At 54.6% G+C, this 115,343-nt stretch carries 77 protein-coding genes (1 of these 77 running past the window's edge); 8 read left to right on the forward strand and 69 right to left on the reverse strand.

Features of this window, described 5'->3' with window-relative positions:
* Positions 1-307: 307 nt before the first annotated feature.
* The 7 genes from NQZ67_RS23165 to NQZ67_RS23195 all read right to left on the reverse strand — a co-directional run bounded on the left by NQZ67_RS23165 (position 308) and on the right by NQZ67_RS23195 (position 9,606).
* Positions 308-1,141 (reverse strand): YitT family protein, encoded by an 834-nt coding sequence (locus NQZ67_RS23165; RefSeq protein ID WP_371825351.1) that lies wholly within the window; start codon positions 1,139-1,141, stop codon positions 308-310.
* Positions 1,142-1,266: 125 nt separating this feature from the next.
* On the reverse strand, positions 1,267-2,235 hold the full coding sequence (locus tag NQZ67_RS23170) for a glycoside hydrolase family protein (RefSeq protein ID WP_257450621.1): 969 nt from the start codon (positions 2,233-2,235) through the stop codon (positions 1,267-1,269).
* A 152-nt stretch (positions 2,236-2,387) separates the two neighbouring features.
* Complete coding sequence (locus tag NQZ67_RS23175; protein WP_257450769.1) at positions 2,388-3,440, reverse strand: glycoside hydrolase family 88 protein; 1,053 nt, start codon at positions 3,438-3,440, stop codon at positions 2,388-2,390.
* Positions 3,441-3,537: 97 nt separating this feature from the next.
* Positions 3,538-4,413, reverse strand: coding sequence for a carbohydrate ABC transporter permease (locus NQZ67_RS23180; RefSeq protein ID WP_257450623.1), 876 nt, complete (start codon positions 4,411-4,413; stop codon positions 3,538-3,540).
* A gap of 12 nt (positions 4,414-4,425) precedes the next feature.
* A complete protein-coding gene (locus NQZ67_RS23185) occupies positions 4,426-5,379 on the reverse strand; it encodes an ABC transporter permease (RefSeq protein WP_257450625.1) in 954 nt (317 codons plus the stop codon).
* 26 nt (positions 5,380-5,405) lie between these two features.
* The gene (locus tag NQZ67_RS23190) at positions 5,406-7,082 is read right to left on the reverse strand and encodes an extracellular solute-binding protein (protein WP_257450627.1); all 1,677 of its coding nucleotides are present in this window, start codon (positions 7,080-7,082) and stop codon (positions 5,406-5,408) included.
* 175 nt (positions 7,083-7,257) lie between these two features.
* Positions 7,258-9,606, reverse strand: a complete 2,349-nt coding sequence (locus tag NQZ67_RS23195) for an AraC family transcriptional regulator (protein WP_257450629.1) — start codon at positions 9,604-9,606, stop codon at positions 7,258-7,260.
* A 347-nt stretch (positions 9,607-9,953) separates the two neighbouring features.
* Between NQZ67_RS23195 and NQZ67_RS23200 the strand changes: the two genes are divergently transcribed.
* On the forward strand, positions 9,954-14,924 hold the full coding sequence (locus NQZ67_RS23200) for an S-layer homology domain-containing protein (RefSeq protein ID WP_257450631.1): 4,971 nt from the start codon (positions 9,954-9,956) through the stop codon (positions 14,922-14,924).
* 82 nt (positions 14,925-15,006) lie between these two features.
* Here the strand turns inward: NQZ67_RS23200 and NQZ67_RS23205 are convergent, their stop codons facing one another.
* The 5 genes from NQZ67_RS23205 to NQZ67_RS23225 are packed head-to-tail and all read right to left on the reverse strand — an operon-like array spanning position 15,007 to position 20,626.
* Complete coding sequence (locus NQZ67_RS23205; RefSeq protein WP_257450634.1) at positions 15,007-15,531, reverse strand: glycosyl-4,4'-diaponeurosporenoate acyltransferase CrtO family protein; 525 nt, start codon at positions 15,529-15,531, stop codon at positions 15,007-15,009.
* Between the two features lie 17 nt (positions 15,532-15,548).
* Positions 15,549-16,676, reverse strand: coding sequence for a glycosyltransferase family 2 protein (locus NQZ67_RS23210; RefSeq protein ID WP_257450636.1), 1,128 nt, complete (start codon positions 16,674-16,676; stop codon positions 15,549-15,551).
* Positions 16,677-16,699: 23 nt separating this feature from the next.
* On the reverse strand, positions 16,700-18,199 hold the full coding sequence (locus NQZ67_RS23215) for a phytoene desaturase family protein (protein WP_257450639.1): 1,500 nt from the start codon (positions 18,197-18,199) through the stop codon (positions 16,700-16,702).
* Positions 18,196-19,110, reverse strand: coding sequence for a phytoene/squalene synthase family protein (locus tag NQZ67_RS23220; protein WP_257450642.1), 915 nt, complete (start codon positions 19,108-19,110; stop codon positions 18,196-18,198). The genes NQZ67_RS23215 and NQZ67_RS23220 overlap by 4 nt, the downstream gene beginning before the upstream one ends.
* Positions 19,079-20,626: a phytoene desaturase family protein gene (locus NQZ67_RS23225; RefSeq protein ID WP_257450644.1), complete on the reverse strand. Its 1,548-nt coding sequence runs from the start codon at positions 20,624-20,626 to the stop codon at positions 19,079-19,081. The genes NQZ67_RS23220 and NQZ67_RS23225 overlap by 32 nt, the downstream gene beginning before the upstream one ends.
* A gap of 200 nt (positions 20,627-20,826) precedes the next feature.
* Here NQZ67_RS23225 and NQZ67_RS23230 point away from each other — a divergent pair, with 200 nt between their 5' ends.
* Positions 20,827-21,738 (forward strand): MerR family transcriptional regulator, encoded by a 912-nt coding sequence (locus NQZ67_RS23230; RefSeq protein ID WP_257450646.1) that lies wholly within the window; start codon positions 20,827-20,829, stop codon positions 21,736-21,738.
* A gap of 65 nt (positions 21,739-21,803) precedes the next feature.
* On the opposite strand, the gene NQZ67_RS23235 is transcribed toward NQZ67_RS23230, so the two are convergent.
* Positions 21,804-22,481 (reverse strand): hypothetical protein, encoded by a 678-nt coding sequence (locus NQZ67_RS23235; RefSeq protein ID WP_257450648.1) that lies wholly within the window; start codon positions 22,479-22,481, stop codon positions 21,804-21,806.
* A gap of 65 nt (positions 22,482-22,546) precedes the next feature.
* Entirely contained in the window at positions 22,547-24,220 is a 1,674-nt protein-coding gene (gene xynC / locus NQZ67_RS23240) for a glucuronoarabinoxylan endo-1,4-beta-xylanase XynC (RefSeq protein ID WP_257450650.1), read from the reverse strand.
* A gap of 256 nt (positions 24,221-24,476) precedes the next feature.
* On the opposite strand from xynC, the gene NQZ67_RS23245 reads away from it, so the two are divergent.
* Positions 24,477-25,259: a helix-turn-helix transcriptional regulator gene (locus tag NQZ67_RS23245; protein WP_257450652.1), complete on the forward strand. Its 783-nt coding sequence runs from the start codon at positions 24,477-24,479 to the stop codon at positions 25,257-25,259.
* A 46-nt stretch (positions 25,260-25,305) separates the two neighbouring features.
* Here NQZ67_RS23245 and NQZ67_RS23250 read toward each other — a convergent pair whose 3' ends face one another.
* The 6 genes from NQZ67_RS23250 to NQZ67_RS23275 form a co-directional block, all read right to left on the reverse strand.
* A complete protein-coding gene (locus NQZ67_RS23250; protein ID WP_257450653.1) occupies positions 25,306-26,694 on the reverse strand; it encodes an ABC transporter substrate-binding protein in 1,389 nt (462 codons plus the stop codon).
* Positions 26,695-26,838: 144 nt separating this feature from the next.
* On the reverse strand, positions 26,839-27,633 hold the full coding sequence (locus NQZ67_RS23255) for an alpha/beta hydrolase (protein WP_257450655.1): 795 nt from the start codon (positions 27,631-27,633) through the stop codon (positions 26,839-26,841).
* 98 nt (positions 27,634-27,731) lie between these two features.
* Entirely contained in the window at positions 27,732-29,432 is a 1,701-nt protein-coding gene (locus NQZ67_RS23260) for an RICIN domain-containing protein (RefSeq protein ID WP_257450771.1), read from the reverse strand.
* A 114-nt stretch (positions 29,433-29,546) separates the two neighbouring features.
* A complete protein-coding gene (locus NQZ67_RS23265) occupies positions 29,547-35,504 on the reverse strand; it encodes a family 43 glycosylhydrolase (protein WP_257450657.1) in 5,958 nt (1,985 codons plus the stop codon).
* A gap of 370 nt (positions 35,505-35,874) precedes the next feature.
* Entirely contained in the window at positions 35,875-37,401 is a 1,527-nt protein-coding gene (locus tag NQZ67_RS23270; RefSeq protein WP_257450660.1) for a glycoside hydrolase family 43 protein, read from the reverse strand.
* Positions 37,398-38,411, reverse strand: coding sequence for an endo-1,4-beta-xylanase (locus NQZ67_RS23275; protein ID WP_257450663.1), 1,014 nt, complete (start codon positions 38,409-38,411; stop codon positions 37,398-37,400). The genes NQZ67_RS23270 and NQZ67_RS23275 overlap by 4 nt, the downstream gene beginning before the upstream one ends.
* Before the next feature lie 210 nt (positions 38,412-38,621).
* Here NQZ67_RS23275 and NQZ67_RS23280 point away from each other — a divergent pair, with 210 nt between their 5' ends.
* Positions 38,622-39,833: an SGNH/GDSL hydrolase family protein gene (locus NQZ67_RS23280; protein WP_306813036.1), complete on the forward strand. Its 1,212-nt coding sequence runs from the start codon at positions 38,622-38,624 to the stop codon at positions 39,831-39,833.
* Positions 39,834-39,963: 130 nt separating this feature from the next.
* Here NQZ67_RS23280 and NQZ67_RS23285 read toward each other — a convergent pair whose 3' ends face one another.
* From NQZ67_RS23285 to NQZ67_RS23410, 26 genes are all read right to left on the reverse strand, one after another.
* Positions 39,964-42,285 (reverse strand): glycoside hydrolase family 95 protein, encoded by a 2,322-nt coding sequence (locus NQZ67_RS23285; RefSeq protein WP_257450665.1) that lies wholly within the window; start codon positions 42,283-42,285, stop codon positions 39,964-39,966.
* Positions 42,286-42,291: 6 nt separating this feature from the next.
* A complete protein-coding gene (locus tag NQZ67_RS23290) occupies positions 42,292-44,124 on the reverse strand; it encodes a family 43 glycosylhydrolase (RefSeq protein ID WP_257450666.1) in 1,833 nt (610 codons plus the stop codon).
* 224 nt (positions 44,125-44,348) lie between these two features.
* Positions 44,349-45,887 carry a carboxylesterase/lipase family protein gene (locus NQZ67_RS23295; RefSeq protein WP_257450773.1) on the reverse strand — a complete coding sequence of 513 codons (1,539 nt, stop codon included), beginning with the start codon at positions 45,885-45,887 and terminating at the stop codon, positions 44,349-44,351.
* Positions 45,888-45,961: 74 nt separating this feature from the next.
* On the reverse strand, positions 45,962-47,602 hold the full coding sequence (locus tag NQZ67_RS23300) for a response regulator transcription factor (RefSeq protein WP_257450668.1): 1,641 nt from the start codon (positions 47,600-47,602) through the stop codon (positions 45,962-45,964).
* The gene (locus NQZ67_RS23305; protein WP_257450670.1) at positions 47,580-49,343 is read right to left on the reverse strand and encodes a sensor histidine kinase; all 1,764 of its coding nucleotides are present in this window, start codon (positions 49,341-49,343) and stop codon (positions 47,580-47,582) included. Before NQZ67_RS23305 ends, NQZ67_RS23300 begins: the two co-directional genes overlap by 23 nt.
* Positions 49,344-49,421: 78 nt before the next feature.
* Positions 49,422-50,327 carry a carbohydrate ABC transporter permease gene (locus tag NQZ67_RS23310; protein WP_257450672.1) on the reverse strand — a complete coding sequence of 302 codons (906 nt, stop codon included), beginning with the start codon at positions 50,325-50,327 and terminating at the stop codon, positions 49,422-49,424.
* Positions 50,328-50,338: 11 nt separating this feature from the next.
* Positions 50,339-51,238 (reverse strand): ABC transporter permease, encoded by a 900-nt coding sequence (locus NQZ67_RS23315; RefSeq protein ID WP_257450674.1) that lies wholly within the window; start codon positions 51,236-51,238, stop codon positions 50,339-50,341.
* 81 nt (positions 51,239-51,319) lie between these two features.
* Positions 51,320-53,020, reverse strand: a complete 1,701-nt coding sequence (locus tag NQZ67_RS23320; RefSeq protein ID WP_371825352.1) for an extracellular solute-binding protein — start codon at positions 53,018-53,020, stop codon at positions 51,320-51,322.
* A 223-nt stretch (positions 53,021-53,243) separates the two neighbouring features.
* Complete coding sequence (locus tag NQZ67_RS23325; protein WP_257450680.1) at positions 53,244-55,070, reverse strand: ABC transporter ATP-binding protein; 1,827 nt, start codon at positions 55,068-55,070, stop codon at positions 53,244-53,246.
* Positions 55,051-56,907: an ABC transporter ATP-binding protein gene (locus NQZ67_RS23330; RefSeq protein WP_257450776.1), complete on the reverse strand. Its 1,857-nt coding sequence runs from the start codon at positions 56,905-56,907 to the stop codon at positions 55,051-55,053. Before NQZ67_RS23330 ends, NQZ67_RS23325 begins: the two co-directional genes overlap by 20 nt.
* A 172-nt stretch (positions 56,908-57,079) precedes the next feature.
* Positions 57,080-57,622 (reverse strand): ribonuclease FAU-1 family protein, encoded by a 543-nt coding sequence (locus NQZ67_RS23335; protein WP_257450681.1) that lies wholly within the window; start codon positions 57,620-57,622, stop codon positions 57,080-57,082.
* 66 nt (positions 57,623-57,688) lie between these two features.
* The gene (locus NQZ67_RS23340; RefSeq protein WP_257450683.1) at positions 57,689-58,453 is read right to left on the reverse strand and encodes a helix-turn-helix domain-containing protein; all 765 of its coding nucleotides are present in this window, start codon (positions 58,451-58,453) and stop codon (positions 57,689-57,691) included.
* A gap of 160 nt (positions 58,454-58,613) precedes the next feature.
* Positions 58,614-59,153, reverse strand: a complete 540-nt coding sequence (locus NQZ67_RS23345) for a GNAT family N-acetyltransferase (protein WP_257450685.1) — start codon at positions 59,151-59,153, stop codon at positions 58,614-58,616.
* A 22-nt stretch (positions 59,154-59,175) separates the two neighbouring features.
* A complete protein-coding gene (locus tag NQZ67_RS23350; protein ID WP_257450687.1) occupies positions 59,176-60,696 on the reverse strand; it encodes a glycoside hydrolase family 43 protein in 1,521 nt (506 codons plus the stop codon).
* A gap of 30 nt (positions 60,697-60,726) precedes the next feature.
* The gene (locus NQZ67_RS23355) at positions 60,727-61,224 is read right to left on the reverse strand and encodes a DUF1854 domain-containing protein (RefSeq protein ID WP_257450689.1); all 498 of its coding nucleotides are present in this window, start codon (positions 61,222-61,224) and stop codon (positions 60,727-60,729) included.
* Positions 61,224-63,416: an ABC transporter ATP-binding protein gene (locus NQZ67_RS23360; protein WP_257450690.1), complete on the reverse strand. Its 2,193-nt coding sequence runs from the start codon at positions 63,414-63,416 to the stop codon at positions 61,224-61,226. Before NQZ67_RS23360 ends, NQZ67_RS23355 begins: the two co-directional genes overlap by 1 nt.
* 13 nt (positions 63,417-63,429) lie before the next feature.
* Positions 63,430-64,701, reverse strand: a complete 1,272-nt coding sequence (locus NQZ67_RS23365) for an endo-1,4-beta-xylanase (RefSeq protein ID WP_257450693.1) — start codon at positions 64,699-64,701, stop codon at positions 63,430-63,432.
* Between the two features lie 111 nt (positions 64,702-64,812).
* Complete coding sequence (locus tag NQZ67_RS23370; RefSeq protein WP_257450695.1) at positions 64,813-65,760, reverse strand: carbohydrate ABC transporter permease; 948 nt, start codon at positions 65,758-65,760, stop codon at positions 64,813-64,815.
* Between the two features lie 16 nt (positions 65,761-65,776).
* Positions 65,777-66,688, reverse strand: a complete 912-nt coding sequence (locus NQZ67_RS23375; protein ID WP_257450697.1) for a carbohydrate ABC transporter permease — start codon at positions 66,686-66,688, stop codon at positions 65,777-65,779.
* Positions 66,685-69,246: a DUF5696 domain-containing protein gene (locus NQZ67_RS23380; protein WP_257450699.1), complete on the reverse strand. Its 2,562-nt coding sequence runs from the start codon at positions 69,244-69,246 to the stop codon at positions 66,685-66,687. Before NQZ67_RS23380 ends, NQZ67_RS23375 begins: the two co-directional genes overlap by 4 nt.
* Before the next feature lie 15 nt (positions 69,247-69,261).
* On the reverse strand, positions 69,262-69,888 hold the full coding sequence (locus tag NQZ67_RS23385) for a YIP1 family protein (RefSeq protein ID WP_257450701.1): 627 nt from the start codon (positions 69,886-69,888) through the stop codon (positions 69,262-69,264).
* Positions 69,881-71,344, reverse strand: a complete 1,464-nt coding sequence (locus tag NQZ67_RS23390; protein WP_257450704.1) for a hypothetical protein — start codon at positions 71,342-71,344, stop codon at positions 69,881-69,883. The genes NQZ67_RS23385 and NQZ67_RS23390 overlap by 8 nt, the downstream gene beginning before the upstream one ends.
* 15 nt (positions 71,345-71,359) lie before the next feature.
* Positions 71,360-72,223, reverse strand: a complete 864-nt coding sequence (locus tag NQZ67_RS23395) for a carbohydrate ABC transporter permease (RefSeq protein WP_257450778.1) — start codon at positions 72,221-72,223, stop codon at positions 71,360-71,362.
* A gap of 14 nt (positions 72,224-72,237) precedes the next feature.
* Positions 72,238-73,194 (reverse strand): carbohydrate ABC transporter permease, encoded by a 957-nt coding sequence (locus tag NQZ67_RS23400; protein ID WP_371825350.1) that lies wholly within the window; start codon positions 73,192-73,194, stop codon positions 72,238-72,240.
* A 15-nt stretch (positions 73,195-73,209) separates the two neighbouring features.
* A complete protein-coding gene (locus tag NQZ67_RS23405) occupies positions 73,210-76,119 on the reverse strand; it encodes an extracellular solute-binding protein (RefSeq protein ID WP_257450706.1) in 2,910 nt (969 codons plus the stop codon).
* Positions 76,120-76,263: 144 nt separating this feature from the next.
* Positions 76,264-77,661 carry an ABC transporter substrate-binding protein gene (locus tag NQZ67_RS23410; RefSeq protein WP_257450708.1) on the reverse strand — a complete coding sequence of 466 codons (1,398 nt, stop codon included), beginning with the start codon at positions 77,659-77,661 and terminating at the stop codon, positions 76,264-76,266.
* Between the two features lie 278 nt (positions 77,662-77,939).
* Between NQZ67_RS23410 and NQZ67_RS23415 the strand changes: the two genes are divergently transcribed.
* On the forward strand, positions 77,940-78,689 hold the full coding sequence (locus NQZ67_RS23415; protein WP_257450710.1) for a helix-turn-helix domain-containing protein: 750 nt from the start codon (positions 77,940-77,942) through the stop codon (positions 78,687-78,689).
* Positions 78,690-78,996: 307 nt separating this feature from the next.
* Here NQZ67_RS23415 and NQZ67_RS23420 read toward each other — a convergent pair whose 3' ends face one another.
* From NQZ67_RS23420 to NQZ67_RS23435, 4 genes are read right to left on the reverse strand one after another with little or no spacing between them, the layout of a single operon-like run.
* Complete coding sequence (locus NQZ67_RS23420) at positions 78,997-79,893, reverse strand: ABC transporter ATP-binding protein (protein ID WP_257450712.1); 897 nt, start codon at positions 79,891-79,893, stop codon at positions 78,997-78,999.
* Between the two features lie 3 nt (positions 79,894-79,896).
* The gene (locus tag NQZ67_RS23425) at positions 79,897-82,779 is read right to left on the reverse strand and encodes an ABC transporter permease (protein WP_257450714.1); all 2,883 of its coding nucleotides are present in this window, start codon (positions 82,777-82,779) and stop codon (positions 79,897-79,899) included.
* A gap of 51 nt (positions 82,780-82,830) precedes the next feature.
* Positions 82,831-83,850 (reverse strand): efflux RND transporter periplasmic adaptor subunit, encoded by a 1,020-nt coding sequence (locus tag NQZ67_RS23430; protein ID WP_257450716.1) that lies wholly within the window; start codon positions 83,848-83,850, stop codon positions 82,831-82,833.
* Between the two features lie 22 nt (positions 83,851-83,872).
* Entirely contained in the window at positions 83,873-84,592 is a 720-nt protein-coding gene (locus NQZ67_RS23435) for an ABC transporter ATP-binding protein (protein ID WP_257450719.1), read from the reverse strand.
* A gap of 234 nt (positions 84,593-84,826) precedes the next feature.
* Between NQZ67_RS23435 and NQZ67_RS23440 the strand changes: the two genes are divergently transcribed.
* Entirely contained in the window at positions 84,827-85,969 is a 1,143-nt protein-coding gene (locus tag NQZ67_RS23440) for a family 8 glycosyl hydrolase (RefSeq protein WP_257450721.1), read from the forward strand.
* Positions 85,970-86,413: 444 nt separating this feature from the next.
* Here the strand turns inward: NQZ67_RS23440 and NQZ67_RS23445 are convergent, their stop codons facing one another.
* From NQZ67_RS23445 to NQZ67_RS23485, 9 genes are all read right to left on the reverse strand, one after another.
* Positions 86,414-87,388 carry a phosphotransferase enzyme family protein gene (locus NQZ67_RS23445; protein WP_257450723.1) on the reverse strand — a complete coding sequence of 325 codons (975 nt, stop codon included), beginning with the start codon at positions 87,386-87,388 and terminating at the stop codon, positions 86,414-86,416.
* 247 nt (positions 87,389-87,635) lie between these two features.
* Positions 87,636-87,980 (reverse strand): hypothetical protein, encoded by a 345-nt coding sequence (locus tag NQZ67_RS23450; RefSeq protein ID WP_257450725.1) that lies wholly within the window; start codon positions 87,978-87,980, stop codon positions 87,636-87,638.
* A gap of 275 nt (positions 87,981-88,255) precedes the next feature.
* Positions 88,256-88,861 carry a hypothetical protein gene (locus NQZ67_RS23455; RefSeq protein ID WP_257450727.1) on the reverse strand — a complete coding sequence of 202 codons (606 nt, stop codon included), beginning with the start codon at positions 88,859-88,861 and terminating at the stop codon, positions 88,256-88,258.
* Between the two features lie 120 nt (positions 88,862-88,981).
* Positions 88,982-89,434, reverse strand: coding sequence for a DUF7878 domain-containing protein (locus NQZ67_RS23460; protein WP_257450728.1), 453 nt, complete (start codon positions 89,432-89,434; stop codon positions 88,982-88,984).
* A 156-nt stretch (positions 89,435-89,590) separates the two neighbouring features.
* Entirely contained in the window at positions 89,591-90,433 is an 843-nt protein-coding gene (locus tag NQZ67_RS23465) for a tyrosine-type recombinase/integrase (RefSeq protein ID WP_257450729.1), read from the reverse strand.
* Positions 90,434-90,579: 146 nt separating this feature from the next.
* Positions 90,580-90,825 (reverse strand): hypothetical protein, encoded by a 246-nt coding sequence (locus NQZ67_RS23470; RefSeq protein WP_257450730.1) that lies wholly within the window; start codon positions 90,823-90,825, stop codon positions 90,580-90,582.
* 187 nt (positions 90,826-91,012) lie between these two features.
* Positions 91,013-91,507 carry an ELKS/Rab6-interacting/CAST family protein gene (locus tag NQZ67_RS23475; protein WP_257450731.1) on the reverse strand — a complete coding sequence of 165 codons (495 nt, stop codon included), beginning with the start codon at positions 91,505-91,507 and terminating at the stop codon, positions 91,013-91,015.
* Positions 91,508-91,710: 203 nt separating this feature from the next.
* Positions 91,711-92,679, reverse strand: coding sequence for an alpha/beta hydrolase (locus tag NQZ67_RS23480; RefSeq protein ID WP_257450732.1), 969 nt, complete (start codon positions 92,677-92,679; stop codon positions 91,711-91,713).
* A 27-nt stretch (positions 92,680-92,706) separates the two neighbouring features.
* Positions 92,707-93,354 carry a hypothetical protein gene (locus NQZ67_RS23485; protein WP_257450733.1) on the reverse strand — a complete coding sequence of 216 codons (648 nt, stop codon included), beginning with the start codon at positions 93,352-93,354 and terminating at the stop codon, positions 92,707-92,709.
* Between the two features lie 98 nt (positions 93,355-93,452).
* On the opposite strand from NQZ67_RS23485, the gene NQZ67_RS23490 reads away from it, so the two are divergent.
* Positions 93,453-93,836 (forward strand): hypothetical protein, encoded by a 384-nt coding sequence (locus NQZ67_RS23490; protein WP_257450734.1) that lies wholly within the window; start codon positions 93,453-93,455, stop codon positions 93,834-93,836.
* 83 nt (positions 93,837-93,919) lie between these two features.
* Here the strand turns inward: NQZ67_RS23490 and NQZ67_RS23495 are convergent, their stop codons facing one another.
* The 6 genes from NQZ67_RS23495 to NQZ67_RS23520 all read right to left on the reverse strand — a co-directional run bounded on the left by NQZ67_RS23495 (position 93,920) and on the right by NQZ67_RS23520 (position 106,264).
* Positions 93,920-97,744, reverse strand: a complete 3,825-nt coding sequence (locus NQZ67_RS23495) for an endo-1,4-beta-xylanase (RefSeq protein ID WP_257450735.1) — start codon at positions 97,742-97,744, stop codon at positions 93,920-93,922.
* Between the two features lie 103 nt (positions 97,745-97,847).
* On the reverse strand, positions 97,848-99,539 hold the full coding sequence (locus NQZ67_RS23500; protein WP_257450736.1) for a glycoside hydrolase family 43 protein: 1,692 nt from the start codon (positions 99,537-99,539) through the stop codon (positions 97,848-97,850).
* A 142-nt stretch (positions 99,540-99,681) separates the two neighbouring features.
* Positions 99,682-101,313 carry a response regulator transcription factor gene (locus NQZ67_RS23505; RefSeq protein ID WP_257450738.1) on the reverse strand — a complete coding sequence of 544 codons (1,632 nt, stop codon included), beginning with the start codon at positions 101,311-101,313 and terminating at the stop codon, positions 99,682-99,684.
* The gene (locus NQZ67_RS23510; protein ID WP_257450741.1) at positions 101,306-103,054 is read right to left on the reverse strand and encodes a sensor histidine kinase; all 1,749 of its coding nucleotides are present in this window, start codon (positions 103,052-103,054) and stop codon (positions 101,306-101,308) included. The genes NQZ67_RS23505 and NQZ67_RS23510 overlap by 8 nt, the downstream gene beginning before the upstream one ends.
* A 33-nt stretch (positions 103,055-103,087) precedes the next feature.
* Positions 103,088-104,707 carry an extracellular solute-binding protein gene (locus tag NQZ67_RS23515; RefSeq protein ID WP_371825353.1) on the reverse strand — a complete coding sequence of 540 codons (1,620 nt, stop codon included), beginning with the start codon at positions 104,705-104,707 and terminating at the stop codon, positions 103,088-103,090.
* Positions 104,708-105,145: 438 nt separating this feature from the next.
* Complete coding sequence (locus NQZ67_RS23520; RefSeq protein WP_257450743.1) at positions 105,146-106,264, reverse strand: glycoside hydrolase family 88 protein; 1,119 nt, start codon at positions 106,262-106,264, stop codon at positions 105,146-105,148.
* A 129-nt stretch (positions 106,265-106,393) separates the two neighbouring features.
* Here NQZ67_RS23520 and NQZ67_RS23525 point away from each other — a divergent pair, with 129 nt between their 5' ends.
* Entirely contained in the window at positions 106,394-107,251 is an 858-nt protein-coding gene (locus NQZ67_RS23525; RefSeq protein WP_257450746.1) for a helix-turn-helix transcriptional regulator, read from the forward strand.
* Positions 107,252-107,315: 64 nt separating this feature from the next.
* Here the strand turns inward: NQZ67_RS23525 and NQZ67_RS23530 are convergent, their stop codons facing one another.
* From NQZ67_RS23530 to NQZ67_RS23545, 4 genes are all read right to left on the reverse strand, one after another.
* A complete protein-coding gene (locus NQZ67_RS23530; RefSeq protein ID WP_257450747.1) occupies positions 107,316-108,776 on the reverse strand; it encodes a glycoside hydrolase family 28 protein in 1,461 nt (486 codons plus the stop codon).
* Positions 108,777-108,804: 28 nt separating this feature from the next.
* Positions 108,805-109,914, reverse strand: a complete 1,110-nt coding sequence (locus tag NQZ67_RS23535; protein WP_257450749.1) for a glycoside hydrolase family 88/105 protein — start codon at positions 109,912-109,914, stop codon at positions 108,805-108,807.
* A gap of 151 nt (positions 109,915-110,065) precedes the next feature.
* Entirely contained in the window at positions 110,066-111,076 is a 1,011-nt protein-coding gene (locus NQZ67_RS23540) for an S-layer homology domain-containing protein (protein ID WP_257450750.1), read from the reverse strand.
* Between the two features lie 16 nt (positions 111,077-111,092).
* Positions 111,093-115,343 carry the 3' portion of a pectinesterase family protein gene (locus NQZ67_RS23545; RefSeq protein WP_257450751.1) on the reverse strand. It continues 2,040 nt past the right edge of the window, so 4,251 of the gene's 6,291 nt are visible here — the last part of the coding sequence; its start codon lies beyond the right edge, outside the window; it ends in the stop codon at positions 111,093-111,095.

The following is a 115,343-nucleotide window of genomic DNA, read 5'->3' on the forward strand; positions in this document are numbered from 1 at the left end:
ATTTTCGGGTATAGTAGTCATTGAGTAGGGTCCTCCTCTTGGTGATCTCAGCAATCCCGAGGATACCCTACTTTTTTTTGTTTTGGAAAGGACCAAAACTTGGTACACAACTTACTGTACATCATCCAGGTCGGTGCGAATAAGCGTGCCAGAAACCTTTATTCGCTCGGAACAAGGCGGTTTGGAGCAAATAAGCGTGCCAGAAACGTCTATTCGCTCGGAACAAGGCATGTTAATTGGTCAGCCGCAAAAAAAAACACGTCCGCGGGCGCGCTGTGCCCTGCTGGACGCGGTTTCTTTTCGACGTTTAGTGAATATCTTTTTTCTTGAAGTTTCCGCCTTTTACCTCTGCCACATCGTACACCATAATAAAAGCGGATTCGTCGATCTCGAGAATAATTTCTTTCATTTTCCGTTCTTCCAATCGGTTAATGACGCAAGTGATTTCCTTGAAGTGCTCGTTCGTATAACCGCCTTGCACCACGCTGTATGTAGCGCCGCGGCCCAATCGCTCGCGAATCGTCTCGATCATCGCTTCGGGATGCTTGGTAATGATTTTGAACGTCTTGGCTCCGCTGAGGCCCTCTTCGACGATATGGATCACTTTGGAAGCGATGAAGTATGCAATACCCGACAAGATGGCTCCCTGCAAGCCGAATACGGAAGACACGACGATGAACACGAATACGTTCAGGAATAGAATCATATCGCTTGTTCCGAACGGCAGCTTGCGGGAAAGCAGAACCGCCAGCATATCAATTCCGTCGAGCGCGCCGCCATTACGCAAGGCGAGACCCATGCCAACGCCGATAATAATGCCGCCTACGACCGTGACGAGCAACGTATCGCCTTCGATAATCGTGGGAATATGGTGCATCACGATCGTCCCGATGGCCAGCGAGGCGATGCCGAGCACGGAGTAGATCGCGAAGCTTTTCCCGATTTGCTTGTATCCCAGATAGACGAACGGTATGTTAAGAATTCCGATTAGAAGGCCGAGCGGCAATCCGAACAACTGCGACCCTACGATGCTAAGACCCGTCACACCGCCGTCGGACACGCTGTTAGGAATAAGGACGGCTTCCAGACCGTAAGCCGTAATGAACGCGCCGATCACGACGGCGATCCCCCGGAGAATCATGTCCCAGGCTTCCGGCTGTTTGTGCTTTTTTTTCATGTAAAACCTCTTTTCTCCTTTTTTTCACCTCCATTATTATACATGAAAAGTCCGTTCGTCCATAACCGGATTCCAAACCGGAATTCCTCCTACCCCTTCAAGGGAATCACCATATTCCAGGTTTCGGTAGCATCCATGAACCCGTCCCGGCCATTCGACACGGCAGCGAATAAGTGGGTCGGCCGGCCATTCTGGAAGAGCAGGAAAGGCCGTTCCAAATTGCCAAGCGTCTGTACCGTGCCGTCGTCCCACGCCACCGTTCTGGAGTAGGCGAGCGGATTATCTTGCAGCCTCCACTCCTTCCCGTCCGCCGAGAGAGCATGGATGCCGCCATGCTTCTCGCCGCACAGATGGCCCTCCATATCCTTCGCGATCATGCCGTAGCCCTCCGGAGTTCTCCATATGAAGGGATCCTCGATATGGAAAGCGTCCGGCGGGAAGACCGGCATATCGCTGATTACCCGATACGGCCCCGCATAATGCTCCGCGTAAGCCGCGCCGATCGTCATGGGCCCATGCTGATAGCCTTCGTACCGCCTGGCTTTGTAGATGAGCAGCACGGAGCCGTCCGGATGGACGCACGGAGCCGGGTTCGACGTCAGGAAGCTGTCGAATCGCCCGGGACGAACAGGCAGGATCGGCTCATCCAATCTGTGCCATGGACCGAACACGCTGTCCGCCATCGCCAGACCCACCCGCTTGTTCGAGCGGGCGACGATGCACCGAGGGTCTTCCAATCCGAAGCTTCCGCCCGGCTCCGGGTCGCTTAGCGGATGAGTTGATCCCATGTAATAGAGCAAATATTTGTCCTTATGTTTGACGATATGAGGATTATGCGTGCTGCGTCCATCCCAATATTCCGCCCCTCTCGCCGGAAGCACCGTTTCACGGAACTCGTAGGGACCCTCGGGCGTATCCGAATCCGCCCGCACGATTTCCGAAGACACCATCCACCCCGGGTGCATGGGCAAACTCTTAGCCCAGCGCGAGGCGAACATGTGGAATCGGCCATCCTCGCCTTGCACGACCGAGCCGCACCACACCCAATACCCTTCCATTCGAAATCCTCCTTCACGAGGAGCCGGGAGCATTCGGTTATGCATATAAGGTCACCGCCTTTTTCCAATAAATAAGCATCCCAGTCAATAGGAAAGCCCGGGGGACTCGCTCGTCCTCCGGCCTCCCGTTTGCGTACCCTGTCCAAACTCGGTTAGAAAATATGCCCGCTCCATCCCCTGCTCTTCGCAAGAGCTTCGACGTAGTAATAATCGCCGTAGATCAGCGACACGTTCACGTTCGTATTCGCCGGCTTATGCCCGGTTGCTCCGAGCAGAATGCCTTCGTATTCCGGCTCGTCGAGCGTGCTGTAGTTCAGGGACAAGGAGCGAATGATGCGCGCCGCGGCCGAACGGTACAGCTCCGCCTCCTCCGGCGCCACCTGCGCGGAAATGTCGATCAGCCCGGACGCCGCGCAGCTGGCCGCCGACGTGTCCCGCGGCTCTCCGCTCAGGTCCGCCGCGGCGCGGAAATCCCAATGCGCCACGTCGTCGTCCGGCAGCGCGCTGAGAAAATAATGGGCCACCCGCTTGGCCGCGTTCAAGTATCGGGTTTCCCCCGTAAAGCGATATGCGCAGCTCATTCCATATAGCGCCCAAGCCTGCCCCCTTGACCAGGACGACTCCGGCGAGAAGCCTTGGCCGCCGTTATAGCGCTCGACCTCGCCCGTCTCCGGGTCGAACACGACGATATGGCGAACGGAGCCGTCCTCGCGGATGAACGTGCGCAGCACCATGTCCGCATGCGCCTTGGCGATATGCCGGAACCGGGGGTCCCCGCTCTCCTCGCTGGCCCAGAACAGAAGCGGCAGGTTCATCATCGTGTCGATAATCGACCAGCCGGTCTGGTCGCGGGGCCATGCCCGGAGGAACTGTCCCGCGATATTGTATCTCCCCGCCAAATAGTTGGCCGCGAACAGCCCCCGGCGCCGGGCGTCCGGATCGCCGGTCAGCTTGTAGCGGATGACGGACGTCGGGAGGAACTGGAACCCGACATCGTGATGGAAGTGGTTCTCCCGCAAGTAGCATTGCTCCATGCGCTCGTCCCAAGGCTCCGCCGCTTCGCGGTACTTGGCATCGCCGGTCATGTCGTACAGAATCCACAGCATGCCCGGCCAGAAGCCCGAGATCCACTGGTCCACCTTGATCTGGTCGTAGCGGCCCGCCGCCGAGGCATGAGGCGCCTCGGTCCAGCCCGCCAGCATCATATGATCGACCTTCGTTTGAACTTTATCCCACCAAGCCGACAGCTCGGATGCCGGAAGAGTTGCTTGTTGTTTGCCCACCTTGAGATCCACTCCTTCTTCAGCCTTTGATAGCCCCGATCAGGGCGCCTTTGACAAAATACTTCTGCAGGAACGGGTAGACCATGAGGATCGGAATCGTCGCCACCATGATCGTGGCGTATTTCAGCGTCTCCCCCAATATGACGATCTCGTCCTGGCCCGCGCCCTCCGCCATCGAATTCGCGTCGCCGATAATCAAGATTTCGCGAAGGATCAGCTGCAGCGGATACAAGGACCGATCCTGCAGGAAAATCATCGAGTTGAACCACGAGTTCCAGTGGCTTACCCCGTAATAGAGTCCGACCACCGCGAGCACCGGCTTGCATAAGGGCAAATAGATGCGGAACAAAATGCCGAAATCGTTCGCTCCGTCGATCTTGGCCGATTCTTCCAGCGCGTCCGGCACGGCCTCGAACGACGTTCGCATAATGATCAGATTAAACGCGCTTATGGCGGTAGGGACAATAAGCGCCCAGAGCGTATTCGTCATGCCGAGATCCCTGACCAGCAGGTAGAACGGAATGAGCCCGCCGCTGAAAAACATCGTAAAAACGATAAACAGCGTAATCGGACGCTTGAATTGAAGCGACTTGCGGGATAGCGAATAGGCGGCCAGAGAGGTAAGCAGCAGGTTGAGCGCCACTCCGACGATGACGATAAACAACGTGTTGCGGTAGCCGAGCAGAATCATCGGATTGCCGAACACCGCTTCGTACGTTTCGAGCGAGAAGCCCAGCGGCTTCCACAAGATGCCTTTGTGCGCCATCATGAGCGCCGGCTCGCTGAACGAAGCGAAGGCTACGTACAGCACCGGATACAGGGTCGCGATCATGAGCGCGGTCAGAACGATCGCGTTGCCCGCCCGGAATATTCGTTCGCTTAAGCTAGTTTTCATGCGTGCCTCCCTCTACCACAAGCTCGTATTATTCAGCCTGCGGCTCAGCCAATTGGAGCCGATGACAAGCGCGAAGTTAATGACGGAATTGAACAGTCCGACGGCGGAGCTGAAGCTGAACTGAAAATCCTGCAAACCGATCCGGTACACGTAGGACGAGATGACGTCCGCGGTCACATAGGTTGTCGGATTGTACAGCAGAATGATCTTCTCGAAGCCCACGCTCATGATTCTGCCGATATCCAGGATGAGCAGAATAACGATGACGGGCAGCAGACCGGGCAGCGTGACGTGAAGCATCTGCTTCCAGCGTCCGCCGCCGTCGATCTTGCAGGCTTCATACTGCTCGGGATCGATCGCGGACAGCGCGGCCAAATAGATGATGGTGCCCCAGCCGATATGCTGCCAGATGTTCGAAGAGACGAATATCGTCCGGAATAAGGACGGTTCGAGCAGCATCGTCATCCGCTCGCCGCCGAAGAAAGCGATGATATCGTTAATGACGCCGTCGCTGTTCGTGAAGTCCTTAAGAATGCCGCAAATAACCACGATCGAGATAAAATGCGGCAAATACGTAACCGTCTGCACCGCTCGCTTAAATAACGAATTTTTCACTTCGTTGAGCAGCAAGGCCAGCACAAGCGGGGCGGGAAACCCGAAGACAAGATCGTACAAGCTGATCATGAGCGTGTTCTTGAGAACTCTCCAGAAGTACATCCCGCCGAAAAAATCTTTGAAATGCTCGAGTCCGACCCACGCGCTACCGTGAATTCCGAGCCTGGGGTTAAACTCCTTGAACGCGATAATGGCGCCGTACATCGGAATGTATTGAAAAACAAGGAAATAGGCCAGCACCGGTGTCAGCATGACGTACAAATATTTGTTCCTGACGATATCCTTCAGAATTTGCGCCGGCAGATGTCCGGCATGCGGGAACGATCGATGTCCCGGCTTCGTTTGCGCCATCTTCTGCTCCTCCCTAGCCCATTCCGTCATCTATTGTTGTAACGATCCATGGCGCCTTGATAAATCGCGATGACATCGCGAACGCCCATCTCTTCCAGCTGCCTGACGAAGCCCTCGTACTTGTCGAGCGGCTCGCTGCCCATGACGAACTTGATGAACATCTCCTCCATGTACGTATTGACCGCGGTCATCGTCTGCGCGACCTTCTTGCTCTCGTCCACCGTAGGCGTTATGAACGCGGGCAAAATATGCTTCGCGGCGTCGGTCTCCGACCAAACCTTGACCGCCTCGTCTTGCTGCGGGAACGTATTGGTCGTCTTCATCTCGTGCATCGGGTAGGGACCGTTCGGAATGGTGTACTGCGACAGCATCTGCTGCGACGTATACTTCTCGTTCGCCATGATCGCGTCGGTGAACGTCGGAACTCCGTTCTCCAGCGTGTAGCTTTCGCCTTCGATGCCGAAGTTGTACAGCATGGCGCCTTGCTCTCCGTACGCGTAATCCAGCCACTTCGCGATCAGCTCCGGATTCTTGGCCGACGTCGTGATCGAGACGCTGGCTTTCGGGTTATATTTGAAGTCGCGCTGCCCGGTGAACGGTCTCTCTCCCGCATTTAATACGGGATAAGGAGCCGCCACGAGATCGAAGCCCGGCGTCTGCTCCTTGGCGGATTCGAGCCACTTGCCCATTCCTCCGCCCAGCAGGAACACCGTTGCGCCCGATTCGCCGTTCAGCATCCGTTTGTCCAGCGTGTCGCGTTCGACGATCGGGAAGTCCTTGTCGATCAGACCTTCCGAATACCACTGGCGGAACAAGGCAATAACCTCCTTGAACTGCGGGTCGAGCGGACCGTATCGAACCTTGCCCTCGTCGTCGATATAGAAGTCCTGCGAAGTGCGGTACGCGCCGTAGAACGCGTCCTGCAGGTTCATCTTATTGGCGTATTGCGCCGTCAATGGCGCCGCCGCGCCCTTCTTCTCCTTGAACGCGGTCAACACCGCGTGCCAGTCGTCCACGGTTACGGGCACCGCCAATCCCAGCTCATCGAGCCAGTCTTTGCGAAGCATCGGTCCCCGGAAGACGACCCCTTCCGTGTTGCGCAGCATCGGGAAGGCGTAGTATTGGCCGCTGTCCGTCTTCACCATCTTGTCAAGCTCCGGATCGGCCTCCAGCAGCTTCTTTAATTTCGGCGCGTGCTCCTCGATCAGGTCGTTAAGCGGGATGATCACGCCGTCGGCGATCGCTTTCTCCGGACCGCCGGGATAGCTGGTCCACGTATACTCCATCGCGTCAGGCAGCTTGCTGGAGGCAATCAGCAAATTGAATTGCTCCTCCAATTGCCCTTCGGACGGATGAACGTACTCGACCTTCACGCCGGTCGCTTCCGCGATCGCCTTGCCGATCGGCGCTTCCGCCAGATTGGTCGCGAACGTAACCAGATTGCCGTTGATCGGGCCCCAGTACGAGAACGTCTCTTTCGTGTCCAGCGGGTAGGTCGCCTCCGTCCCTTCGTTCTTCTGCCCTTCGCCGCCGGTTCCCGCATTGCCTGGATTTTGGGTAGGTTCCGCCGTATTGCCGTTTCCGTTTCCATTGCCGGTGCCTGCATTGTTGGAGCATGCGGCGAGGATAAGCGACAGCGTCAGGATGATTCCCGTCCCGAGCCTCAGCCATTCGAGCTTTCTTCCTTTTCGATTGTTTGCCATTGTGCCCCTCCGTTCGATTCGTCTGGTCCGGGCCCTCGTGAACCCGTTCTCATCGTAGCGCCGAATCGGCGCCGCCAGCCATTGTCAAAATGTAAAATCAGCCGCAATTCCTCGAAAAGGAGAGCGGTAAAAACGTGAATCCATCGTCTTTTCCGGAATAGAAAAGCCCGGAAGGCTACTTGATCTCTCTGTAGCGACCGGGCGTGACTCCTTCGAATTTTTTGAAGATGCGATGGAACGTGTTGACGTCGTTATAACCGACCTTAAGCGATATCTCGCCGACGGTGTACTTCTCGCCGGCAAGCAGCGATTTGGCCTCGGCAAGCCGCGTCTTGTTGATGTAATCCAGGAGAGACTCGCCCGTATGCTCCTTGAACAGCTTGGATATATAGGAAGGCGTCATGGAGAAGGCTTCTCCGATCATGGAGATGTTCAAATTCTCGTCCTGGTAATAATCATTGACGTATTTCATCACCTTGTCGACCAACGGGTTGCTGCTGAATTCGCGGTTCTCGTTGATGTAGGCGCATAGAAGTCCCAGCAGCTCGAAGAGCTGGCCGCGCATCTCGCCAACGGTCTGGCATTGCATCAGCTTCTCGATCGCGCGCACGCCGTCCGGCGCATCCGGTTTGTTCGCCGTACGCACTTCGCCGATTACCTTCTGCAGCGTTGCCATCAAATCGAACATGAGACATTTGGCGGTATGGAAGGAGAATGGCTCCGCCGTTACGTTCTTTCGGATCAGCTCCGAGGCGAACGCTTCGGCCTTCTCCAGCTGGCCCTCGCGCACGATGGCGATCAGCTGCTGCTCCGCGTTCAGCGGGTAGAAGTAGCCCGGGGCCGCCCCCTGCCCTTCGCTGCCGCCCAGATCCGCATAATGAATGACGCCGCCGCTCCCCGCCACGATTCGATACTCCATCGCTTCGGCCGCTTCATGGAACGCCTGGAAAATTCCGTATTCGCCTTCCTGCTGCGAGCTTGCCGCGGCCGTTAACTGCACGTGGGCATGATGGGAGATGAACGCCATGGTTTCCTCCGCGATCCGTTCCAACTGGTTCCGATGCTCCTTCGGCGTAACCGGGTTTTGATTGACAATGCAAGCAAGCAGAGATTGGTCCAGTTCCACTGCGTAAGCGCTTGCGGAATGCCGCGCAACCTCTTCCACCACGTTGGCGATCAGGAACAGCAACAATCTCCGGTTGCGCGCCCGCTCCCCGTCTTCCCCGTGAAACTTCCCGAAATGGTCGATGCGCAGCAAGACGACGGAATAGCCGCCGAACGGGAATCGAAGCTCGTGGGCCTCGAACGCATCGCGCAGCGGAACGTGGCTGTCCAGCTGGCCCTTAAGCAATCGTTGAAGGAAATGGGACCTCAGCGTGTTGTTATGTTCGTTCAGCTTGTAATGAAGCTTCTCTTTCTCGCGGAACGTGCTGTTCAGCGCGTTCGTCAAATAGGAATATTCGTTGGAGCCCTTGTCGAAAGGGACCCCCGCCTTGAACGACAGGCTTTGGATGAGCGCATGGATCGGCATGTAATTGCGCCGGAGCAGCCAGATCGTCACGCCGCCGCCGACGACAAGGCAGAGCAGGATGCTGGCAATCGTCAGCTGCTCGACCACGTTCATCTTCTGATGGTACACAGCCGCAGGCAGCGTCATCACGTACTTCCACCCGGTAATGGCTGAAGTCGTGTAGGAAGCCACGATGGAACCTCCATCGCCGTTAATCTCCAATTGGCCCGTTTCCCGGGGCATATCTCCGTACTTCACAATGGAGGGAGCCAGCGGATCACCCGTGGTCGCGATTAACCGGTTCCGTTCGTCGAGAATTTGAATCATGCCTTCATCCGGTACGGAAGCCTGCCCGAGAAGCTTGCTCTGATCGATCATGAACAGCAGGACGGCGCCCGGCTGTCCCGGGTTGGAAGGCAGGACCGACTGCGCGAACAAGACGGCCGGCCTCCACCCTTTGCCCTCGGGCACCACCGCCGATTGATAGCCCTTAATGTACGTCGGCTCGAAAAAATCCATGAACGCCTCGTACGTCATGTCCTCAGAGAATCGGAATTCCTCGTACAAGGAACGGCTGTCCATTCGATTATTTCGGGCGAGCACCGTATCGCTATTCAAATAATAGACATAGATTCGTTCGATAAAGTCGTTGGCGATTTCGTATACGCGAAGATCATTGGCGATTTGATACACCGCGTAGTGGTCCGAATCGGAAAGCGCGGAGCCGATCGTCATGAAATTCGATATGCGCCTATTGAGACCGACCTCGACGCTTAGGCTTTCGATCCCTTTGAATTGATTATCTATCGCTTGCTCCATCTGCAGAAGAATCGATTGATTCGCCCGGTTCATCTCGGTCTTCACGACGCTGAGCGTCGCTCCGTAGATCACTCCGCTGATGAGAATCGGCACGAGCAGGACGGAGAGATAGGACAGCAGCCAGGTCATGAATACGCTGCGATCCTTCGCGTTCTTCTTGAGATCGGTTGTCCATCGGCTTCGGATTTGCTCCATCGTTCTGCCCCCTTGCCCCTATTGAAGAAGTCATCGTCAAGAATACGGGTACTTGATTCGACGCACCGAGCGGCTTTTCCTTTATTCGCGATTCTCCTTACCATTATGTAGAACTCAGGACCGCTTTCCATAGTGTCAAAAAGCAAAACAACCATCGAAAACTTAAAATAATGCGGCTCTGTTTCGAAATTGCGGATCGAAAGTGCGCATTTTGGAGGCGGTTTTCGTTTTTGACGCTATCATGCGGCGAACGTTTTCTCTATAAAGGGGATAAGAGCGCAGCCGGCTGCAACGGAAACGCTTGAATAAGCCGGGCGCATGCGCTCCGGAGACGAGGAGGAATTGAATTGGCTCTGAGCAAGCTATTCGAAACTCGCAGGCGAAATCGGCTATTCGGCAAAGCCGTCCCTATCGCGCTGGCGGTAATGCTGGCGGCCGGCTCGGTCCCGGCGCCGCCGGCGGCGGACGCGTTGTCGGCAGCCACGGGAACGCCGGGAGGCGTGGACGCGTCGGCGCTGCGGCTATGGCTGAAGGCCGACGCGGATAACGTGGCGCTGGCGGGCGGGCAAGTGACGGCATGGCAGGATAGCAGCGTCCATGGTCATCGATTCGTGAATGACGGCAGCCTTCCGGCGATCGCCAGCCGGAACAAGCCCATGTATGAGGCCGCGCATCCGGAATTGAACCATCAGCCGGCGCTGAAGTTTGTCCGATCGGGCGCAGGCAGCATTCTTCAGGATGCGGATGGCATTTTCGAAGACGGCGAAGAGATCGGCCATGCTAGCGTTTATACGGTTACGGGCGGGCTAGCTTCAATCGACAATTCCATGATCTTCAGCCATTCGCTGGCAGGAGGCGCCTTCAGCGCGCATCTCCCCCATAAGAGCGGCTCGACCAGCGCCAGCCTGGGATCCGTTCTATGGGACTCCGGCAAGAAGTCGGATGGCACCGGCTATCAGCGGTTATCGGCGGGAGATCAGGTATTCTTGAATCAATACAACGTGTGGGGTCTTCATCACGATGCCGCTCCCGCGGATGCCGGCGCGTACCAATCCGCTACCCGCGACGGCCTAGTCATCGGACAATCGAATACGCCGATCCTTCCGTTCGTCGGCCAGGCCGGCGGAGCGATGTCGCTCGGCTCCGCCGTCTCGGGCGGCTCGGGCTATAACGGCTATATGAGCGAGATGATCGTCTTCACGGAAGCGCTGACGGACGTGCAGAAGCGCCAGGTCGATTCCTATCTGGCCATCAAATACGGCCTTGCCTTGCCGGAAGGGAGCTATCTGAGCGCGGGACCTGCCCCCGTGCCGGTCTGGGATGCCGAGGCCCATGCCGCCTATAGCCGTAACGTAGCCGGCATCGGCCGCGACGCGGCCGGCGCGCTGGATCAACGGCAGAGTCGCAGCAGCCTGGGAGGAGCGGACTCCGCGCAAGCGCTGATCGGAACGCCAGGCGGGGCGGAGCTCGCGGACGGCCAGTATTTATTATGGGGAGACGACGGCAACACGGGCCCTTCCCTCTCGTACGGCTCGGGGTACACGCGGATGAGCCGTACCTGGAAAGCGCAGAACACGGGCGGGATCGGGCCCGTGCAGATTGCCATTCCGCGCGGCGCGATTCCGCTTGGCGGCTTATTGCTGACAAGCGATGACGCCGATTTCTCGCATGCGGCAGAATATCCGTTGACGGAAGCCGTCATACGCGGAGAAACGTATTATGCAGCCGAAGCCGCGCTCGCGGACGGCAGCTACTTCACCTTCGCGGAGCAGCAGCCTCGGCTGCAGCTTTCCGACTTAACCCTGTGGGACGGAACGGAAGTCATTGCGCTTAACATGCCTTACGATGCCAATACGACGGATGGCTACGAGGCGGTTGTGCCGCAGACGACGGAATCCGTCCGGCTGAAAGCTCAGTCGGCCACACAGGACGCCGTAATCGATATCTATATCCGCCATTACGACAAGGAGCGGACGCTGTTGCCCGGTGGGGACGACATCCCGCTTGCGACAGGAGTGAACGAGTTGAGCATCGAGTTAAAGAACGAAGGCGACGACACGATTCGTAATACTTACAATCTGGATATCATCCGAAGGCTTCCCGTCGACGAGAGCGGCAAGCTCGAACTGCCGGCCGGCTCCGTGACGGCCAGCTCTTCGCAGCCGGGCACGGGCTATGTCCCGGCCAATGTCGTCGACGGCGTCTGGGGAGAAGACGCGGCTGGCATGGAGAGCCGCTGGTCGGCATCCGGACAAGGCCAGTGGCTTCAGTTCGACCTCGGCGAGCCGCTGAGCGTCACTTACTTGAAGCTCGCGTTCCTAAACGCCAGAGATCGACTGTCCAGCTATGAAATCCGGGCTTCGAACGATCCTTCGTTCGAAGAAAGCATTGTGGCGCTGCCAAGACGAAGCAGCCGGGCGCTCCAAGCGGAGGATTCCGTGCTGCAGCCGTATGTGCTCGACAACCCGGGTCCGGCGCGCTATTGGCGTCTCATCGGCTATGGCAACAGCGCCAGCGGCAGCTCCGGCAGCTGGAACAGCCTCATGGAGGCGCAGTTGTATGTCGGCGAGGCACCGGTCGTCCATGAGCCGGAGGAGCCGAACGGTCCGCCGGCGGCAGGCGATGTGGACGAAGACGATCTCCCCCCGCCCGTTCCGACAACCGTGCGGGTAAGCTCGGCGGAGCAGCTGCAGCAGGCGATAGACGACGCGGTACCCGGTACCGTAATCGAGGTTCAGAGCGGCACGTACGAGCAGGACGGACCGTTCGTCGTTCTGAACAAAACGGGCTCCGCGGCCTATCCCATCCGGATTACGGCAGCCGAGCAGGACGAAGCCGTCATTGCCGGCAACAGCTACTTCCATATCGAGAACTCGGCGTATGTAGAGGTGTCCGGCTTCTCCTTCCGAGGCGGCATCGGCACGCCGGAGGGGAACGAGACGCTGGTCCAGCGTGGATTGGAGCACCGGTCGCGGACCGGCGTGCACCCCGGCGTGCAATTGCAGAGCTCGAGCCACGTTTCGATCGTGCGCAACAGCTTCGCCCTGAACGAGACCGGTCAGCCGTACAGTTTCACGGCTCCTCTAGTCGGTACGGTGACCTGTCTGGTCGACGTTCCGGGGAGCTGCCGGATTGGCGCTCTCGACAGCGCCGGCGGCGACGCCTACGAGGGGCCGACCCCTTACGAGGACACGTCGCTGCTGACCAGCAACGGAACCCATCGCCATTACATCCGGGTCGAAGGAGAAAGCAGCCATAACCGACTAGCCTACAACGACATCGGCCCGAAAAAAGGGTTCGGCGCGGTCGTCATCTATGATGGGGCAGGACATACGGGGCAGAACATCTCGCAATACGACGTGATCGAATACAATCGCTTCCACGGCATCGGACCGCGAGTGACCAACGGCCTAGAGGCGATCCGCCTCGGATTATCCAGTCTGTCGCTGTCGTCCGGCTTCGTGACGATTCAATACAATCTGTTCGAAGGCGTGAACGGAGAAGACGAGATCATCTCGGTCAAGAGCAGCGACAACATCATCCGGTACAACACGATTCGGGGTAGCTACGGAGGCATCGTCGCCCGGCACGGGCACCGGAACAGCTTCTACGGCAACTTCTTCTTCGGCGATGGCGTTACGCCTGGCTTAAGCGGCTTCCGCATCTACGGCAACGATCACAAAATATACAACAACTACATGGAAGGATTGACCGACCGGATCATCCGGCTGGACGGCGGCACGCATGACGCGGGTCCTGACGGAAGCGCGAATCCGACGGTCCGCTGGGGAGCGCCGGAGCAGACGGCCGAGTTGAACAGTCTCCCGCCCGAAGCGAGGACGGAGCTTCTTCGCGGTCACTGGCGGCCGTACAACGTGCAAATCTTCAACAATACGATCGTGAACGTCGGCAACAATACGCCTGCGATCAGCCTGGGCGGCCGGACGTATCAGCCGGTAGGCACGAAAGTGTACAACAATTTGATCTTCAGCAACGCCGGCACGATCTTCTCCGAGACGAGTCCGGTCCAAAGCGCGCCGGCGCATGAACGTCCGGTCTACGCCGGTAATCTGATCGAAGGGACGGCTGTCCCGACCAACAATCTAGCGATAGCTGGAGGATTCGAGAAGACGGAATTAAAGCTGGTGCGAAGCGCCGACCGGCTGGTCCGGTTATCAGCCTTCAGTCCTGCCATCGACGCCGCCAAGGCTCCTTATGTCGCGACCGAGGACATGGACGGCCAGTTCCGGTTCGGCGGCTTCGACGTCGGCGCCGATGAATACAGCCCGGGCGCCCAAGTGGCCAGACTGCCGCTGACGGCTGCCGATGTCGGACCGAACGCGGGTCCTCGCCCGCCCGCCCCTGAAGGCGAGCCGGGACTTCGCAAGCTGGAGCTGAGAGCCGGCAGCGCGGAGCTTCCGATCGGCTTCCGGGAAGAAACGCCGCATTACGCGGTAACCCTTCCTTCCGGCGCGGCGAGTGTGACGGTCGTGCCGACCGCGCTTAGCGACGGCACGGTCATCGAAGTCAGCGTCGATGGCTATCGGCGCCAGACGGTGGAGAGCGGCCAAGCTAGCGAAGCGCTGCCGATCGATGCGGACGGGAGCTATATTCTCGTCGAGGCAAGGATGCCTTCCGGCAAACAGAAGACGTACTCGATCGAGGCGAAGCGGCACTCCCCCGGCGGCGGCTATGTGCCCGCACCGAGTCCGCCGAGTCCGCCTCCTCCCGTGGAGCCTTCCCCGCCTCCGACTCCTGCTCCCGTCCCAAGGCCGACGGAACAGCCGGAGTTCTCCGACACCGGGCGCCATTGGGGACGCAATCCTATCGCCGAGGCAGCCCGCCGCGGCTTCGCCGCAGGTTATCCTGACGGAAGCTTCCGGCCCGATGAGCCGGTAACGCGCTTGCAATTCGCGCTCATGCTGACACGCGCGAAGAAGCTGGGCTCCGCCGAGCCGACCGCCCTATTCGCGGATTCGAACGATATTCCGTCTTGGGCAGCCGGTCCGATCGCGGCTGCGGTGCAAGCGGGCATCCTGCAAGGGTACGAGGACGGCACGCTGCGGCCGAACGAAAGGGTGAATCGCGCCGAGATGATCGTCATGCTGCTGCGGGCCTATCCGCCGCCCGGCAACGAATCGGCTGCGCAGCCGCCTTTCGAAGACGGAACGGACATTCCCGACTGGGCGGAATCGGCCGTAGCCTCGGCTTGCGCCATGGGCATCATCGAAGGACGAGGCGATGGCCGTCTCGAGCCTGCCGCCTCGGCCACGAGAGCGGAAGCCGCGGCCTTGTTGATAAGAATGCTGGATCGTTAAGGAAAAACAAGTAAGCCGGTGCAGCCTTATCTAAAGCGATAAAGGCTGCATCGGCTTCATGCTTATATGGAGATTGAAACCACTAGGTATCGCCGGCCGCGCCAGCCTGCCGGCTTGGGCCGCCTCCAGCCATACGTTCCGCCAGCAGCCGGAACCGCGGGCGATTAAAGCGCTGTGCTACGATGATCGGCGCGTTGAACAGCACGGCATACAACACCATCAGCCACCCCGCCCAAGCAGGGTTCCAGAGGAAAAACAGCGGGGCCGGCGCCATCGACAGCCAATGCGTCAGCTCGGCCCGCCTCGATTCCCGGACGAAGAGGAGAAGGTCGGATTTGCCGGTGCCTGACAGCCTGCTCTTGTTATACCCCTTCTTCAGAATGAGCGTACCGTCCGGAATCCGATGCTTCCAGCTCTTCACTCGCAGAAGCCGCTGCCAAAGCCGGCCCGAGTCTTCCCAGCCGCGTATGCGATAGAGAAAGCTATCCTCCGCGAACAGGCGCGCGGGCAGCCTCAAGGCGAGAACGGACACCGCGAGGTGAATGACAAACCAGGCCGCGATATCCAGGAGCAGCGTTATCGTATGGGAAAGCTCGATGATCCGCATTCGCCCCCCCGCCTCCGTCACACTTGAATATCGCGGCCGCGCCATCGAACCGTGCGGCGAATGTTGACCAGGTAGAGCGACCAGCCGTGCAAGGCGCAAAAAAACAGCAGCAGCGCCGGATAAGCCAAAAAATACGCAAACCGGAAATTACCCGTTCGCCGCGCCAACCCGAACAACTGAAGCATATAAACGACACAGGCGACCGCGGCAGCCGCAATCGGGCCGGATAGCAGAATGGCTCCAACTAGCAAAGGAAGCGTCGACAAACCGGCGGCCATCCACGTCACGATCATCGCCATGACGAGGGGATGCGTCGATTGGGAAGCCGTCCCGAAGCTTTTCGTCCATCCTTCCGTCAGCTGCCTCAGCCCCTCCGGATACATGCGAAAATCGATGCAGCCCTTCCCGCCGAAGCAGCGGACCGGATGCCCGGCCCGCCTATATAGCACCCCGAGCGCCAGATCGTCCATGACCGCTTCCTTGACAGCAGCATGGCCGCCCGTGCCGAAGTAGACGTCTCTTCTCGTCAGGATGCAGGGTCCGAACGAGCCGGCCCCCGTCAGCCGGCCGCCGAGGACGGAGAACACGTTCATTCCGGCCATCACGACGATGTTGAACACCGCCGACAGATGCTCATAGCCGCGCTTTACCGAATGGTAGGGCTGGAACGACAGAATGCCGGCCTCCTGCGCCTCGCGCGCGAAGACGTCCGCCATTCGACGAAGGCTGTCCGCACGCACCAGTCGCGTATCGGCATCAAGGAAGAGCAGCCAATCGCCCGTCGCGGCCTTGGCCCCTTCCCAGCATGCGGCCGACTTCCCCGTCCAGCCTGCCCCGAGCTCCGCTTTCCGAACGACTGCGGCGCCGCAGCCTGCAGCGATCTCCGCCGTCCGGTCGACCGAATCGTCGTCCACCACGATAATTTCGGCCGGCTTCAGGCTCTGTATTCGAAGCGATTGCAGCAGCGGCAAGATTCTTCCCGCCTCGTTCCGCGCCGGAATAATGACGGAAATCCGGGGAACGTCTTCCCGTCCCAATCCGGCCTCCTTCTCCCCCGCGCGCGCAATTCTACATAACATAAGCCAGCCGCACGCGACGCCCAACGCCACGATAACGAAGCCCGCGCTCCATATCCAATTCGCCACGTCATCCCTCCTCCAGCTGCCTCTTAACGATGTTCGGCCAGCTTCGCATCCCTCTCCACGATTTTGTCCCGCACCTGCTGCCCGCTTAGCGTCACCATGGGCATGCCCGCGCCGGGATTGACCGTCCCTCCGACGAAATACAGATTGTCGTAACGAACGCTTTGCTTCGGATGCTTGAAGCCGTAATTTTTCGAGCGGTCCGATACCGTGCCATAGATCGATCCGCGGTGCGAGCCGTAAGCGGCCTCGATATGATGAGGCGTCCACATATCCTCCGTGACGATTCGCCTGCGGAGATCGGTCAATCCCATACGCTCGAGCTTGACGAGCACCCGTTCCCTCAACCTTTCATAATCCTCGGCGGAGAACGGCTCATCCTGGATATAAGGGATATGCGGCAATATTTTCAAGTTCTCATGGCCGGGAGGCGCCTGCGACGGATCCGTCTTGTTGACGTTCACCAAATAAATCGTCGGATCGTCGGGCAGCTCATGCCGACGGAACACCTTGTTCATCTGCTCCTTCAGCCGCTCCGAGAAGAAGAAGTTATGATGCGCGAGCTGCGGGTACGAGCCGGAGACGCCCAGATGCAGCACGAGGCCGGAGCTGGACGGCTCGAACCGCTTCTCCAGCTTTCGGATGAAGGCCGGTTCCTCGTCCAGCAGCTGCTCGTATGCGGGAATCACTTCCATGTTCGACACGTAATAATCCGCCCGTATCATCGAGCCGTCCTCCAGGACGAGACACTGGATGCTGCTCCCGCCGCCCGGGACGAGCTGCGTCGCTTTGCGGCCCGTATACAGCTTGACGCCGAGCTCCTTCGCCAGCCTCGTCATTCCCTCCGCGATGCGATGCATGCCTCCCGGCACGTACCAGATGCCCTGCGCATGCTGCATGTAGATCATCATGTTCAGCACGGAAGGAGCATCGTACGGGGACGAGCCGACATATTTGATGAAATAAGCCAGCATCTCCCGTAGTCTGGGATGACTTATCCGCTTCCGGATCGCGCCATACATCGTGGAGAAAAAGTCGAACTCCCTCATAGCTCCGACAACTCCATGCTCCTTGACGATGTCCGCGAAGGTGTCCAGGCCTTTGGAGAAATAACCCCGGTCCGTCGCCTCGTACAGACGCCGGGCATAGGCCAGGAAGTCCTTGTACTCCGCCATCGCCCGGGCATCCAGATGAGGGTTGTTCTCGGCCATCCGCTCCAGATCGCCGTACAGATCGATCACCGTCCCGTCCGGGAAGAAGGAGCGCCATTCATGCTCCACCTTCTGTATCCGGATATAATCGGCCATCCGGCGGTTGCTTGACACGAACAGCTTGTCGAATATATGAGGCATGGTCAAAATCGACGGCCCGAGGTCGAATCCGAAGCCATCCTGCTCCAGCCGGTTCAGCTTGCCTCCCAAATGGACGTTCTTCTCATAGAGACTGACCTCATAGCCGCTCCGGGCGAGCGAAATCGCCGCCGAAAGCCCTCCGAGGCCGCCTCCGATCACCGCGACGGATTTCATCCCAACCGTTCTCCTTTGCTTATAGCCGAAAGCTGTTTTTGGGCCCGATTGTACAGGTTCCGCATCTCCAACTTGGATACGGCATTCCGCTTCGTGTAGCAATCGTAGCCGTTCTGGCGGACCGCATTCAGAATGCCCCTGTAGATTTGGGCCGACAAGAGCACCTGAAACCGGCTGTCCTCGTCGAAGCCGGCAATGTCCTCGACGAACGCGTCGTACAAATTCTCCGCTCGCCGGGCCAGCTTCTCCCATACCCGGATGAATCTCTCGTCAACCGTCGACCGCCTTAGTTCGATTTCGCCGTAACCTTCGGAGGCCAATAAGTCGGAAGGGAGATAGATTCGTCCTCTCGCCGCGTCCTCTCCCACGTCGCGAAGTATGTTCGTAATCTGCATGGCCGTGCCAAGCCGGACGGCCGCTTGCTTCATATCGCGTCCAGCCCCTGATGCGATGATCGGCAGCAGCATGAGACCGACGGAGCCCGCCACGTAATAGCTGTAAGTTTCCAGCTCATCCATGGTGGCCGGCGCCGAGAAGAATAGATCCATCTTCTGCCCGACAAGCTGCTCGTAGAACGGCTCCAGCCTCATGTCGTAACGGGTGAACACGTCCCGCAGCGCCCTCCAAAGCGGATGATCGATCTCCCTGCCCTCCGCGAACATCAGCAATTGACGCTCCAGGACATGGAGGGCGTCCAGGCTTTCCTCCTTGCTCCCTCCCCGGTCGACCGCATCGTCCGCCAACCGGCAATACGCGTATATCGCGAACACGGCGTTCGCCTTCTCCCTCGGAAGCTGCAGGAAGGCATAATAGAAGCTTCTCGAATTTTGTTTGATAATTTCCTCGCAATACCGGTAATCCGCCTCGAGGCCCTCCGGCTTATGGAGCGGCAGAGAAAGAGACAGCTTCATGGGCATGCACCTCCCGATCATCCAGCATTAATTCATCCGACGCGATCTTGGCCGACAGCAGCACGATAGGCACTCCCGCTCCGGGATGGGTGGAGCTCCCCGTGAAATACAGATTGCGGCAGCTGGGCGATTTGCTCTGCGGACGAAGATGATTGCTTTGCGCAAGCGTCGGTCTCAGGCCGAAGCACGCGCCGTTGTAGGCGTTGTACTTCTCCCGGAAATCCAGCGGGGTCATATACGACTCGGATACGATATCCCCGCTTACCCCCTCGAACCCCGGCGTTCGCTCCAGCGCGTCCAGCACCTTGCCGCGGTAATGCCGAATCGTCCCTTCGTTCCATTCGTACCGCGCCGTCGACAGGTCGGAGACGGGTATGAGAATATACAAGCCGTCCTTCCCTTCCGGTGCCATCGACGGGTCCAGCTTCGAGGCGATGTACACGTAGAAGGACGGATCCTGCAAGAGCTCCCCTTCGAAGATATCGCCGATGCTTTTTTTCAAATGATCCCGGAAAAAGAAATTATGCACGGTGCGGACCGACTCGTATTTCCGGTTCATGCCGAGATACATGACCAGACAGGAGCAGGAGTAATCGAGGCTGTCGATTTTTTTGTCCGTATACTTGCCCTTCGCCTTGACGTCGCGTACGAGATGCTTCATCGCGTGGGGGAAATCGGCGTTGCACATGACGTAATCGGCGGCATGCTCGCGGTTATCGATCCGGATGCCGCATGCCGCGCCGTTGCGAACCATGATTTCGTCGACGTTCGCGTTGTAATGCACCACTCCCCCCAGCTCCAGGAAGAGACGCTCCATCGAGCGGGCCATCGTATGCATGCCTCCCTTGATGAACCATACCCCGTACAGCATCTCGATCATCGGAATAATGGAATAAAGGGAGGGTCCGTTATATGGGGAAATGCCGATATACATGGTCTGGAAGCTCAGCATCTGCTTCAGCCGCTCGTTCTTGATGTACTTGCCGATGAACCGGTCGGCGGTGTCGAACGTTCGGAGCTTCATGCCTTGCCAGAGCATGTATGGGTTGTAAAAGTCCGACCGCTTGCGGAACGGCCGCTGTAGAAAATGATTTTTGGCAACCAGGAAACGTTTGTAAATAACCTGAAGATATTGCAGAAAGCCTTGCGCGTCCTCGTCGCTAATATCCTCCAGCGTATCCAGCAGCTTCACCAGGTCGGTCGAAATCTCATGCTTGTCACGCTCTCCGCTTCCGAAGAAGACGGAATAGATCGGATCCAGCCTCTCCATCGGAATATAGTCGTCGGGGTTGCGCCCGGCCAGTTCGAACACTTCGCGGTACAGCTCGGGCATCATGACCAGAGTAGGCCCCATATCGAAGCGATAGCCGTCCTTCTCCAGCCTATGCATCTTCCCTCCCGGGATCGGTTCCTTCTCGAACAGCTCCACCTCGTAACCCGCATGCCGCAGACGAATCGCGCTTGCCAGACCCGCAACGCCGGCTCCGATTACAATCACTTTCTTATGCCTCTTCATGGTCTCCTCCCGTCGTCCGGAAACGCAATTAATTATACTGTAAGGTTAATTATGTTGCCGGAAGCGACTTTTGTCAATCCTTTTGTATAACGTTTTGATCATTAAGATTGTACATAATGTCAATTTCCAAAAAATCTGTATGATGTTATACTAATAACGTTGTACAACCTTAACGGCTCTCGTTCAAAGGATGAGTATCCATGAAGCAAGACAAGCATTATTACATCAAGCAGGTTGCGAAAGTGACGGGACTTTCCGCCCAGCTCATACGCAAATGGGAAGAACGGTATCGGCTTATTGCGCCTAAGAGACTGCCCAATGGATATCGGTTATATAGCGAAGACGACGTCAATGCGCTGTTAACGGTCAAGGCGCTTCAGAAGCAAGGGCATTCGATCGCGGAGGCCGCCCTTCTCTTGAAGGAGAACAAACGGAAGCTCGATTCCTCCTTCGACGAGCCGGCCCGGGAACCGCTGCTCGGGGAGGATCAATCGAAGCTGAACCGCTTCGTCATCGCTCTGCTGGAATGCGGGAGCGCTTGCAACGAATTGGAGCTGGCCTTTCAATTGCAGCAAGCCTACCACTTTTACGGCCTAAGCGGATTTCTAACGGAGGTTGTTTCTCCTTTTCTGAAGGAAGTGGGCGACAGATGGGAATCCGGGGAATGGGACGAATATCAGGAATCGGTGTCCAGTCTTGTGGTGAGGGATATGCTCGTTCAGATCAGACGCAATTATCAGCATAACGACAACGCCCCGTTGGTGGTCGGCGCCTGCCTTCCCATGGAGCAGCATGAAATTCCGGTGCATTTTCTTCTGCTGCAATTTCTGCTGAAGGGCTGGAAGACGTTCCTAATCGGAGCGTCCCCCGCGCCAGGCTCCATCGAAGCGCTCGTATCGCGGTTGAAGCCGAGAATCGTGCTGCTGTCCGCCTCGACGACTCTTCCGTTCGAGCACGATCCGGATTTGCTCGCGAAGCTCGACCGGTTCGCCGGCCGGATGCCCGGCACCTCCTTCTATATGGGCGGCGCGGGAGCGCTTGCGTACACAGGCGATCTGCCGCCCGAATGGATAACGATCGCCCGTTCCATTGATGAAGTGATCCTGGAATAGAACGCCAAAATCGCCGCCTCTCGCGAGGCGGCGATTCGTTTACTGCCGTTATTCGTTTGCTGCTGTTATTCGTCCTCGCCATAATACGCGAATACCGTCTCCACCGGCTTGAAATACAGATGTCCGTCCGGCCAAGGCTGGAAGTGCAAATCCATCCGCGAATCGCTCCAGTTCTCCGGTGTTCCTTGCGTGTGGAGCTTGCCCGGGAGCACCGGCGCCTCTACGACGGCCGGAAACTCCTGATAGCCGAACAACAGATTCTCGTGCATGGCGATAATCTCGTATTTCGGCCCGTGAAAGGCTTGCTCCTCTTGAAGCTGATAATGATAGTAGATATAGCTGGCCGCCATCTCCGGCTTCAGGTGCGCCACCCGGCCGACGCGGCGCTCGACCTCCGTCTTCCGTTGCCAGTGCTCCAAGCCGGCCGGTTCGTTGAAATGAAAAACGTCGATCATCGGAATCCAGCATCGCTTCTGCTCCTGTCCCGGCCACGGCTCCAAATAGGGCGACACGTCCGGCAGCAGCTCCTCTGCATCCAGCCTCTCTCCCACGCATTCCGCGTACAAGAACAGATTACGCTCCCAGCGGAAGCAGCCAAAGGTCATCAGTTGACCGCTTGCCGCTCGAAGCTTGCCGGATGGATCCTCCTTCGCCGCCGCTACGCCAAGCTCCACGCACTCCGATCGAAGCTGGGCCCTTGCGAGCACTCTGTAGATCGGCTTTTCATTTGCGGAATTGCTCATTCTATGAACCTCCTAATGGTTTTCTCTATCTTCACCTCCATATACTATAACATGGCATCGCAGCATTACTGAGAAGTAACGTTAATCCAGTCCACATTGGGTCCCTCTGTCCCCGTCGTCACCAATTTCAATGTATTCGTCCCCGTATTCATCGGCACTTGGATCGTTTTCTCGCCCCAGGTCGTCCAGCTGCCGGTTGCCGTGAAGGCCGCGTTGCCGATGACTTTCGTGCCGTTCACATACACATCCAGACTTCTCGTTCCCGAGGCCAACGCGTACCTGATCTTCACATTTTTGGTTCCGGTAACGGCACAGTAGATACCGCTCCACTGTACGGCCGCATCGGTTGAGGCATTAAAGTTGACATATCCTGTACCGTTAAAGCCGGAATAAAGGGATTCCGATAAGGATTGGGTCAACGTTGTGCCCGACTCCGCTTCATACGTTGTGCCGCTGCTTGTTCCGCCGCTGTATTCCGCTACGAAGGTGGTCACGCTTTGGGCCGGTAGATGGGCTATAAAGGAACCGTTCGACGCATTGAGCGGCGTGCCTTGCGCCATATTGCTGCTGCCGTTCGTTACCCATCTCGATACGTTCGAAGCCGTCCCGTTCTGTAGAACAAAGTTTTGGTTAACCGCGGAAGTACCTCGGTTAATGGCAACGATAACCACCTTGTTATCGCCTTTGTAGGCGGATGTGAAGACATTCGTATCCGGATTTTTGGTGGCGTCGACCCTCACATAACCCGGGCGAACGAATTTCGAGAAATGAGCCATCGAATACCCGCGCTTGCTGATCGTGCCGTCTTCTTTCATCGGTCCGTACTGCCTCCGGATATACCACCATAAATAGGCTTGGAATTCCGCATCCACCATATTGTGGTGGATATGATGGGCAACATCAAGCGCCTCGGGCCACAAATCAGCCGAATTATTATTGCTGTTCGGATAATAAACTTCCGTCATCCACAGCTCTTTGCCAGCGCCTTTCTGCTTAAACAGCGGATACGTGAAGTTGCTGAAGCTCGTTCCGTAAGTATGGGCTCCGAGAATATCCATATTGGCTAGCGCCTGCGGATCGTTGAGGATGGGGTCCGACATATTCTTCAAATAAGAAAACGATTCCGGCGCGATAACCTTCGTATTGATCGAGCCGGCGTTATCTTTCATGAAACGAAGCATCTCTTCCGGCGTCCACCAAGTCCACTCATGCGCGTAATCCGGCTCGTTCTGGACGGAGATGGCGTAGAGATTAACGCCGTTATTGCTCATATAAGTAACGAAGCTGTTAAGATGCTGCGCGTAATCATCGTACATATCGTATTTCAGGCGTTTGGCATTGGTATCGCCATTTCGATTAAAGGTCTCGACCATATGGGCCGGCGGATTCCATGGCGAAGCGAAAACAATGGCCCCAAGCTGAATGGCTCGCTGGGCCGTCGGTAATTCTCTGTACCAATTATTTGGATCCGGGTCTACGTAAATCCTTAATACGGAGAAGCCTAGCTGATTGGCCCCGTTACCGAATGCGGTGTCTCTTTGCGATGCCGTCAAGTCCCCGATCCATGCGGGATGATTCATTCCTCCGAACCCTCGAATCAATTGTTTTTCGGACGATAGATTGACGACAACGTCGCTTGCTGCCGCGATCCGGGGAGGATTCGGCGCAATGACCACGAGCGACAGCACCGTTGCGCACGCAACTAGTAAAGCCATTGTCTTCTTGACGCTTAACAACATTCTTTCATACAACTCCTCGCGTTTTATAGTTTCCCTTGCCCTGCTACGCCGGCTGCCTTAACAACCGTTGATCACCTCCTTTCATGGCTTACGCAAGAAACGAAACTGGATATGGTAACGCTTTCATACTAGGAAACGCCGTAAGGTCTAAGCTTTGCGATTTTTCAAGGGGGCATCCGATAGGAAACAACTACCGGTTCACGGGTTGTCAAAGTTTGATGGAAAGTTAAAATTTGGAGTAAGGAGGCGATACAAATTGGAGCTTGAGGATCATCACCACCTTGTACCAAATGTCTTCTTGTTCGTAGAGCGTGTCTGTTATCCGGGATGGAATATTCAGAAGTCTAAAATCAGCTTTCATGATCTCACGTTTGTCGTCGAGGGCAAAGCCCAATACGTCGTTAACGGGGTGAAGTACAATGTGGAGGCTGGGGATCTTATATACGTTCCGGGCGGAAGCATCCGGGAAGCGCATACGTGCAAAAAAACGCCGATGCACGCTTATCCATTCAACTTTTTTTGGGCCGAGCCGCATAACCATATCCAGCTTCCGTTTGATGTCATAACGAAGAAAGTGATTACCAAAGAAATTCTAGGTTATATTCGCGAATTCAACCAAGTGTGGATGAATAAAGAGCCCTTCTATATGATACAAGCCCGCGCGCTGTTCGAGCTGATCCTTCACCGCCTGCTCAGCAACAATAGAAGACAAACGATGGCGCTTGTCGACCTTCGAATTAAGAAATTGACCGCATTCCTCTCCGATCATTATTCGGATGACATTACCATGAACGAACTGGCTCGGCAGTTTAACCTTCACCCCGTGTACTTAGGTAAATTGTTTAAATTAAACACGGGTTCGACCTTTAAGGAGTATCTGAATCGAATACGCATCAACAATGCCGAAAGGTTGTTGTCGGGGAGCGGATTGACCGTAAGAGAGGTCGCTGAACGCTGCGGCTTCGAAGATCTATCTTACTTCAGCAAGGTGTTCAAGGAATTGAAGGGCTACCCTCCATCCATTATCAAAAAATGTTAAAAGTAGAATGCAGCAGTCCTCATTGGCAAAGGACTGCTGCCTTTTTTTATTTCTTCCAAACCTCGTCGATGGCCGCCTGGAACGGCTCCTTGTATTTCTCGACCACTGTCGCCACCGATACGCCTTCCAGAATCTCTCCGGTAAATTCGTAATAAGGCATCGTCGGATATCCACCGATATCGTCTATGACTTTGATGCTTTCGCCGGCGATTTTGGCATTGTTCAGATCGTCCTCGTTGCTGAACATCGTCTCGAACCGGGACTGCTTCGGATAGTCGTACATCGATTCGATATCATTGATTTTTTCATAGATATAGACAAGCTGCTCCGGATTTTCGACCGCGCTCGGAATGGTCAGATAGTTCGGAATCGTATTATGCGAATGATACTGCGTTGCGCTTGGCCCCTTCGGGAAAGGCAGGAAGCCGATGTCGTAATCCGGCATATCCTTCTTCAGGTTCTCTATCTCATAATCGCTGCTTGCCCACATCAGCGTATTGCCCTGACGGAAGAATTGGCCCGGCTCCGTCCAGTCTCCGCCTTCCGTCGGTCTAGCGACAGCCTCCGTCGCGAGCCGCGACAAGAAGTTCAATACTTCCAGCGTCTTCGGGTCCTCTAAATTTTGTTTATCCGCCGCAACCAGATTCGCTTCATTCGACGCCATCGCTTGCACGAGGATCGATGCGGTTGCAAGACCCCAAATATCGAGCTTGCCGTCGTTGTTCGAATCCTTGTTCGCTTCCTTGGCGACTTGGATGAAGGTTTCCCAGTTCCAGTTATCTTCGTTCACGTAGTCCTGAAGATTCTTCATGCCCAGTTGATTCATTAAGGTACGGTTATAGAAAATCCCGGAGGATGCTCCGTTAATGCCCGCCCGGAAGCCGTAGCCTCTGCCTTCGTACTGCGAGTATTCATTCGTATATTGCTGAATGAACACTTTTTCGTTTTTGGTGTACTCGTCTACCGGCGCGAACAGCCCTTGGGAGACCAGTGTCGGAATCATCCATGGACGCGCGAGACGGATGATGTCGCCAACCGGCTCCCCGGCAACGAGGGATGCCGTTACCTTCTCCTGAATCTCGGCGTAATCGATCACGACATATTCCATCTTGAAATTGTGCTTCGCCATCAAAGCGTCGAGGTTCTCTTTCATCTTGATATTGTCCGGGTTGTCTTCCTTAATCGACTCGTCATACCAGGACACCCACTTGATCGTCCGGCCGCCCATGTCGAACTCCATCTCTGGCGTCCCGGTTGCTTCCTCCTCGCCCGTTTCACCCGCGTTGTCGGACGAGTTCGTCGCCGTCGGCGCATTCGTGGCATTGCCCGCGTTGTCCGATCCGTTCGACGTTCCTTCGCCCGAATTGCCGCTGCAGGCTGCCATGAATACCAGGATCAGGCTGCAGAGCAGCATCATCGTCTTGCGCTTCCACATCGTAATACCCCCTATAATTTGGTTGTTGAGATAAATATAGCGCTATCATTTGATAGGCTCTATGGACAATGATAGTATGGCAACTGCCGCTGAACCATAGAGGAACTCAATACAATTTGTAAGAATTAAAGGCAACCTTTGGGGCTATCGGACCGGCTCGCCCACACTCCACTCCAGAGCGTCGCCTATCTTCTCGTTCCAGAAATCCCAGGTATGGGCTCCTCCCGTCTCCTTGTATGTATGCTCGACTCCTTCATCCATAAGAAAACGATGAAGCCGCGCGTTGACGTCAAGGAGGAAGTCTTCGGTTCCGCATGCCATATAGATTTCGGGGATGTTCGAGCCGTCCGTCTTCAGCCTGCGGACCAGCTCCTCTGGATCCTTGTCGCTGCCCATGACCTGTTCCAGATCGCCAAATACGCTCCGGTAATAGCCGTACCCTGCGATGCCGTTATGCTGTCCGGGCTTTATGCCGGCGACATGATAAGAAATAATGGCTGAAGATAAAGCAATGATCCGCCCGAACGTCTCCGCGTAATACAGCCCGTTCCGAAGGGCGCCGTAGCCGCCCATAGACAAGCCGCCTATATAGGTGTCTTCCCGCTCACGCGAAATCGGGAACATTCGCCGGGTGAACTCGACGAGCTCGCGGCCTACGTATTCGCCGACCTTCAGCTCGCTTTCTTCATCGTCCAGATAGAACCGGTTCTCGCCCGAGGGCATGAATACCGCGATGCGATACCGGTCGGACAGCTCCCGAATACGCGAGAAGCTGATCCAGTCGGTATGGCTGCCGCAATAGCCGTGCAGGAGATAAAGCGACTTCAACGGCTTGCCGGCTTCGCGCTCCTTCTCCGGCTGATCGAGCGGCAGGAGCGCGCTGAACGTAACCTCTCTCTTCATGCTTGCGGAAAAAAAGCTGATCTGCATCATTGCCATTGTACCTTCACTCCATATTCATAATTAGGATAGAAAACCGCAAGGAGGAGCTTCCCTCGCTTATGAGGGAAGCTCCGGTCCATGAAACGGCATCAAGCTTAATTGATTTTTACTAATTGCCACTGCTGATTCAAGTCGCCGCGATATTGGTTCTGCTGCAGCTTGGCGCCGTCGGCGCTTGAAGCTCCCGCGATCTCGACCGCCTTGTTGCTGTTCACGTTCAGAATGCAATAATAGCCGTTGCTCAGCTTGATGATGCGGAAGCGCTGGGCGGTATTGGAAAAGTCCTGCATGAGCTGGATGGTCTCTCCGTTGTTTTTGGTGCCGTTGCGGACGTCCATGACCTTGCCGTCGCTGGAGCTGACGCTCTTCACACGGTATTGATTGTTGTAAGTGCCCATATCGTCCACCACCCACTGCTGGGCGGTCGCGTTATTGCTCTGCCATTGCTGCAGCTGGAGATTGTTCGTATTCTGCCCGCCGGGAACGTCGATCGCCTTGCCCGAAGCTCGGTTGATGAATGTGTACGTCGCTCCGTTCGTAAGTCCGTTCCAGATACCGTTCCAAGGCAGCATCTGAGCCCGCTCGTAATACCATTCGAAGATGAACCGGGCCATGCCGTCGCGCGTCGAATCGCCGTCGAAGAGCAAGCCCGCCGTCGGATCGGCGAAGGAGCTTCTGGTCCCCGGCTGCAGCAGGAAGCCGTTCATATGCACGGCGATGCTGACGTTACCGGCCGCGGTGAAGATCGCTTTCGTATTTTTGCCGAAGCCCTCATTCGTTCCGTCGAACAGCGTCCAATAGGACGAGTCTCCGGTCTTCCACTTGAACCAAGTCGTCTCCGTAATGTTGATCGGATAAGCGTCCGCGCATGGCTTAATGTTCGTATCCCATTGCTGCTGCAGCGTCGCGTAATTATCGTTGGCGCCGTAGCCCGGATACCAGTGCACGGAATAACCGACATTGTTCAGCGGATCGGACAGCGGATGCGTCGCGCAAAGCTGGTAATATTGATCCCAGCCAAGACCTGCCGCCCAGATCACATTATCCGCGCCTTGGCCCCGAATCGTCGTAATCATGGAGTTCTGGAAGCTGCGGAGCGCGTTCCAGTGGGCGACGAAAATGGAATTGCCCGGGTGGCCTCCCCAGGTTCCGTTCGCGTAAGCGAGCACCGGCTCGTTCACAAGCTCGAACATGACGTTGTCCGCGCTTTTGATCCCGGGCTGCGAAGCAAGATAGCCCCAAATCTGATTGAATTTGTCCAGGTTCGCTTGCGTCGTTGCTTGGTTATTCTGCAGCGTGAAGTCAAGCCCGAGCGTAACGTACAAGCCTTTAGTCTTGGCGTAGTTAATATACGGGATAATGACATTTTGCGTAACCGCCTGCAATCCTGCGAAATTGTAGGTGCCAGCCGCTACGTCACCCATATCCTCCCGGTCGATGAAGAGGCGAACTTGGTTCATGTACCAGCCATGATCGTTACCGTATTTGGGAGAAGTGCTGGTGAACGTATCGGTAATGTCCTTCAAATAAGCGAGTCTTGCGGCGTAGTTGTTCCCTCCGTGCTGATTCAAATAATAGTTGCTGCTCTGATACGTCCAGTAGGAGCCTGTCGGCTGATGCCAACCACTGAGAAGCACCGGCTGTCCGCTGGCGTTCACCAGCTGATTGCCGCTCACGTGGAGCTTGGTTGGGGATATGCCCGACCAAGCGATTGCCGTATGGCCGTCCGCCATGAACGGCGGCAGCAGAAGCGCCAATAAGAGGAGCAGCTTCACGACCCAGCCCATTCTTTTCATCACTTACCATCTCCTTTGATTGGTTTTGTGTATGTGACTTCATGGTCGTAAGGGAAGAAGAGGCGCCCTATCCACGGTTCGCTTCATGAAAGGGATAGGGCGCTTTGCGCTGCTTTAGGAAATCAAACCCGATTGCTGAAGCAGCCGATACATGATCTTCGCCGCTTCGGCTCTCGTAATGTCCGCTTTCGGAGCGAGCGTATCCGCGCCGCGACCGGCAACGATGTCAGCCGCAATACCAGCGGCGGCGGCTTCCTTCGCCCAGGCCGACACGTCCTCCTGATCCGAGAACGACTGCAGGGCAGAATCGAGAGCGGCGGCGTCTATTGTTTCGTTTAAACCTGTAAGCTTCATCGCGTTCGCTAGAATGACCATGGCCTGCTCTCTCGTAATGGAGTCTGCGGGACGGAAGCTTCCGTCTTCGAAGCCGCTTATTAATCCGTATCCATGTGCCGTTGCCACCGCGCTGGCGAACCAGTCGCCTTCTTGCACATCGGTGAACGGTGATTCACCTTCTGCGTGCTTGAGACCAAGCGCTCTTACCGCAATAGCGGCAAATTCGGCGCGCGAGATGGACCGCTCCGGATCGAACATTCCTTCGCCCGAACCCTTGATGACCAGTCGAGCACCAAGCTCGTTGACATACGTCTTCGACCAATGGCTCTCGACATCGGCGAATGCCGCTGCATGCTTCACGACGGCATATACGCTGTTCGTCAGACTGCTTGCCTTGGCATAGTAGACGCCATCGACTTGGACAACATCGGTCGGAATGTGGCGGACGCTGCCGTCCGGTTCAACCACTACAACCGTCGTAACCTCGCCTGGCTCCACGCCATCCGGGATGGCGATCAGCCTCTCCACATAGCGTTCAAAACTCTCAACCTCCAGGCTGTTGTTGCCGGCGTACGCCTTGACCGTAAAGCGGACTGCTGGCGCTATGACCTCGAACCCTTCTTGTTCGGCAGCGTTATCCACGGCTCTCAGCTGCTCCGGCGATGGCGCGGCGATCTCCACTTCGATGGTCAGGCTTGCCAAGTCGGCGGATGTACCGAGCTGCTCCGCCATATCCTGAAGGCCCAGTTCCTTAGCCGGCAGCCTATACATGCCCCGTTCGGTTCGAAGCTCTACGACTGCCTCGGACGTAATCATCGCTTGCAGCAGCTCCCCATCCCACTCAGCGATGACGCTGTCGCTTCCGTCCCGTACCGGGATCGTGATAACCCCGCCGCTCCCCGCATCGGCAAGCCATGACTTCAGCTTCGCGCCGTCTAATCGGGCGGTCGTCGTTGTCCGACCGTCCTTCTCGGATGTCGAGACTGTTCCTCCAAGCCCGCTGCTGCCGTTCAACTCGATCTCGATTCCGGCATGGCCGCCTGTCGCAGGCGGGGCCGTTGTTGGCTGCGTCGTTGCCGGCGGCGATGTCGGCGTCGGCGTTGGAGTCGGGGTTGGAGTTGGAGTCGGGGTTGGAGTCGGCTCCGTTCCCGGATCCGCTTCCGTGAAGCTCCAGAAGTCGATATCCATCAGCGCCTCTTCTTCCGAACCTTGGAAGGTAAAGAAGACGGGATGGACGCCGCTTACATCGTCCAGCTCCGTGGTCAGGAGCTCCCATTCCGAGCCGCCCTCGGATGGAGCGACCTCGATCTCGCCGACGATCCGGCCGTTCGGGCTGTCCAGACGGATCTCCAGCACGCCGCCAGCATCGGCGGAGACGCTTGCCTTGAACGAGCTTGCTCCCGAAATGCCGAAATCGACGTTAGCTGCCGCGAACCAATCGCCGTTATGAATGTCCGTTACAAAGAGATTAACTGGCCGGGCCGAATTCGCCGGAGCGTTCGCGGCCGATGTCCGGATGCCCGCATTCCATGCGATCGTCTCCGCTTCGACCCGTTGGTAAGGATTCAGCGCGGCGATAGCAGGCACGCCTTGCATGTCGGCCTTAATGGATTGAATGTGGCCGCTCTCGTAAATATTGACCTTGTTAATGTGCGTAGAACGATACCCTTTGCCGTCGCCAAGCGCGGCTCTGCTGACGGTCTGCGCATGATAGACGATGTACCATTCGCCATTGAATTCGAATATGGCATGATGGTTGTTCCCGCCCACGCCGAAGAATGTGCTTGGGTTTTTCAGAATCGGAGCCACGTACGTGAATGGACCCATCGGGCTGTCGCTCACCATATAAGCGATTTCGCCGGGCGGCGGCGTGCCTTCCGGATGCACTCCCGCGAAGTTCGAGCAATACGAGTAATAGTATTTGCCGTTAAATTTGTGAATGCCGGCGTCCTCGAACATGTACGGCGCGTCGATTACGACTGCCGATCCTACCGTCTCGATCATATTGTCGGCGAGCTGAATGACACGGCTCGTCTTCGGATTCGAAATTTGCGATGCCGACGGACTTGCTCCTCCCGGCAGGCCGCCGCCGAAGTACAGATACCCTGTGCCATCGTCATCCACAAGCACTGCAGGATCGAAGAGCCACACGACGCCGCTGACGCCAGGCGTCGACCAGGAAATAAGCGGCTTGCCGATCGGATCGGTCCATGGACCGACAGGACTGTCGGCGGTCAACACGCCGATGCCGCTGGCGTTGTTGGCGAAGTAGAGGAAAAACTTGTCCTCGCCGTCAATCACTTTATGAGCTGCGGCTGGCGCCCAGGAATTGTTCGCCCATTTGGCCGCGCCGTTCGGTCCCGCCACCGGGATCGCTCCATGATCCGTCCAGTTCACCATATCCTCGGAGGATATGACGTTGATGGTATTGATTTTGCCGTACGTATTGTTCACGATATTGCCGTTCGCGTCGTACTCGTATTCATCATTGGTCATATACACGTATACTCTGCCGTCATGCACCATCGCGAACGGATCGGCTCCGAACTTATGACTGACCAGCGGGTTATGGTAGCCCGGCACCTTCGCGAGCGCTTCCGTGTTCAATGCTTTGAGGCCGATGCTGGCCGTAGCCTGATGAACGTTGTAATCGATGCTGCCGCCTTCCGCCCGGATGTAGTCGGTTCGGATGACGACCGTACGGTCGGTCGGCGCGAAGTCCGCTACCTTCAGATGGATCGTCGCGAACAGATCGGACTCGTTATGGACGAAATTCACCTGTTCGCCGCTTACTTCGAGCTCCAGCTTGTTTCCTTGGGAGCTGAATTGTGCCGCCCCTTCGATATTCGCTCCGTTGAACGTAACGCCGGTGACCGCAAGAGCATCCGGAATGTTGAACGAAGCGTTGATCGACGTATAATCGCCTTCCGGCAGCTCATCCATGCGAACGGGAACCTCCAGCTCGATGTTCGGTACGCCTGTTACATCGGACACGTGGCCTAGCTCGGCATGCAGCGCCTCTGCCGGTGCACCCTCTCCCGTCAGCTCGTCTCCGATCCGATAATAATCGAAATCGACATAACCGCCTGTCGCTGCCGTTGCGAAGTTAAACAGCGCGAATCGATAGCCCATGAAGTGAGGCAGCGTATAGCGCATTTGCAGCGTATGGCCGATTTGCGTCCAGCTCGCGCCGTCCAGACTGTAATAGAAATTCGCCTTGTCGGTCTGATTCCGGAAATCCGCCTCCGCTTTGAAGTAAACCCGGTCTTGAGCGAGCGGAATCGATGCCGCCTCGACGGCCGTGTCCGAACTGCCGTCCACCATGACGATGGATTTGGCGTTGCCGGACATCTTGACGCCGACATAGCCGTATTCCTTCTGCAGTAGGGCGAGACCCGCATGATCTCCGTTTTTCATTTGGCCGACTTCGATCGCGACGCTTCCCGAGCTTACCGGCCCGAACGTTCGTTGCGTCAGCGTATTCCTCGCGTCCAGCAGACTCTTGCTCTTCTTCCCCGTCGTCAGGCGCAGGAAGCCCGGTCTTTCCGTCAGCGACCAGTTCCGGTTGTCCGGGTTATGATTCCACTGCCAGGCCAGCGCCAAATTGGAGCCATTATGATCGTATTCGCCCGGCTGCGGCTTATCGAGGCCTCCCGGAGGCGTCACATCGACGAAGGAAACATCGTCCACGTAGAAGTTCATCCTGTCCTTAACCGGATCCTGAGCCGATGTCCAGGACGTCTCGATGAAGATAAGGGGATTATTAAGCGCCGCATCCGCTGGGATCGTGTATTTCCCTTGAATCGTCGCCCATTGTCCCTTGGTTGCCGTCGTCGACCCCATGACTTTAATGGTCTGCCAATCGCCGTCTTGATAGGCAATATTGAATACCCTTGTTGCAGGCAAAGACTCGTCTCCGTCGTACATTACCTTCGCGGAGAATTCATAGACGCCGCCGGCCTTCGCCTTGCCGGTAATGAACTGCTGCGGGCCGGCGCCTGTGGCGGGGCGGTTACTGATGAACAGGCTGCTTGTTCCGCTGAATGCCTGCTCCGTCGTGACCTCCACCGTTGCGCTCTCGTGACCGGACCAAGGCTCGATGCCTTCTTCAAAGCCGCCGTTCACCAGCAGGTTGGCATCCGGCGTCATGTCGAGAATGGAGATGTCGTCGACGTAGAAGTCCATCCGATCCTTCACCGGATCCTGCGCCGAAGTCCATGACGTCTCCAGGAAGATGAGCGGATTATTCAGCGCCGCATCGCTAGGGATGGTATACGACCCTTGAATCGTTCCCCATTCGCCCTTCGTGATCGTTGCCGATCCCATCACCTTGATCGTCTGCCAATCGCCGTCCTGATAAGCGATATTGAATACCCTTGTCGCAGGCAGCGCATCGTCTCCGTCGTACATCACCTTCGCGGAGAACCGATACGTGACGCCCGCCTTCACCTTGCCGGCCAGCAGCTGCTGCGGACCGGAGCCCGTTCCCTCGCGGGTGCTTATGAACAGGCTGCTTTCCCCGCTGAATTTCTGGTCCGTCGTGACGGCGACCGTCGCGTTCTGATGGCCCGACCACGGCTCGATACCGCTTTCAAAGCCGCCGTTTTGAATGATTTCTTTGCCCGGCCCCTCGGCAAGCGGTTGGATGACCGATGCCTCGGTTGCCGCCGCAGCCGAGACCGTCGCCGCATAGTCGATATCCGTCTTGGACGAACCGACGCCGACGGCCGAGTTGTAAAACTCATCGGATGCCACCCAATTGCTTTCCGCCGCGGCCCCTTCGACCGGGATGGCCATCGATTGCGGCACCTTCCCGTCCACGCCGAAGACCGGCCAGTCATCCTTCCAAGCAACAGGTACCAAATACGGAATGCGGCCTACGGAGCCCCGGTCTCCGAACAGCATCGCATACCACTTGCCGTCCTGCGTATCCACCAGCCCGCCCTGAGCGATGCCGGCATCCCTGAGCGCCACTCTGCCGGTATACGTTCCGTCGATCGTATCGGACCGGTGCACGATCTGCGTCCTCATGCCACCAGTCGGCCAAGTGATGTTGAACACGTAATAATAACCGTTAATTTTCTGAATATGCGTGCCTTCCGCCTTGAGTCCGACATTCTCCCCCGCAACAAGGCTCGCGTTCGGAATAATCACTTTGTCCATTCCGCCCGGCTTGATCGCGGTTGCATCGGCGGTCAGCTCGATAATCCGGATGTCGCCTCCGCCGTACACCATAAAGACGCTGCCATCATCGTCGAATAGGAGCGACATGTCATGGTAGACGCCGGAGAGCTCGGAGCGCGTCCATGGCCCCTTTTCGATGTCTGTCGTCTGGTAAATATAGGTTTTGCCCGTGTCGTAGGAAGCAAAAGCGAGATAGAACTTGCCGTTATGATGCCTGAGGCTGCTTGCCCAAGATCCTTGGCTGTAGTTGTCCTTCCCGTTCCTCAGCGCTTGCTCGTCGTTATCCGCCAAAATATCGTAAGCATAGTTGACGATATCCCAGTGTACGAGGTCGTACGATTTCATGATCGGGACGCCCGGGTTCATGTGCATCGTCGTGCTGGACATATAGTACGCATCGCCGACGCGGATGACGTCGGGATCCGGCACGTCCGCCCAGATGAACGGATTCTCGAATGTGCCCGTGGCTTGCTCGGCTTGAATCGGAGCTGTGTGTGTTAGCGACAGCAGCAATGAAAACGCTAACAAAATTGCGGATACTTTCTTTAGCATTATTACATTTCCTCCTTTTTATATTTATGTAATACAATTCAATTTTATATAGATGATAAGTAATAATCGATGTGATTTTTTATTCGAAAAGTGAGTATTTTTGTGGGATTTCGAGGATTATACGCGGATAATTGCTCACGAAAAAGTGTACACCTTATAAGCAAATCAAACAACCTGTTAAACTATTCCTTTTTAACCCGTCAAATAATAGAAGTTTGCGACTCGACCCGCCCGTCGCTTAGCTGCGGTGCAGACGGGAATTTGGAGTCATTAGGGGAATGGACCGGCCTGTGCTATTCGGGCACTGGAGCACCGCAACAATAGAGGACCAGCCGAGCGGCTGGTCCTTCTCCTTCGCAGGCAGATTCTATCAAGCTTCCGACACGCTCGAACCTCTCTCGTACCGGAAATAATCGAAATCCGCATGACCGCCGGTTTCGGCAGTGGCGTATTGATACAAGCCGATGCGGTAGCCCATAAAATGATCGAGCGTATACCTCATCTTGAGCGGTTCGCCGATCGCCGTCCACTCCGCGCCATCCAGCGAATAGTAGAAAAACGCAAGGTCGGCGCTGTCCTCGAAGTTAAAGCGAATCTTCAAATGGACGATGCTGCCGTCGAGTCGACACGTTTCCAACACCTTCTCCTCGCCGGCTCCTCCATTGACGCACATCGCGACATACCTCTCGCCGCCCTCCGTCACTCGGACCCCGACCGTACCGAACTGACTTTGAAGGGCAATAAGACCCGCATGATCGCCGGGCTTCATAGAGGTCGTGTCCAGCAAAATCTCCCCCGTACAAGCGGGTCCTTCCGTTCGCTGCGTCAGGGTATTGCGGGCCTGAAGGACGCTGCCTGCCAAGCTGCCGGTTCTGAGCCGCAGAAACCCGGGACGCTCCGTCACCGACCATAACCGGTTATCCGGATTGTGGTTCCACTGCCAGTTCAGCGCTAGCTTGTTATCCCCATAATCGAACTCGTCGCTGATGACGAGCGGCGGCGTCGGCGCCTCCGGCAAGTTAACCTCGAATTGCTCGGGCACTTTGCCGTCCACGCCGAATACCGGCCAGTCATCCTCCCAAGTTACCGGCACCAAACACGGAATGCGGCCGACGGCGTCGTGGTCCTGGAACAGCATCGCGTACCAATCGCCGTTCGGCGTATCGAACAGTCCGCCTTGAGCGACCCCTTTATTGTGGTAGCCAAGGTCGTCATCGAGTACGATCTTCCGTTCATACGGACCCAACAGCTCCTTCGAACGGTAACAGATTTGCCTGCGGCGCTGATTCCCCGTGCGCGGCCACTCGATGAACAGCAAATAATAATAGCCGTTCAGCCGATAAGCATGACAGCCTTCGCAGCGCAGACCGATACCCTCCCGCTCCGTCTCGAACAGGAGCTGATTTATGCCTTCTGGTTTAATCTCGGACGCGTCGGCCGTAAGCTCCGTCAAGTAGATCCCGCCATTGCCCGAAAATACGAAAACTCGGCCCTCGTCGAACAGAAGTCCGGGGTCATGCCGCAAGCCGTCGATCACGGATCGCTCCCACGGTCCGTTCTCGATATCCTTCGTGCTGTACACGTAGAATTTCCGCGTGTCGTTGCTGGAGAAGCAGACATAGAACGTGTCGTTATGATGGCGCAGGCTTGCAGCCCAAGAGCCTTTCCCGTATATGCTGCGGCCATCCGTCAAGTTATGGTCGTCATTATTCTCGAACGAATCGTATACGTAGCCGATGGTTTCCCAATGCTTCAAATCGGTTGACTTCATAATCGGACAGCCGGGCATCGAATGCATGCTGGTGCTGACCATATAATAAGAGCTGCCGACACGAATCGGATCCACGTCGGGCACGTCCGCCCAGATGACCGGGTTCTTTATGATCGTTTTGTTCATCGCGCAGCCTCTAGGACAGATTGGAACGAAGCCTTCGGCTGATGCTGCGCGTCGAAGAGGAACGGCCAATTCCTGCGCCCCCGCACCGGAAAATCATTCAGCCACGTATAGTCGTCCGCGGCTCCCCAGAAGGTGACGGAGGTGATATGCTCGCTGTATTCCTTGAACAGCTTGAAGAATGCTCCGTAACGCTCCGCCTGACGCTCCAGCATTTCCGTTGTCGGAGCCGCCAGATCGGTACGCCGATCTTCATGGGCGAAGACGGATACGTCCAGCTCCGTCATGTGCAGCTTAACGCCGAGACTCGCATAACGCTCGATCGCTTCGCGAATATGATCAAGCGTCGGATGCTCCAGCCCCCAATGCGCCTGCAATCCGATGCCGTGGATCGGCACATCGCGCTCCTTCAGCGATTTGACGAGCGAATAAATTTTGTCCCGCTTCGCCGGCACGGATTCATTGTAGTCGTTGTAGAACAACAAGGCGTCAGGATCGGCCTCGTGCGCGTATTCGAATGCTTTTGCGATAAAGTCTTCCCCTGCGATATCCAGCCACTTGGATGGCCTTAAGATCTCCTCCCCGCTGTCGGAAACCGCCTCGTTCACCACATCCCAGGCGTAAATGCTTCCCTTGTAGCGCCCGGCCACTTCACCGATGTGCGATTTCATTCTCGCAAGCAGCGTCTCGCGGTCGGCCGCGCCGCCGGAACGGTTCTCGAAAACCCAATTCGGCGTTTGATTATGCCAGACGAGCGTATGCCCCCTGACCGCCATGCCGTTCTCCTTCGCGAAAGCCATGAGCCGATCCGCGTCTTCGAAGGTGTAACGATCCTCCTCCGGATGAACGCTCACGAATTTCATCTCGTTCTCCGCCGTGAGGCTATTGAAATGACGCGTCAGCAGGTCCTTCTGCGTAACAAGCGTTCTGGGATTAACGGCAGCTCCAATCCGAAATTGATTCGCGAAAACCTCATGCAGCTTTGGTACTTCATTCGTGCGATGTTCTGTCATCTTCGTTCGCCTCCGTTTTATCGACTCTGTCTGGATCGCCGGACGGATTCCGGCCGTTCCCCCAAAGTGTAGTCCTTGCCTTCATGCCCGGCAACCCGTCGATCGGTGGAATGTGAAGATTTGCGAAGTAAAGTCCATGCTTTGACGGGTATTCCGCACCTTCTGTTTCTATTAAAATTAAGGATTATATTCGTTGAGAGGAGCATTCCGATGACCGAACTGCAGAGTCAATCCGAACAAATCATGCCGCGAACGAAGGCTTACCAAGAGATGATCGCAAGGTCGCTGCTGAGCAAAGGCAATAACAAAAGATTGAAGGCCGCTATCGAGAAAGCCAAGAGAGGCGAAGAGGTCACGCTAGCTTACATTGGCGGCTCCATCACTCATGGCGCGGGAGCCAATCCCCTCCCTTCCGGCTGCTACGCTTACCGATCGTATGCGGACTTCAAGACACGATTCGGCAGAAGCGGCGGTCCGATCCGTTTCATTAAAGCGGGCGTCGGCGGCACTCCCTCCGAGCTCGGCATGATTCGCTACGAGCGGGATGTGCTAAGGGACGGCGCGGTGCAGCCGGACATCGTCATCGTGGAATTCGCGGTCAACGACGCGGACGACGAGACGAACGGCGCGTGCTACGAAAGCCTTGTTCTGAAAGCGCTGTCCGCGCCGAATAAGCCTGCCGTCATCCTGCTGTTCAGCGTATTCGAAAGCGATTGGAATTTGCAGGACCGGCTCGCCCCTGTCGGCTCGCATTACGGCCTTCCCATGGTGAGCATTAAAGATGCGGTAACGGAGCAATTTCGGATGACACCCGACGAAGGCGGCATCATTTCCAAGGAGCAATTTTTCGCCGATATCTATCATCCGACGAATGCGGGACATGCCATTATGGCCGATTGCCTCGGTTGGCTGTTCGAGGAGACCGATCGATCCGACGAGAATCAAGAGGATATCACGCTCGATCTTCCGCCGGTTATCGGGAATGACTTCGTCGACGTTCGATTATTGGATCGGGCAAGCGATACGGAAATTGCCGCTATCGCGGAAGGAGGCTTCAGCCAGACCGACTTCGAGCTGCAAAATGCCGAGATGGACGACGATTCGCACGGCACCCCTCAATTCCCCAACAATTGGATGCATACGGGCGATTCCGGCAGCGCCGGCTTCGCGATGACGATCCGCTGCAGGAGTCTGCTCCTCGTCTACAAAAACACGGGCAGCGACGAATACGGAAGCGCCGAAATACGGATCGACGGGAAGCTTGTGGGTACGGCGGATTCCCACGCCGTGAAGTGGACGCGCTGCCATGCCGTTCTCCTGCACCGGTCGGAGCAAACGGAAGAACATACGGTGGACATTCGGATGAAGGCCGGACACGAGGAGAAACGTTTTACGATCCTGGGATTCGGTTATGTGGAGTAATTGAAGTTTCAAGAAATAAGCTTCCTCATTCAGTTATGGCCTTCTGTATCCCCAGCACGAACAGCGACAGTAAAGGACTTATTGTTCCCGTCCTTTACTGTCGCTGTTTCAAATACGTAAGATTGTCCGATCAATGACGAGCGGTCACCCTGTACGAATCCCCAGCATTCGTCTCGAAGACCACCTCATCGCCTTCCCTAACCATCTCCACTTCCGTTCCCGCTTCCGCTGTTACCGACAGCAGCTGTCCTTCCGCGCGTATCCGGCAGTGCACTCCAACATGCGAACGAACCAACGCTTGCCGCAGCTCGCCGTCCGTCCACTCGATATCCACCTCGAAGCCGCCCCTCGCCCGCAAGCCCTTGACGGAGCCGGTCGGCCAAGCCGAGGGCAGCGCGGGAAGCAGATCGATCACGTTATCGTGACTCTGCAGCAGCATCTCCGCGATGCCGGCCGTGCCGCCGAAGTTGCCGTCGATCTGGAACGGAGGATGATTATCCAGCAAATTCGGCAGCGTCGAATCGCTGAGCAACGCCGTGAAGTTGCCATAGGCTTCTTCGCCGTCGCGGAGCCGCGCCCACATGTTGACGATCCACGCCCGGCTCCAGCCGGTATGACCGCCGCCATGCGCGAGTCGTCTCGTCAGCGTAGTCCTTGCCGCCGCGGCCAGCTCGGGCGTGCTTCGCGGCGTAATGCCCGATCCCGGATGCAGCGCGAACAAGTGCGAGATATGCCGGTGGCCCGGCTCCGCTTCCTCGTAGTCCTCGATCCACTCCTGCAGCTGGCCGTGCCGCCCGATCTTCGGCTGTGGAAGCCGCGATCTGGCTCCGTCCAGCCGCTCACGGAATGCTTCATCCCTCCCTAGCAGCTCCGAGGCTTCCATGCATGCGCCGAACAGATGGTCGAGAATTTGGCTGTCCATCGAAGGACCGGCGCACAGCGCCCCTGTCTCTCCGCCCGGCAGGCGGTACGTATTCTCCGGCGATACCGAAGGCGTCGTGACGAGCTCTCCGCTTGCCGTCTCCGTCAGGAAGTCCAAGAAGAACAGGGCCGACTCCTTCATCGTTTCATAAGCCTTGGCCAGAAACTCACGATCTTGCGTATAGGCATAGCGCTCCCACAGATGAAGGCATAGCCACGCCGCTCCCATCGGCCACACCGTAGACGGAATCCAAATATCCTGCGGCGCCGTATCGCCCCACAAGTCGGTATTGTGATGGGCGACGAATCCGCCGCAGCCGTACATTCGCTTCGCCGTCTCCCGCCCGTTCGGACGCATCCGCTCGATCAGGTCGAACAGAGGCTCATGGCATTCGGACAAGCCGCAGCTCTCCGCCGGCCAATAGTTCATTTGCGTATTAATGTTGATTGTAAATTTCGAGTCCCACGGCGGCGTAAAATGTTCGTTCCAAATGCCCTGCAAGTTGGCGGGCAGCGATCCGGGGCGGCTGCTCGCGATGAGCAAGTAGCGGCCGAATTGGAAGTAGAGCGTCGCGAGGCCCGGATCTTCGGCTCCGTCCCGGAGCGCGGCAAGCCGCGCGTCCGTTGGCCGATCGGAGCAAGTCGCGTCCTTATCTCCCAAGGAGAGGGAGACGCGGCTGAACAAACGGCGGTAGTCCTCGACATGGTTCCCCCGCAGCTGCAAGTAACCACTCTCCCGTGCCGTCCGAATCGTCTCGCGGCAGGACGCTTCCGGATCCGCGTGCCGATAGGTCGTGCCTGCCGCGATGAGAATGACCGCTTCATCCGCTTGATCGACCATTAGAAACTCTCCGATATTCGTGACCGATCCTTCTTTAGTCTGAACGCTGACCACTGAACAAACTTGAATACCATCCGCGCCGCCAATTCCGGTATTCATGACCAGCAATCCGTCCGACTCCGTCCGCAGCCGATCGAGAAACCGCTGTCCTCCTCGTGTGAAACGCAGACGGAATGAGACCGCGCCCTTTCGATCCGCCGCGATCCTAACGGCAATAACGCTATTCGGATAGCTAGCGACATGCTCCCGCTCATAGCGGATCCCTCTCCATGTATAGCCGACGGAACACGTAGCATTCTCCAGGTCAAGCTCGCGTCGATAATCGGATATTTCCGCTTCCCCATGGCCGAACTCCAGCTGCAGATCCCCCAGCGGCTCATAATGGCGCTGGCTCTCCGGCGAGCCGGACAAGGCCATGGCGGCCAGCCGCTGCGCCTCGGCCAGACGTCCCTCCTCAAGCAAACGCCGGATCTCGGGCAATTGTTCCATCGCGTTCGGATTGTTCCGGTCCATCGGTCCTCCGGACCACACCGAATCCTCGTTTAATTGAATGCGTTCCGAGGCGGTCCTCCCGAACAGCATGGCTCCCATTCGGCCGTTGCCGATCGGCAGCGCCTCGTTCCAGTTGCCTGCCGGCTTGTCATACCATAGCTTCAACGCATCCGTCATGGACACCATCTCCTTGGTCATTTCTCTTCATTCTCCCGCGTTCACCACGACGTCGATTGCGACCTTGGACAGTTCGGCCTTCAAATCTCTATCCCTAGTCAAGCCCAGCACCGGATATCCGTCCATGTCGAAATGCACGCGCCGCAAGCCGGTGCCGCGAGGCGCCTTGACGCCAGGTCTAGCATGATACACATTCCAGATGAGTCCGTCGTCGTCCGTCACGTACGAATTATGGCCGGGACCGAATTCGCCCGGAACGCTTCGTGAAGTCAGAAGCGGATAATTGCTTTTGATCCAGCTCTCCGGATTTAATAGATCCGCGTCCGCGTCGGCTGTCAGCATGCCTACGACGTATGTGGCATCGACCGCCGCGCTGGCGAAGGTCAGAAACACCTTATTGTTTTGAATCAGCGCGAACGGACCTTCATCTACGAAGGTATGGTTGTTCGCCCAGCCGTAATCGGGCTTGGTCAAGAGGATCGGATCGCCGGCCAGCCTCCATGGCTCCTTCGGATCCAGCTTGGCCAAGTAGATCCATGCTCCGAGATCGACCGGTACAAACTGCCTTTCCGACCATGCGGCATAATACTCCCCGTCTATTCGGAAAACGGTCATGTCGAGAGAAATAACCTTTCCGGCTTCGCAAAGCTCGGAACCGTCTCTTCTGACGACGCGCCGCGGCGCCGACCAATCGGCCGCGCATGTCGGATCGCCGCCTTTGCGCAGCTGCATGACATGGCACTCCTCGAAGAAGAACTCGCCCGTCGTCGCCGCGTGGAAAATATAGAGCTCATCGTTGATGACGTGAATTTCAGGCGCCCACAAGAGCCCCTTGATGTGTTCGTATGTCTTGGTGTCCAGAATGAGATGCTCCTCCGCCTCCACCAAGCCTGGAATCGTGTCCGATTCGCGCAAATAAAACGAATGATTGCCGTCCGCATCATTCGTTGCGATGAAATAATAGTTGCCGTTCCACTTCGCGATGTTGGGATCCGCGCGGTTGGCCGCAATCGGGAACTCATAGGCAGGTTGAACGACCGTTCCCGCGACACGGTAGTTTCCCTTCCTGTTCCAATCCACAGCACCCAAGTCCCATTCTACGCTCTTGGCGGCAGACGTACCGTCGCTGTAGATGGCTGTCGCTTTCAAATTGTTCAGCTCCTCCGGGGATGACGCAACGACGCGTTCCGGCACTTCGATCGCGACATTCGTCGGCACCGTCAGCTTGTTTACGAGTCTATCGGCAAGTGTCCTCGGAACCTGAATGACGTTGCGCGGCTGGATGCCCTCGATATCCGCAGCTACAAGAGTCGGCACGCCGGGGAAATGCGAGCGTACCGGCTCCGAAGCGCTCCCCAGAACTAACGGATCGGCAATCGTATTCCGATAGCCATCGCCGTTATCGTCGCACCATTGAATCACGTAATGACCACTCGCGGCATCATATTCGCAAGCTGCGTCATGCACGAACGCGTCGGTCTTCAAGTCGATAAGTCCAACTTCCCGATACTGCAGCAGATCGGAGGTCACGAAGAATAGAATGGCCCCTTGACTCTGCTTATCAGGCTCGCCGTCAGCTTCCGTCCTGACCGCGACCACGCCGAATGAGCCATCCGCCATAGCGAACAGAAACGGCTTTTTCAGACTTTTTGCATGCATGGTGCCGTTCTCGTTATCCGTCGCTTTCGCGAATAATACGCCTGAATTGTGATTAAGCGCCTTATAAGCTGTCCCATCCTCGCTATGCGCAAGATGCATGCTGTACGCCAGTCTCGCCGAATAGATCATATCCTCCTGCGGTTCCCTCGTATAACACAGCACATAGCCGGGTTCCTTGCCGAATTCGGATTTCATGGTCATTCCCGCCCACCTTCCCGCCAATCATGACTTCGTTGCTTCCCCTAAGGGTAGCTTAGACCGGAAACCGAGGCTACCTGTCGGAAGCGATGAGAATACCCGTGAAACAATAGCAAAAAACGGCCTCTCGGGAAATCCCGATGCAGCCTCCCCCGATTTTATTCATGCGAAGTGGCTAACCCATACAAAAGGAGCAGCTGCCGCGGCGGCGAACTGCTCCATCATTGCTATCGTAGAAGGCTTTGCTCCTGCTTCTTAAAATACTGCTCCAAGAGAAACCGCATCATCTCTCCCGGCTGTTCTCTGGAAAATTCGGCCCGGTCAGCAAACAGCATTCCATACGGCGCCTCGGGCGTGCACGGGTCCCATCGCGGCAGCTCCTCCCCTGTGGAATCCAGTCCGTTCGGGTCACCCGTACGGATGAAGTTGGCCCAGTAATTGCACATCTGACGCGCCAAATCGTAATGCTTGCCCACGAATGGTCTCCAACACTTGGCAAGCGTTTCGAAGAAAAACCATAGATCCACCGAGTGGAAGGTGCCGGGATGATCCCAGCCTGGTATCTCGGCATCGAACTGATAGTAATATAGGGGCACATCGGCTTCGGAATCCGCGCCTGCTTGCACGGCAATGCGAATCGCGTATTCGATGCCGCTTACCGACGCTTTCTTCTTAGCTTCCTCTATGCTGCCGGACTCCGCGCTGCACAGCTCCAGATAGGCACCGGCGTCCTCGCCGAACAGATTCACGGCCATCCTCTTGAGCTCGTCGAGCGAATCGACATTCGGAGTGCTGAAGAACTCGGAGGACGTATGGCCGAACATAACAGGCACGTTCCAGCACTTACGCTGCAGAAATAACTCAAACGGAACGCCCACGTTAAACTTCCCATCCTCGACGGTACCCCAGAATCCTCTATACTCCACCGCCTTATCCCGGAGATAGACCGCATCGAGCTGCCTAGCTTCCTCAAGAGAGGAGACGCCGAGATATTCGAAAAAGGTAACGCCCTCCTGTTCGGCATCTCCTAATCGGCTCCAAAACTTCGGCATCCCGGGATCCGGGTATAGCTTCGTGAAGATACCGCTTTGCACGATCGCCTTTTGAAATAAGCCTTCATTCTGAGGGGACGCGAGCTGACTCATGACGCTCCCGCCTCCGGCCGACTGCCCGCCGATCGTCATATTGTTCGGATCGCCGCCGAACGCGGCTATATTGCGCTTCACCCATCTGGTTGCCGCCTGTTGGTCAAGATGACCGAAGTTAGCGGGGGCTTCCGGCGCTTCCGCCGTAATCTCCGGATGGCATAGGAACCCGAATACGTTCAGGCGATAGTTAATCGTAACGACAACGATACCTCGCCGCGCGATCCGTTCGCCGTCAAACTCCATCTCGGCCGTATGACCGACTTGCAGTCCTCCGCCGAAGTACCATACGTAGACCGGCAGGTTCTCGCCAACATGCTTGGCTGGCGTCCAGATATTCAAGTATAAGCAATCCTCGTCCATGGCAATATCGGGCTCGACGGCCCATTCCCTGGTATAGATGTTGTTGTCGTCCAGCTCTTGTCTCACCTGCATGGAGATCGGCGCGAATTCATGCGCTTTCAGCACGCCCTCCCAGTCTTTCGCCGGCTGCGGGGCACGCCATCTGTTTTCCCCAACCGGCGGCGCGGCGAATGGTATTCCCTTGTAGCTGGTAATTCGGGGATCGGCTGCCGGCAGCCCCTGAACGATTCCGTTCTCCACCTTTGTTACCCTAAGCATCATGTATGGCCTCCTTATTTTCATACTAGAACGGATCCAACTTTTCCTCACATTCCAATGGTTTCATTCGCCTTTTATGTCGCTGCTTCTCTATGGGACTCGCGGAACTCCTGCGGTGTCATGCCGGTTGCTTTCTTGAAAAATCGGGTAAAGGAATGCGGCGATTCGTAGCCGACCCGCGCGCCGACCTCATGAACCCGGCGCTCGCCTGAAACAAGCAGCCTCTTGGCTTGGCGAATTCTAGCCTCCTCGATATAATCCGATAAGTTCTGACCGCTTCCCTGCTTGAATAATCGGGACAAATACGCCGGATTGAAGTGAAATCTGGCAGCTAGACGAACGATCGACAGGTCCTCGGCGATATGCTCCTCCACATAGGAGCATATCCCCTCGATCACGGACTTCGCTCGACTACTCTCGCCTGTGCGTCGGAGCGAGAATAGATGATCCGCCGTACGAGCCAAGTACAAGAATGCTTCCTGCCAAGAGACATGCCCTTCGAAACGCATAAGCTCGATTGCGGAAATCCGATCGCCCAGCTGTCTTCGATTGACATAGGATAACAGCATCAGCGAGACGGAATAGTATAGCTCCATCACTTGTATCGCTTCGCATGCCGGGTCGCTCAATACTGACTCTGACAAATCGCTGAGCGACTCCAGGAATTCATCTCTTCGGCCGGCTTCGAGCAGTCCGGCGAGCGGCTCAAGCTTCTCCGCGCGCAGCCCTTCCTGCGACTGCCCCGTCATGTCGAGCGGATTGGCCTGTATAGTCATCACCATGCTGGAGCCATCGCCGGCTCTATGATGCTGCATCTGTCTTAGCCTGTCATAAGCGCTCGGCAACGCTTCCCATGTGAACGGCGTACTGCAGATCGTAAACGCCGTCTCCATGCCCAGCGATTCGAGACAAGCCTCTTGGACAAGCTCCAATGTGCCTTCCAGAAATCGGACAATGCCCTCGAACGGATCCCCGTCACCCGCCGCTCCGCTAGCAGGCTGGAGCATCCAGAGCAAATCGCCATAACGGTCGACGAGCCCGACGCAATTCGTTTTCTCCTGGAAATAAGCATCTCCTAACAGCTTTGCCGCAAGCGCCGCTTCCTGCCGGTCTGCATAGGAGCTGCATGGCGCGGCATGCACCAAGCTTCCGAGGATGAGCAGAATCCGATTCGCCGGCTCCAGCGGAATATTCAGCTTGCGGAAGTCCTCCAGCAAACGTTCCGGCGATCGGTTTTCCGTACCTAACAGCAAATGACGGAAATAATTGCCCTGCGCCAGCGTCTCGAGCGTATTTCGCTGTTCCCTGGCCTGCTGCAGAAGCACCTCGGTACGATGTCCTTCATCCAGCTCGCGGAGCACCTCCTTCACTTCTGCAATGACTTTGGCGTAGCCTTCCGTCTTAAGCAAATATCGTACGCCCCACGCCTGAATGGCCTTATAGACGGAGTCAAAGTCGTTATACCCCGTTAGGAAGATGACTCGGCAACGAGGCCAACCGCGGCGAATGACTTCCAGCAGCTCCAGCCCGTCTAGCTCTGGCATGCGGATATCGGACAGCACGATGTCGATGCGCGTGCTGTTCAACCAGTCGAGAGCCTCCCCGCCGGAATAGGCCTTGCAAATTTCGAGCCCCGGCAGGCCGAGTCCTCCGAATATTTCCGCGAGACCGTCCGTAATAATAGCCTCGTCGTCAACGATCAGCAATCGCCGCATCTGCCGTTCCCTCCTTAATCGGTATCCGGATCGTAGCCCTCAGTCCGCCGTGCTCTCCACGCGAGACGCGGATTCCACTGTCCTCGCCGCAAGTAATGAGCAGCCGGCGGTGTATATTGACAATACCCGTCGATTCCGCGAGCTCCCCCTCGGAGTCGAGCTTGCGCTTGATGCCCGCGAGCACATCGTCGGACAGGCTGTCGCCGTTATCTTCGACAATGATGCACAGCCAAGAGCCGCTTCGTTCGAAGCGGACCTCGATCCTCCCGTTCCTCGCCTTCTTCTCCAAGCTGTGCTCGAATGCATTCTCGATAATCGGCTGCACGATTAGGCGCGGGACGCTCAGCCGCTCGAATGGTTCAGGCAGTTCCTCGAAGTATACTTCGATTCGCTTATAGAAGCGCAGCTCTTGAATCTCGGTATACGTTCTGGCGTGGTGCACCTCTTGCTTCAGCGTGACTTCGTCGGACGCGTTGCGGGTCACGAATTGAAAGTAGTCTCCGAGAAGCGTCGTGAACATCTCAATTCGCTCCGTATCTCCCGTCTTGGCCATCGTGTTCATAATAAAAAAACTGTTATATAAGAAATGGGGATTGATCTGCGACTGAAGCTGCTTCAGCTCGGCGCGCTGCGCAAGCACCTTCTGTCTCCAGACCTGATCGATCAGCGTCCGCAAATTGACGACCATCTGATTGAACCGCTCGTAGATGTAACGGAATTCGTCGTTCGCGTCGTGGGCTATGGCTTGCTCGAGATCGCCGCTCTCCAAGCGGCGGAACCCCTTGACCAGCTTGAGCAAGGGCTTGTGAATGAACTTATACGTGGACAGAGCATATACGGCCATAATGATTAACGCTCCCGCCGCGAAGAGCCATGCCCGAGCGTAGAACTTATCGAGCGGCTTCCGGACGACCCGCTCCGGGATAAACCGATAGATGGACTGGTCAAGCCTATCGGAGTAGGCATGGGAGACGAAGTAGCTCTGCTCCTCGAGCGTAATCGTACCGGAGCTTCCGCTTGCTATGAGAGAGAGCTTATTTTGCGCCTCCTCGTCCAGCGTGCGTACTATACCGCTGCCGATCAGGAAGCCGGAGTGCCTCGCCTTCATGATCGAGCCGCTTCCCGGGTAAGTGTTGAATTGCTGAAGCGCCTGCCTAAGCTTATGGCTGTCGAGCTCGATTTCGATAATGAATAACGGGGTCTTCTCCTTCAAGCCGTTGGGTTTTGCCGCGCTTAAATATAAATTGCCAGCTCTCTCGATAGGTTTCGTCCCCCGGCCGTCGGAGGCGGTACGAAGCGCTTCGAACCGTTCGGCCTCGAAGTCGCCCGCTCCGCTTAGAGACGACAGCGTTTTGCCAATCGGCTTTACGTGAACGCTCACATCCCGAATATAATTACTGCTGTTCTGCAGCGTGAAGGCACGGTTCAGCACCGCCGTGATGCTCTCCATGCGTTCGATGTCGCCCATCGACTCCCAAGTGATGGCCAGCTTGTTCAAGTCGGTATCTTCAAGAAGCCCATATTGAAGCAGCTTCATTCGTTCGATTTCGTTCTCCAGATCGTTCAGATAGAACGATATTTGCGAGACGGCTGTCTTCGAGATATCATTGCTCGCCGTCCGAATGCTCCACTGATAGATAGAAACGCCGACCGTCGCGATCGGCAGCATGATGAGCGCGAACGTGACGACCAGACGCAGGAAAATCGTATTACGCAAAGAATAATCGCGGCGCGTGTTCATCGCAGTATCCTCCGGACTTTTTCTCTCTACTATTCTCTACTATACGCCGTGTTCCTGCGCCGCTACGTTATTAATCTGCTAGCCCTTTACGCTCCCGAGCACGATTCCCTTCACGAAATATTTCTGAAGGAACGGATACGCGGAAAGAATCGGCAGCGAAGCGAGAAAAATCTGCGACGATCTCAGCGTTCGGTCCGATATCTGAGCCAAGCTCATAATATCCTCGCGCGATACTGCCGTGAAGTTCTGTTGAATGACAATCGTCTGGATATAGCTCTGCAACGGATAGTTGGAGGGGTCCCCCATCAGGATCAACCCGTCGAACCAGCTGTTCCAATTCTCGACCATGGAGAACAACGCGAGCGTCGCGATCGCCGGCATGGAGATCGGCACGTAGATTCGCCATAGCGTCGTCCATTGAGTCGCGCCGTCCATGACGGCCGCTTCTTCCAGCTCCCTCGGCACTTCCCGGAAGAAGTTAAGCAGCAGGACAATGCTGAATACCGGAACGGCGCCCGGAAGAACAAGGGCCCAGATCGAATCCAGCAGTCCCAGCTCCTTGATCGTGACGTACCACGGAATAAGGCCCCCGTTGAACAGCATCGTCAAGAAGAATATCCATGCATAGAAGACGCGGAAGCGGAATTGCTTCGATTCCTTGGAGAGCGGGTACGCGACCAATATCGTCAGCAGCAGGTTTAATGGGGTTCCAAGCGCGATTCTTTTCAGCGACGTTAGCATCGACGTCCAGAAGCCCTCGCGGCCCGCAGTGAATTCGTAGGACGCGAGCGTGAAGTCCACCGGCCACAGCTTCACGTAGCCGGCGGCCGCGGCGGTGCTCGAGCTGAACGATACGGCCACGATATGGACAAGCGGCAATATGCAGAGCAACGCGATAATGATGAGGAAGGCGGTATTCAAAGCAGCGAACCAGTCGAATGGCTTACGGGATGACCGGGCTGCCGCAGCCGGTTTAGTCGTCATGGAGGTCCCTCCTAGAAAATTCTGTATCTGGCGATTCGATAAGCGAAGAAATAAGAACCCGCGATCAGCACGAAGGATACGATGGACTTGAAGAAACCGACCGCCGTGGCCACGCCGTACTGAGCATCGAGCAGACCGATCCGGTATACGAACGTATCCAATATATCGCCGCTCTCGTATACTTGCGGGCTATACAGGTTAAATACTTGATCGAACCCGGCGTTCAGCAATTGCCCCAAGCTAAGCACGGAGAGCAGCACGATGACCATCCGCATGCCGGGCAGCGTGATATGCCATGCCTTCTTCCACCGGTTCGCGCCGTCGATCGTGGCCGCTTCGTATAAACCCGGATCGATTCCCGTAATGGCAGCCAAATAAACGATGGTTCCGTACCCGAAATTTTTCCAAATATCCGATGAGACCAACGTGACCGGAAACCAATCATTGTCGCCCAGGAAGAAGACCGGCTTCATGCCGAGCGAGGTTAAAAGTCCGTTGACGATCCCCCCCGACGGAGACAGCAGGTCGATGAGAATGCCGCCGAGTACGACCCATGACAGGAAATAGGGCAGATAGATAGCCGTCTGAATGGAGCGCTTGACCAGCTCGTTCTTCAATTCGTTCAATAGGATCGCGAACACGATCGGCACGATCAATCCGAGCACCAGCTTCATGCTGGCAATCGAAAGCGTGTTCCAGAATACTTGAGCGAAGCTGGGTAAGTCCATCACGTAATTAAAGTTGTCCCAGCCGATCCACTTCTGATCGCCGAACAGTCCCTTCGCGGGTATGAACTTCTGAAAGGCGATCACGATGCCAGCCATGGGAACATACGAGAAAATCGCCACGAACAACAATCCGGGCAAGATCATGAAGTGCAGCGGGAGCTCCCTTCGCCACTTTCCGTTCATTACGTCAATCTCCTCTCCGAAATCCTTCTGCCAAAAAACAAGGGATGAAAACGCCGTAAGCGCCCTCACCCCTGCCAGCCGCTACTTTGTCGTCGCGTACCAATCATTGGCTTCTTGCGTCATTTGATCGCCGCCCAGCTTCTTCCAGTCGTCAACGAATTTGTCGAAGGCATCGATCGGCTCGCCGAGTATGATCTTGACGAATGTCTCGTCCTGCAGCTTCTCGAGCGTCGACTTCCGCTCGACCATCGTCGGCGTCGGAGCAGCAACGAACTTGTCGATCAGGAACTGATTGTTCTTATCGTATTGATCGGTAATGCCCATCGAGCCTTCCGGCCCGTAGATGCGCTCCCACCCCCAGACCGCGAACCCTTCTTCGGAACCGCTGTTGAAGAGGTCGATCTTCTCCTGAATGGTCTTGGCTTCGCCCTTCAGCGTGGAGAAGTCGCCCGCTTTGCGCGCGGCGTCGATTTCGCGATAAGCCGTCACGTTCTTCTTCGGAGGCGCCGGCTGCACCGGCGACAACTGCCATACGCTCTCCGCTTCCGGCGGCGCGTAGTACACGTCGAATTCGGCCGTTTCCCCCCAGTTTTTCTCAAGGTGCAAATTGAACAGCTTGATCACAGCCTCGGGATGCTCGACGCCCTTGCGTACGACAAAAAACTTCGTCGTGCTGAACTTCTGCGGAACCATCGCGGGATCGCCGTTCTCCGATACGATCGGGAATGCCCGCCATTGCGCGTTCGGATCGTTATTCTTGTTTAACTGAAGAGGCCATATGGAATTCCATTGCTCGCCGTACTCCATGCCGACCTTGCCTGCGGTAATATCTTCCGCTACTTTCCCGCCGTCTTTGATGCCGAACTCCTTATCGATTTGACCGCTTTTGAACATGTCCTGCAGAGCCTGAAGCGCTTTCTTGACCTCCGGCTGTATGCTGCCGAACACGAGCTTGCCCGATTCGTCTTCCAGCCATAAATTCGGATAGGCCTTGAAGCCCGCCATAAAACCTTCCAGCCCGTTGGCTCCGCCCCACAAATCCTTCGTCACGCCAAGCCCGAACGTATCCGGCTTGCCGTTGCCGTCCGGGTCTCCATCGGTAAACGCTTTCGATACGGCGAGCACGTCCGCCATCGTCTTCGGCGGCTGCAGGCCGAGCTTGTCGAGCCAGTCCGTGCGGATCCAGATAAACATAGAGCGTTCGATCGAAGGCTCGACTTGCGGAATCGCCATCAGTCTGCCGTCGAACGTAGCCGCGTCGAACGGGCCGCTGCCTTCCTGCGACAGAATGTCCTTCGTGAGCGGAGAGGCGTATTTCTCGTACAGATCCGTCATGTCTTCTATTAAGTCCGACTCGGCAAGCTGCTTCAATTGGACGGCATTCACCGCGAGGAAATCGGGCAGCTCGCCCGATGCGAGAGTGACGTTCATCTTCTGCACATATTGATCGGAATCCGGATTGCCCTTCACGACCCACTCATTCTTGATTTTGATTCCAAGCTGCTCCTCGTAGATGCGGGTCCAGCGGTTGTCCTCGAACGTCTCGCCTTCAAGGACGCCAAGTACGTTGTTCTCCACGACGTCGCTTAAGTTGCGGGCGGTCGTCACCTCGATTGGAGGATCGTACTTCCCAAGAGGGCCGTCCGACGCAGAGCCTTTGCCTTCATTCGTTCCCGCATTGCCGCTGTTCTCTTCTTGACCTGCCGGCGAGTTCACGTTCCCGCCCTCATTACCGCCGGTGCAGGCAGTCAACGCCATTAAACTCGCCACGAGCAGCACCATCGACTTCGCCAATCGTTTTTTGCCGGAACCTCTCATTGTTTCGCCCCCATCGATCCTATTTGAGACAATGCCGCATGCGAATGTCTATGCTTTCATTATAGAAATCAGGCGCTGTGCTCAACAATGTTCATCTCTTTACTTTTTTAACTGAAAACCACCTTTTTGTAAGCGTTTTATATTTTGCGTTTCTTCTTTTATGCGCGACTGTATTTCCGCCTTGGAGTCAAGCCAATCGTTCCCCAACAACCACTCGGTACCTGGAGGCTTGCAGATTGAACATATGAGCGTATTTGCCATTAAGCTTCATCAGTTCATCGTGGGATCCTTGTTCAATAATGGCGCCATTCTCCATCATATAGATTCGGTCCACCATCTTGGTGGTGGAGAGCCGATGGGAGATGAAGATAATCGGCCGGTCTTCCGCCTCCTCGAGCATAACCCGATTCAAATGATATTCGCTCATCGGATCCAGGGCGCTGGAAGGCTCATCTAATAGAATGAGAAGGGTAGGCTTGGCGAATACCCGAGAGATTGCCACCTTCTGCGCTTCACCGCCCGATAGCTCAATGCCCGACTCGTCGAACTCCCGGGTAACTGCGGTATCCTCCCCCAGGCGCAAGCTCATCAGCTTATCGCCAAAACCGCTTTTCTTAAGCGCTTCCCTTACATTGCCGGCGTCTCCTGAGGCCCGTTTATCCATGACGACATTCTCGGATAATGTAGCCGCGAACAATTGATGATCTTGGAACACGGAGCTGAACTTCATACGATAATCATCTATCTTGAACTGGTTAATGGGAGTTCCGTTAAGTCGAATTTCACCCTCGCTCGCGTCATATAGACGCATAATCAGCTTCGTCAATGTGGTTTTTCCCGCACCGTTATAGCCAACGATCGCAATTTTTTCTCCCGGACGAATACTCAAGTCAACATCATGAAGAATTCGCGGACCGGTTGTCCCGTATTGGAAGGATACACGGCTCAGCTTCAGCTCGTCGAAGCGATCGGGCATCTCTGCCGCATCGGCGGCTTCTTTCAGCGCATTCTCTTGTTCCAGAAAGCTTCTTAGCTTCTCGATATACAAGCTGTTCTCTTGCATCTCGCTGATAAGCGCCGTCAAATATTGCATATTACCTTTGAGGCGCCATGATGAATTGAGCAGCGTTATTGCGCTGCCATAACTTAGCGTTCCTTTCACTAATGTCATAAAGACGATATAGATGACATACAACCCGCCTAATATCAACTCATTAAAGAAATAGTCCGATGAAAAGTTTAGCCAAAACTGTTTTTTTGAATGCTTTCGAACGATCCCCTGCATGTCTTGATTGATAATTGAGAAATCTTTGAAGAACCGCTCCTTAATGGAATACAGACGCATCTCCTTGGCGTAATCGGCTAAGTAGAACAGTCGTTTCAAATAGATTCGCTTACGATCCTTTTCATTAAGCTCTACTTTCATCTTGTATCTGATCTTATTGGCCATCATGCTTACGAGCAAAGTCGAAAGGAAGGAGACAAGAACAAATAACAGACCGATTTGATCCACGAATAAGAAAAAGCTGACGGAAGTTACGATTACGGTGAAGGCCCTGCATATTTTTTGGATATTGTTTATCGTTGCGTCGATTCGTTGATGCGCATCATTCGCGCTCCATACGTAATCGTTGTAATAGGCGGGATCGTCATAATTGGCCAAATCCGTCTTTATCGCTTTCTCGTATAGCTCCATTCTGATCTGACGATAAAGCAACTCCTTTCCCTTCGGCTCGACGCTCTGAAAATAGATGCTGTCCAGAATAAAACACATGGCGATAAACAAGACCATAAGTCCAATATAGAAAGCCACCGTCGTGAAGGAAGCTCCGTATTGCACGCTGTCGAATACAAACTTAATAAGAATGAAGTGCTCCAAAAAAATCTCGATTTCCTGCAAACACGCATATAGGCATGCAAAGATGATGTATTTGCGGGAATATCGCAGGCCGTATTTCAAAATAAACCAGTTGTTTTGAAGGACCCTCGTAAAGCTATGTTTGCTGGACTTCATATGGCTTCACCGCCTCCGACAATTCCTCTTGATCCACATACTTTTCAGCCTGCTTAAGAAACAGCTCCGCATATTTCCCTTTCGATTGCATCAATTCCTGATGGGAGCCCGCTTCGCGAATCATGCCATCCTCCATATAATAAATCCGATCGGCCAGCATTGCCGATGACATCCGATGTGAGATAATGACGACCGCCTTATCCTTGCATGCCTCGAGCATGCTTTCGAATATTTCGTATTCGGCGATCGGATCTAATGCGCTGGTAGGTTCATCGAGAATAAGAATTTCCGCCGGCCGGGCAAACATCCGCGCAATCGCGATCTTCTGATATTCGCCGCCTGAGAGCACGACCCCCTCATCGTCGAACTCTTTCGTTAGGATCGTATCGATTCCATTAGGCAAGGCCGCCACCTTATCATAAACTTTGCTTTTCTTCAGCGATTCAATGACGAGCTGGCGGTCTGCGTCATTCTCCACCTCGCGCATCAGCACATTTTCCGCAATCGTCATGGAGAAGATTTTGAAGTCCTGGAATACGGTTCCGAATAAGGAACGATAGGACGCAAGATCAAATGCTTTGATATTGCGGCCATTCAGCACGATTTCTCCCTTAGTAGGATCGTATAACCGCATCATGAGCTTGATTAATGTTGATTTACCCGCTCCATTGTGACCGACCAATGCAATTTTTTCATTTTTATGGACTTCTAACGTTATGTCTTGAAGAGAAGCCGTCTTCGCCCCGTCATAAGTAAAGTGAAGCTGCCGAAATGCGATGTGCTGCAGCGGCGGCGTGCACGGCCTATCGGATGCGGCATTCTCTTCGATCTCCGAATCGTAGCTTAAAAACCCTTTGAGGTTTTCAATGTAGATGCCATTCTTGTTGACCTCGACAATGCTGTCCGACAATCGAATGAGCGCCCATGCGCCGCTTACCATAGCCGTCCCGAGCACGATAAAAGAACTGATCGGAATGGACTGTTTAACCATGGCAAGATAAGCACCATACAGGAGGACACCCTGGAATATTAGCGTAAAAGTCAAAAACAACTTAAAAAAACTAATGACGCCGGCTCTCACCCGATACTTATGAATAACGGAAACGACGCCTTCATAGCCTTCCTTGTAAGTGTCCCTCAACACAGAAAAAATTCGCGACAACCGAATTTCCTTGGCATAGTTGGAGAGGTAGATGACCCGGTTCACGTAATCCATTTTCCTGCGGTAGGGTATCGATTCTTCATTCTGGTGAAACTGCAGCCCGTTAAGCTTCTTCCCGAAATAAAAATTCCCAATAATCGGAAGAAATGCAAACAATAAAACCCATGGATCAATGGAATACATCACGGTAAATATACTGATGGCCGCGAGCGAGGAGAAAATAATTCTGGAGAGGTTGTCAAGAACGGCACTTATTCTTTGGTCGGCTTCTTGAATAGCCTTTGTATATTTGTTATAAAACTCATGATCCTCAAAGCATTTCAATTCAACGGACGCAGCCTTTCGGAACAAAAGCAGATACAACTTCTCATATAGCCTGATGTCGCTTAATGGCCTGAAACGATGCATATACCAATTGTCCAATAGACTTAATGCGAGCAGCATCGCCAGGGTCATGATGATAAAATAAAGAATTTGCTGAAAGTCCCTCTGGTTCGAGATGGACTCGATCAAATATTTCATGAAATAAACGGCAAAAAATACATTCGAAAACTGCCGGCCGGCTTGAATGACAAAATCGGCAATCACCCTCTGCGGATGCATGCTCCACGCCAATCGGAACACAAAAAAGTTGTTGGCGATGTTGGCTGTGGCATTGCGATAAATGTCGCGCACCTTCCCCAATGTTATTCCTTCCTCTCTAAAGAGCATTCATATTAAGTATTTCAAAATGTACTATAGGTAAAATTGGAAAACAACCCTGCAAATTCTAGTTAAAGATCAGCATATAGGCACGATTTAAGGCCATCCGTAATGGATGGCCTTTCATGAAGTCCGAAACCTTTTGTCACAATCGTTGCAGCAAAATTTGTCTATGATCAACTGAAAGCTTCAATAAGGGGAACTGCACGCGTTCAATCTGCCCCCTTACTCTTCTGAACTCTTCCCATGCCATATCAAACAGCTCTTTATTAATGACACCGCTTCTGAACGCATCTTCCAGTTCGCCTGAGTCCTTTTCAACCAGCTCGCCAGTTGGCAGAACAATGAGATCCAAATAAAGATCGTCCATCCATGGTATCTGATTGTCGTCAACTCCATTTTGGGCGGAAATATCGATATACCATTGAATGATACGTCCTTGCGAGTCGAACATGGTAGTTACCGAATGGTTGCAATTGTAAGGAAATTGTTGAAGCCACTGATAGCCATCGTCGGCAATGCAGATTTTCTCTCCGTGATATTCAACGTAAAGCGGATTCTCAACCTTGTGAATCTTAAGTAAGGTAATATAGCCTGTGAAGTTACTTGATTCAACGAAAGCTTGAGCGTATTCTCGATTTAACACACGCTTCCAGTCCGCCCTGTTTCCGAACTTTCTTTTCAGCACACCTGCCCACTCCCTTCCTTTTTCCATTCATCCCGGGAATGATAGCACAATATATTAATTATCCGATTAGGGTCTGCCTACCGTCACATTCATCGTACCCATCTTGTTAATCGATTGATGAATAATGGCTAACAGCCGTACCGCTAGATCCGCTTTGAAGTTTAGCCTGTATCCACCGCGTACCCGATCTACAAAACCGAGCTCTATGCATTCCGTAAGGACTTCTTCCAAGTTTTCGATAATTGGCAGGAGAGATCGCAACTTTTCTTCATCTACCGCATAGTCCGGCTTCAAATCATCCATATCGCGCAATAGGGCTAACAAGACCGAACGAATTTCATCGGGCAGAAGGGTTAGCGGGAATTCCGCTTCCTCCCCTAACGTGTCAATCGCCTCCTGTAGAAATGTCGTCGTGACGATGCAGACCAAGCGATCCTTCGCCCAGAGACCGATTCCGGTCGGCCCCAGTTGGATGTGGACGAGAGAGGGATGACCTTCAGATCTTATTGGAGACGCTGGCGTTTCTGTAGCAGTTATAATCTCGCCAAGAAACGCGATTTTTTGTTCTGCCGTCATCGTAGCAATTGTTTCGCGGATTTGGGGCAGCAGCGACTCGAGTCCCCCTCCCCGCCCTACTAGATAGTCCGTCGTACAATCAAAAACTCCCGCCAGCTCTACGATGAGCGGCAGATCGGGCATGGAGTCCCCGTTTTCCCATTTCGACACGGCCTGGGCAGAAACGGATACGCGTTTCCCTAGCTCCTCCTGCGTCATGCCGCGGGATTTCCGCAGCTGTGCTATTTTCACTCCGATGTCGCTTAATGCTGCCATTGGAAGAAAACCTCCTCTACTTGTTATAGCTCTACAATACCGGGTTTTCTTCTTGACGAGTATCGAGGCGAAGGAGAGCCTTCAACTGCTGGTTGAAAGATTCATTATACGGTTGAATTTCGTCTCTCTTCCGGAATTAGACTTTGCTTCTTTCTGGTTCTTATAGATGTTTGACGAACGCGACGCGAACGACTCCATCCCAAATCGGACCTCGCCACACCTCATTGTATTCCAGCTTTTGATTCATTTGGATCACGGCGATATTCGCAGCCTCCGTATAGGAGTAGATAACAGGAACTCCCCTTCTCTTCGCTTCCTGCTCTAGCCTGCGCTTCAACAAAGTCGCTATGCCGCGCTTCCGGTAATTGCGATCTACCCACAATCGGAATACTTCGACCAGCTGTCCTTGGTCGGGAAACAAGCTCCGGTCGATCTGGCGCAAAATGCTATATTCGGGAACGAGATCACGGTTCCTTATGCGAAACATCATTAGCCCGATCGGATGATGAGAGAAGGGGGCATCGCAGAGAAAGGCACCTTTCTCCGCGGACGCGAGAAAAGATGCCATGGATTTCCGATGCTCATCTAATTCCTCGGCCGATTTGTTGCCGGCCATTGACGCAGTAGTCCCTTCATCTTCCAGATCGATCCGTATGATAAAGGGCAGATCTTCAACATTCGCTTGTCGAATAGGGAACATGTCCTAAGCCTCCTCCGCAAGCTTACTCCGCGGCTTCATAATCGAACCAGTCGAAATGCGCCGGCGTCTCCGACCTCGAGCCATTCCCCGTCGCATACATGGCGATCATGACGCCCGTGAAGCCGCCCGCCACTTCGGTAGAGAGCAGCGAAGTTTCGCCATATCCGAACCAAAACGGAACCTCGAGCGCCGCGCTTGAGATGCCGAACGCGTAACGCCCCTTGTCCGCCAGAACCGTCAGAATGACGGAATCGCCGGACCATGGCGCTTCGTTCTCCACCTTCCACAGCGAACCGATTCTTCTGCGGAAGATGATCTTCCTCTCGCCCGCGATTCTCGTGACCGCGATATCGTAATGGAACCGTTCATTCATGTAGACGGTCAGTCCCGCTTCCTCGCCGTCCCTCTGCGGGGCAAACGTGAGATGCGCGGATGCCGAGCAATCGAAGTGCTGCTGCCTCCGTCCGACGAATGCAGGCGCGCCGACCTCGTTCAAGGTGCCGGCCGATCCGCGAAGCGTCAAGCTGCCTGCCCTCTCCGACAAGGACCACTTCTCCGCGTCCGATGAACGCATGAAGCTCCAGCAGGGAGCAAGCGTCGAACCGTCGAAATCGTCGCGCACCGGGATAACGCCCCCCTCCTGAAGAGGAAGCTTGCCCGCGGACATCGTCTCGCTTACCGTGCCGTTATCGCCGATGATCGGCCAGCCGTCCTCCGTCCAGGTAACCGGAGCGAGGAACGTCTCCCGGCCGAGATGATGTCGCTTCGGATAGCCATGCGGTCTGATCGCCAGGAATACGGCCCACCAGTCGCCGTCCGGCGTCTGCACGAGATCCGCGTGTCCCGTCGCATGAATCTCCTTTAGCAGGCTGCGATGCGTCAAAATTGGATTAAGCGGACAAGGCTCGAACGGACCTTCCGGACGTTCGCTCCTGGCGATCGTCTCCATATGGCCGTATTCGGTGCCGCCCTCCGCGATCATCAAGTAATACCAGCTTCCGATCCGATAGATATGAGGAGCCTCCGGATATTGTCCGCCGGTGCCCGTCCACAGGAACGCGGGCTCGGACAGTCTCTTGCCCGTATTGATATCGATCCTGCTCTGATAAATACCCTGGCCTTGGTCGCCGTGCGCGGACGAAGTAAAATACACCGTTCCGTCCTCGTCGAAGAATAGATCGGGGTCGATGCCGGGATGATCGACGAAGATCGGATCGGACCACGATCCCCGCGGATCATCCGTATGTACGAAGAAGTTGCCGCCGGCCGAGATGTTCGTCGTCACCATGTAGAACGTTCCGTTACGCTCGCGGATCGTCGGCGCGAAGATGCCGCCCGAGCTCGGCGCGCGGCTCAAATCGAGCTGCTCCGGACGGGTCAGCACATGCCCGAGCTGCGTCCAATTCACAAGATCCTTGCTGTGGAAGAGCGGCACGCCGGGATAATATTCGAACGAGCTTGTCACGAGATAATAGTCCTCCCCATACCGGCAGACGCTCGGGTCGGGATGAAAGCCGCTTATAACGGGATTGCGATAATTCATGTTCATTCCTGCTCCTTTTCGCTGTTCATTCTATACAATTTCTTCGAGCTGCTTCCGGCTATGCGGATCGAGCGCCTGCCAATCGGCAATCTCGCAGCGCTTGCCGTTCATATCGGTCAATATAATCCGGCTGCCGCCGGGATATTGAATATGCTCGTGAAGATTCCTCATCGCCATTCGAGTCGGGCCGAGATGAGTCTGCAGCTCCCACAGCCATAACCCCGATTTGCTTTTAACGCTGTCGACGCGCGTCACCTTCGGCAGGAAGTAACGAAGCTGCAATTCCCCCGCAAGCTCGGCCGCGCTCTCCGGGTCGAGCTCGCCGATGTCCCGGACGATGCCAAGCTCGACATCCTTGGCATCGCGGATCGAGATATAAGCCGTTTCGTATTGAAACGGGAAGCAGCGGTACACAATAAGCTCTTCATAATGCTTGCCGCTCACGACGCCTTGAAGCACGCCGCCTTCGCTTCGCGTGAGCGAGATTTCGGATTTCTCTAGCAGGCGGATATCGAACCGCTCCTCCATTACACGCCCACTCCCCTTATTTGCGACATTTCCTGCTGTGCGTCCACGAGCTTGCGGTAGACGCCATCCTGCTTCTCGAGCAGCTGCTCATGCGTGCCGACCTCGACGATCTTGCCGCGGTCAAGCACGACCAGACGATTGGCATTCCGAAGCGTCGACAGGCGATGGGCAATGGCGAAGGTCGTTCTGCCCTGCACCAGTCTCGAGATCGCTTCCTGAATCTGTCGCTCGGTCTCCGTATCGACGGACGCGGTCGCTTCGTCCAGGATGAGAATACGAGGATCGTGGATGATGGCCCGCGCAATCGCCACGCGCTGCTTCTCGCCGCCCGACAGCTTATGTCCCCGCTCCCCGACTCTCGTATCGTAGCCATCCGGGAGCCTGACGATGAAATCATGCGCGTTCGCGATCTTCGCTGCGCGCATAATTTCCTCCGGATTCGCGTCGGGCTTGGAATACGCGATATTATCAGCGATCGAGCCATCGAATAGGAACGTCTCCTGAAGCACGACGCCGATCTGCCGCCTAAGCTCGAGCTGGCTGATCTGCCGGATCGGCACTCCATCTATTAGGATGCTGCCTTCGTCCGTATCGTAGAATCGGCAGAGCAGATTAATGAACGTCGACTTGCCCGCGCCGGAATGACCGACAAGTCCGATCATCTCTCCGGCTTGCACACGAAGATTCACGTCCTTGAGCACAGGATGATGCTTCTCGTAGCCGTACGTCACGTTCTCGAAATCGACACGGCCCTTGATCATGCCAACCGCCGCCGGACGTTCGGCGTCGGGCACCTCGGAGGGCGTATCCATGATTTCGAATATCCGATGGGCCGCCGCGATTGCGTTGCTCGCCCAGTTAATCATCTGGCTGACCCACTGCAGCGGTCCGAACAGCATGCCTAGATAGGCAACCAGCGCCATAAGCACCCCGAGCTGGATTTCATTGCCTAGCACTTTGCCGCCGCCGTAATACCAGATGAGCAGCGTTCCGATACCGGCAATAAGCTGGAACGCCGGGAAGATGAACTGCCAGAGACCTTCCGTCTTAATGTTATTCCGCACGACTTCCAGGTTGGCTCCGTCGTAACGGGACATCTCTTCGTTCTCTCGTCCGAAAGCCTTCACCACGCGAATGCCCTGCATCGATTCGCCGACCATCGTGTTCAGCCGGAAGATCGACCGCCACTGCTGATACAAGCGTCGTCCGACCTTCGGCCAGATCGTCACGGAAGCGATAACCATGAACGGTACGGGCAGCAGCGCGAGCAGGGACAGCTGCCAGTCCAGACTGAAGATGATCGCGCAGATCGCGATGATGCGCAGCAGCTCTCCGGTCACATAGATGACGCCGTCCGTCAGGAACTGGCGCATCGATTCGGCGTCGCTGTTGACGCGTCCAATGAATTGGGACGTCTGCCGCCTGTCGAAGTAAGCGAGCGACAGCCTCATGAGCGAGCCATATATATCGCTCCGAATGTCACCCATCAGCTTGGAGCCGACCCAGATGCCGATGTATCCCCGCACGGTCTGCATGACCGCCATCAGAACGGTCGTTACGCCGAGCGCCAGCACGAAGACGAGCAAAGCGGAGCCTGCCGCCTTCGGCTGCAGGACGTCGTCGATGATAAGCTTCGTCAAGTATGGAGGCACCAGTTCGATAAGCGTTGTCAGAATGAGCAGGAATGCCGCGGTTGCCATCTGGCGTTTGTATGGTCTGGCATAACGCAGCACCCTCGCGGCCGCCTTGCCCTTGTTCATACAGAACTGGCATACCTGCGTCCCTTCGCCAAGCGGATGCTCGCAGGTCGGACAGTACCTTGGGAGGTCCCGTTCCGAGATGACCGGCAGCGCTTCCTCTTTCGCAAGGGCTTCGATGAACTTTGCCGCGAACCCGAACATGGACGCAAGCGCGGCCGTATAGCGGGCCGCCACAATCGGTCCCTTGGAGGTATCGATGATCAGCTTGCCTCCGCCGATTCCTCCCGAGATTCTCGCTCCGCGCAGCTCGCGTACGGCCCATGTCTTCTTCGGCTTATCGTCCCGCTCCCAGATGTAGATCGTATCTTCCGTTACGACGATCCATTGCTCCCCGAAGCTGCCGTCCAGCAGCAGATCCGTCCGGCAGCTGAGCAGCAGCTTGGACGTTAGTTGCTTCCGGAATTTCTCCGGGAGCTGATCCATTATGCTCATGGGTTCCTCCTCGTCATTCTGATTTCTCCGGCGATCCGATCACGGACCAGAACGCCGGCTTCGCCTGATATTGCCTGTCGAACAGGAGCGGCGCGTTGGTGCGCTTCACCGGAAAGCCGTCCAGCCAGGAATGATCGTCCGCGATGCCCCAGAAGACAACGCCGCTCAGGATATCCTTATTGTCCCGGAAAGCCTGGAACAGCTCGCCGTACCGGTCCGCCTGCTTCGCCAGAATGTCCTCCGGAATATCCGCGCCGTAGTCCCTCCGGTCATTCCAGGCATAAATGCTCATATCGAGCTCGGTCACGAGGTTATCGAGGCCCAGCTCCGCGAACTTGCGCATAGACGCGACGATATTGGCGACAGAGGGGCCGTGTATGTCGATGTGCGTCTGATGCCCGACGCCGTCGATAGGTACGCCCTCGTCCAGCAGCTTCTTCACAAGCTCATACAGCAGGTCGCGCTTGCGCGGATCGTCCGTGCCATAGTCGTTGATATAGAGCTTCATGTCCGGTCCGCCCGCCTCGCGCGCGGCCCGGAAGGCCGTCGCGATGTAATCGGTTCCCGTGATCTTGTACCAATCGCTGGCCCGCATCCCGTCCGGATCGGCCGGCTCGATCACCTCGTTCACGACATCCCAGGATGTAATGTCGTCCTTATATTTGTCTACGATCGTCCGAACATGGTTATCGAGCCTCTCCAGCAGCAGCCTCTTGTTCGCTTCGCGCTTCGCCGCATCGGTCTCGTCCGCCATCGGTTTCCCTTCCGCATCCTTGAAGAACCAAGCGCCTACCTGCGTATGCCACACCAGCGTATGGAAGCGAACCTCCATGCCGTTCTCCTTCGCGAAGGCGACGATCCGGTCCGCGTTCGTCCAGTTGAACGTCCCCTCCATAGGCTGGATCGCATCCGGCTTCATCACGTTCTCTGCAACGAGCAGGTTGACATGCTTCTTCAGCAGCTCTGCCTTCAGGCCTTCCGTCTGGAATGGCTCGATAGCCGCCCCGATCGGGAAGCTGTCCGCGAACGTCTCCGCCAGCGATGGAATATCCGCCTGTACCGACGGCTCCGCGGGAGTCGGGACCGGCGAAGGCGTGGCCGATGCTTCGGCTGAAGGTTTCTCGGAAGTCTCGGACGAAGGCTCTGCTGACGGCGATGCAATCACCTCCGATTCAGCAGTTCTGCCCGAATTGGAACAACCCGTTAACAAGATCACAAGAAAAATGAATGCGAAAGTCATAATGGCAAATTCGGCTCTTACGGATTTCTTTCTCTGTCTAGTCATGCTTATCCCCTGCTTCCGGATTTTATTTCCTCCCTTCGTGCAACAGAAGAAGCGCCTTGCCGATAAATTCGGCTATCGCAAGGCGCTTTCCTTCCGTCTTTATTCTTTTTTCTAACCGACGATACCCGTCCGCTCGATACTTTCGACGAAGTAACGCTGAACGAACAAATAAATAATGATGAGCGGCAAGATCGCAAGCAGAATGCCCGTGTCCTGCACCATGCTTAGATAGAACGGATCGGCTTTGGAAGCGTCCCCGCCCGACAGCTCGATCGCCAGATTGTACGGCAGCGACGATAATTGAGTCGACATGACCTTGCTCGAAGTCAGGTAGGTCGTCGTGAAGAAGCTGTCATTCCACTGCCAGACGAACGAGAACAGCGTTGTCGTGATGATGGCCGGAATCGCGTTCGGCAGCATGATCCGGGTGAACGTCGTACCCACGCCGGCGCCGTCGATGTATGCCGCTTCCTCCACTTCCTTCGGAATGCCTCTGAAAAACTGGCGGAATATGAAGATGTACAGTCCGGCCTTGAGCGAATTCGCCGTCAGGGACGTAAGGATGAACGGCCAATACGAATTCAGCAGGTTGACGGGTTTGCCGGTAAGCAAAGGAACAATGCCCATCAACGTAAAATCCTTCAGATTCAAATAGATCGGAATCAATATCGTTGTCGGCGGCACCAGTATGGTCAGGATAACTCCCGCGAACAGCAGGTTGCTGCCCTTGAACTTCAGCCTGGCGAAGCCGTAGCCGGCAAACGCGCAGGACAGCGCGGTCAGAATCGTCGTCATCGCCGATAAGCCGAATGTATTAAGCAGCGTCTCCCAATAATCCATAATCTCGATCGCGTTCCGGAAGTTATCCAGCGTGAACGTCTCGGGGATCCAGATGACGATCGGCGAATACAGATCGGTCTGATGCTTGATAGCCGTCGATATTTTCTGCAGGATCGGGTACAGGATGACGAACGACAGACCGGCAATCAGCGTCAGCCGCACGATCGTCCATAGCCACCTCTTCCAGCTTTCAATCGAAAACAATCGCGCAAGGAACATCGCTTGCACCTTCTTCCTATTCGTGATAAAAGACTTTCCGGGATACAAGATACGTGCTGATGAGCAGGATAACGGCGATCGCGACGAAATAAATCCAAGCCATCGCCGAGCTCAGCCCGAAATTAAAGTTAACGAAGCCCGTATCTCGGATCAGCTGCGTCAGCGTGTTGTTCGAGAAGGAATCGATAATGGTGTATATCATATTGACCAGAATGAGCGGACTGACCATCGGAAACGTGATTTTCCAGAAGGCCTCATAGCCCGTTGCCCCTTCGATCTTCGATGCTTCGTACAACTGGGGCGATATCGTCTGTATGCCCGCCAGGAAGATCAGAATCTGTACCCCGGATTGGCTGACGATCTGATAGATCCGATCGACGGCCCCCGTCAAATAATTGACGATCGTCTCGCTGACGCCGGCTTGCAGCATCATCCTTGCAAGCTCGAAGCTGCCGAACCCGCTTAGGATGCCCGAGCTCTCGTTCTGGTCGTTAATCGCCTGAACCAGGCTTGAGCTCTCTAGACTCATAATAACGCCGGAAGCGAGGATGACCGGCAGGAAGAAGATCGACCGGGCAACCGAACGTCCCACGAATTTCTGATTGAGCAGGACCGCCAGGAACAAGCTGAAGATCACGATGAGCGGCACATTGACGACCATGTTGACGATGGCTTCCGTCAGCGTGCGGTTAAAGCTCGTGTTGACGGTCAGCGCTTCGACATAATTTTTCCAGCCAGTGGACGTAATCAGGATCCCGCTCGATTTCGCTTCTATCTTGCTGAAGCTGTACCTTAAGGACGTCAGCAGCGGAATGAGGAAGAAGAAGATGAATCCGAGCAGCCACGGCAATACATAGAGGAATCCCCAGAATGCTTTCTGCTGCGCGTATGTTCGTTCCTTGAACCCAAGCTTTAGTAAGGATTTCATGACTGCACACCACCCGTCACATAGCTCTCGGCCTCGATCGTCCGTCCGTCAACGGTAACGGCGGAACGGTTGTAATTCACGATAATGAACATGCCGTTCCCGTATTCCGTGCGGAATACGCCGTCGTCCAGCTTCTCGTGATTCGTGATCGTCTCATGCCGGACGTTCTTCAGAATCGCGTTGACCTCGCGGTAAATTTCCGCCGCATCGTCGATCCAGAGCTCGTAGTTCACGGCATACAGATCGTTGTAATCCGTATCCTTGACCTTGTAGTTCGGCTCGTAGATCCATTCGAAGTAGACGCCCGCTCCGTATTCCAGACATTTCAGAATGTACGGCATCACGTCGGTATACGTGGACAGGTTGTACGGCGCGCCGGCGTAATCGACATATCCGCGCACGACCATTTGGTAGAACGGAATTTCTTCGTCCTCGATCTTGAATTTGCTGCTCGACATCGGGGCGTTCGTAATGTCGGTCAGGAATGGAAGGGCGTAAGCGTTCCCGCCTTCGGCCATCAAGCTCATGCCCGATTCCTTGATTTCGGTAAGGGATTGCACGGACAGACGCTCGGATTCCGCTCGGTCGATCGGATTGCTCTTGCGGAAATCGCTGTTCAGCTGATCGGCCAAATCGCGCAGCGAGATGCCTCCCGTCCCATACTTCGCCATATCCTCCAGCATGCTGTCCACATAACCGCTTGCCGTCTTGGGCGATACGATATAGGAAGGACTCTTGCTCCTGTCGCGGCGGTTCAGCGCCAGATCCAGAGGGTAGAGCGTTGCGGGATCGCCGCGCAGCGTCCTGGCCGCTTCCTTCGCTTCGTTAAATCCGGAGCCGGAATTGGCCATCAGGACGGCAACATCCGGATACAGAGTGACGTTCTGCTCCTTGGCGAACGCCGCGAAGTTCTTCATGCCCTTGCTGCCTCCGATCGCCTTGTCGACCGAGATGTTATCGGGCACCTCATGATCCAGTCCTTCATTGAACCAGCCCGAATATCTCAGCTTCATATCGCGAATCTCCAGCTGCTGCAGCTTCTTCACGATATCCTCCGCTTGCTCGAACGTCGTGAGCGGCTCCAGCGCTTGATAAGGAATGCCTGCAAAATGCTTCTGCTTGGAAATGCTGCCGATCAGCTGCAGATAGAAAGGCATGTTTTCCGTTTTCCGTTCGGCCGGAGCCGGCTCGGGAAGTCCGCCGTTCCGGAGCAGATACTGCTGATAGTAACGGGCCATGCCATTATAGTTGGCATCCTCTTCGCTTAGGAAAGCGTAACGAACCGCGAAATCGGTCGACATTGGCTTCTTCTGGAATGCCGGGATCGAGCGCTGCTGATCGTTCGCGTTCAGGCTCATGTCCGCTTTGTTCAACACGGTGAAGCTTGGATATGCGTAATTGTAGCTGTTGACCTTGCCGCTGATATCGGCATTCACGGTCGCGGCGGACGCTCCTTGTTCAATAATGCCGAGCATCGCGCCGCCTTCCTTCAAGATGCCGAATACGGGCAGCCGGATCTCTTGCGTCGTCACCGCATCTTCGGTGCGGTCCATCGTTTTGTCGGAGCCGTATACCGGCTGCTGATAAGCCGGATATTGGACTTTGCCGTTGTTGAAGTGAATAAGCGCGCCCGAGCCGTCCGGCACGAGGATCGAGCCGTCTTCTTCCGTTCCTCCCGCTCCGAAGTAGCTTAGCAGCGATACCGTATTCACCGGATATTGCTCCGGATACCGGATGCTGTCCACCGGAACCTTCGCGAGAAGGCTGTCTCCGTCGAGCGTATATTCAATGGAAGCGAAGAACAATCGCGGCTCCGGCTTCGTTTGGTTTAAGTTATTCTCTTCGATGTCGATCGCCAGCTCGTCTGCGTTGTAGCCCGCGTCCTCGAACGCCTTCAGCGCCCGTTCGAGCTGGAGTCCCTTCAGCGCTCCGTCATTGCGGACGTAAACGGGACTTTCTTTGTCTTGCGTATAGACGAACATCAAGGCGCGCTGACCCGCTTTGTCCAGCTTGCCGAGCAGGGCTTCGAAGCGCTCGGCGCTCATCTTCTGCGGCATATCCTCCGCCGACTTCGCGCTTGTTCCGAATTGGTAATTCACCCTTATTCCGCTCGGAATGGACTCGAAGCCGATCTGTTTGTGCATGACGGCATCCGTGTAGGAATTGACCGCATTAATCTGTCCGAACGAGTTATAGAATTGAAGCTTGAGCTGAGCGGACAGCTCGCTCTTATTGACGCCGGCAGCTAGCGAGTCGGTATCGCGATCGACCGGATTGCTGGTCCAGATTTGCCCGCTGGCTTTATGAACGACGGCCACCGCTCCCGTCTGATCGTCTGCCAGCAGCCTGAGCGCGTCATTCTCGGCTACGCCCTTCATACCGGCGACCCTGGAATCCGTGAAGGCGGCGGCGAGCGGCTTGCCCTGTTCGAACGCCGTAACCGCCGGCTCGTCTGCGGCTGCCGCATTCCCGGAATCCGAACGGTCCGAGCAGCCGGCCGCGAGCAGACTTAGCAGCAGGCAAGCTCCAAGCATTATGTTTCTTGCGTTGATGGTCATCTCTCCTCCCCCTTCCTAGCTCCTCATCACCAGTTCTTGATAGATGACGGATATGAATGCGACGATTTGCTGCACCAGACTGAAGAACAATAATCCGATAAACGCCATGAAGCCCATCGCCACGACGGTCAGCGCCATAATGCCAAGCGTCTTCCCGGCCGAGAACTGGTGCACCGTCATATTGCCCACGAAGAGCAGGAACAGGAACCAAATGATGGCTGCCGTATTCGAAAAATAATAAAAAGAGGTTTCCTGAAGCGAAATCACGTTGCTGAGCCATATCCACGGGACGTTAATCACGACCAGCGGAATCAAGGCGTAACAAGTCGACGTGAAAATTTCCACGAACTTTCCTTCCCCGTCCAAGAGCGTGGTCAAAGACCAGTTGGCGACGCACCAGAACAGAACCGGCACGACAACGTACACGACTTCCAGCAGACTGTTCATCTCGTTCGGGTTATACAGATTCACCAGAAAACCGCTGTACTGCGCGCCCAAAATGTTCGAGACCGCGAGCAGGAACAGGATCGCGAAGGAGACGATCAAATTGAATTTCTGGCTTCGGTCGTATTTTAAATCCCAATAGCCGTTGAACGGATGGACAATGAGGTGGAACGGGAACCTTACAAGCTCTTTATTCAAAGGACACACCCCTTCTTCTCCTCACCGATTTCCGATAGGCGACAATTGCCAGCCAGATTGCCGCAACCCCGACGACCGTCGTCATGATGACGGGGAAATATTGCCTCAGCACTTCCTTGCGATAAAGCAGAAACGCCTTGGAATAATGACTCTGATCCATGCTTCTCTTGAAATGCTTCATCGCTTCCTCGTAATCGCCTTGGCGAAGCAGCGCCTTGCCGATCCCGGCATAAGCGAATTCCAAATTCGCGTTCATGTTAATCGTTTCGTTGAACAATTCGTAGGCTTTCTGTTCATCGCCCCGATAATAGCTTCGTACGGCTTCATTAAGCGTGCGGCCGTATGCCGTCGTCCGGAATACCGTAATTTCGCCAAGCGCTTTGTCCAGCACGATGAAATCGTCTCCGACGCGTTCAATGGCCGTTGGCGTCTTGAACTCGCCCAGCAGGTTGCCAAGTCCGCCGAACACGTACATGAAATGGCCGTCTCCGTTGTACGTGAAGACGCGTCCGCGCTTGGAGTCGAGCACGGAATACATGTCGCTGTCCCCGATATCGATATCGATGAGTCTGGACGGGCCGGTGTCGACCGTGTAACGGATGTCGCCCTGCGGACTGAAATAGCCTGTGCGCCGCAGAATATCGTTGCCCTGCGCGTTCAGCTTCTTAATGTTATCGCCGAACTGATCCCCGTTCGTCGCGTAGAGGAACCCTTCTCCGTCGATATCGAGGTTCGTGAATTCCGTCGGCGTGAACATGATCATCTGGCTGCGCTGGGCCTGCGTCGAGATCCGCTTCCAGAAATATTCGACGGGATCGACGTATACGCGGTTCGCCCCGATGAAGGAGGTGAAATCGCCCTGCGCGTTAAATTCCATGAAGCCATCGAACACGCCGGTCGACATGACGTACGTGCGCTGGGCTTTATCCATGACGACGCGGACGGGCTGGAACTGGAAGTTCGCCTGCAGCAGATCGGATTCCGGCGCCTCGATCGTCTTCACCCATTCGTGCTCCGCGTTCAGATGGACAACCCGGTTATGTCCCGTATCGGCGATAAGGATCTCGTTCTTGTCCGTGACGAACAGGCCTTGAGGATTCGCGAACGTATCTGCTTGCCCGTCCCGAACGAAAGAATCGATGACTTGAACAGCCTTAAACTGCTCATCCAGAATGACGACCCGGTTATTGCCTGAATCCAGCACGTAAATCCGGTTGTCCGCCGCCACATGCAGATCGCTGGGTTCTTTGAAGGCGCCCACTCCCAGATCGACGCCGCTGTATAGGCTCGTCGCTTGGTAGGCCGCGGGCGATGTAACGGTCCTCCCCCAGAACGAATAGTTATACGAGGCTCCCTCGCCTTCGGCATAAGCCGCCGCGCCGCCAAGCGTCGTGCCGAGCAGACAGCAGATCCCGAGCAGGAGCAGCGCTTTTCCTTTCAGAATGCTCTTCAACATCGTGCCGTCTCCCTTCTAATCCTTCATCCCTGAAGTCGCCATGGTCTGCATGACGCTGCTCTGGGAGATCACGAAGAGCGTGATCGGAACGATCATCAGAATCAGCGCGACTGCCGCGCCGACGCCGGCTCTGGCTATGCCTCCGAGCGTAATTTGCCCCAGCGCGTAATGGAGCGTCTTCAGGTTCTCGCTATAAATAAAGTTGCCTCCGTCCGAGCCCCAAAGCATCGGGAACTGCAGAATCATCAGCGTCAGCCAGGCCGGCTTCACGTTCGGCATGACAATGCTCCAGTAGATCCGATATTCGCTTGCCCCGTCAATCTTGGCGGCCTCGAGAAGCGCGTCCGGGATCTGCTCCATGAATTGCTTCATGAGGAACAGGCCGAGAGGGAACGCCAGCGACGGGATGATGATGGAGGCATGCGTATTGATCCAGCCCAGCCACGACATGACCATGTAGTTCGGAATCGCCGTCACATGCGGCGAGAACATAAGCGACAGCACGACGATGGAGAACAGCGCCGTCGATCCGTAGAACCGGTACTTCGCGAGCGGATAAGCCGCGGCCGACGCGAGCAGGATATGCCCCGCCGTACCGAGGAGCGTGATGAGCAGCGTGTTGGCGATATAACGCGTCAGCGGCACCCAAGAATTTCCCATCAGAGCGAACAAGTCGTAGAAGTTCTCGAGCGTCGGATTGACGACGAAAAAACGCGGCGGAAATATAAACAGTTCGTCAAGCGGCTTAAACGCGTTGTTCACCGCGTAAATGAGCGGCAGCGCCATGAAAGCGCCGAACAAGGCAAGGAGCGCGAACAGCATGAAGCTGACGGTGAAGGAACGGTTGAGCTTTTTTGGCGTTCGGAAAGCCGCCATCATTTTGATCACCACGGTTATTCCCCTACCTTTCTGAGCAGCTTCTGCGTCAGCTTGTTCGAGCCGATCATGAGGAAGAACAGCACGGTCGCGATCGCGGACGCGTAACCCATCTCGAAGCGGATGGTACCGAAATCCATGAGATGCGTTACAACCGTGTGCGCCGCGTAGTTTACGCTCGGGAAGCCCGCAAGCGCGATAGAGATGTCCGCTACCGCGAACGAGGCCGTAATCTGCATGACGGCGCCGAACATCAGCTGCGGCCTCATGGAAGGCAGCGTGATGAACCATAGCTCCTGCCAGCGGTTTTTGATGCCGTCCACGGCGCCCGCTTCGATTAACGTTCTGTCGATCGTTTGCAAGCCCGCGATGAACGCCAGGAAGCTGGTGCCCAGGCTGAGCCAGAGCTGCACGAGCATGACGATCGGAAGAATGTACTTCTCATTCACCAGCCACTGAATGGGCTCAAGAATAAACCCGGCCTTCATGAGGAAGCCGTTCAGGTAGCCGTAGCTGTCCCCCGAGAAGACGATGAGCCAGATGAAGAACACGTTGCCCGAGATGGACGGCGCGTAGAAGATAAGAGTCATGAAAGCCCTAACTTTAGGCTGCAGCTCGTTAATAATCCACGCGAACACGAAGCAGGCCAGATAGCTGATCGGCCCGGTAATGACCGCGAACATCAGCGTATTCTTCAAAGCAATCATGAAGATGTCGTCGTTCAGGAACAGTCTCGAATAGTTCTGCCAGCCCACGAACCGCGGGAATTCGAGCATGTTGAAGTAGAAGAAGCTAAGGCCGAGCGACAGCGCGACCGGAATGACGGTGAACAGGAAAAAGATGATCATATAAGGACTCATCAGCAAGTAATAGTGCTTGCTGCGGTTTAATTCTTTGCCGATGCGGGCGAGCCTGGATTCCCGCGCCGGACGAATGGCGTCCTTCGCAGGCTGTACGTTTGTTTCCGCTTGCACCTTCTCCCCACCCCCTTACTCGTACGGTAAATTGAATTCCTTCCGCTTGATATCGATCTCGTCGTTAATATAGAGAATATAGTCCGAGAGCGCTTCGCGCGGATTCTCGTTGGCGTTGACGACCTTCCGGAAGGCGTTGTCCAGATGCCTGCCCGTGAAATAACCACCGGGCACCTGCGGAATGCCTTGGACCCAGCCCCATTGGTTATCCAGATTGTTATAGTCCTTGACCGGCCAAGGCAGCTCTTCGAGCGCTTCGATGTTCGCCGTCGGATAACGCGCCGCTTCGCCCATCAGCCCTTCCATCTCGCGGCCGTAAGCGATCTGCGTTTCCTTGTCCGTCCACCATTTCATGAACGTCCACGCGGATGCCTTGTCTTCGGCGTTGTCGAGCATCATGACCGCGGTCGTGTGGCTGGCGACTTCATGATTGATCGACCCGTCCGCCAGCACCGTGCCCGGCACGATCGTGAAATCCCACAGCCCCTTGATCTCCGGAGCCATGACCGTCAGCATGTTATAGGTCGTATAATCCGCGATGCCGATCGGCATCTCTCCCGTCCGGAACCGGTTCGGGAAATCCGCTTGCAGCGGAAATTTGTAGCTGGTATAGAACTGTGTCCATCTCTTGAACGCTTCCATCGAGATGTCGGAGTTAAGCGCGCTTTCCATGCCGTCCTCCCGGTAGAAATCGCCGCCGTTCTGATACAGCAGCATGGAGAACGTCGCGTTCGGAACTAGAGTCGCGTTCGGAACGGCGTTGGTCGCCTCGAGCGGCAAATAAAACTCCATATTATGCTTCTGAAGAACCGAAATCATGTTGTAAACATCCGTCCACGATTTCGGAGGCGTCAGGCCAAGCTCCTCCAGAATATCCTTGCGGTAGAACAGCATCGGGAAGATCTGCTGCTCGGGAAGCGCGTAGACGCCTTCATCGTACTTGTACGGTTCAAGTCCGCTGTCACGGAATCGTCCCGCCACTTCCTCATAATCCTCGAACTGCGTCAGATCCGCGGCCGCCCCCCTCATGGCGTAATTGACGGGCACGTCTTCGCCGATCTGCATGGCGATATCCGGTCCTTCGCCCGCAAGCGTGGCGGGAAGCAGGATATTCGCCGGGACGAGGCGCAGCCTCACGGATATGCCCGTCTCAGGCGTGAAGGAATCGTCGATCAGCGCTTTCAACACTTGAGCCTGATCCCTGCCCGTCGTAATCCACACGTCGATGGAGCGGTTGCTCTCCGACGTATTGCCGATACTGTCGTAATCCTCCGTGTAGGAGGCGACATAGGCGCCGAGCTCGTGCTTCGCTTCCTCGAAGAAGGTGGCTTCCGCTCTCGGCAGATCGTAGCCCGGCGAGGATATCGCGAGATAATCGAGAGACAGCGGCTGCTCGCGCACCGTCAGGATCCACGTGCCTAGCCCGCCGACGTTGATTTTGTAGGAGTTGAGCCGCTTCGCCACGGTCTCCGGATATTGCGCCATCTCCTTCAGCTGATGCACCATCGAATGCAGGACGGCAACCTTGTCGCTCTTCTCCCCGGTGGCCTGCTCGAGATAATCCGCCACGCTTTGGATCGTCTCCGCTTGCTCCTTGAATACCTCAACCATGTCCGGAATCCGCTTCTCCAGCTGATAATCGCGATACGGATCGGGCGTATTCGATGTAATCATGAGAATCTTCCTGTACATCTCGTTAAGCTGAAGCACGCTGGATTCAATCGTCCGCAGCAGCGGAGCGATCTCGCCGAGCGACACCGTCATCCGAATGCGGTGCTTCCCTTCGGTCAGGTGGAACAAATACGGTTCTTCCCCGCCCAGCACGTTCATCTGCCAATCGCGATGGAAGTTGAAGCGGATCCGTTTCATCTCTTCGAACGGATATTCGCCGTCGATCGTAAGGTTTCGCGTCGCATAGACGCCGCGCAGTTGATTCTGCTTCTCCTTGAACGCGATTTGGTATAAGCCGTCCTCCGGAGCTTCGAATTCCCATTCGATCCATTGGCCGGGCAGCTTCCAATTCAGCCCACCGATGGAATTAATGCGGATTTTGGATACGTCATATGGAATAACGGTCGGACTGGACCTGTCGGATATCGGAGATAAGGTCGGAGATGACTTGTACACCGCATCTTCCGCCTGAATCAGCAGAAACTGATCTCCTGCAGGCTGGACTCCGCCATTCGAATACTCGCTCTTCAGTTGTTCATAGCTTTTCGGCTGCTTCTGCTGATACAGCTCGATATAATCAATCGCCATCGGTTCCCGGAGCGACGTTAGCGTGATCCTCTGCGTCCCGCTCTCGAAATGAAAAGAATAGGCATCGTCATAATAACCGTATCGGTCAATGAAGGAAGCCAGCTGCCAGTCGGGCTTCTCTACTTGTCTTGGGCGAAGATCATTGCCCCTGTCGTCGCGCTGAATCTCCTCGAGCTTATTGCCCCAGACGCGGTCGAACAGGAGGATGTCGGCTCCATCGAACGGAATTTCGCCGTTGATCGCGAATTGTCTTTCGATAGCCGAGCTTTTGCCTTCAATCGGATAATAGTGTATGCGCACGTTGTATAAGCCTGCCTGATCAACCGGTACGTCCCAAGCGATTGTCCCCGTCTCGGGAGTCATTACGGCTGCACCGTCCAGGCCGTGCGGCTGATTCTCGACTTCAAAGCTTCCGCCCTCGGCCTCGGCGTAATTCTCGCCTTCAATCCGGATAACCTTATCCGGCCTAGCCTCGCTCGCATACCGGTTTAAATACGCGTCGTAGCCTGTATCCTCGGACGAATCGGTAACGGCTTCGAAATCAGCCATCGCTTGAACCTCGCCGCCGCCCGTGGTCGAGCTTGACGGATAGAACGCCCATAAGGACGCCGCGCATACCGCAAGAGCCAGCAACGCGATGGACACTCTCTTCTTTCTGTTGCTCAACGTTTCTCCCCTCCAGCTGCAAGACGTATACAAATTTATCGGCAGCCCCTTTATAGAAGAGGCTCTACAAGGGGGCTGCCGATGCTCGTAATCAAAGAGGTTGTTCAAAAAGTCCACTTTCGATCACGAAGTACTCCAGGATGCTTACGGACCGTACACTTCGTCAATAGCCGCTTGGAATGTCGACTTGTACTTCTCGACAACGGTCGATACCGACACGCCGCTGTTCAGTTCGCCTAGGAAATCGTAGTACTTCAGATTCGGGAACGTGTTATGGTCGAGCACGAGAAGGTTGGACGCGACCATCTTCGCGTTGTTGATATCGTCTTCGTTGGCAAAGTTCGTCTCATACGACGCCTGACCCGGATAATCGTACATGGACTCGATGTCGTTGATCTTCTCCCAGATATACATGAGCTGCTCGGGATTCTCGACCGACTTCGGAATCGTGAGCGCCTGCAGGAGGGCTTCATAGGAGTAATACTCGGTGACGCTCGGCCCTTTCGGGAACGGCACGAACCCGATGTCGATATCAGGCATATCCGTCTTCAGCCCGCCGATCTCCCAGAGCGCGCCTGCTTTCATCAACGTGTTGCCTTGACGGAAGAACTGTCCCGGTTCGGTCCAGTCGCCGCCTTCGGTCGGTCTGGCCACTTGCTCGGTCGCCATGCGAGAGACGAAGTTAAGCGCTTCGAGCGTTGCCGGATCGTCCAGGTTCTGCTTATCGTCTTTCGTCAGCGACGCGTTGTTGGAGTACAGCGCCTGTTCCAGCAGCCCGCCGCCCGCGAGGCCCCAAGTATCGAGCTTGCCGTCGTTGTTCGTATCCTTATTCGCATCCTTGACGACTTGGAGGAACGTTTCCCAATTCCAGTTATCTTCGTTGACGTATTCCTGCAGCGGCTTCAGGCCGAGCTGGTTCATGAGCGTGCGGTTGTAGAAAATGCCTTGAGCCAGGTTGGCTTGATCCTCGGTGAAGCCGTAGCCTCTGCCTTCGTACGTGTAAAGCTCGTTCGTCATCTTCTGATTGAAAGCCCGTACGTTCTTCGTGTACTCATCGATCGGCCATAGCAGGTCCTGCTTCACCAGGGTTGGGACCGTATACGTCTTGCCCAGACGGACGATATCCCCGATCGGCTCGCCAGCCAGCAGCGAAGCGGTCACCTTCTCTTGATACTCGCCGTAGTCGATCGCGATATATTCGACTTTGAAATTATGCTTCTCCATCAGCGCGTCCAGGTTCTTCTTGCGCTGAATGTTGTCCGGGTTGTCCTCCGGAATCGTCATGTCCCACCACGAGACGATCTTGATCGTCTTGCCGCCTAGATCGAAATCCATCTCAGGCGTGCTGTATACGTCATCTTCGCCGGTATTGCTTGCATTGCTGGCCGCCGGCGTCTCCGTCGCGCCGTTATTCGCGCCCGTATTCCCGCCATTGTTCCCCCCGTTGCCCGATCCGTTATTGGAGGTGCCCGTACCGCTGCTGCATGCCGCGAGCACTAACCCCATCGCGCACAACAGCGTCATCATTTTTCGAATCCGCATGAATCCATCCCCCTCGTGAATTGTGAACACACCCAAAGTGTAGCGCTTACATCTCTGGACCAACAACCTGTGGGAATCAAGGTCTATTACCCGTCAAATGATAGATTCGGGACAACGGAGGGTCCCGGTCTTGCACCAAAAAATGCAAGAGGTAAACATCTGCTAGCGATATAAAGATAAGCACATTGTGAAAGGTTTTTACATTTTCCATAATGAAAGCGTAATCTTTTTGAGGCATGCACCTGCTGCGCGCCGCAAATGGTATGGGGGGTATCCTAATGTACAAAGTGCTGGTTGTGGAATTCACTCGTCGTTCAGGAATGGATACGGTTACTTCGCTGAATTGGGGCAGTCTGGGCTTTACTATAGAAAATGAAGCTCATACTACGGATAACGCTCTGGCTCTGCTCTCGTCCAAGTCCTATCAGCTGGTTCTCATTAATATGGTCGGCATGCCGGAGGAGGGGCTCGCACTGTGCAGCCGGATCCGCGCCGAGAGCCGGGTTCCCATTCTGCTTATCGGCGACGGGACAAACTTCCAGCTTGCCCGGAAAGCGATGTATTACCAGGTCAGCGACTACTTGCCCGCGCCGCTCTGCCCGGACGAATTGTCCGCAAGCCTGCAGCTTATTAGGCGGAAGCTGGATGCCGCGAGACCGGTTGAACGGGAGAAGCAGGCTGTAGAATCGGCCGCTACGGACATCTCCGTCATCGACAAGGTGAAGGAATATGTAACGGAGGCCCTCAGCCAAAATATTACGCTCAAAGAAATTTCCAATATCCTTCATTTCAATTGCTCGTATCTGGGGCAGAAATTCAAATATCACGAGAATATGACCTTCAACGAATACTTGTTGAAGCAGCGCATGGAGAAAGCGAAGGCCCTCCTCGAGAGCACCGATCTGAAGGTGTATGAAATCGCGAACGAGGTCGGCTACTCCGAGATGGACTGGTTCTACAAGAAGTTCAAGTCGTACACCGGTGTAAGCGCTAACGAATACCGGAAGATGATGTCGATTACGGCTTAAGCGCGAATAAGCCGGGGGCGAGCTCCGCCCCCCCTTCTCCGCGCTAGTAACCCGATTTTCTCGGCCTATTGCGCCCTACATCCACTTCTCCGCACCAGTAACCCGATTTTCTCGGCCTATTGCGCCCCGCATCCCCTTTTCCGCGCCAGTAACCCGATTTTCTCGGCCTATTGCGCCCCGCATCCCCTTTTCCGCGCCAGTAACTCGATTTTCTCGGCCTATTGCGCTCCACAGCCACTAAAAATCGAGCAAGAAACGTAGAAAAAACGGTCGACCGGGACTCCCCCCGTATCGACCGTTTCCTGAGTCACCCCGTCTTCCTCGCATCCTCCCCCGGGTAGAGCACGATGCGCCCGTCCTCCATCTCCACTCGCACTTTGTTGCTATCCTTGAAGCCGGCCGCGTCCATATAGCCGGCCGGAATTTGAAGCCGGCCCGCCTTGTCCACGACGGCGTATTCGATATGGCTCTCCGCTTCGCGCTGGGCGTCCTCGGCGTCCATCAGAGCCAGCTCTTCCGCATAGGACACGCGGCGAATCATCTCCGCCGACGTCTTGCCGTCGCGAATCTGCACGACGCGGTCCACCTTGCGGGCCAGCTGCGGATCGTGGGTGACGATGACGATCGTAATGCCGATGGAGCGATTCAGCGAGCGGAACAGATCCAGCACCTGATTAGACGTCTTCGTATCCAGCGAACCGGTCGGCTCATCGGCGAGCAGCAGCCTTGGGTTATTCGCGAGCGCGATGGCAATCGCCACCCGTTGCTGCTCGCCGCCGGACAGCTCGCTTAGACGGTTCCTCATTCGATCGCCAAGACCTACCGCTTCAAGCAGCTCCTTTGCGCGCTCTCTGCGGCGCCTGCCCCTCAGCAGCATGGGAAGCTCGACATTCTCCATGGCGGTCAAGTAAGGAATCAAGTTCCGCGCATTATTCTGCCAAACGAACCCGACCGTATCCCGTTTGTACGCCACCAGCTCTTTCTCGCCGAAGGCGAGCAAGTCCTGGCCGTCGACCAGAAGCTTGCCCGCCGACGGCTTGTCAAGACCGCCCAGCATGTTCAGTAGAGTGGATTTACCGCTGCCGGAATTGCCTATAATCGCCATCAGCTCTCCGTCCTCGACCACCATGTCGAGCCCCTGAAGTGCGACGACCTCCAGATCGGCGGTTTTATAAATTTTGACAAGTCCCTCGCATCGAATCATAGCTTACTCCTCTCCCAAACGCAGCGCTTGAGCGATTCTCGTACGCGACAGCTTGTAACCGAGCACGAGCAGGCCTATCGCAAGCATGGAGCCTACGATACCGTACAACTGCAAATAATCGCTGAGCTGATAAGTGATTTCGAACGGCGGCACCTGATCGGCGGTCGCGAACGACATCTCGAACAAGGGCACGAACAGCTCGCTGGTCGCGTTGCCGATGAATACCCCGATGACGACGGCCGCTCCGGAGGTGAGCAATTGCTCGCTCACGAGCATGCCGATCATCTGACGGAAGGGCAGCCCCATCGCCCTCAGCACGCCGTATTGCAGCGATCTTCCGGACAAGGTCAGCAGCCAGAACAAGAGGAAGCCGAAGAAGCAGATCAGCATCGAAATAACGAACCCAAGCGTCATAACGCCGTTAATGGCCATGCGGAACGGATCGTTGACCGAGCGGATCAGCTCCTGCGTCGCGTCGCGCAGGCTCGTGACCGGCACCTTGCGCTCCTCCAGTTGGTCGTATACGAGTTGACTCGACGCGCCTGGCGCAAGCTTAAGCCATACCTCGTATGGCTCGACCGCCAGCCGGTTCTGGATAGTGCCGAGATGGCCCACAACAAGATGCGGCAGAGCGGCATTCCCGTTATCGCCGTCGCCTGCAGCGGCCGGCAGCGGATTCCAGCTCGGCCAGTAATCGATGATTCCGTATACGGTAAGCTGTGTTTGATCGAGTCCGTCCCAGTTAACGCGGATTGGATCGCCCGGCTTCAGCTTGGCCTTGTCGGCGAGCGAACGCGAGATGAGCACGGCCTTCGGGTCCGGCGCAATGAGATTCAAATAGCTGTTGATCGGATAACTCAGCAGGCCACCCTTCATCCATGCCGTGCTGCCGAACGCCATCGTATCGATGCCCATGAGCTCGGTTTTGCCCGAGGTACCGCTGGCGCCCGCGCTGAATCTGGCATCCGTCTTGCGGAATACCTTGGCGACGGACTCCACGCCATCGAGCTGCTCGAAGGTATGGAACGGAGGCTCGGTATACTGCACGCGTCTCGCCTCCGTCTGGCTCTCAGACCCGCCTCCTGCTTGCGGCATTGCTTCCGTAGACAACGGAGGCGGGGCGTCGCTCTCCCACTTCGTGACGAGCGCGATGTCCGCGCCGATGGCGTAACGAATCTTGCTTTCCATATTGTCGTTGATCGTGCGCGCCGCATTAGCGCTGAACAGCCCGGTCGCGACGGTCATAATCAGGAATACCTTGATCGTCAAATATTGCCCGGATGAGCGGCTGATCTGAACGAGCGAGCTGTACAGCGCCGGCGACCACCATCTTCTGCCCGCTAAGTAGACAAGACGGATAAGCCACGGGTACACCCGCAGGACAAGCAGTCCTCCGCCTAGCGCGAATATCGCCGGCATAAGGAACAATAGCGGATCCAGCTGCAGCGCATCAGAATCGAGCGCCAGCCGCTTCAAGTCCTCCTGTCTCCTGTTGAAATTATACAGAAGGTACAGGGACAAGCCGACAAGGACAAGGTCGACTCCGGCTTTATGCCAGAACGACGTTTGCGAAAGACGGGCCATCTGCTGCTTATGACCGACAATCGTGACCTTCGTCGCGAGGAACGCCGGAATCAGAATGAGCAGAATCGCGCCGCCGACGGTGATCGCCGCAATCTTATAGGCCGTGCTTGTTAGACTGACATCCAGAGCCGAGCGCTGCACGAATTCCAAGAAACCGTTCGAAGCGCCCAGCGCTCCGGTGAACCACACGCCCAGGAAGGGGCCGGCCGCTAATGCGGCGATGCCAAGCGTCACGCTTTCGATGACGTAGGCCGTCATAATTTGCAAGCGGCTGGCGCCCCTGCTTCGAAGCACGGAAATTTCCGTCTTCTGCCTTTCGATGATCAGATTGGCCGTCATATATAGGTAGAAGGCCAGCATCAGCATAACCGGAGCATATAGAGATAACATCATGAGATCCAGCTTCTCTTGCTTCCCTTGATAGGAAGCGACTGTCTCGATTGCCGGCATATTCACTTCCTCCACGCCTAATCGGCCGCGGAAGTAACGCTTAATATCCGTGCCCGCTTGCGTGAACGGTTCGATCTTGTCCAGAGCGAGCTGCTCGTAATTGAGCGCGAAGCGCCACTCCAGCAAGGTGAGACGCGCTTTGCCGCCCATTACGAATTCGCGCTCGAATTGCTCGAACGGTATAAGGAAGCTGTCCTCGGTCTCCCCCGTCAAGTAGGGAAGATACGGGTCGGCCGCAGGATCCGTCTCGATAATGCCGACGGGAATGACGCGGAAGGTGCGGCGGTCCGCTTCCGGCGATTCGAGCACCAGCTCCTCCCCGAGTCCGCGTTTCGCCGCGAATAGAAACTTCTGCGTGACGAGCGCTTCGAACAGGCCGTCTTGTCGGTCGACAGGCATGCGTCCTTCGACCAGCTTCACTCGCTTCTCCATATCGGACAGCGACTTGAAGCTTCCTGCCGTCTTCTGATATTGCCTCTCCTGTTCGTCGGCGTCCGCCCCGTATACCTTCATTTTTTGCGTAAATCGCTGCTGATAATAAGACATTGCGGCTAGTCCCGCGCGATTCGGAATCGTCGCCGCGAACCGGTCCGCCTTGGCAATCGCTTGAATGGTCTTCTCGTCCATCTTGGACGAGGACACGCTCGTGGCGATCCGGACATAACCCGGATAGACGCCGCTTTGCTGCTGTACCTGCTGCAGCTCCTTAATCAGTGTCCGCTGGAGAATCGCCTCCGAGTACAGCGGCATGGAGCTGAACAGGGCCACGCACACGGTAAGACCCAGCCACAGGTTCAGCTGGAGCCACTTATTGTTCGCCATCTTGCGAAGAATCATCGTCCATAAAGCCATGCTTGCTTACACCCCGTTTCCCTCCGGTCATCCCGGCCATTCCTGTATTCGTCAATTGTTCAGGATTATCCGATCGCCTTCTTCAAGACCTTTGACGATCTCCACCTGGGTCGGCGTCGACAGCCCAATCTCGATGTCAACTTCCTTGCGGCGTTCGCCGTCCGCTACCTGGACATAGCTTCGTCCCATGTAGGAGCGGATCGCCGACCGCGGAAGCACGAGGACGTTCTCCCGGCTCTGCAAGCGAATCGTAAGCTCGGCGCTGTGTCCGATCTGAACATCCGAAGGCGGGTTATCCATCCCGATCACGATCGTTACCGCATTGCGCTCCGCCTTGGCCGCATCTCCCGCAATAGGGGCATTCGAAGGCGATTGCAGCACCTTGCCCGTATACTCTTTTCCTTTGTATTTCAGGTTGGCCGGCATGCCCGCTTCGATGGGCAGCAGATCCTTCGACTCCGCCGCGACATACGTCAGCTGCATATTGGAAGGGTCCGCAACGGTAATAATCGTCTGGAAGGCATTCACATATTCCCCTTCATTCAGCGATTCCGCAAATATGACGACTCCCGAAATCGGCGCATAGAGGCGGGAAGAAGCAAGCTTCTTCTCCATATTGTCCAGCTGCAGCGTCTCGCGCTCCATGTCGATCTCCCGCAGCCTTAGGTCGGTACCCCCGACGTCAGAGGTTTTCGCTTCCAAATAAAGCAGACGCGCGCGCTCCACGCTTAGCTTTTGCAGCTTGAGCTGCAGCTCCAGGTCGCCGGTTTCGAGCTCCGCAAGAAGATCTCCCTCCTTCACCTCTTCGCCCACTTTGGCGTTGATCGACTTCAGTCTGCCTCCGGACTCCTTGAACGAGAGGGCGGCCGAGCTTGCGGAGACGAAGTTCGCCGTACCTTTCAAGTAGGTTTCGATATTGCCCTTGGCCGCCTCCACGATATCCAGCGGCTCCGATGCCGGCTGAATAAGCGGCGGCTGCAGCGTCTCGTCCTCCATGGGCAGAAGCGAGCAGCCCGTTATCGACATCAAGGCGACAATGACGGCAGAATACCTGAATAAACTTCTCTTCATTAATCGAGGTAAACGCGGTAAGCTATATGGTTTGCGACGATACAATTTTCCCATCCTCCAATGCTATAACGTGGTCCGCAAGCTCCATCATGCCGGGATCATGCGTCGTCATGACGACCGTCATGCCCGATCGGCTCACCAGATCCCGGAATACGCGCATCACTTGCAGCCCCATCTTGCTGTCCAGCTCGGCGGTCGGCTCATCCGCGATAAGAAGAGAAGGCTGATGCGCGATTGCCCGAGCGATTGCCACCCTCTGCTGCTCGCCTCCGGACAGCTCCATAGGACGATGCTTCATCCGCTCCTTCATGCCGACTCTCTCCAGCGCCCGTTCCGCCGCCTCCCGATTATCCTTCGCCGGAGCTCCCGCGACGCGCAGCCCGAACTCGACGTTCTCGTAAGCGGACATGAGCGGGATAAGACCGAACGACTGAAATACAAGTCCTATTTCCGTGCGCCGAATGCGGCTTTTCTCGGATTCCGACAGTCCGGTGATCTCCCGCCCGCGCAGCATGACCCTGCCCTCCGTCGGTTCGTCCAGCGCGCCGAGAATATTTAGAAGCGTTGTTTTGCCGGAACCCGATCTGCCCTTCAGCGCCACCATCGATCCCGCCGGAACGGCAAGCTGGATTTGATCCAGAGCCGTAACCGCGTTGTGTCCTCGCCCGAATACGCGCTTCACTCCCGCTGCTTCCAGAATTGTCTCGCCCCGCAATTCCTGATCATTCTCTATTTGCGGCATGGCCATCCCCCTTCCCCTGCATCCGCTATGGTTCTAAGTCATTGTAGCGCTTCCATCGCGTGTACCGTACCCGTCCATTTCTCGGGATTTTACCTTTCAAATCATAGGACTTTGGGCTTTTCTATTGCTGCTTCTCGCATACTCCTATATTTTCTTATATACATCCTAAAATTTTTGAATGGGCTTACATGGTATGATTACGGGGGATGGAGCATGCGATCAGGAGGGAAACGAATGACAACGGCATCGAAGGGCGCCTATCATACTGGCGTGTACCGCAATGTGTTCAGCGAGCTCGGCTACGAGGATAACGTGATTCAAGAGAAGCTCGAGCGAACGTGGGCGGAATTATTGAATGGGGATCCGGATGTGAGGATCTACTACCCGATGGGCGACGATATGGGCTACTTCCTGGATACCGGGAATACGGATGTCCGGACCGAAGGCATGTCCTACGGCATGATGATGGCCGTTCAAATGAATGATAAGAACATTTTCGACCGGCTGTGGACGTTCTCGAAGAGGTTTATGCAGCATACGGAAGGCAGGTACAAGGATTATTTCGCTTGGCATTGCAAAACGGACGGCACCCGCATCTCCCAAGGCCCAGCGCCTGACGGCGAGGAGTTCTACGCTTTGGCGCTGTTCTTCGCCTCGAGCCGCTGGGGAGACGGACCCGAGCCCTACGATTATTCCGTTCAGGCGAGACAAATTTTACGCGCCTGCGTCCATAAGGGAGAAGAGGACGAGGGCGATCCGATGTGGGATCCGGCGACGAAGCTCATCAAGTTTGTTCCGGAATCGCCGTTCAGTGATCCGTCCTATCATCTGCCCCACTTCTACGAGCTGTTCGCGGAACGCGCGGACGAGAAGGATCGATCATTCTGGAAGGAAGCCGCAGCGGCCAGCCGGGCATATCTTCACACTGCCTGTCACCCGGAGACCGGGCTCTCTCCCGAGTATGCCAACTACGACGGAACGCCAGCCCCGGTACAGCGTCACGGCGATTATCGTCATTTCTTCAGCGACGCTTATCGGGTAGCGGCCAACATCGGCCTCGATTGGGAATGGTTCCGGGCCGATCCTTGGCAGGTCGAGCAGTCGAATCGTCTGCAGGCCTTCTTCCGCGATATCGACGTAGCGGACTACCGCCGCTACACGATTGAAGGACAGCCCTTCGATGAGCCGGCGCTGCATCCGATCGGACTGCTGGCGACGAACGCCATGGCCTCATTGGCCGCGGACGGTCCGGATGCCGAGCATTTCGCCCGCCTGTTCTGGAATACGCCGCTTCGAGACGGCGTCCGCCGCTATTACGATAATTGCCTGTACATGTTCAGCCTGCTTGCGCTTAGCGGGCAGTATCGGGTTTATTAAGAAAGACCGTGCATACTGAAAATCAATAGTGTCCCGCCACAACAAAGACAGCGGCAGCCTAAGACGTGATATTTACCGTCTAGACTGCCGCTGTTTGATTCAATTAACGTTCTCCGTTAGCGGAGTGGCCATCTCGCCGAAGACTCACGTTGCTAACGGAACTGACGGACGCTATTTGAGCTAAAAATCGCATTTTGGGATTCTTACGGAACTGTAAGCTCTTATTCTTTCGATCTGCCCTTTTCCACCATTAAAAAGGTGCAAATAACATCGCTCAGTTCCGTAAGGAGCTACAAACCACCTGAAATCTAGCGAATAACGTCTGTCAGTTCCGTTAGGCGGAACCTGCAGCGTAGTAGTTCAATGCTGCCCTTTAGCTCAATGAAAATGGAGCAGCTGCCGCAATGGCAAACTGCTCCTGGCTGGCTCTGAATTAACGTCTCCCTAGTTTAACAGGAAATTTTCCCCATTGAGATATTTTATAAAATAATCTTGAATAACTGATGGAAAACTTTCTGCCAAAGATTGTTGTTCGTTTGGATTTAATGAATGGAATGCAAAATTCCTTATTATTGACCATATAAAAAAAGCTTCTAATAGCTCGTAATAATTTTCTTGTAGTTGATTTACTTTGCTATATGATGCAATAAATATTTTCCTGTTTTCAAATGAAAGATGCAGAAATGTTTCAGCCATATCAAATAAATAAAAGCCATAACCACAATTTGAAAAATCTATTGGTCGAGGAATATCTTCATAAAACACGTAATTACTCTCATGAAGGTCAGAATGAATAATTCCCCAGTTACTCTGTGATCGTTCAAAACTTTGTATCAAATTTGCTATTTTATGTGCTGACTCTTCCACATGGACAAATGCTTCGCTTGGTATAATTTTTAGATTGACCAACTGTTTTAATTGATTAAGCGATGAAAATAAATGATCGGAATTATAGACTGGCCTATTAAAGCCGTCAGGTGCATTCCACTGCATAGAATGTTTATGAAGAGCCGCCATTAAAAGAGCCAAATTTGCAGTTTCGCTACTTGTTGGCTCTCTGTAAAGCACTTCACCATTAACCCAATGATGAATAGTCACAATGAATTTATTATTACTATGATCAGTGGATATATCTGTTACCAAATCACCTTTAAGATTTCTTACAGGAGCAGGTACTGTTAAATCCGTATCTCCAGCCAAAGCTTCAAGCCAAATGAGTTCTGATTCGATATTATCCTTTGATTTATTGGAACTCGTCGAGATATGAATTTTGATTAGAAACTTCTGATTATCATCATTTGTATGCACTCGGAATGTAACATTATCACTTTTCCCGATGTAAACAAGTTTCTCACACATGATCGGGTATTGAATTAACGCTTCTTTCGCCACCTTCGCATAATCTTCTTCAGTAAGCATAATACCCACTCCAGTTGTGTGTTTTTTATTACATAATTTTACCAGAAAGGTTTCTTTTATGGTGACCAAGATTGATTATACTAAACACTACTGCTCGTTACTTCAATGATGCAAAAAGGGGCCACTTTGAAGCAGCTCCTGTACTATCGTTCCCAGTTAGCTTAACCTCTTCTGATGATATTTCCAAAGATTGCAGGCTTGTTATTAGCAAATGCCTGCATCAAATCCTTATTTTTTAAAGTGAATTTCACTTTTTATCTTCAAGTAGTTTGTGCTGCTTCATATATTCTTGATATGCTTCATTTACTTTCTTTTTACAGAGATTTCTCCATGTTTCTTTTAGCTCTGACACCATCTTATCGTTATAAGGATTAGGGTCCATATCGCCTCCAAATCCTATCCAAGCATCAGGGGATACTTCACCATTTTCACCTGAATAGGCTATTTCAAGTGGCGCTGGTGCATGCCCTGAGAACCCACATTTTTCGGATAACCAATGGTACCCTGGTTTGCTAACTCCGTACTTACAAAAGAATGGAACAGGATTAACTTCATCTTGGTCACCTATCCCGTAAAGACAGTGCAACTCCACAACCGAGTTTTGCTACCCACTTATCCCTTACGTCCAAATAGTGTTGGTTATAAAATGGATCGTTAGAAAGTGCGTTTAATAAAAGTGTCATGTCCAACGCTTCATTTGATTCAAATGACCAATCTGTTTTAAGCAATATATCATCACCTCATTACTCTTTTCTCCATTAACTAATTATTCGATAGTTACCATTATCCTCCGTTAACGCAGTTAAGGCGACCATTGTGCCGGCCGCCTTTGAAGGTAATTCGAATGTTATTTTGTTACAGATGCTTCTATTTGCGCAGCCTCTTAATCACCAGCATAATAAGACCGAAAAGCATCAGCAGCACACTGACTGCCGCCATGGTCCACTTCAGTGTCGTGAAGAGACTGCCGGCTTTTGCGATAAATGCGATCTGATCGGGGTATTTCGTCAGCATTGTAACGATGCAGGCATTCTCTAGGTAATCGAAAATGAGGGTCAAATAAATGAGCAGCGGCAAGCCCTGTACCCAAGACTGCGGTGCGAACACGCGTCGATAGATCGCGGTGGTTAACAAACCGAAGAACGAGCTATAGACAATTGGATAAATAAAGTCCGCGATCAATGTGAACCTGACATAGAAGTCTCTTCCCGCATCGCTATAAGCGCCAATAATAGAATAAGCCTTTTCAACCGTATACGAGAGTCGCAAATCCAAGATGCCCGCGCTGCCGGAATAATCATTCAACTTTGATGAACCATATGGCAACACAACAAATTCAATGATTAGCAGCACGATAAACAACCCGGTTATGACTTGCCACATACTGAGTTTCTCTTGTGTACGTCGCAATTGAGCCAACATATCTGCTCCCCATTCTTCGTTAAGATTGTAATGGATCACGTCTGCTGTCATCTTCATTTTATCGGATTAATGAACAACTTCAACCCGTAAGTTTCCAGAAAAATGTCCCTCTATCACAAAAGCGCTGAATGGAACACAAGGAGACTTAACTTATAGAGCTATCGTTCTCCGTTAGTTGAATAACGTATAAAAGTTTGAAACTCTAATGCCGTATCTTCTTAACAAGTCTTGATCAAATTTAGCTATGAATAAATCAACTTCATCCAACACCACAGGCAGAGCAAGTGGTCCGCTATACTCAAATTCTTGCCAGATAGAAGCTAATTCCCAACTTCCACTGCCAGTATATAAAAAGCTGATAATTGGGCCCTCACTGTAATCATGTTCCATCGAGTAGTAATGAAAATTTTCTAGTGTTTTTTCGATACGTCCTCTCCATCTTGATAAATCCACTGCAAACTCTAAGAGAGGAAATGATTTTTCTACAAAGAAGCATTGTTCATCAACCCAGATTTCAAGCTTTCCTTCAATATCAAGTAGGAGTTTGCCGCTATTCTTCTTTAGCAGCCCTGGATCAACCGTATGCGTTGGAGAAATTTCATAACGTAATTGGAAAGCTTTCAATATTCTCAGCTCCTTTAGGAAAACAATCTCCCTACCTTTAGTTAAGCGTTGTGGGCCAATTTAATGTTTATCTCCACATCCATTTTACCATTGAGCAATCCTGCCCTTTAGTTCAACGGCGGCGGAATTCTAGATGGGGTCCGCCGCCCTTGAAACTTAAAAGAATCGTCGATAAAGCTCTCTCCGACGTTCGCCGCGGAGCTGTGCGTAAATTTGAGTGGTCGATGCTTTCTCATGACCGAGCATACCTTGGATGAAATCTAAGGGGGCACCGTTATCAAGGAGCTGGCATGCATAAGTATGTCGAAAGCGATGGGGGTATACGTTCGCTTCAACTTCTCCCCGGTCTGCAAGCCGTTTTAAGGCCCATCTAATCGTAGGTATGGCCATTCGTTTTGTTGGATGTGTATCGGTAACAAATAAGGCTTTGCAGGAGTCCTCACGGCTGGCCAGGTACTTCTTTAACCATACTTTGCACTCTGTCGTAAAGTAAACTTCTCTTTGCTTTGATCCCTTGCCATTAACGATTGCTGAGCAGTGTTCCCAGTTCAGATCCTCGATGTTGATCTTTTCCACCTCTCCGACCCGGCAGCCGGTGCTGTAGAGGAACTCCTGCAGCGCTCTTTCCCTGAGTGACTGACAAGAGATCTTTAAGTGTATGACGTCTTCCTCAATCAAAAACTTTGGAATGCGCTTATCTAACTTCGGTTCTCTTAATTTTAGAGAAGGATTTGAAGTCAGATACGTCTCTTCATAAGCGTAGCGGAAAAGAGAACGGACAAAACGAATTCGATGACCCAGGCTGCTTGGCTTCAGACGATCAGCTTGTTTGGCCAAGTACTCCTTCAGCATGGTTAACGTTACCTCTGTGATATCGAGATTACCAAGCTCTTGCAACAACATTTTGTGCTGAAGGGCGTATGCTTTTAAAGTTCTCGAACTGAATCCTTGAATGCGCTTGTCAGCTTCATACAACCTCCACAGCTCACTTAATTTCATAACAAAACCTCCCTTTAGAAGCTATTAAATCTAGTTTGCTTCTAAGGAGAGGTTTTAATAATCGGCAGGGGCGTGTTGAACTAGCGTTCCCAGTAAGCGTAATGAAGTGTTCGTTCTTTGCTGAAGTTCATCATTTACTAAGCCAGTTAACTTACAACAAATAGTAATATCAACGAAGCTATAAAGACTAATAATCCAATAATTAGTCCTGCGTGTCCGTAATCACTATCGGTACCTACTCCGAGAAAAAACGCAATCACTGAATCAATAATGGATATTACAATAAGAACAACTGATTCTGTTGTAAAACTAATTACTAACATGTGTATTGCAACAATTCCTAAAAATAATGAAACGATATCTTTTCTACTTGAAACAGATTTGTCCATCATTTCTACCTCCAATCCTTATATAGTATTCAAGTAATGGTTACGTTATCCTGCCCGTTAACGTAATGAAGCGGCCATCGGCGCTGCCAGCTTCATCCTAATCGTTTGTTTAGCTAACGTTCCCAGCTGAGTTAAAAGAGCTTTTTACTTAAGAACATAAAAGCAGAAGGGAAACTCTTCTCGAATATTATTATTCTGCTAAATCAGGGATTTGCTTGAGTAATTTTTCAATCATTCTCTCGTTGAAATCAATTGCATCTTGATAATCAACTATAGCATTCTCAATTACCGCTCTTTCTTCATAAGTTAAATCTCTGAGTCCAGCATCTGCTTCGGAGATGATCTTCTGCATCTTCTCAAGATTGGTATTTGCGAGCTGCACATTATTTCTCAGCCTCTCCAACTCTGCGTCAGCATCATCTAATGCAGTATAAATTCTGATCACACCGTCATAAAAATCCACTTTTTTATCCATTATTCTGGCTAATTCACGTAGAGGAACATAAGAAGCACCGTTATAGACCAAAGGTGCCCTACCAACCGAAACCTTTTCCCCTTCAACTTCAAAGGTATAGTCTGACCTTACTGTTGCAGTAACTTTATTGAAAAATTCTGAATCTGCCATTACCGTACCAGTCGTCGCAAAAAGAGCCCCAGCAATAAATCCGATCAAAATCTTTTTCATAATTTTCACCTCATGATAGGTTTTTCATCATTATAGATGGGTTGTCGAATTTTGCCAATACTTGCTATTAATCGAGTATGCCCCACTTTTTTGCTTCAATGAGAAACGGAGACGATCATGGCCGTTGCCGTCATGACGTTGTGCTATCGTCTCCCGATAGCACGACGCTCCCATCTAGCGCAAACGTATTTAGCATCGCATTATTATCTGCAAGTTTCGTTTTCGATCTCGCTTAAAAAAGAAAGAACGGCCGTTTTCATCTGGTCCAATCCTGGTTGCTCAATCGGGAAATGGCCAGATCCTTCTAAGATCACGCATTTTTTCTTAGCTTTTAATCTGTTAAAAAAAGGTTCACTTAAAGCAAACGGCGTCATTGGATCCACTTCAGGATGAACAAGTAATACAGGGCACCTGTCGAAGCTTTCAGGTTGAATCAATGGTTTCATATTCATAAAAGTTCTAAGGAGTCGTAATGTGACTTTGGTACTTGCCGCAAGCGGGTCCTTTATGATCAGTTCGGTCAATTCGGAGTTATTCGTAATTAATTCCATCCTAGATACTTTCGAAACAGAAATTCGAAATGAATCCAAGATAAAGGGGAAAACATCCATTGAGAATTTACCTAAACGACTAATTAACTTATTGGGGGCAATTTGATCCCGAACTTTTGAATGACTTGTATCTACAAATGTTGTGACTACCAATCCTCTAACATGCGTGCTCATGGCCGCAGCGTGATAAGCAAGCATGCCACCGATACTTGCTCCTAACAAAACTATTGGTTTACCGTCTCTCTTTATTTCCTGCTCAATCAACTTTGTAAGTAATTCAACCCAAAGCAGGTAATCCAATGATTGCAATGAATCCGTGTAAGTTAAACCATAAGGAGGAAGGTCAGGGGATAAAACATCATACCCATTTACTTGCAGCATTCGTGCATAGGGTGCCAGCAGCCTACCGTTTCCACCTGCACCGTGAATTAATATAACTTTAATTTTTGAATCAGGAACAGACATCCGATCGAGGTGAACACGATAATCGTTCCAATCCCACCATTCTTCACTGGGTAAATGATTCTCAGTTAATCGCAATTCTTCAGGAAAAAACTTTTGATATTTTTTCCAATATAGTTCGGATTCATTGTAGGTTAACCGTTTCTCTTTAGAATTCATCTTCACTTCCCCCCCATAAATGAACGATCAGAGTTCGTCTCTGAGTAGTCTGCGTAAAGCGCTTTTGTAAAGTAGACCTGAATGATTAACTCGTGTGTAAGGAGCATCAGGCAATTTATCCTGAAGTGACTGCGATATTAAAACAGCCTGAAACTTATTTAAGTTGTCTTTGAAATTAAGATTGGATAATTGGTATTTTTCATTTGGCCATACTTCATTGACATCAAACAAACCTTTGATATCCTCTTCCAGGGCCAAACAGCCCACGTTAAACTCTAATTCACTATGGATAGAGTTCAGAAGACATATGAACTCATCTAATTCATCATTTCTTATCCCAGGCTGATTCCATTCTGGGGCATCGTCTGCATCCCCATAAAAACAAATCGAAAATGCCACTAACGCTGAGCTTATTTTCTCAACAAAAAGTAAAGCTCTCCGTTTTCGGGTTGTATGGACAGTTAAGTTGAGCGTTATTTGATGAATCCTTTCGCTGTGAGGATCATCCTCATCATATGGATAGCCTTCATAGTATTGGTGGAGGTATTCCGGAGGGTTGTGCACTTCTATTTTAAATCTAATATTTTGAAGTTTTGAAATAACCTCCCCAATCTGGATGGGTTCCATTATGATGAAGCTAAGTTCTAAAAAAGGCCCTCCCTGCAACCAATTCATTTCATCACCTCATAAGCAATAGTACCACATATTGGAACTACCCTGCCCCACAAGGTAAGATATTTATAAATCACAATAACCAAACTGGAGGATTCCATATGAACGGGTTCTTCTTTAGCGCTTCGATCATTGCTTTTGCGGTTGGCCTGATCCACACCGTTCTAGGCGAGATGCTGATTTTCCGCAAGATGAGGCGCAATAGCTTCATACCGACTAATGGTGGCAGCGTCTTAAGAGAATCGAACGTGCGTATTCTTTGGGCTTCTTGGCATGCGCTTACGGTCTTCGGGTGGGGGCTGGCCCTTCTCCTGTTATGGCTTGCACGTCACTCCAACCACGATGGTACTTACTTGTTGCTTGTCCATATAGTAGCTGTATCCATGCTCGCAGGTTCTGCTTTGATCTTTATCGGTACAAAAGGCAAGCATCCCGGATGGGCTGGTCTATTAATCGTAGCCATACTTTCATGGATGGGCGATTAAAACTCGGCTTCCCTTGAGATCCCGTTTGTTCGGCATGATGCAAGAAAAAATCGCTGCGCCTTGTTGGCGCAGCGATTCCTCGATTAATCCTGTGTAAGTCCCAGCTCCAGCAGCCGATACAGCAGCACGGCCGCTTCCGCGCGCGTAGTCACGCCAGCGGGATCGAACACGTTGCCCGGCTTGCCGTTCACGATTCCGGCGCTTGCAAGTCCTGCTACGGCTTTGCGGGCGTATTCCGCGATTGCCGCTTCGTCGCCGAACGTTCTATCGTCGACGTTGCCCGGCAAGGATACTCCCGTCTCGCCAATCGCGTTATAGACCATGATGGCCATGTCCTCGCGGCTGATCGCTTCGCCGACGCCGAAGCGCCCATCCGGCATGCCTTTGACGATGCCTAGCTCCGCGGCAGCGGCAACGGAGGCTTCATAATAGGAGCCGCTCGCCACGTCCGTGAAGCTTCCGCCTTCCCCTTCCGCTTCCAGCTCGAGCGTCTGCACCAGCAGATGAATGAACTGCTCTCTCGTCACTTCCGCATTCGGCGCGAAGGACGCTTCGGATACGCCTTGGACAATGCCGCGAGCCGCCAGCGCTTCAATCGCATCCCGCGCCCATGCTGCTTTGTTCAAGTCGGAGAAAGTTATGTCATTCTCCGCCGCCGCGAATTGACTGAAGTGCGTCGTCTTGAACGCCACTCGACCCGTGCTTGGGTTGTAATGAGCGTTCTTAATCGTCTCCAGCTTGCCATCCTCTGCAATATAATAGACAACCACTTGACCTGGCTTCTCGCCCGGCTTCAAATCGTACGGCATTGATACCCGGACGCTTTGACCATTGCCGAAGGAGGTGACGTTCTTCCCGTCGACCGTCAGCGTGAAATCAAGAACGGCGTTGTCGCCGATCTCATCGCGCACGGATTGCGGAAGCTTCGCGGAGTCAACCTTACGAACCGAGAGCTTCGCCGTATTGCCGCTTGCGGATGTCTGCATCAACGAGATCGGAAGCTGCAGAACGGCCAGCTCCGTCCGGATCACGATGACCTTGATGCCCGCTTCTTCGGCTTGCTGAAGCTGTTTCCCTGTCAGCTCGAGCGTGACGCTTCCTGCATTCGAAGCTTCCGCTTCGATCGTCAGCTTGCCTCCGACGGCTTCTTCCAGCGCATCGGCAAATTCGGCATCCGTGAGCACCGCGCTAGGCACGGTCGGCACGACTGGCGGTACATACGGATTGCCCGTTCCCGGTTCATCCTCTTCTTCGGCGAAGGTTAACACGCCGTAACCCGACGTATTCTGCCACGACAGCCCCGACCGGTCGTTCCAGATCGAGACGCTGTCCCTTGTGCCGTCCCCGTCCCGATCGTCGTTCACCTGCACGTCGAACCCGATAGCGCCTCCGGCAGCCGGCTGAACGGCATCGAGCAGAATCGAAGCCTCCACGATGTAGCCCGTCGCCGTCAGCTTGGTCGCGGATGTGAGCTTCGAGCTCTTCGAGCCAGGGTTCGTTGATGGTTCATTATCGAAATTGATGCGATACTGCCCGTCATCCGCCTGATAAATCGTAGTAGCAGCGTTGTTCTGGTCGACGAAGATCTCGATGGAATCCTGCTCATGCGCGTTTGCGCTTTCCTTGAATAACAGCGGATCCGTCACCTCGGCCCATACGTACAAGCGCTCGTCATCCCATAACGTGCGAACCTTCGCGGACGCGCCGCTCTCCCCAATTACGAATCGATCGGTTGCGATTTCGCCCGCCGGCTGCCATGCCGCATCCTTCTCGCCGTCGATGACAGGCGTTCCGCGCATAGCCTCGGTCGCAAGAGCGCCTTCCGCCAGCGTCAGCACGCCGAATTTGGACGTGTCCGAATCCTGCTCGTTCGTCGTATCGTTCCAGGATTGAAGAGCAGGCGAATCGTCCGCTCCGTCCACGATCCGCACGTCGAAGCCGATTTCTCTTCCAATGGCTGCTCCTTCAAGCGGGATGGAAGCCTCCATCAGATAACCGGTTACCTTCTCGGCGGTCTTCAATACGGTACCGGCAGGAGCACTCGTTCCGCTGCGGGAGAACGAATACTTGAAGTCGTCCGCCTCGTAAACCTCCGTCTTGCCGTTGTTGCCGTCCACGAAGATCTCTACCTTGTCTCCGGCCTGGATCGTCGAATCGCTGACATGAACCAGGACGTTCAACCGATTCTCTTCCCATAACGTACGGAATGAGAACTTCTCGATTCCAGCCTTCGACACTTGCACGGACGGCGTGCGATTCCACGCTTGCTCCTGCACGCCGTCGATGACCACGCTGCCCTGACGACCCATGGCGTCTTTCATTTGTACAGGCAGCTTGGTCGGATCGACGATCGCCCAATACGCTAGCTTCGCCTGCAGCCTCTCATCGAATAGAAGCGGCCAGTTATTGCGCGCGACCGGGAAGGTCCGCAGCCAGGTGTTGGCGTCGTCCTTGCCCCAGAAGATAACGGCGGTCAGCTGATCGGCATGCTTCTTGAATACGTCGAAGATCGCCTGATAGCGATAAGCCTGCTGGAGCTGCAGCTCCTCGGAGAAGGTCTCGTACGATTGGGAGTCGTTCGTATACACGCTCATGTCCATCTCGGTCACCTGCTGCTCGATGCCAAGATCGCGGAACGCTCCGATCATGTCGTCAAGCTCCTGCACGGCTGGATATTCGATGCCGATATGGGTTTGGTGTCCCACGCCCTCCACCGGAATGCCCTTTGCCTGCAGACGCTTGATCAGATCGTACAAGGCCTGCCTCTTATCCGCGATATGCGTGTTATAGTCGTTGATATACAATACCGCGGCCGGATCGGCGGCATGCGCATACTCGAACGCCTTCTCGATATACTCCTCGCCAGCGATTTGATACCAGGGGCTGTTGCGCAGCCCGTTCGGCTGCTTGTCTCCAACCTCGATGACCTCGTTGACGACGTCCCATGCGTAGATTTTGCCTTTGTACCGGCCCATGACCTCGTCAATGTGGTTCTTCATGCGTTCAAAAAGCACTTCCTTGGAGACAAGCTCCCCGTTCTCGTCGTAGAACACCCAGTTCGGCGTCTGCGAATGCCAGATCAGCGTGTGTCCGCGGACGGGGATGCCGTTCTCCACGGCGAAATCGACGATTCGGTCAGCCCTCGTGAAATTGAACTGGCCTTCGACCGGCTCCGTCGCATCCCATTTCAATTCATTGCCCGGCGTCAGGCTGTTGAAATGCTTCTTCAGCAGGTCGGCGTCCGGACCGTCCGGGTCGGCGATTTCATTCACGAGCAACGACGAGCCTAATAGGAATTGGTCCTTATAGACATCCTTCAGATTCGGGATATCTTCCTCGATCACGATCGGCTCCGGCTCCGCCGCCGGCTCGATCAGGAAATCGTCCACGTAGAACGATAGCTCAGGATTGTCGAACGACTCCAGATACACCATGACATTCTCCGAGGCTTGAGTCAGCTTATACTCGCCCTCTAGCTTCACCCAGCCGTTCGCGTTCACCGTCTTGGTCGCGACCGGCTCGTAATGATTGGTGCCATCCGTCGTCCTCTGTATGAGCATCGATACGGGAGCGTCTGTCGTCTCCGCAGGCAGCCGCACCCAAGCGGAGAGGGCATAGTTCTGGCCGGTCTGCATGTAGGAAGACAAGCTGAGCTGGGGACCGTGCCAGCCCGAGGTTCTTCCTGCAACCAATAAGCTGCGCGTTCCCGAATTCGCTATTCCCTCCGCGACCGAGAGCTTCACGGTGCTTGCCCGTCCGGACCAGCCCTGCAACGTATTGTCCTCGAAATCCGAAGCTAACGACTCGCCCTCAGCCTTCGCTTCATGAGGAGCGATCGCAGCGGACGTCATAACCAGCATGATTGCCATCACACACGACAGTATGCCTTTCCATCTGTTCATATTCATTGTTAACACCTCGCATGATCGTTTTTGCCTAGCTACCGCGTCCTGCTTCGGACGTTCGTCTGGCATAACCAACGTTTGCGCGTTCTAGGTGTATGGGTTCCATCTAGCGGCTGAACTGCCAAGCGCTGAGGCGGAATAACTCCTTCTCCCGCTCGCCCCTGAAGATGAAATAAAGATCATGTTTGCCATCGGCGCCGGCAGCACCCGATTTTATCTCCTGCCACTGCCCGTTCGTATTCGGCACCTCCAGCAACCCGATAAGCTTGCCGTTCGGACCGTCTAGCCGAACCTCGATCGCGCTGCCCGCCTCGTCGCTGGCAACCCATGCCGACAAGGAGGATGCGCCAGTGCCGAAGTCAGCCTGCGCCACGGCCGTCCAGTCTCCGTCATGAATGTCGCTCACGATCAGCTTAGCCGCCTTTCCTTCCGCAGGCTCCGAATCCATCGGCTGCGTTAGCACGCCGGCGCTCCACGCCATTGTAGCTGCATCAATAAGAACGAACGGATCCAGCGCCTTGACCGGCTCAACGCCTTGCATATCGGCGATGATTTCGGTAATGGAACCGTCCTCGGCGAATTGCACCTTGTTGAGATGCGTCGACCGATAGCCCTTGGGAACGCCCATCGCCTTGGATAACGTCTGAGCATGATAAGCGATGTACCATTCTTCATGGAACGGGAAGATGACATGATGGTTATTGCCCCCGACTCCGAAGAAATGGCCCGGGTTTTTCAGAATGGAGCCCTGATACGTCCAAGGACCCATCGGATGATCGCTGGTCATATAAGCAATCTCGCCCGCGGGAGGGCTTCCTTCCGGCCGTGCTCCGTCATAGAAATTAGAGCAGTACGTATAGTAGTAGACGCCGCCAACCTTATTGATGCCGGCATCCTCGAACATGAACGGAGCCGGTATCGTTGAGGCTTCGCCGACGATGCTCACCATATCGTCCCCGAGCTGGATCACGCGCGCCGTATTCGGCATCTCGTGCTTGCCTTCCGGTACGCCGCCGCCGTAATAGAGATATCCCGTTCCGTCCTCATCGACCAGAACGGCGGGATCGAACAGCCAAGCCACGCCAGCCGCGGCGGGCATGTCCCGCGAGATAAGCGGCTTGCCGATCGGATCCGACCAAGGCCCGGTCGGACTGTCGCTGGTCAGCACGCCGATCCCGCTCGCGTTGTTGGCGAAGTACAGGAAGAATTGATCCTTGCCGTTGATCTTCTTATGAGCAGCTGCCGGCGCCCACGACTGCGTCGCCCACTTGGCCGCGCCTTGCGGGCCGGCAACCTGAATGACGCCATGATCCGTCCAGTTGATTAGATCGTCAGAGGAAATGACCGACAGCTTGTTAATGTTCCCGTAGGTGTTGTCCTTGACCTCGCCTTGACCGTCGTATTCCAGCACGTCGTTCGTATTGTACAAGTAGACGCGGTCTCCATACACAAGCGCATATGGGTCTGCTCCGAACTTGTGGGCGACGACGGGATTGCCGTAGCCCGGGAGCTTCCCGACAGCCTCCGCAGGCGGCGTAAAGGTTACCTCCGCCGATGCGGCGCTATCGTCCGCCGTCATATTGTCATTGCCGGAGTTATCGGACTCCAGCGCGCTCCATTTCATTTCTTCCTTCATGACTGCCTTCAACTCCCTGTTCGATTTTAGTGTGATGGTGCCAGCAGTTTGGCCGTTTGCTTGAATCATGCTGACGGCGATGAATAGCGAAGCGATTAAGATGATCGATTTCTTCCGCAAGGCCATAGCGTTCATCCCCTCTCTTGCAGCCCGACCTCTCATTTCCCTCCTTCCCAATCTTTAAAAAGTGTAACGCTTACATATAAAGGCAACAACCCGCCGAATCGTATGTCCGGCACCCGTCGATTTCTAGCTTCGCCAACGAAAAAAATCCGTTGAACGTCGTCAACGGATTCTCTAGGGTTTAAACCAAACCATCCCGATATTCCTGAGGCGTCAGTCCCGTCATCTTCTTGAAGAAACGAGTGAAGGAATGAGCGGCCTCGTAGCCGACGGACGCGGCGACGTCCCGCACCTTCAATTCATGATTAAGGAGCAAATCCTTCGCCTTGCGCAGCCTGCATTTGTCGATATATTCGGACACGTTCATGCCGGATTCCTGCTTGAAGAACCGGGACAGATAACACGGGTTGAAGTAATGAATTTCCGCCAGCCTGACCAAGGACAGATCCTCGTCCAGGTGTTCTTCGATAAACTGGCAGATGCGCGCGGTTATTTTGGCGGCCCGGTCTCTATCGTCTTTATTTTTGTAGTCGAAAATAGATTCGGCCGCTCCGCGCAGATACATGAACGCTTCCTTCATGGAATCATGATCATCCAGCCTCATGAGCTTCCCGAACTCGGCGAGCTTGTCTCTCATGCCCATCCGATTCATGTAGGAGAGCAGCAGGAGCGAGACGGCATAGTAACCCTCGATCGTCTTCTCTACATTGCCGCAGCCGCAGCTTTGAAGCAGCTTGTTCGCGAGAATATCCAGCTCTTCGAGAAATTCCTTCGCCTTCCCGCCGTCCAAATGCGCTTCCAATATAGAGGATTTATGATCGATAGATGCGCCTTCTTTCCACGCATCCCCCTCCGCTTGTTCCGCTCGATCGATCAGCAGCATGGACAGATCATCCCCGATTCTCAGCTGCTGCAGCCGGCGAAGCCTTTCGTACCGATTCGTCACTTCCTTCCATTCGCACAAGGCGCCATTGACCGTGAAGCTGATCGCCGATTGCAAGGAGGCCAGGCAGGCTTCTTGAACAAGCTCCAACGTCCCTTCCATATAGCGTATAAAATGCTGGCTGAACGTCTCCCCGGCATGCGGCGACGGCTGAATAAGCCAGAGCATATCTCCATGCTTGTCAATAATCCCGATGCTGCGCGTTTGCTCCGACATAAACGAATTCCAAAGCCTCCGCACTTCGGAGAGCCATTTGCTCCTTCCCGCAAACCCCGCCTCTCCGTTATTGGAGACCCGGCCAAGAGCCAGCAGGACGGGAGCATCCGGAGAAAGCGGAATATGGAGATCCTCGAAATCCCGGGCCAGCTCTTCCCGCCTTTCATGCATGGAGCTGCTTCCTTGGAGCAAATGCCGGAAGTAATCGCCTTGCGCCACAAGCTCCAGCGCATCCGTCTGCTCTAACGACTTCTCTACGAGCCGCTCCAACCGGAGCTCTTGATCGATTTCCCGGATGACTTCCAGCACCGTCTGCGTCACTTTATCGTACCCTTCCGTCTTAAGCAAATAACGCGCGTTCGGAAGCTGAATCGCTTGATAGGCGTAGTCGAACTCGCTGAAGCCTGTCAGAAACACGATCTTGCAGCGGGGCCAGTAAATTTGAATTTGCTTCGACAATTCCAAGCCGTTCATTCCCGGCATTCGGATATCCGTAAGCACGATATCCACGCGCGTGCGTGAGAGCCAATGAAGCGCTTCCTTCGCGGAATAGGCTTTGCATACGTCCAGAGACTCCGATAAGAGGCGCTGAAGCACCTCGTATAGACCGTCCGTTATGATTTCCTCGTCGTCGACGATCAATAGTCTATACATGGTCATTCTCCTCCTCCAGCCTGATCCGTATAACGACCTTCAGTCCGTTCAGCTCGCTCCTGGACAGGAACAAGCCGCTCTCATCCCCGAAGGTCAGGACGAGCCTCCGGTGAATATTAATGATGCCCGTGCTCTCGTGGGAAGGAGCCGTGCCTGCCAGTCGTTCCTGCAAAGCTACGATATCGGAATCGTCCATGTATTCTCCGTTATCTTCAATAATGATGCATGCCTCGTTTTCTCTGCGTTCGAACGTGACGCGGAGCAGCCCTTCTTCCGCCTTCTTCTCCAAGCTATGCTCGTATGCGTTCTCTATAATCGGCTGGATGATGAGACGCGGGACTCGAATTCCCTCCATCTCTCTCGGCAGCTCGTCGAACTGCACTCGGATTCGCCTCGAGAATCGCAGCTTCTGGATTTCGGTATACATGCGGGAATGCTTGACCTCTTCCGACAACGGGACGTGATCTTCCCCGTTGCGGGTAATGAACCGGAAGTATTCGCCCAGCATGTTGGTGAATAGCTCGATCCGATCCACGTCTCCCGTCTTCGCGAGAGAGTTCAGAATAAAGAAGCTGTTATATAGAAAATGAGGATTGATCTGGGACTGCAGCTGCTTGAGCTCGGCGCGCTGCATCATCATCTTCTGCTTGTAGTCCTGATCGATCATGCTCTGCAGTCTGACCAGCATTTGATTGTACCTTGCGTACAGGTATCCGAATTCGTCCCTTCGCTCGTGCTCGATCGGAGCGTCGAGCGATCCGTTCTCCATTCGCTTGAAGCCTTGCACGAGATAAAGCAGCGGTCGATGGATGAAGCGGTACGACGAGTAGGAGAATGCAATGACCGCAAGAAGCGAGGTCAGCGCGAACAATAATCCCCAGTTATAGAATGTTTTCAAGGGCCGCTTCACGGTCTCCTCCGGCAGGAAGGCCGCGATGGAAAGCCCAAGCGAGTCGGAATGCACCTTGTTCAAATGATAGCTCCGGCCGCTCATCTCCATCTGAAATTCATTGTCGTCCGTCGCGCTTGCGGCTTGCACGAATTGCAGAATGGAACCATCGGCCTCCGGATGGCTGCGGATGGTAAATCCATTCTCCTCCAGAATAAGCAGGGACCCGCTATCCGGGTATAAGTTAATCTGGTTCAACGATTTGCCCAGCTTATCCGAATCCAATTCGATTTGAACGTTAAGAATCGGCAGCTCCTCCATATTGCCGCTCTGCTTGGACGCGCTTAAGTGAAGAGCGTTGTTCCATAACAGAAGACGGCTCTCATTCGTGCCAGCTCTTGAATAGAAGGTATGAAAACGGACTTCGTCAAACGGTTGAACGCCGTTTACCGCCGATACCGTCTTGTTGATGGTCCGAATGTGTACGAAAATATCCTTGATATAAGGGCTGCTGTTCTGGAAGGAAGTCAGCCGATGAAGCAGTTCGTTCAAGCTCTTCCTCTGTTCCGCGCTGTCCATCAGGGACCAGGTGGCCGAAAGCTTACTCAGCTCTCCGTCTTCCACGGTATTGAACAGCTGCAGCTCCATCCACTCCACTTCGCGATTCAACCCGTCCAAGTAATACTCCAGCTGCTTGACGGTAGCTCTTGTAATGTCGTTGCTTGCGTTCTGATAGCTCCATTGATACAAGTAAACCCCTAGCAGAATAATCGGAATAACGACGATAATATAGGTAAGCACTAGACGTGCAAAAATCGATTGGCGCATGGAGAATGCGGGAAATTTAATCAATCAAACGCCTCCGTTGCCGCATGGATGTCAAGGTTAAGGATTGTTCTTCTCGGCAAACCATTGGTTGACCTCCGCTGTCATTTCGTCTCCGCCCAGATCGGACCATTCTTTGATGAACCGGTCAAAATCCTCGACAGGGCGTCCAAGTATGATATTGATATACGTCTCTAGCTGAAGCTCGTCCAATACGGCCTGCTTATCGATCATCGTATCCGTAGGCGCGCCAACGAAGCCTTCGAACAGCAGCTGACCGTTCCTCTCGTATTGGTCCAAAATCGCAAAAGCGCCGTCCGGGCCGTACGCCTTCTCCCATCCCCAGCCGGTATCTTTATTCGAGCTTCCGGACAAATACGCCTCAATGTTTTTCTGGATCGCTTTCGCTTCATCCCTCAGCATGGAGAAGTCGCCTGTGCGGCGTGCTTCCTTCAGCTCCAAGAAGGCATCTAAGTTTTTCCTTCCGGGGTAAGGCGTTATCGGCGACAATTGCCATACCGGGAACGGATTGCTGTAATACGTTTCGTATTCGGCCGTCTCGCCCCAGTTTTTCTCCAGATGAAGATTGAACATCTTCACAACGGCTTCCGGATGAGGGAAGTCCTTCCGTACCGCAAAGAATTGATAGGTGCTGAACCGGAGCGGCACCTTCGGCTTCTCGACGCCTTCCGACACGATGGGGAATGCCTTCCATTCGGAATTCGGGTACAAGCCCCGGCTGGCTTGCGCGACGAACGCGCCCCACTGCTCCCCGTAGAACATGCCCAGCTTGCCCGATGCGAGCATCTCCTTCACCTTGTCGCCGTTCTTCAATCCGAACTCGGGGTCGAGCTGTCCGTTTTTGTACATGTCCTGGAGCGCCAAGAGCGCCGTCTTCACTTCCGGTTGAACGCCTCCGTAGACGAGCTTGCCTTTGTCGTCCTTCAGCCATATTTTCGGATAGGCGCCGTACCCGGCCATAAAGTCCATAACACCCATGACGGGATCCCACAAATATTGGGTGACGGCAAGACCATACGTATCGTTTTTGCCGTTCTGGTCGGGATCCTGTTCTGTAAACGCTTTCGATATGGCATGCAAATCATCCATCGTGCGAGGCGGCTGCATGCCCAGCTGCTCCAGCCAGTCCGTTCGGATCCAAATGAATTGCGCTCCTTCGATTGATGCGCCGGTTTCCGGAATGGCCATAAGTTTGCCGTCGATCGTAGCCGAATCGAACGGGCCCATCCCCTCCTGGCTAAGAATTCGTTTGGTGAGCGGCGTCGCGTACTTCTCGTAAGTATCCGTCATCTCCTGGATCAGCCCCGCGTTGGTCAGCAGCCTCAGCTGCTGGGCATTCACCTTCATAATGTCGGGTATATCGCCGGAGGCGATGGCAACCCCTAGCTTCTGCTGATACAAATCGCCTTTCGCAAGCCAATCGTACTGAATTCGAATGCCCAATACCTCTTCGTAGAGCCGGCTCCATGTATTGTCCTCCACGGACTGGCCCGGCAGCTCGCGAATTAAGTTTTCAAGTCCCGTCCCGTTCTCTCTGACGAAAGTGACGTCGATCGGAGGATCGTATCGGCCAAGACCCGGCTCATCATAAAACACCATCTCCTGCCCCGAATCCGGAATGGGAGGTTCTTCGTTGCCGTTATCGCTGCATCCGGACATCAGAGGGATACAGGATACCAGCAGACAGAGCGGGAGCAGCACTAGCTTTGTTTTTCTCCAATGGTTCGCGTTCCGCACAATACAACCCCATTTCTACAAGATTCGGTGCAATGCCGACGAGCTGTATATGATTCATTATCCGAATACTTGATTCCGCCCTGCAAGGTGCATATTTTGACTTTCGTTACCCGTTCATGACTTCTTGTTCGAAAATAGGAAGGGTCCGACATTCCGGTGGAATGCGGACTCCCGCTTCGTTAATGTCTATTATAAGCGAATGGGCTTTCGTTGTGGAAGCTATATTCTGCTCCTGCCATTGCCGATATCCAGAATCGGGCTGTCCTGCAGCTGCGCGAGTCGCAGCCGTGAAGCTCGAACAGGACGGGCTCGTTCGCCCCCCGATTGAGGAGCGGACCGACCCACAACCTGACGAGAAACCTAGAAAACCCGATTCTTCCATCCTTGCAGCTTGGCCAGGGCCTCGACGTAGAAGTAGTCCCCATAGATTAGGGACACATTGACGTTCATGCCGCCAGGCTTGTTGCCCGTGCCCGACAGCAGAATAGCCTCGTGCTCCGAAAGCTCCCACGTCGCATAATGAACCGTCAATGAATGCAGGATACGCTGGGCGGCCTCATGGTATGAGCGGCCATGAATACCCGGAAGCGCCGCGGACAACTCTAGCAGTCCTGACGCCGCGCATGCCGCGGCTGAAGTATCGCGGGGCTCCGCACCCAAGTTATCAGCGGCGCGGAAATCCCAATGCGCCACGTTATCTTCGGGCAAATTGGCGATAAAAAAGTTCGCGACCCGCTGAGCGGCATACAGATAGGTTAGATCCCCCGTACGGTTGTACGTGTTCGTCATTCCGTATAGCGCCCAAGCGCATCCCCGGCTCCAAGCCGAGTCCGGGCCAGCCCCTTGCCCGCCAAGCGCTTCCAAGACATCGCCAGTTATAGGGTTAAAGCTAACGATATGACGAACGGATCCGTCTTGGCGAATGAAGTGCTTCGCCAAGCTGTCGGCATGCGCAATGCCGATTTGGGCAAATCGCGGGTCGCCGGTCTCCTCGGCGGCCCAGAACAAAAGAGACAAATTCATGGCCGAATCGATAATAGACCAGCCTATCTTGTTCTGATTCCATGCGCGTATAAATCTGCCGGCCAAATTAAATCGTCCGGCCAAGAAATTGGCTGCCGCCAACCCGCGGCGTCTGCCGTCCGGATCTCCCGTCAGCTTATATTTCATTACCGCCGTCGGCAAATATTGAAAGCCTACATCATGGTGAAAATTGTTTTCTTCCACCGACATTCGTTCAAGCCGCTCATCCCATCCCCACGCGCCTTCCTTGTAATGCTCCTTGCCTGTCATGTCATACATAATCCACTGAATGCCCGGCCAAAACCCGGAAGTCCACCAATCGTGGCGCATATCATCATAAGCTCCGCTGTCAGGCGGAGCAACGTGCGGAGATTTGTCTCCGATCTGGATCATCATTCGATCCACCTTACGTTCAAGCAACTCCCAGATATTCGTATGATCTAACGTTTTATTCATACATGAACCTCCTTTATCCCAATCGTTGTGCCGCCAGCTCTTCCCTTCATGTTATCGCAAATAAATAAATTCTTGTTTGTGGCTCTTATGATAAAATGTTGCTATATTACGATTCCGGCGGTGCTCTAAATGAAAATCATGAATTATATGAATCTCAATCGCCATCCGGTCTATCTTTCGTTTATGGAGGATCGTACGGATCAATTTGCCGAGATCTATCATGCCCATCAAGGAATGGAGTTTCTATATGTGCATGAAGGGGACGGTCAGATTATTGTCAATCAACAGGTGTACAACCTCTCTCCCGGATCCTTTTTTTATTTCCGTCCGTTCCAGCTTCACCGCATACATCCGAAGCCGGGAGCCCCTTACGTCCGTTCCCTCTTTCTGTTCGAGCCCTCCGAGCTGGACCGATATCTCGCCCCCTTCGCCTCATTGCGGGCCTTGCTCCTTCGCTTGAGGGATGATCAAGCGGTGCAGCCTCCTTGTCGCACCGACTTACCCCAGCAAGCGATTCTCCGCTTGATTGAAGACACGGAGGCGCGAATCCGGCAAGCTCCTTCCGAGCATTTATTAGAAGAGCAGATCCTGTTTTTAATCGCTTTCCTGCAGCAAATGAAGACTTACGGGAGCCCTGGATCAAAAAACGATCCAAATCTTGTCCCTAAATTTTCCGTGGCCGAGCGGGTTATGGAATGGGTGGAGTCGCATTACATGAAAGAGTTTAGTCTCAAGCAACTCGCCGGCGAGGTTCATCTGACGCCGAATCATATATCGGCCGTTTTTCGCCAAACCGTAGGAACCAGCATTACCGAATATTTGACCGCCCGCCGGATTCGTCAGGCTTGTTTTCTCTTAAAGACAAGCGAGCTGTCGATACAAGAAGTCGGTCAATCCATCGGACTAACGAATACCTCTTACTTTTGCCAATTGTTCAAGAAGCATGTCGGAGTAAGTCCTTACCGCTTCAAACGCAACAATGCCTGAATCTCCCGCGCATGCATCCCAACCTAAAAAAGCCCTTGAGAATCAAGGACTTTTGGCGTTGCACTTACAAGTCCGTGTCGATGAGACGCGTAGACTCGCATTGGTGGAAGGAAGTGATTGAACCTGTATTCGAATGAACGCGCACTTGCTCTAACGTTAATTCGCAAGCGTTCCGGCAGACGATGCTTTCTTCGCTTGTCATGACCGCATTCTTCAATACCAGATTCCGGATCGGCATCTCCGGAAGACCGTTGACGAGCAGCGCTTTCCGGGCTCCGCTGCATACAATGTCTTCTATATATATATCCCGGAACACAGGGGTCTCTTCCGTTACCGGCTCCTGGCGGTCGCCGCCGTATTCCCCCGAACCCGCATGGCCTTCGTAATACAGATTAAACGAGATCGCGTCCCCGGCAATCTCGTTCATCCGGATCCGCTCGATCACGATATTTTCCACGATTCCGCCTCTGCCGCGGCAGCTTTTGAACCGGATGCCGATGTCCGTCCCGAGGAACGTGCAGTCGGATACGCGAACGTTCCGAACGCCGCCGGACATTTCGCTGCCGACCACAATGCCTCCGTGACCGTGGTAGACGACGCAATTGCGAACGGAAATGTATTCGCTGGGCTTGCCGAAATCGCGTCCGGCTTTGTCCTTGCCGGATTTCAGACAGATCGCGTCGTCGCCCACGTCGAACGTGCAATTCTCAACGGTCGCGTACCGGCAGGAATCCAGATCGAGCCCGTCCCCGTTCTGCGCGTACCATGGATTCCGAACCGTGATATGGCGAATCGTGAGATGCTCCGAAGCCCAAGGATGCAGACACCAAGACGGGGAATTCTGAAAGGTCGGACCGTCTAACACTATTCTTTTGCAATGGCGGAAGCTTAACAGACAAGGCCGCAGGAAATCCCGCGCCGGCTCGTACGCTTTCGGATCGTCGATTCCCTGCTCCTGCAGTCTGGCAATCGTCTCGTGACCGCGCAGCGCCGCTTCCGAAGGATACCAGCAGGTCCCGGTCTCATCGATTACGCCGCCTGAGCGGACGAGCTCCTCCCATTGCCGCTCGGTCATTTTCATTTTTTTGACGGGACGCCACGCGTCGCCCCCTCCGTCGAATATGCCATGTCCGGTAATGGCGATATCCTCCAGCCCTTCCGCGTCGAGAGGCGATTTGCATCTCACCGTCTGACGTCCTTCATAATAAGACATGATTAACGGATACTGATTGAAATTTTTGCTGAACAACACGAGCGCTCCCGGCTCCGTATAGAGCTCGATGGCGCTCCGGAATTCGATGGGACCCGTAAGCCACACGCCGGCCGGAATGATCACCTTTCCGCCGCCGAGCGCGGAAATATGGAGGATCGATTGGCGAATCGCCTCGGTATTATCGTGCATGCCGTCGCCAACGGCGCCAAAATCTCGAATGCTCACCGCGCGATCCGGGATGGAGGGAAGCTCTGCTTCAGGCAGCTCGAACGCTGCGGCTCTATTAGACTGATCGGGAACTTCTTGCTTCATATCAACACCTGCTTCTTTTGTAGTAGACTTATTCGGAAAGCTTCTCGACCTCGAGACTGGCAAGGATAAACGGAGCGACGCCAATATGAGCATCCGACACGACCGGCTCGCTGATATAGTAGCCGTAGGAGCCGTCCCGGTCCAGACTGAGTCCGGCGCCGTGATTGATGGAGTGGACATGCACGCCATCGGCGTCCTCCGTTACGAACCTCTCGATAATTCCCTTGTAGCCTTTCATCGCTTTCGCTTGGAAATGAGGCTCCAGATAGCCAAGCCGGACTCCCTTGGCCATCGAATAGACGAACATGGAAGACCCGGACGCCTCCAAATAATTGCCTTTGCGCCGTCCCTGATCCAGCACCTGATACCACAGCCCCGTCTCTTCGTCCTGCACGCGGCATAACGCGTGACACATCCGTTCATAAATCCCGATAATCGTTCCCCGCTTCGGATGGTCGACCGGGAAGTGCTCGAGCGCGTCGGCCAATGCCATCGCATACCAGCCTAAGGCGCGTCCCCAGAAGTTAGCGGAGCAGCCGCTCTTCGAATCCGCCCACACTTGCTCGATCGCTTCGTCCCAGCCATGATACTGGAGGCCCGTTCGCGGATCCCTTGTTTTCCGCTCGACGAGCAGCAGCTGAAGCGCCGTTTCATCGAACAGCTCCGGTCTGTCGAAGGCTTTGGCGTATTGAGCCAGGAACGGCGAAGCCATATACAAGCCGTCGAGCCACATTTGGAACGGGTACACCTTCTTATGCCAAAACCCGCCTTCGCTGGTGCGCGGGTGACCGGCAAGCTGCCGGGCCAGCCTATGCGCGGCTTGCTCGTATTGGCGTTCCCCCGTCTTCTCCATCAGCAGAAACAAGTTTTTCCCTTGATTGATTTGATCCAGGTTGTACTCCTCGAGACGGTACGTGCGGATCGAACCGTCTTCCTGAACAAAAAGGTCCATATGCCTTTTCATAAAATCGAAATAAGCCTCGTCGCGGTAATGCTCGCCTGTCCGGGCAATCGCCAATTGCATCATGCCGGGGACATACGCCCATCTCTTGTCGAGCTCCGGATGGCAGCCATCCTCATTGCTTTGGTTTATAATCGTATCCGCCGTCTTGCGGGACCATAAGACGTTGCCCGACATGTTGTACCCCCTCCTTTTCTTCATTCATTATAAAAAAATTAATCACTCATTTTTTCGCATCTTTTGCTCGTTTCTAGGTTAAAGTTGTTCTTTTTTGCTATTCTCAAGGAAAAGCCGGAGCCTGGCTGGCAGACTCCGGTCTTTATTCCAATCATGCTTCGTTCAGCATGGATTTCAAGGAAACAATGAGGTGGACCGCCTCCGCTCGAGTTGCGTTCCGCAGCGGCGCAAAAAGGTTGTTCCCGATTCCTCTCACTAATCCTTCTTGGACGGCAACGGCCGTGTAAGGCTGAGCCCACAGTGGTATGTCGCCCGTATCGTCAAAGACGGGTTTAAGTCCAAGCTCTGGCGTGATCCCCTTAGCTCTTACGATAATCGCCGCCATTTCGGAGCGCGTAATGAGCTTCTCGGACCGGAACGTACCGTCTTCATACCCTTTGAGGAGCTTGGCTTCAACGGCTGCCGCGATATCGCTCCTAGCCCAGTTCGGAATAGACATTCGGTCTGTGAATGGAAGCTCCGAGTCAATCGGAGCCGGCCATTCAAGCGCCCGTACAATCATGGCGCTGAACTCCGCCCGGGTTACCTGCCGCTCAGGACGGAATGTGCCATCCTGATAGCCCGTTACAAAACCAAGCTCGACAGCCTTCTGAATGGACGCTTCCGCCCAGTGTCCGGCAATATCAGGAAACAAGGCCGGGAGTACGGTGCGAAGCACCGTATTGGTTTCCAGTTCGACCATGGAGAGCTCGGAATCCACCAGCCCGATATCATGAAGCGTGAATTCAGAGCTTCCCCCTGCTTTCATTTCGAACGTGATGGAGGCTAGCGTCGCTTTCCCGTCCGTTCCTTCTGCCTTGCCGATCTTGGAGTGTGCGAACAGAATGCTGCCCTCTTTCACAATTGGCTCTACCGTGAAGCCCTTAATCGGACTTTCGGCGGCGACAAATCGCAACCGCTTCTCGTCGTATGCGAGTTGGAACTGGTAAGCGTAGACATCAGACAACTGATGCCCGGTCACTTCGACTTGCACCCTCGCCCCTTTCACAATCGCTTCCAGCGAGAATGTCGGCCGAGAGTCGGCCGCCGCCATGCTTGGAAATAGTTGAACAATCAGTAATAGTGACGCGAGAGCGAATAGAATACGCAGATGTTGAATCATGAGTGTTCCTCTCTTATTAGGATTCGGCGCTCCATTCCGACAAAATCATCTGAGCTACCGCGGCAAGCACGCGAATATTGATGACGCCTTCCTCGAACAGATCCGCTTGTTCAACCTCGCTCCAATTCGGATCATCCGATGTGATGCCGAAGTACTTCGCAATAGTAGATAGATCCCGGATCGTAATTTGCGTCTGTCCTTCTATTAAGCTAATGAACTGCGTCTGGAAATGTTGTATCGCATTGTTCAATGCGGCCGTTGCCGAATCAACCTGCGCTTGCGTTGCCCACGCATTGGCACGGATCGCTTCGGATGCGTTGATGACCGCTTGCAGCTCCGACTTCGAGCCGACTCGGAACATGCCGAGCTTATTGCCCTCGACAGCCGCCGCCAGCTTATTCTGCGCAATGGCGATAGCTTGAGCGAGTGCCGTCTTATCCGATTCGACAGGCGGCGCTTGACCGATGCCGATCGAATGGCTGGCTCCCGAGATATCCGCAAGCCCGGCTTCGCCGCCGCGTGAAACCTCGAACTTCGTCAATGCCGCATTCACATATCCGGATGACACATCGGCTTTCACTTTGCCGCGTAATTGGAACAAATCTCCAGCCTCCGAAACGGAGTGTCCCTCCCCTGCACTTACCAGAATGACGCGAATTTGTCCCTCTGCAGGCCGTATAGCCGTTCCAATAACATGAACGTTGTCACGGGAGGACAGAATGGCTTCTTCCGAAAGAACCGGCGCTCCATTGTCGCCTGCAACGGTGCTGAATTCCAGCTTGGCGGGGTCGTACTGCAGTACGACATCGAACGCCGTAAACGGCTTCGCCACATGCTCTACACCGATCTTAAGTTCGACGGATTGCCCTGCATACGCTTGAGCTGGTCCGGCAATCGTCGCCGCCGCCCAATGCTCGCCGTTTTCCGATGCTGCCTTAAATTGCAAGGTGTACGTCCTAACCGTGCCGTCTTGCGCAGTCACGCGAATCTCCGCCGTGCCGGGAACCGCTTCGGCTTGCTCGATCGACACTTCACTCGTGTCAGAAGCGGCAATGCCGCCCACGATTGGCAGGCCGCTCTCCTCGCTCCGCGCGACTTCGTAATCCAGCTTGCCCGGATCGAAGCCTGCCAGCGCCTCGCCATCCAAGGTAAGGCCGCTTAGCTCGTTGCTGCCGTCGGCCAGCGATGCGGCTGCGGTCGGATTCCATCCGTCGTTGCCCGCTAGGACGACTTCCGGCAGAAGCTCCGCCGCTTCCTCCGCCGTCAGCTGCTTCGTCCACTTATGTCTCTGCTGCTGCAGCGCTCCTGGACCGTAGCTCGCGAATTCGCCGTATCGCGCTGTCTTCTCATTGTCCGGATTGCTCCAGTTATCCCAGCCCTCGGGCTTGATATGGTCCTCCATATAGCTGTTGATATACACGACATTCGAGAATGGCCGCCAAGGTCGCCCAAGCGATACCGCTCCGGTCAGCCCCGGCTCAGCCGTCAATCGGCTGTTCACGAAGATATATCCCGCGCTGCCGTCCGCCGTGGATGCCGCCGTCACATAACCTCCGTTCAAGCTGTGGATGATGCTGTTCTCGAATACGGCCGTAGCGCCGCCGAAGATGTAGTCGACGTCGCCCTCAATATAGCTGTCTACGTAATATTGTCTTCCTCCGTGTGCGTACAGCGTATCCTGCCAGCCCTTGAGGCTGACATCGCGGAACGTCAAGCGGTCTGCCGAAGCGTACAACGCGACGGCCTGACCGGCATCATCGCCGGCATCGTTCTGAATGGTCAGATGCTCGGCCGTGAAATCATTCGCCTGCACCCGGAAGCTGTAGCTGCCGGATGTGCCTAGAGCCGAGCCGTTCGGACCAATCGTGCTGGCGGCATCGCCGTATACGAGAATCGTTCCGTCTCTGCTCTCGCCGATCATACGAATCGGGGATTTGCTCGAAGGAATGTCCAGCTTCTCGCGGTACACGCCGTCTTGGATTCGAATGATGGTCGGGAACTCGCGATCTTCCGGAACGGCGTTTATCGCATCCTGCACCTTGCTGTAAGCCGCGCTGTTATCCGTCGCTACGGTCAGTACCGGAGCCGGCATTTCGTTTACCAACACAGAGGATGCTCCCTCTCCTTCTTCATTCGATGCCGTGACCAGATAGTAGTAGCGGACGCCGTTCTCCAGACCGGTATCCGTCCACCCCGTACTCGTCAAGCCAGCCGCGACCGTTTCGAACGGACCTTCCGCGGAGGCGCTCCTTCTTACCGTATAATGATCGGCCTCTGCCGAAGCCTCCCATGCAAGCTCGATGCTTCCGTCGCCAGGCTCGGCGGACAGCGCCGCAGGAGCCGCAGGCGTCCCATCCTCGCGGGTTGGTTGCACGCCTACCGGCTTCGAATCCAAGCTATGCGTATTTCCGTTTACCGCGGTTATTCTGTAATAATAAGGCTTGCCGTTGTTTAATCCCGAATCGGTATAGCTGACGCCCGTTATTTCCCCGGCAATGACCGTATACGGACCAACCGGCTGCTCGGCCCGCTTGACCGCATAGGATTCTGCTCCCGGTACGGATTCCCACTCGAGAACCGCTCCGCCAGTCACCGGCCGCGCCGACAACTCGGGAGTAGAAAGATGAGAATAAGCCGATACGCTGATGGCCGTCGAATCGTCTCCTTCGCCCGCAACGCTCGTCGCCGATATGACGTAATAGTAAGTCTTGCCGTTCTCTAGTCCTCCGTCCCGATAGCTCAGATCGGTTAGACGGGGAGCAACCGCGACGAAAGGTCCTTCGGAGCTGTCAGCGCGCTTCACTGTATAATAAGTCGCATACTCGACGGCTTCCCAGACCAGCTCCGCCTGCGAGCTGCGCGCGATGACGGTCAGGCCAGCCGGCGCCTGAGGCTTCACGGCTTCCTCCGAAGGCGTTGCCGAAGTCTGATTGGAGGCTCCGCTTTCGCCGGTCGCCCCTGTCGCGGTCACCACGTAATAATAAGTCGTTCCGTTCGCGACCGTCTCGTCAATGTACGTCAGCTCGGTTACGCCCGTGGCGATCGTCTCGTACGGTCCGCCATCGGATACGCTGCGCTTCACATTGTAGGAAGCTGCGCTCTCCGCCGCTAACCATTCCAATCTGACCTTTCCGTTGCCAGGCACGGACAGCAAGCCCTTCGGACTCTCGACAGGCTCGACATACACCCGGATATTGTCATAGTACATGGTGCCTTTGCCGGTACCCGGCGTCTTGGCCGAAATGCGGCCTATGCCGTCTGCCTTGACGTCAGCCTGGAAAGGCACGTCGTCGGCCATTAATACGTGATCGACGTAGATATCCGCCGTGTGCGCAGCCACGTTCGCTACGATCTTCAGGTTATACCACTGATTGTTCGCCGGCGGTTCGATCAGCTTGTGATCCGCTCCGTTCAGCTTATAGGTCATCGTGTAATTCGGATCCGGAGCCGGAAGCGCCGGCTTGCGAAGCTCAATCGTCAGCGGGGATCGGCTGCCCGAATCATTCTGCAGGGATAACACGGCAGAGGTGCCCGGCCAGCCCGAGGACGCGACGTCCGCCTCTATGATGACCGTTCCGAGCTGCGGCACGAAGCGCTTGACGAACTGCGAGTTGCCCGGCGCGTTGTCGTACAGCATTAACGCTTTGTCCGATGCATTGCCCGTCATCCCTTCCGGCATGCCCGTCACGACCAGCTTATGATCGGCATCCTGCGGATCGGGCGTCACAGCGTAACCGCTTGGCGTCGTGTCCAGCTCCTCGCTCTCGAAGTCATCGTCGACCAAATAAATCGTTCCGGCTTCCCCTTCCGGTACCGCGTTTGCCTCTGCGGAAGCAAAGCTAATTCCTTTGCCGTTCTGAGCCGTCACGATATAATAATAGGTCTTGCCGACCGTCAGACCCGTGTCCGTATAACCCGCCTCTGTAATGCCGCCGGCAATCTGGTCGTACGGTCCTCCCGGCAGCTCGCTTCGAAGGACGTTGTACGTATCCGCGGTCTCAACCTCGCTCCAGGACAATGCGATCGCTTGGTCGCCCGGCGTCGCCGTCAACCCGGACGGTGCAATCGGATAATCCGCGTCCAAGGCGGAGGCTGCCGCATTACTGAAGGTGGACGCATTGTATTTGTCCACATCGTCATCCGGCTTCGACGCGTCAGCCGCGAGGCCGAAGTACGCGGTCTCGCCCATCGGCATCGTGACGCTGTCGAACACGGTCCAGCTCTGGCCGTCGTTCGACATAAGCGAGGTGAACTGATCGCCTAGACG

Origin of the sequence: Paenibacillus soyae (genome assembly GCF_024623455.1) — a bacterium.
GTDB classification, from domain to species: domain Bacteria; phylum Bacillota; class Bacilli; order Paenibacillales; family Paenibacillaceae; genus Pristimantibacillus; species Pristimantibacillus soyae.

Coding starts and splice junctions, on each gene's coding strand:
- NQZ67_RS23300 (WP_257450668.1), bottom strand. CDS start 47,602: ATGCGGCGATTGCTGATCGTTGACGACGAGGCTATTATTACGGACGGT.
- NQZ67_RS23285 (WP_257450665.1), bottom strand. CDS start 42,285: ATGACCAAGGAGATGGTGTCCATGACGGATGCGTTGAAGCTATGGTAT.
- NQZ67_RS23220 (WP_257450642.1), bottom strand. CDS start 19,110: ATGAAGCTGTCTCTTTCTCTGCCGCTCCATAAGCCGGAGGGCCTCGAG.
- NQZ67_RS23215 (WP_257450639.1), bottom strand. CDS start 18,199: ATGAAATCCGTCGCGGTGATCGGAGGCGGCCTCGGAGGGCTTTCGGCG.
- NQZ67_RS23535 (WP_257450749.1), bottom strand. CDS start 109,914: ATGTCGGGCAACGTCTTATGGTCCCGCAAGACGGCGGATACGATTATA.
- NQZ67_RS23250 (WP_257450653.1), bottom strand. CDS start 26,694: ATGTGGAAGCGCAAGACGATGATGCTGCTCTGCAGCCTGATCCTGGTA.
- NQZ67_RS23470 (WP_257450730.1), bottom strand. CDS start 90,825: ATGATGGACAAATCTGTTTCAAGTAGAAAAGATATCGTTTCATTATTT.
- NQZ67_RS23295 (WP_257450773.1), bottom strand. CDS start 45,887: ATGCTTAGGGTAACAAAGGTGGAGAACGGAATCGTTCAGGGGCTGCCG.
- NQZ67_RS23170 (WP_257450621.1), bottom strand. CDS start 2,235: ATGGAAGGGTATTGGGTGTGGTGCGGCTCGGTCGTGCAAGGCGAGGAT.
- NQZ67_RS23310 (WP_257450672.1), bottom strand. CDS start 50,327: ATGACGACTAAACCGGCTGCGGCAGCCCGGTCATCCCGTAAGCCATTC.
- NQZ67_RS23410 (WP_257450708.1), bottom strand. CDS start 77,661: ATGCGGATTCGAAAAATGATGACGCTGTTGTGCGCGATGGGGTTAGTG.
- NQZ67_RS23440 (WP_257450721.1), top strand. CDS start 84,827: ATGACAACGGCATCGAAGGGCGCCTATCATACTGGCGTGTACCGCAAT.
- NQZ67_RS23340 (WP_257450683.1), bottom strand. CDS start 58,453: ATGGCAGCATTAAGCGACATCGGAGTGAAAATAGCACAGCTGCGGAAA.
- NQZ67_RS23195 (WP_257450629.1), bottom strand. CDS start 9,606: ATGGAGCAAATCCGAAGCCGATGGACAACCGATCTCAAGAAGAACGCG.
- NQZ67_RS23490 (WP_257450734.1), top strand. CDS start 93,453: ATGAACGGGTTCTTCTTTAGCGCTTCGATCATTGCTTTTGCGGTTGGC.
- NQZ67_RS23190 (WP_257450627.1), bottom strand. CDS start 7,082: ATGGCAAACAATCGAAAAGGAAGAAAGCTCGAATGGCTGAGGCTCGGG.
- NQZ67_RS23290 (WP_257450666.1), bottom strand. CDS start 44,124: ATGACCATGAAATCCGAATTCGGCAAGGAACCCGGCTATGTGCTGTGT.
- NQZ67_RS23275 (WP_257450663.1), bottom strand. CDS start 38,411: ATGACAGAACATCGCACGAATGAAGTACCAAAGCTGCATGAGGTTTTC.
- NQZ67_RS23480 (WP_257450732.1), bottom strand. CDS start 92,679: ATGAATTCTAAAGAGAAACGGTTAACCTACAATGAATCCGAACTATAT.
- NQZ67_RS23350 (WP_257450687.1), bottom strand. CDS start 60,696: ATGAATTATCGCAATCCCGTTATAAGCGGCTTTCATCCCGACCCGAGC.
- NQZ67_RS23465 (WP_257450729.1), bottom strand. CDS start 90,433: ATGAAATTAAGTGAGCTGTGGAGGTTGTATGAAGCTGACAAGCGCATT.
- NQZ67_RS23525 (WP_257450746.1), top strand. CDS start 106,394: ATGAAAATCATGAATTATATGAATCTCAATCGCCATCCGGTCTATCTT.
- NQZ67_RS23360 (WP_257450690.1), bottom strand. CDS start 63,416: ATGAGCATAATGGATCAGCTCCCGGAGAAATTCCGGAAGCAACTAACG.
- NQZ67_RS23365 (WP_257450693.1), bottom strand. CDS start 64,701: ATGACTAGACAGAGAAAGAAATCCGTAAGAGCCGAATTTGCCATTATG.
- NQZ67_RS23370 (WP_257450695.1), bottom strand. CDS start 65,760: ATGTTCCTTGCGCGATTGTTTTCGATTGAAAGCTGGAAGAGGTGGCTA.
- NQZ67_RS23355 (WP_257450689.1), bottom strand. CDS start 61,224: ATGGAGGAGCGGTTCGATATCCGCCTGCTAGAGAAATCCGAAATCTCG.
- NQZ67_RS23180 (WP_257450623.1), bottom strand. CDS start 4,413: ATGAAAACTAGCTTAAGCGAACGAATATTCCGGGCGGGCAACGCGATC.
- NQZ67_RS23305 (WP_257450670.1), bottom strand. CDS start 49,343: ATGAACACGCGCCGCGATTATTCTTTGCGTAATACGATTTTCCTGCGT.
- NQZ67_RS23505 (WP_257450738.1), bottom strand. CDS start 101,313: ATGTATAGACTATTGATCGTCGACGACGAGGAAATCATAACGGACGGT.
- xynC (WP_257450650.1), bottom strand. CDS start 24,220: ATGTTGTTAAGCGTCAAGAAGACAATGGCTTTACTAGTTGCGTGCGCA.
- NQZ67_RS23225 (WP_257450644.1), bottom strand. CDS start 20,626: ATGAAGAGGCATAAGAAAGTGATTGTAATCGGAGCCGGCGTTGCGGGT.
- NQZ67_RS23475 (WP_257450731.1), bottom strand. CDS start 91,507: ATGAAAAAGATTTTGATCGGATTTATTGCTGGGGCTCTTTTTGCGACG.
- NQZ67_RS23315 (WP_257450674.1), bottom strand. CDS start 51,238: ATGAACGGAAAGTGGCGAAGGGAGCTCCCGCTGCACTTCATGATCTTG.
- NQZ67_RS23230 (WP_257450646.1), top strand. CDS start 20,827: ATGAAGCAAGACAAGCATTATTACATCAAGCAGGTTGCGAAAGTGACG.
- NQZ67_RS23530 (WP_257450747.1), bottom strand. CDS start 108,776: ATGAAGCAAGAAGTTCCCGATCAGTCTAATAGAGCCGCAGCGTTCGAG.
- NQZ67_RS23270 (WP_257450660.1), bottom strand. CDS start 37,401: ATGAACAAAACGATCATAAAGAACCCGGTCATCTGGGCGGACGTGCCC.
- NQZ67_RS23395 (WP_257450778.1), bottom strand. CDS start 72,223: ATGATGGCGGCTTTCCGAACGCCAAAAAAGCTCAACCGTTCCTTCACC.
- NQZ67_RS23175 (WP_257450769.1), bottom strand. CDS start 3,440: ATGATGCTGGCGGGCTGGACCGAGGCGCCTCATGCCTCGGCGGCGGGC.
- NQZ67_RS23345 (WP_257450685.1), bottom strand. CDS start 59,153: ATGTTCCCTATTCGACAAGCGAATGTTGAAGATCTGCCCTTTATCATA.
- NQZ67_RS23500 (WP_257450736.1), bottom strand. CDS start 99,539: ATGAGAGGTCGGGCTGCAAGAGAGGGGATGAACGCTATGGCCTTGCGG.
- NQZ67_RS23435 (WP_257450719.1), bottom strand. CDS start 84,592: ATGCCGCAAATAGAGAATGATCAGGAATTGCGGGGCGAGACAATTCTG.
- NQZ67_RS23495 (WP_257450735.1), bottom strand. CDS start 97,744: ATGAATATGAACAGATGGAAAGGCATACTGTCGTGTGTGATGGCAATC.
- NQZ67_RS23390 (WP_257450704.1), bottom strand. CDS start 71,344: ATGTTGAAGAGCATTCTGAAAGGAAAAGCGCTGCTCCTGCTCGGGATC.
- NQZ67_RS23205 (WP_257450634.1), bottom strand. CDS start 15,531: ATGCGGATCATCGAGCTTTCCCATACGATAACGCTGCTCCTGGATATC.
- NQZ67_RS23540 (WP_257450750.1), bottom strand. CDS start 111,076: ATGATTCAACATCTGCGTATTCTATTCGCTCTCGCGTCACTATTACTG.
- NQZ67_RS23375 (WP_257450697.1), bottom strand. CDS start 66,688: ATGAAATCCTTACTAAAGCTTGGGTTCAAGGAACGAACATACGCGCAG.
- NQZ67_RS23515 (WP_371825353.1), bottom strand. CDS start 104,707: ATGTCCGGATGCAGCGATAACGGCAACGAAGAACCTCCCATTCCGGAT.
- NQZ67_RS23430 (WP_257450716.1), bottom strand. CDS start 83,850: ATGAAGAGAAGTTTATTCAGGTATTCTGCCGTCATTGTCGCCTTGATG.
- NQZ67_RS23265 (WP_257450657.1), bottom strand. CDS start 35,504: ATGCTAAAGAAAGTATCCGCAATTTTGTTAGCGTTTTCATTGCTGCTG.
- NQZ67_RS23415 (WP_257450710.1), top strand. CDS start 77,940: ATGTACAAAGTGCTGGTTGTGGAATTCACTCGTCGTTCAGGAATGGAT.
- NQZ67_RS23280 (WP_306813036.1), top strand. CDS start 38,622: ATGACCGAACTGCAGAGTCAATCCGAACAAATCATGCCGCGAACGAAG.
- NQZ67_RS23255 (WP_257450655.1), bottom strand. CDS start 27,633: ATGGCAATGATGCAGATCAGCTTTTTTTCCGCAAGCATGAAGAGAGAG.
- NQZ67_RS23235 (WP_257450648.1), bottom strand. CDS start 22,481: ATGAGCAATTCCGCAAATGAAAAGCCGATCTACAGAGTGCTCGCAAGG.
- NQZ67_RS23165 (WP_371825351.1), bottom strand. CDS start 1,141: ATGATTCTCCGGGGGATCGCCGTCGTGATCGGCGCGTTCATTACGGCT.
- NQZ67_RS23455 (WP_257450727.1), bottom strand. CDS start 88,861: ATGACAGCAGACGTGATCCATTACAATCTTAACGAAGAATGGGGAGCA.
- NQZ67_RS23520 (WP_257450743.1), bottom strand. CDS start 106,264: ATGAATAAAACGTTAGATCATACGAATATCTGGGAGTTGCTTGAACGT.
- NQZ67_RS23425 (WP_257450714.1), bottom strand. CDS start 82,779: ATGGCTTTATGGACGATGATTCTTCGCAAGATGGCGAACAATAAGTGG.
- NQZ67_RS23380 (WP_257450699.1), bottom strand. CDS start 69,246: ATGACCATCAACGCAAGAAACATAATGCTTGGAGCTTGCCTGCTGCTA.
- NQZ67_RS23325 (WP_257450680.1), bottom strand. CDS start 55,070: ATGAAGTCCAGCAAACATAGCTTTACGAGGGTCCTTCAAAACAACTGG.
- NQZ67_RS23320 (WP_371825352.1), bottom strand. CDS start 53,020: ATGGTGCTGCTCGTGGCGAGTTTAATGGCGTTGACTGCCTGCACCGGC.
- NQZ67_RS23485 (WP_257450733.1), bottom strand. CDS start 93,354: ATGAATTGGTTGCAGGGAGGGCCTTTTTTAGAACTTAGCTTCATCATA.
- NQZ67_RS23420 (WP_257450712.1), bottom strand. CDS start 79,893: ATGATTCGATGCGAGGGACTTGTCAAAATTTATAAAACCGCCGATCTG.
- NQZ67_RS23260 (WP_257450771.1), bottom strand. CDS start 29,432: ATGAAAAGAATGGGCTGGGTCGTGAAGCTGCTCCTCTTATTGGCGCTT.
- NQZ67_RS23445 (WP_257450723.1), bottom strand. CDS start 87,388: ATGCTTACTGAAGAAGATTATGCGAAGGTGGCGAAAGAAGCGTTAATT.
- NQZ67_RS23185 (WP_257450625.1), bottom strand. CDS start 5,379: ATGGCGCAAACGAAGCCGGGACATCGATCGTTCCCGCATGCCGGACAT.